Annotated in this window: 109 protein-coding genes and 3 tRNA genes (1 of these 112 cut by a window edge); 58 read left to right on the forward strand and 54 right to left on the reverse strand. The window is 70.3% G+C overall.

Translation table 11 applies throughout. The annotated features are described in order from the left end of the window. Positions 1–2,917 precede the first annotated feature (2,917 nt). From rsmG to rpmH, 6 genes are read right to left on the reverse strand one after another with little or no spacing between them, the layout of a single operon-like run. Positions 2,918–3,547 carry a 16S rRNA (guanine(527)-N(7))-methyltransferase RsmG gene (rsmG, locus tag AB0230_RS15750; RefSeq protein ID WP_315994128.1) on the reverse strand — a complete coding sequence of 210 codons (630 nt, stop codon included), beginning with the start codon at positions 3,545–3,547 and terminating at the stop codon, positions 2,918–2,920. An 8-nt stretch (positions 3,548–3,555) separates the two neighbouring features. Further along, a complete protein-coding gene (locus AB0230_RS15755; RefSeq protein ID WP_315994127.1) occupies positions 3,556–4,059 on the reverse strand; it encodes a R3H domain-containing nucleic acid-binding protein in 504 nt (167 codons plus the stop codon). A gap of 15 nt (positions 4,060–4,074) precedes the next feature. Continuing rightward, positions 4,075–5,148, reverse strand: coding sequence for a membrane protein insertase YidC (gene yidC / locus AB0230_RS15760; protein WP_315994126.1), 1,074 nt, complete (start codon positions 5,146–5,148; stop codon positions 4,075–4,077). A gap of 2 nt (positions 5,149–5,150) precedes the next feature. After that, positions 5,151–5,507, reverse strand: a complete 357-nt coding sequence (gene yidD, locus AB0230_RS15765; protein ID WP_315994125.1) for a membrane protein insertion efficiency factor YidD — start codon at positions 5,505–5,507, stop codon at positions 5,151–5,153. Beyond that, positions 5,504–5,842, reverse strand: coding sequence for a ribonuclease P protein component (gene rnpA / locus AB0230_RS15770; RefSeq protein WP_315994124.1), 339 nt, complete (start codon positions 5,840–5,842; stop codon positions 5,504–5,506). Before rnpA ends, yidD begins: the two co-directional genes overlap by 4 nt. An 8-nt stretch (positions 5,843–5,850) precedes the next feature. Further along, positions 5,851–5,988, reverse strand: coding sequence for a 50S ribosomal protein L34 (rpmH, locus tag AB0230_RS15775; protein ID WP_005054680.1), 138 nt, complete (start codon positions 5,986–5,988; stop codon positions 5,851–5,853). Between the two features lie 294 nt (positions 5,989–6,282). Between rpmH and dnaA the strand changes: the two genes are divergently transcribed. The 10 genes from dnaA (at position 6,283) to AB0230_RS15825 (ending at position 17,038) form a co-directional block, all read left to right on the forward strand. Next, positions 6,283–7,713, forward strand: coding sequence for a chromosomal replication initiator protein DnaA (gene dnaA / locus AB0230_RS15780; protein ID WP_315994123.1), 1,431 nt, complete (start codon positions 6,283–6,285; stop codon positions 7,711–7,713). Between the two features lie 450 nt (positions 7,714–8,163). Further along, a complete protein-coding gene (gene dnaN, locus AB0230_RS15785; RefSeq protein WP_315994122.1) occupies positions 8,164–9,315 on the forward strand; it encodes a DNA polymerase III subunit beta in 1,152 nt (383 codons plus the stop codon). Positions 9,316–9,374: 59 nt separating this feature from the next. After that, positions 9,375–10,529 carry a DNA replication/repair protein RecF gene (gene recF, locus AB0230_RS15790; RefSeq protein ID WP_366376787.1) on the forward strand — a complete coding sequence of 385 codons (1,155 nt, stop codon included), beginning with the start codon at positions 9,375–9,377 and terminating at the stop codon, positions 10,527–10,529. Further along, positions 10,522–11,010 carry a DciA family protein gene (locus AB0230_RS15795; RefSeq protein WP_363388314.1) on the forward strand — a complete coding sequence of 163 codons (489 nt, stop codon included), beginning with the start codon at positions 10,522–10,524 and terminating at the stop codon, positions 11,008–11,010. The genes recF and AB0230_RS15795 overlap by 8 nt, the downstream gene beginning before the upstream one ends. Positions 11,011–11,129: 119 nt before the next feature. After that, positions 11,130–13,166, forward strand: a complete 2,037-nt coding sequence (gyrB, locus tag AB0230_RS15800; protein ID WP_363388311.1) for a DNA topoisomerase (ATP-hydrolyzing) subunit B — start codon at positions 11,130–11,132, stop codon at positions 13,164–13,166. Between the two features lie 59 nt (positions 13,167–13,225). Next, entirely contained in the window at positions 13,226–15,853 is a 2,628-nt protein-coding gene (gene gyrA, locus AB0230_RS15805; RefSeq protein ID WP_315994118.1) for a DNA gyrase subunit A, read from the forward strand. Then, on the forward strand, positions 15,850–16,251 hold the full coding sequence (locus AB0230_RS15810; protein WP_366376790.1) for a DUF3566 domain-containing protein: 402 nt from the start codon (positions 15,850–15,852) through the stop codon (positions 16,249–16,251). The genes gyrA and AB0230_RS15810 overlap by 4 nt, the downstream gene beginning before the upstream one ends. Positions 16,252–16,316: 65 nt before the next feature. Continuing rightward, positions 16,317–16,390 (forward strand) — tRNA-Ile (locus AB0230_RS15815). A 13-nt stretch (positions 16,391–16,403) separates the two neighbouring features. Continuing rightward, positions 16,404–16,476, forward strand: a tRNA-Ala gene (locus AB0230_RS15820). A gap of 130 nt (positions 16,477–16,606) precedes the next feature. Next, on the forward strand, positions 16,607–17,038 hold the full coding sequence (locus tag AB0230_RS15825) for an NUDIX hydrolase (RefSeq protein ID WP_366376792.1): 432 nt from the start codon (positions 16,607–16,609) through the stop codon (positions 17,036–17,038). Between the two features lie 6 nt (positions 17,039–17,044). Here AB0230_RS15825 and AB0230_RS15830 read toward each other — a convergent pair whose 3' ends face one another. Both AB0230_RS15830 and AB0230_RS15835 read right to left on the reverse strand, forming a co-directional pair. After that, positions 17,045–17,518: a YbaK/EbsC family protein gene (locus tag AB0230_RS15830; protein WP_366376794.1), complete on the reverse strand. Its 474-nt coding sequence runs from the start codon at positions 17,516–17,518 to the stop codon at positions 17,045–17,047. Then, complete coding sequence (locus AB0230_RS15835) at positions 17,515–18,087, reverse strand: DNA helicase (RefSeq protein WP_315994115.1); 573 nt, start codon at positions 18,085–18,087, stop codon at positions 17,515–17,517. Before AB0230_RS15835 ends, AB0230_RS15830 begins: the two co-directional genes overlap by 4 nt. A 101-nt stretch (positions 18,088–18,188) precedes the next feature. Between AB0230_RS15835 and AB0230_RS15840 the strand changes: the two genes are divergently transcribed. Continuing rightward, positions 18,189–18,746 (forward strand): peptidylprolyl isomerase, encoded by a 558-nt coding sequence (locus AB0230_RS15840; protein WP_363388302.1) that lies wholly within the window; start codon positions 18,189–18,191, stop codon positions 18,744–18,746. Between the two features lie 16 nt (positions 18,747–18,762). Next, entirely contained in the window at positions 18,763–19,689 is a 927-nt protein-coding gene (locus AB0230_RS15845) for a rhomboid family intramembrane serine protease (RefSeq protein WP_363388299.1), read from the forward strand. Positions 19,690–19,740: 51 nt separating this feature from the next. On the opposite strand, the gene AB0230_RS15850 is transcribed toward AB0230_RS15845, so the two are convergent. Then, positions 19,741–19,980: a cell division protein CrgA gene (locus AB0230_RS15850; RefSeq protein WP_076673116.1), complete on the reverse strand. Its 240-nt coding sequence runs from the start codon at positions 19,978–19,980 to the stop codon at positions 19,741–19,743. Positions 19,981–20,034: 54 nt separating this feature from the next. Here AB0230_RS15850 and AB0230_RS15855 point away from each other — a divergent pair, with 54 nt between their 5' ends. From AB0230_RS15855 to AB0230_RS15865, 3 genes are read left to right on the forward strand one after another with little or no spacing between them, the layout of a single operon-like run. After that, positions 20,035–20,817 (forward strand): class E sortase, encoded by a 783-nt coding sequence (locus AB0230_RS15855; RefSeq protein ID WP_363388295.1) that lies wholly within the window; start codon positions 20,035–20,037, stop codon positions 20,815–20,817. After that, positions 20,817–20,972: a hypothetical protein gene (locus AB0230_RS15860; RefSeq protein ID WP_363388292.1), complete on the forward strand. Its 156-nt coding sequence runs from the start codon at positions 20,817–20,819 to the stop codon at positions 20,970–20,972. The genes AB0230_RS15855 and AB0230_RS15860 overlap by 1 nt, the downstream gene beginning before the upstream one ends. Next, positions 20,969–21,625, forward strand: a complete 657-nt coding sequence (locus AB0230_RS15865) for a gamma-glutamyl-gamma-aminobutyrate hydrolase family protein (protein WP_366376797.1) — start codon at positions 20,969–20,971, stop codon at positions 21,623–21,625. Before AB0230_RS15860 ends, AB0230_RS15865 begins: the two co-directional genes overlap by 4 nt. Here AB0230_RS15865 and pknB read toward each other — a convergent pair. Genes pknB through AB0230_RS15900 form a run of 7 tightly spaced genes read right to left on the reverse strand, consistent with a single transcriptional unit; the run spans position 21,597 to position 30,536 of the window. Then, complete coding sequence (gene pknB / locus AB0230_RS15870) at positions 21,597–23,297, reverse strand: Stk1 family PASTA domain-containing Ser/Thr kinase (RefSeq protein WP_315994109.1); 1,701 nt, start codon at positions 23,295–23,297, stop codon at positions 21,597–21,599. The genes AB0230_RS15865 and pknB overlap by 29 nt on opposite strands. Before the next feature lie 29 nt (positions 23,298–23,326). Beyond that, positions 23,327–25,117: a serine/threonine-protein kinase gene (locus AB0230_RS15875; RefSeq protein ID WP_315994108.1), complete on the reverse strand. Its 1,791-nt coding sequence runs from the start codon at positions 25,115–25,117 to the stop codon at positions 23,327–23,329. Continuing rightward, positions 25,114–26,568 carry a penicillin-binding protein 2 gene (locus AB0230_RS15880; protein WP_363388282.1) on the reverse strand — a complete coding sequence of 485 codons (1,455 nt, stop codon included), beginning with the start codon at positions 26,566–26,568 and terminating at the stop codon, positions 25,114–25,116. The genes AB0230_RS15875 and AB0230_RS15880 overlap by 4 nt, the downstream gene beginning before the upstream one ends. A gap of 40 nt (positions 26,569–26,608) precedes the next feature. Continuing rightward, complete coding sequence (locus tag AB0230_RS15885; protein ID WP_363388280.1) at positions 26,609–28,012, reverse strand: FtsW/RodA/SpoVE family cell cycle protein; 1,404 nt, start codon at positions 28,010–28,012, stop codon at positions 26,609–26,611. Then, complete coding sequence (locus tag AB0230_RS15890; RefSeq protein WP_315994105.1) at positions 28,009–29,247, reverse strand: PP2C family serine/threonine-protein phosphatase; 1,239 nt, start codon at positions 29,245–29,247, stop codon at positions 28,009–28,011. The genes AB0230_RS15885 and AB0230_RS15890 overlap by 4 nt, the downstream gene beginning before the upstream one ends. A gap of 9 nt (positions 29,248–29,256) precedes the next feature. Beyond that, positions 29,257–29,802 (reverse strand): FHA domain-containing protein, encoded by a 546-nt coding sequence (locus AB0230_RS15895; protein ID WP_315994104.1) that lies wholly within the window; start codon positions 29,800–29,802, stop codon positions 29,257–29,259. Then, positions 29,799–30,536, reverse strand: coding sequence for a DUF3662 and FHA domain-containing protein (locus tag AB0230_RS15900; protein ID WP_315994103.1), 738 nt, complete (start codon positions 30,534–30,536; stop codon positions 29,799–29,801). The genes AB0230_RS15895 and AB0230_RS15900 overlap by 4 nt, the downstream gene beginning before the upstream one ends. A 152-nt stretch (positions 30,537–30,688) precedes the next feature. Between AB0230_RS15900 and AB0230_RS15905 the strand changes: the two genes are divergently transcribed. Next, a tRNA-Leu gene (locus AB0230_RS15905) sits at positions 30,689–30,772 on the forward strand. A gap of 314 nt (positions 30,773–31,086) precedes the next feature. Here the strand turns inward: AB0230_RS15905 and AB0230_RS15910 are convergent. Beyond that, complete coding sequence (locus tag AB0230_RS15910) at positions 31,087–32,004, reverse strand: DUF368 domain-containing protein (RefSeq protein ID WP_366376801.1); 918 nt, start codon at positions 32,002–32,004, stop codon at positions 31,087–31,089. Between the two features lie 159 nt (positions 32,005–32,163). Here AB0230_RS15910 and AB0230_RS15915 point away from each other — a divergent pair, with 159 nt between their 5' ends. Further along, positions 32,164–32,430 (forward strand): GlsB/YeaQ/YmgE family stress response membrane protein, encoded by a 267-nt coding sequence (locus AB0230_RS15915; RefSeq protein WP_315994068.1) that lies wholly within the window; start codon positions 32,164–32,166, stop codon positions 32,428–32,430. Between the two features lie 141 nt (positions 32,431–32,571). Then, positions 32,572–33,570: an endonuclease/exonuclease/phosphatase family protein gene (locus AB0230_RS15920; RefSeq protein WP_366376803.1), complete on the forward strand. Its 999-nt coding sequence runs from the start codon at positions 32,572–32,574 to the stop codon at positions 33,568–33,570. Positions 33,571–33,783: 213 nt separating this feature from the next. Here the strand turns inward: AB0230_RS15920 and AB0230_RS15925 are convergent, their stop codons facing one another. Genes AB0230_RS15925 through AB0230_RS15940 form a run of 4 tightly spaced genes read right to left on the reverse strand, consistent with a single transcriptional unit; the run spans position 33,784 to position 36,807 of the window. Continuing rightward, positions 33,784–34,461, reverse strand: a complete 678-nt coding sequence (locus tag AB0230_RS15925; protein ID WP_363577378.1) for a response regulator transcription factor — start codon at positions 34,459–34,461, stop codon at positions 33,784–33,786. Then, positions 34,458–35,717, reverse strand: a complete 1,260-nt coding sequence (locus tag AB0230_RS15930) for a histidine kinase (protein ID WP_366376805.1) — start codon at positions 35,715–35,717, stop codon at positions 34,458–34,460. Before AB0230_RS15930 ends, AB0230_RS15925 begins: the two co-directional genes overlap by 4 nt. A 4-nt stretch (positions 35,718–35,721) precedes the next feature. Next, positions 35,722–36,150, reverse strand: a complete 429-nt coding sequence (locus AB0230_RS15935) for a hypothetical protein (protein ID WP_315994064.1) — start codon at positions 36,148–36,150, stop codon at positions 35,722–35,724. Between the two features lie 48 nt (positions 36,151–36,198). Next, positions 36,199–36,807, reverse strand: coding sequence for a GntR family transcriptional regulator (locus tag AB0230_RS15940; protein WP_366376807.1), 609 nt, complete (start codon positions 36,805–36,807; stop codon positions 36,199–36,201). Positions 36,808–37,138: 331 nt separating this feature from the next. On the opposite strand from AB0230_RS15940, the gene AB0230_RS15945 reads away from it, so the two are divergent. Continuing rightward, complete coding sequence (locus AB0230_RS15945) at positions 37,139–37,345, forward strand: cold-shock protein (RefSeq protein ID WP_315994062.1); 207 nt, start codon at positions 37,139–37,141, stop codon at positions 37,343–37,345. Between the two features lie 57 nt (positions 37,346–37,402). Here the strand turns inward: AB0230_RS15945 and AB0230_RS15950 are convergent, their stop codons facing one another. The 5 genes from AB0230_RS15950 to AB0230_RS15970 form a co-directional block, all read right to left on the reverse strand. Further along, the gene (locus AB0230_RS15950; protein WP_366376809.1) at positions 37,403–39,466 is read right to left on the reverse strand and encodes a phosphatidylglycerol lysyltransferase domain-containing protein; all 2,064 of its coding nucleotides are present in this window, start codon (positions 39,464–39,466) and stop codon (positions 37,403–37,405) included. Between the two features lie 36 nt (positions 39,467–39,502). Beyond that, entirely contained in the window at positions 39,503–40,699 is a 1,197-nt protein-coding gene (locus AB0230_RS15955) for a hypothetical protein (protein ID WP_366376811.1), read from the reverse strand. Further along, positions 40,692–41,378 carry an HAD hydrolase-like protein gene (locus AB0230_RS15960; RefSeq protein WP_315994059.1) on the reverse strand — a complete coding sequence of 229 codons (687 nt, stop codon included), beginning with the start codon at positions 41,376–41,378 and terminating at the stop codon, positions 40,692–40,694. Before AB0230_RS15960 ends, AB0230_RS15955 begins: the two co-directional genes overlap by 8 nt. Positions 41,379–41,499: 121 nt before the next feature. After that, the gene (nucS, locus tag AB0230_RS15965; protein ID WP_076673136.1) at positions 41,500–42,198 is read right to left on the reverse strand and encodes an endonuclease NucS; all 699 of its coding nucleotides are present in this window, start codon (positions 42,196–42,198) and stop codon (positions 41,500–41,502) included. Between the two features lie 44 nt (positions 42,199–42,242). Beyond that, positions 42,243–43,481, reverse strand: a complete 1,239-nt coding sequence (locus AB0230_RS15970; protein WP_315994058.1) for an MFS transporter — start codon at positions 43,479–43,481, stop codon at positions 42,243–42,245. 77 nt (positions 43,482–43,558) lie between these two features. Here AB0230_RS15970 and AB0230_RS15975 point away from each other — a divergent pair, with 77 nt between their 5' ends. The 7 genes from AB0230_RS15975 to mnhG all read left to right on the forward strand — a co-directional run bounded on the left by AB0230_RS15975 (position 43,559) and on the right by mnhG (position 51,014). After that, positions 43,559–44,608 carry a LacI family DNA-binding transcriptional regulator gene (locus AB0230_RS15975; RefSeq protein WP_315994057.1) on the forward strand — a complete coding sequence of 350 codons (1,050 nt, stop codon included), beginning with the start codon at positions 43,559–43,561 and terminating at the stop codon, positions 44,606–44,608. A gap of 96 nt (positions 44,609–44,704) precedes the next feature. Beyond that, positions 44,705–47,632: a Na+/H+ antiporter subunit A gene (locus tag AB0230_RS15980; RefSeq protein ID WP_366376814.1), complete on the forward strand. Its 2,928-nt coding sequence runs from the start codon at positions 44,705–44,707 to the stop codon at positions 47,630–47,632. Continuing rightward, positions 47,629–48,210, forward strand: a complete 582-nt coding sequence (locus tag AB0230_RS15985) for a Na(+)/H(+) antiporter subunit C (RefSeq protein WP_315994055.1) — start codon at positions 47,629–47,631, stop codon at positions 48,208–48,210. The genes AB0230_RS15980 and AB0230_RS15985 overlap by 4 nt, the downstream gene beginning before the upstream one ends. Next, entirely contained in the window at positions 48,207–49,763 is a 1,557-nt protein-coding gene (locus AB0230_RS15990; RefSeq protein ID WP_315994054.1) for a Na+/H+ antiporter subunit D, read from the forward strand. Before AB0230_RS15985 ends, AB0230_RS15990 begins: the two co-directional genes overlap by 4 nt. Beyond that, complete coding sequence (locus AB0230_RS15995; protein ID WP_315994053.1) at positions 49,760–50,374, forward strand: Na+/H+ antiporter subunit E; 615 nt, start codon at positions 49,760–49,762, stop codon at positions 50,372–50,374. The genes AB0230_RS15990 and AB0230_RS15995 overlap by 4 nt, the downstream gene beginning before the upstream one ends. Then, positions 50,371–50,637 carry a monovalent cation/H+ antiporter complex subunit F gene (locus tag AB0230_RS16000; RefSeq protein ID WP_315994052.1) on the forward strand — a complete coding sequence of 89 codons (267 nt, stop codon included), beginning with the start codon at positions 50,371–50,373 and terminating at the stop codon, positions 50,635–50,637. Before AB0230_RS15995 ends, AB0230_RS16000 begins: the two co-directional genes overlap by 4 nt. Then, positions 50,634–51,014 carry a monovalent cation/H(+) antiporter subunit G gene (mnhG, locus tag AB0230_RS16005; RefSeq protein ID WP_315994051.1) on the forward strand — a complete coding sequence of 127 codons (381 nt, stop codon included), beginning with the start codon at positions 50,634–50,636 and terminating at the stop codon, positions 51,012–51,014. The genes AB0230_RS16000 and mnhG overlap by 4 nt, the downstream gene beginning before the upstream one ends. 49 nt (positions 51,015–51,063) lie before the next feature. On the opposite strand, the gene AB0230_RS16010 is transcribed toward mnhG, so the two are convergent. From AB0230_RS16010 to AB0230_RS16025, 4 genes are all read right to left on the reverse strand, one after another. Continuing rightward, the gene (locus tag AB0230_RS16010) at positions 51,064–52,740 is read right to left on the reverse strand and encodes an FAD-binding dehydrogenase (protein WP_315994050.1); all 1,677 of its coding nucleotides are present in this window, start codon (positions 52,738–52,740) and stop codon (positions 51,064–51,066) included. A 116-nt stretch (positions 52,741–52,856) separates the two neighbouring features. Further along, a complete protein-coding gene (locus AB0230_RS16015) occupies positions 52,857–53,399 on the reverse strand; it encodes an SRPBCC family protein (RefSeq protein ID WP_363577397.1) in 543 nt (180 codons plus the stop codon). Positions 53,400–53,759: 360 nt separating this feature from the next. Beyond that, the gene (locus tag AB0230_RS16020) at positions 53,760–54,467 is read right to left on the reverse strand and encodes an ABC transporter ATP-binding protein (RefSeq protein WP_366376818.1); all 708 of its coding nucleotides are present in this window, start codon (positions 54,465–54,467) and stop codon (positions 53,760–53,762) included. 31 nt (positions 54,468–54,498) lie between these two features. Then, a complete protein-coding gene (locus tag AB0230_RS16025) occupies positions 54,499–55,962 on the reverse strand; it encodes an ABC transporter permease (RefSeq protein WP_366376820.1) in 1,464 nt (487 codons plus the stop codon). 133 nt (positions 55,963–56,095) lie between these two features. On the opposite strand from AB0230_RS16025, the gene AB0230_RS16030 reads away from it, so the two are divergent. Both AB0230_RS16030 and AB0230_RS16035 read left to right on the forward strand, forming a co-directional pair. Further along, positions 56,096–56,818, forward strand: a complete 723-nt coding sequence (locus tag AB0230_RS16030; protein ID WP_315994046.1) for a response regulator transcription factor — start codon at positions 56,096–56,098, stop codon at positions 56,816–56,818. After that, positions 56,815–58,299: a HAMP domain-containing sensor histidine kinase gene (locus AB0230_RS16035; RefSeq protein WP_366376822.1), complete on the forward strand. Its 1,485-nt coding sequence runs from the start codon at positions 56,815–56,817 to the stop codon at positions 58,297–58,299. Before AB0230_RS16030 ends, AB0230_RS16035 begins: the two co-directional genes overlap by 4 nt. A gap of 93 nt (positions 58,300–58,392) precedes the next feature. Here AB0230_RS16035 and AB0230_RS16040 read toward each other — a convergent pair whose 3' ends face one another. From AB0230_RS16040 to AB0230_RS16050, 3 genes are read right to left on the reverse strand one after another with little or no spacing between them, the layout of a single operon-like run. Continuing rightward, positions 58,393–60,330, reverse strand: coding sequence for a YhgE/Pip domain-containing protein (locus AB0230_RS16040; RefSeq protein WP_366376824.1), 1,938 nt, complete (start codon positions 60,328–60,330; stop codon positions 58,393–58,395). Further along, positions 60,327–60,935, reverse strand: coding sequence for a hypothetical protein (locus AB0230_RS16045; protein ID WP_315994043.1), 609 nt, complete (start codon positions 60,933–60,935; stop codon positions 60,327–60,329). Before AB0230_RS16045 ends, AB0230_RS16040 begins: the two co-directional genes overlap by 4 nt. Then, positions 60,935–61,543, reverse strand: coding sequence for a helix-turn-helix domain-containing protein (locus AB0230_RS16050; RefSeq protein WP_366376826.1), 609 nt, complete (start codon positions 61,541–61,543; stop codon positions 60,935–60,937). The genes AB0230_RS16045 and AB0230_RS16050 overlap by 1 nt, the downstream gene beginning before the upstream one ends. Positions 61,544–61,613: 70 nt before the next feature. On the opposite strand from AB0230_RS16050, the gene AB0230_RS16055 reads away from it, so the two are divergent. After that, positions 61,614–62,102 (forward strand): hypothetical protein, encoded by a 489-nt coding sequence (locus tag AB0230_RS16055; RefSeq protein WP_366376828.1) that lies wholly within the window; start codon positions 61,614–61,616, stop codon positions 62,100–62,102. Between the two features lie 70 nt (positions 62,103–62,172). Here the strand turns inward: AB0230_RS16055 and argG are convergent, their stop codons facing one another. The 4 genes from argG to AB0230_RS16075 form a co-directional block, all read right to left on the reverse strand. Beyond that, entirely contained in the window at positions 62,173–63,615 is a 1,443-nt protein-coding gene (gene argG / locus AB0230_RS16060) for an argininosuccinate synthase (protein WP_363388181.1), read from the reverse strand. Between the two features lie 81 nt (positions 63,616–63,696). After that, positions 63,697–64,374 (reverse strand): peptidylprolyl isomerase, encoded by a 678-nt coding sequence (locus AB0230_RS16065; RefSeq protein WP_363577409.1) that lies wholly within the window; start codon positions 64,372–64,374, stop codon positions 63,697–63,699. Positions 64,375–64,393: 19 nt separating this feature from the next. Continuing rightward, complete coding sequence (locus tag AB0230_RS16070; RefSeq protein WP_366376831.1) at positions 64,394–65,392, reverse strand: glycoside hydrolase family 6 protein; 999 nt, start codon at positions 65,390–65,392, stop codon at positions 64,394–64,396. Between the two features lie 71 nt (positions 65,393–65,463). Continuing rightward, entirely contained in the window at positions 65,464–66,156 is a 693-nt protein-coding gene (locus tag AB0230_RS16075) for a Pr6Pr family membrane protein (protein WP_363577413.1), read from the reverse strand. Between the two features lie 103 nt (positions 66,157–66,259). Here AB0230_RS16075 and AB0230_RS16080 point away from each other — a divergent pair, with 103 nt between their 5' ends. Both AB0230_RS16080 and AB0230_RS16085 read left to right on the forward strand, forming a co-directional pair. Further along, positions 66,260–67,546: an adenylosuccinate synthase gene (locus AB0230_RS16080; RefSeq protein WP_363388169.1), complete on the forward strand. Its 1,287-nt coding sequence runs from the start codon at positions 66,260–66,262 to the stop codon at positions 67,544–67,546. Next, positions 67,546–68,745: a beta-propeller fold lactonase family protein gene (locus AB0230_RS16085; protein WP_366376833.1), complete on the forward strand. Its 1,200-nt coding sequence runs from the start codon at positions 67,546–67,548 to the stop codon at positions 68,743–68,745. The genes AB0230_RS16080 and AB0230_RS16085 overlap by 1 nt, the downstream gene beginning before the upstream one ends. Positions 68,746–68,811: 66 nt before the next feature. On the opposite strand, the gene AB0230_RS16090 is transcribed toward AB0230_RS16085, so the two are convergent. Then, complete coding sequence (locus AB0230_RS16090; protein WP_315994034.1) at positions 68,812–69,936, reverse strand: AI-2E family transporter; 1,125 nt, start codon at positions 69,934–69,936, stop codon at positions 68,812–68,814. A gap of 80 nt (positions 69,937–70,016) precedes the next feature. Between AB0230_RS16090 and AB0230_RS16095 the strand changes: the two genes are divergently transcribed. The 4 genes from AB0230_RS16095 (at position 70,017) to AB0230_RS16110 (ending at position 74,067) form a co-directional block, all read left to right on the forward strand. Continuing rightward, positions 70,017–70,322: a chorismate mutase gene (locus AB0230_RS16095; protein WP_315994033.1), complete on the forward strand. Its 306-nt coding sequence runs from the start codon at positions 70,017–70,019 to the stop codon at positions 70,320–70,322. Between the two features lie 382 nt (positions 70,323–70,704). Continuing rightward, positions 70,705–72,039, forward strand: coding sequence for a glycine betaine/L-proline ABC transporter ATP-binding protein (locus tag AB0230_RS16100; protein WP_315994032.1), 1,335 nt, complete (start codon positions 70,705–70,707; stop codon positions 72,037–72,039). Then, the gene (locus tag AB0230_RS16105; protein WP_366376836.1) at positions 72,039–73,040 is read left to right on the forward strand and encodes a proline/glycine betaine ABC transporter permease; all 1,002 of its coding nucleotides are present in this window, start codon (positions 72,039–72,041) and stop codon (positions 73,038–73,040) included. The genes AB0230_RS16100 and AB0230_RS16105 overlap by 1 nt, the downstream gene beginning before the upstream one ends. 124 nt (positions 73,041–73,164) lie before the next feature. Further along, positions 73,165–74,067, forward strand: coding sequence for a glycine betaine ABC transporter substrate-binding protein (locus tag AB0230_RS16110; protein ID WP_315994030.1), 903 nt, complete (start codon positions 73,165–73,167; stop codon positions 74,065–74,067). A gap of 72 nt (positions 74,068–74,139) precedes the next feature. Here the strand turns inward: AB0230_RS16110 and AB0230_RS16115 are convergent, their stop codons facing one another. After that, positions 74,140–74,871, reverse strand: a complete 732-nt coding sequence (locus AB0230_RS16115) for a DUF2071 domain-containing protein (protein ID WP_366376839.1) — start codon at positions 74,869–74,871, stop codon at positions 74,140–74,142. Positions 74,872–74,918: 47 nt separating this feature from the next. Here AB0230_RS16115 and AB0230_RS16120 point away from each other — a divergent pair, with 47 nt between their 5' ends. After that, positions 74,919–75,179, forward strand: coding sequence for a DUF3253 domain-containing protein (locus AB0230_RS16120; protein WP_315994028.1), 261 nt, complete (start codon positions 74,919–74,921; stop codon positions 75,177–75,179). A gap of 62 nt (positions 75,180–75,241) precedes the next feature. Here the strand turns inward: AB0230_RS16120 and AB0230_RS16125 are convergent, their stop codons facing one another. Both AB0230_RS16125 and AB0230_RS16130 read right to left on the reverse strand, forming a co-directional pair. Beyond that, positions 75,242–75,982, reverse strand: a complete 741-nt coding sequence (locus AB0230_RS16125; protein ID WP_363388156.1) for a hypothetical protein — start codon at positions 75,980–75,982, stop codon at positions 75,242–75,244. A 25-nt stretch (positions 75,983–76,007) separates the two neighbouring features. Next, positions 76,008–76,997, reverse strand: coding sequence for a hypothetical protein (locus AB0230_RS16130; protein WP_366376841.1), 990 nt, complete (start codon positions 76,995–76,997; stop codon positions 76,008–76,010). 91 nt (positions 76,998–77,088) lie between these two features. Here AB0230_RS16130 and AB0230_RS16135 point away from each other — a divergent pair, with 91 nt between their 5' ends. Beyond that, positions 77,089–78,459: a potassium transporter TrkG gene (locus AB0230_RS16135; protein ID WP_363388151.1), complete on the forward strand. Its 1,371-nt coding sequence runs from the start codon at positions 77,089–77,091 to the stop codon at positions 78,457–78,459. Next, positions 78,452–79,147, forward strand: a complete 696-nt coding sequence (locus AB0230_RS16140) for a TrkA family potassium uptake protein (protein WP_366376844.1) — start codon at positions 78,452–78,454, stop codon at positions 79,145–79,147. Before AB0230_RS16135 ends, AB0230_RS16140 begins: the two co-directional genes overlap by 8 nt. A gap of 6 nt (positions 79,148–79,153) precedes the next feature. On the opposite strand, the gene AB0230_RS16145 is transcribed toward AB0230_RS16140, so the two are convergent. From AB0230_RS16145 to purL, 3 genes are all read right to left on the reverse strand, one after another. Next, positions 79,154–79,594, reverse strand: coding sequence for a hypothetical protein (locus tag AB0230_RS16145; protein WP_366376846.1), 441 nt, complete (start codon positions 79,592–79,594; stop codon positions 79,154–79,156). A gap of 19 nt (positions 79,595–79,613) precedes the next feature. Continuing rightward, positions 79,614–79,748, reverse strand: coding sequence for a hypothetical protein (locus tag AB0230_RS16150; RefSeq protein WP_315994022.1), 135 nt, complete (start codon positions 79,746–79,748; stop codon positions 79,614–79,616). Positions 79,749–79,845: 97 nt separating this feature from the next. Further along, positions 79,846–82,185: a phosphoribosylformylglycinamidine synthase subunit PurL gene (gene purL / locus AB0230_RS16155; RefSeq protein WP_315994021.1), complete on the reverse strand. Its 2,340-nt coding sequence runs from the start codon at positions 82,183–82,185 to the stop codon at positions 79,846–79,848. Between the two features lie 256 nt (positions 82,186–82,441). On the opposite strand from purL, the gene AB0230_RS16160 reads away from it, so the two are divergent. From AB0230_RS16160 to AB0230_RS16200, 9 genes are all read left to right on the forward strand, one after another. After that, complete coding sequence (locus tag AB0230_RS16160) at positions 82,442–82,822, forward strand: hypothetical protein (RefSeq protein WP_315994020.1); 381 nt, start codon at positions 82,442–82,444, stop codon at positions 82,820–82,822. A 9-nt stretch (positions 82,823–82,831) separates the two neighbouring features. Then, entirely contained in the window at positions 82,832–83,839 is a 1,008-nt protein-coding gene (locus tag AB0230_RS16165; protein WP_366376848.1) for a glycerate kinase, read from the forward strand. 173 nt (positions 83,840–84,012) lie between these two features. Continuing rightward, positions 84,013–85,182 carry an ROK family transcriptional regulator gene (locus AB0230_RS16170; protein ID WP_315994018.1) on the forward strand — a complete coding sequence of 390 codons (1,170 nt, stop codon included), beginning with the start codon at positions 84,013–84,015 and terminating at the stop codon, positions 85,180–85,182. Between the two features lie 182 nt (positions 85,183–85,364). After that, positions 85,365–86,648, forward strand: coding sequence for an extracellular solute-binding protein (locus AB0230_RS16175; RefSeq protein WP_366376850.1), 1,284 nt, complete (start codon positions 85,365–85,367; stop codon positions 86,646–86,648). Between the two features lie 56 nt (positions 86,649–86,704). After that, positions 86,705–87,634: a sugar ABC transporter permease gene (locus tag AB0230_RS16180; RefSeq protein WP_315994016.1), complete on the forward strand. Its 930-nt coding sequence runs from the start codon at positions 86,705–86,707 to the stop codon at positions 87,632–87,634. Further along, on the forward strand, positions 87,634–88,533 hold the full coding sequence (locus AB0230_RS16185; RefSeq protein ID WP_315994015.1) for a carbohydrate ABC transporter permease: 900 nt from the start codon (positions 87,634–87,636) through the stop codon (positions 88,531–88,533). The genes AB0230_RS16180 and AB0230_RS16185 overlap by 1 nt, the downstream gene beginning before the upstream one ends. A 36-nt stretch (positions 88,534–88,569) precedes the next feature. Beyond that, positions 88,570–90,609 (forward strand): beta-galactosidase, encoded by a 2,040-nt coding sequence (locus AB0230_RS16190; protein WP_366376853.1) that lies wholly within the window; start codon positions 88,570–88,572, stop codon positions 90,607–90,609. Continuing rightward, a complete protein-coding gene (gene yicI, locus AB0230_RS16195) occupies positions 90,606–92,819 on the forward strand; it encodes an alpha-xylosidase (protein ID WP_366376855.1) in 2,214 nt (737 codons plus the stop codon). Before AB0230_RS16190 ends, yicI begins: the two co-directional genes overlap by 4 nt. Beyond that, positions 92,816–94,258 carry a GH1 family beta-glucosidase gene (locus tag AB0230_RS16200; RefSeq protein ID WP_366376857.1) on the forward strand — a complete coding sequence of 481 codons (1,443 nt, stop codon included), beginning with the start codon at positions 92,816–92,818 and terminating at the stop codon, positions 94,256–94,258. Before yicI ends, AB0230_RS16200 begins: the two co-directional genes overlap by 4 nt. 146 nt (positions 94,259–94,404) lie before the next feature. Here the strand turns inward: AB0230_RS16200 and AB0230_RS16205 are convergent, their stop codons facing one another. The 3 genes from AB0230_RS16205 to aqpZ all read right to left on the reverse strand — a co-directional run bounded on the left by AB0230_RS16205 (position 94,405) and on the right by aqpZ (position 98,591). After that, entirely contained in the window at positions 94,405–96,726 is a 2,322-nt protein-coding gene (locus tag AB0230_RS16205) for an FdhF/YdeP family oxidoreductase (protein WP_366376859.1), read from the reverse strand. A 61-nt stretch (positions 96,727–96,787) separates the two neighbouring features. Next, on the reverse strand, positions 96,788–97,666 hold the full coding sequence (fdhD, locus tag AB0230_RS16210; protein ID WP_315994010.1) for a formate dehydrogenase accessory sulfurtransferase FdhD: 879 nt from the start codon (positions 97,664–97,666) through the stop codon (positions 96,788–96,790). A 112-nt stretch (positions 97,667–97,778) separates the two neighbouring features. Then, on the reverse strand, positions 97,779–98,591 hold the full coding sequence (aqpZ, locus tag AB0230_RS16215; protein ID WP_366376861.1) for an aquaporin Z: 813 nt from the start codon (positions 98,589–98,591) through the stop codon (positions 97,779–97,781). Between the two features lie 307 nt (positions 98,592–98,898). Here aqpZ and AB0230_RS16220 point away from each other — a divergent pair, with 307 nt between their 5' ends. Genes AB0230_RS16220 through AB0230_RS16245 form a run of 6 tightly spaced genes read left to right on the forward strand, consistent with a single transcriptional unit; the run spans position 98,899 to position 102,075 of the window. Then, positions 98,899–99,378, forward strand: coding sequence for an Asp23/Gls24 family envelope stress response protein (locus tag AB0230_RS16220; protein WP_315994008.1), 480 nt, complete (start codon positions 98,899–98,901; stop codon positions 99,376–99,378). After that, a complete protein-coding gene (locus AB0230_RS16225; protein ID WP_076673182.1) occupies positions 99,375–99,563 on the forward strand; it encodes a DUF2273 domain-containing protein in 189 nt (62 codons plus the stop codon). The genes AB0230_RS16220 and AB0230_RS16225 overlap by 4 nt, the downstream gene beginning before the upstream one ends. Further along, complete coding sequence (locus AB0230_RS16230) at positions 99,560–99,952, forward strand: hypothetical protein (protein WP_366376864.1); 393 nt, start codon at positions 99,560–99,562, stop codon at positions 99,950–99,952. Before AB0230_RS16225 ends, AB0230_RS16230 begins: the two co-directional genes overlap by 4 nt. Beyond that, positions 99,952–100,530, forward strand: a complete 579-nt coding sequence (locus AB0230_RS16235; protein WP_315994007.1) for a DNA/RNA endonuclease G — start codon at positions 99,952–99,954, stop codon at positions 100,528–100,530. The genes AB0230_RS16230 and AB0230_RS16235 overlap by 1 nt, the downstream gene beginning before the upstream one ends. After that, positions 100,530–101,117 (forward strand): hypothetical protein, encoded by a 588-nt coding sequence (locus AB0230_RS16240; protein WP_363388061.1) that lies wholly within the window; start codon positions 100,530–100,532, stop codon positions 101,115–101,117. The genes AB0230_RS16235 and AB0230_RS16240 overlap by 1 nt, the downstream gene beginning before the upstream one ends. A 19-nt stretch (positions 101,118–101,136) precedes the next feature. Continuing rightward, positions 101,137–102,075, forward strand: a complete 939-nt coding sequence (locus tag AB0230_RS16245) for an Asp23/Gls24 family envelope stress response protein (protein WP_315994005.1) — start codon at positions 101,137–101,139, stop codon at positions 102,073–102,075. 63 nt (positions 102,076–102,138) lie between these two features. Here the strand turns inward: AB0230_RS16245 and AB0230_RS16250 are convergent, their stop codons facing one another. From AB0230_RS16250 to AB0230_RS16265, 4 genes are all read right to left on the reverse strand, one after another. Next, positions 102,139–103,503 (reverse strand): extracellular solute-binding protein, encoded by a 1,365-nt coding sequence (locus AB0230_RS16250; RefSeq protein ID WP_363388057.1) that lies wholly within the window; start codon positions 103,501–103,503, stop codon positions 102,139–102,141. A gap of 27 nt (positions 103,504–103,530) precedes the next feature. Then, positions 103,531–104,466: a carbohydrate ABC transporter permease gene (locus AB0230_RS16255; RefSeq protein WP_315994003.1), complete on the reverse strand. Its 936-nt coding sequence runs from the start codon at positions 104,464–104,466 to the stop codon at positions 103,531–103,533. After that, positions 104,466–105,434 (reverse strand): sugar ABC transporter permease, encoded by a 969-nt coding sequence (locus AB0230_RS16260; RefSeq protein WP_363577459.1) that lies wholly within the window; start codon positions 105,432–105,434, stop codon positions 104,466–104,468. Before AB0230_RS16260 ends, AB0230_RS16255 begins: the two co-directional genes overlap by 1 nt. A gap of 292 nt (positions 105,435–105,726) precedes the next feature. Continuing rightward, entirely contained in the window at positions 105,727–106,212 is a 486-nt protein-coding gene (locus tag AB0230_RS16265; RefSeq protein WP_315994001.1) for a DUF1990 domain-containing protein, read from the reverse strand. A 127-nt stretch (positions 106,213–106,339) separates the two neighbouring features. On the opposite strand from AB0230_RS16265, the gene glp reads away from it, so the two are divergent. From glp to AB0230_RS16280, 3 genes are read left to right on the forward strand one after another with little or no spacing between them, the layout of a single operon-like run. Continuing rightward, positions 106,340–107,527 carry a gephyrin-like molybdotransferase Glp gene (gene glp / locus AB0230_RS16270; protein ID WP_366376868.1) on the forward strand — a complete coding sequence of 396 codons (1,188 nt, stop codon included), beginning with the start codon at positions 106,340–106,342 and terminating at the stop codon, positions 107,525–107,527. Next, positions 107,524–108,351 carry an NTP transferase domain-containing protein gene (locus AB0230_RS16275; RefSeq protein ID WP_366376870.1) on the forward strand — a complete coding sequence of 276 codons (828 nt, stop codon included), beginning with the start codon at positions 107,524–107,526 and terminating at the stop codon, positions 108,349–108,351. The genes glp and AB0230_RS16275 overlap by 4 nt, the downstream gene beginning before the upstream one ends. A gap of 6 nt (positions 108,352–108,357) precedes the next feature. Continuing rightward, positions 108,358–108,774 carry a DUF1232 domain-containing protein gene (locus AB0230_RS16280; protein ID WP_315993998.1) on the forward strand — a complete coding sequence of 139 codons (417 nt, stop codon included), beginning with the start codon at positions 108,358–108,360 and terminating at the stop codon, positions 108,772–108,774. 3 nt (positions 108,775–108,777) lie between these two features. Here AB0230_RS16280 and AB0230_RS16285 read toward each other — a convergent pair whose 3' ends face one another. The 3 genes from AB0230_RS16285 to AB0230_RS16295 are packed head-to-tail and all read right to left on the reverse strand — an operon-like array spanning position 108,778 to position 110,630. Beyond that, the gene (locus AB0230_RS16285; RefSeq protein ID WP_366376872.1) at positions 108,778–109,263 is read right to left on the reverse strand and encodes a type II toxin-antitoxin system VapC family toxin; all 486 of its coding nucleotides are present in this window, start codon (positions 109,261–109,263) and stop codon (positions 108,778–108,780) included. Next, the gene (locus AB0230_RS16290; protein WP_315993996.1) at positions 109,170–109,418 is read right to left on the reverse strand and encodes a type II toxin-antitoxin system prevent-host-death family antitoxin; all 249 of its coding nucleotides are present in this window, start codon (positions 109,416–109,418) and stop codon (positions 109,170–109,172) included. Before AB0230_RS16290 ends, AB0230_RS16285 begins: the two co-directional genes overlap by 94 nt. Before the next feature lie 36 nt (positions 109,419–109,454). Continuing rightward, positions 109,455–110,630 (reverse strand): citrate synthase, encoded by a 1,176-nt coding sequence (locus AB0230_RS16295; protein ID WP_366376874.1) that lies wholly within the window; start codon positions 110,628–110,630, stop codon positions 109,455–109,457. A gap of 52 nt (positions 110,631–110,682) precedes the next feature. Here AB0230_RS16295 and AB0230_RS16300 point away from each other — a divergent pair, with 52 nt between their 5' ends. Both AB0230_RS16300 and AB0230_RS16305 read left to right on the forward strand, forming a co-directional pair. Further along, positions 110,683–111,768 carry a citrate/2-methylcitrate synthase gene (locus AB0230_RS16300; protein ID WP_315993994.1) on the forward strand — a complete coding sequence of 362 codons (1,086 nt, stop codon included), beginning with the start codon at positions 110,683–110,685 and terminating at the stop codon, positions 111,766–111,768. 88 nt (positions 111,769–111,856) lie between these two features. Next, positions 111,857–112,582, forward strand: partial view of an MFS transporter gene (locus AB0230_RS16305; protein WP_363577473.1) — the 5' portion only. Its footprint extends 474 nt past the window's final position; 726 of the gene's 1,200 nt are visible here — the first part of the coding sequence; its start codon is at positions 111,857–111,859; the stop codon falls past the right edge of the window.

The raw sequence follows: 112,582 nt of genomic DNA on the forward strand, positions 1-112,582 counted from the left end.
GGCGGCATCGTGTACCCATTGGACCAGCTCACTGTCTCCATGTCCCCGAGGTTGGCGCACCCGCCGCGAACTTCGCACTCACGGAATCGTCCGACCCTCCGGCAGCACAGATTCAGCGGCCTACCCTCACCGGCACGCACCCCTCACACTGGCGCATCCACGTGCGCGTGCGGTCTCCAGCCGGACAGCCCTTGCACCGATAATCGCTGAGTGAGGAGTGACAAGGTCGGGGAGAGCGACCATGTCTCACGTGAAACACTGCTCGACAGCCACGGCGCACGGTCACGTCATCCGGCGGGACTTCGACCCGATCCGAAGGTCGGTCCGGGCGATACGACTCTCCATGGGCCTCGTGGCGACGACCGGCGCCCAGCACCCGCCCCGCCCTGATCGCATGCTCGTGGTCGACCCGGCGGCGCATGAACGTTTGAAGCCGATCGGGGGGAGTCGCGGAGGGGTCGGTTCGACGAACATGGGTGCAGGGTAAATCTCTGGTGCTTCACCTCGTAACAACTCCGGATTAACACGGAAGGGATCCCGCGCACTCGCTGGCGGGGAGCCTTCACGTGACAGACTCGCTCCCACGCACGCCGATCAACGAGGTTGTCGCGCGGCCAGGCCCGACCTGAATTTTCCAGTCCATCGACACGAGACGTATGGCCCGCTCGGGTGGGGCAACGGACGCTGTTTCACGTGAAACATTCCAGAGGTGACTGCTCGAGAAATTCGAATTGCCACGTCATCGGCCTCCAGGTGACTACCGTGAGCCGACCAGATAGTCACCCGCTGTCCGGCTATGGGGACGGAGCAGATCGAGAATTTCGGACGTCGAACGTCTCGGACCACCACCTCATCGCATCTGCGACCACCGAATCTCTGGCGCCTTCGACGCAGCAGCGTGTCAGCTCTCCCTCCTGCGTCATGCGCCAACGTCAGGCGTGGGGCGGAGGGAAGACACAATTTTCGAGGCGGAACGGGCGCACCCCGTCCGCGAACTCGCATCGACCTCAGGCCCATCCCGACCGATTCGACCGCAGCGCTGGGCGCAGCGACTCCGTCGTTGAGGCGTCCAGCGGGCGGCCCGATCGCCCGCCCTAGCCTTGAAGCGGCGCAGCGGGCCAGCAGATAGCCCGGAGATGGCTAGCAACTCGTCAACCTCGTACGTCGCGCCGCACCTCTGAACAGTCGCGTCTATCCGGGGTTGCACCGATCCAGCCGCACGGGCGCTTCGCTCATGATCGCGTCACGAGGCCCCCACGGAATCCCACCGACAAGCCACGACATCCGATGCCGCTGGAAAGCCCGGAAATCACCACCCGCAATCATCCTGAGAGGCCACCCACGGCCCGTTGGGGAACCAACACACGCGGGGGAGGAGCGGTCGGCCGCCAGCACGATCTAACGGCCAATCGACGGAGCGAGCCACGATCCCCGCCGACGTCTCGGGAACGGGTCTCGGCACCGAGTCTCGGCACGACGCCTCGGCGCCCGCTCCTCCCGCGCTCCGCTGCCGGCGGAACTCCGAAGCGATGATCTGGCGGACGTGCGGCGGCGCGTTCGTTCTCGCCCGTACGTCGCGTGGGAGCTCCACCTCGGAGCTCGCCACCACACACCGCAGGCCGATGCCGAAGCTCCTCTCTTTCGTCCCGGCGCGAAGCACTGCACTGCGTGGAGGTGAGGGAAACGCCCCCAGCAAAGCAGCGACTGGGCCTCCTCATTCAGGGGTTTCGCGTGCCACGCAGCTGGAGGGCATCCGGGGAAAGAGTGGCGTAAGGCGCGCGAAAGCCCACCGGAACCCGCCCCGCACGCCGCGGACCGCAAAGCACAAAGCGCCCCGTCGCTCCGTCATCACGCCTCACCACCGACAATGTGCAGGGGGCAATCCCCGGTTGCACACCGTTCCATGGAGCTCGTCGCGACCTCGCGCGGCTGCCGAACCAAACCCGTCTCCGCACGACATCCGGCCTCACGAAGAGAGTGAAAGCCCGAGAACCGGCACGACTCAATGCACGTCGATATCGGCCCCACGCTCCGGCCCACCAGAGCTTCTGTTTCACGTGAAACGGCCCGTCTCTCGAAGACGGGCAGAAATTGAGCGACGTGCCATACCGGGGGAGATCGGGAGTCACGACCAGGCCCGGTTCCTGCGCGCCGCCGGCCCAACGTTGCGTTCTCTGGTGCCGAACTGACCTCGAATCTAAGCAGCCTCATTGTGAATGCCAGCACTTCTCTTCCTCACCGCGCGCCGAGCACAGTCCGCTGTCATGACGGAACCAAAGCCTTCACGGCAGTGAACAAGAGCTTGAAGCTGACCCCCTCTTGTTCACTCCTCGATGGCGCCCGGCGCAGTGCCTCCACCGATAGCCACCGAGGTTCTCGTTCCGGCTACGCAGGCGAAGCCGGACGATCCCCGGCGGGGGAGTGGCCATGTGCCCACACTTGATCAAGATCCCTCTCGGCCGCCTAGGGCGAAGCACCTGCGGTAGGCCGCGGCTCCGGTGAGCGAACGCCCGACCGGTCAGACCTTCCTCGCTCGACGCAGACGATCGAACAACCCGCTCGGAGTGGGTCACGCGGTCGGGGACCCGACGCCCGGCCAGCGTGTGGGCGCGCGATCCCTCGACAAGCGCCACCGGTCCACGGTCGGACACGTGCGGATTTCAACGCGATCGCCCACAACAGACAAGCCGGCACATTCGGAACCCGTACTCCGCCTGCACCCCTCACGGCCGGCGTCTGGACCGCTGTGACGATCATCGGAACGTCGACAGATAGAGGTTCAACTGGTAGAAGTCCGTATGAGACACGACACCGCTCAGGCCCAACAAGAGGCAGCGACAAACCCCACGTCAGACGAAAGGCAATAGAACTGACCAACTAATTCCTGATCAGAAGCATTTTTCGAGGTGTGCGCTTCTCAGCGCGACACGGTAGCCACGAATACCCGCGTCGGCTCGTCGAGCACGCCCTCCCCGACCACCTCGATCGACACGTCCTCTAGCCCGAACTTCCGCACCTGCTTCGACGCCGCTTCCAGCTCCGCGCCGACGTTGGCGCCCTTGAGAAAGACCAGACGTCCCTGAGGTCGAACGAGCGGCGCGGTGAAGGGGAGCAGGGTACGAAGAGCGCTCACCGCGCGAGCGGTGGCGACATCGAAGACACGACCGCCGGTCCACTCCTCGCCGCGCATCCGTTCCACGGTGACGTTTGAGAGGGACAGCTCATCGACCTGCTCGGACAGCCATGCCGTACGGCGTTCCATGGGCTCGATCAGGGTCCACGCGACGTCCGGTCGGGCGATCGCCAGCACCAGCCCGGGAAGACCCGCCCCCGAACCCACGTCGACGGCCCGACCGTGGAAGTAGGGCGCCGCGATCGCGCTGTTCAGGATATGACGTGTCCACAGGCGAGGGACCTCGAGTGGACCGATCAACCCGCGCTCTTCGCCGTGCCGCGCGAGGTTCTGAGTGAACCGCCGAGCACGCTCGATGTTCTCGCCGAAGATCGACGCGGCGACGGCCGGCTCGTTCTCGAGCTGATCCGGCATGTCCGGCCTCAGCCGCGGCGCAGCACGGTGTGACGATCGGCTCCCTCGCCGAACGACTCCGACGAATACCCGCGGTCCGCGGCGATGTCGTGCACGAGCTTGCGCTCATAGCTCGACATCGCCGGCAGCGACGCCTGCGACGCACCCTCGTCCAACCGCGCGATCGCACGGTCCACCAGGGTCTCGAGCTGGCGCTGCCGCGCGTCACGAGATCCTCCGATGTCGAGGATGAGCCGCGAGAAGCGACCCGTCGAGTTCTGCACGGCCAGTCGGGTCAGCTCCTGCAGCGCCTGGACCGTGTCGGGGTGGGACAGGCTCGCGAGCGCGGCGGTGTCCTCCGCCTCAACGGAGACGTAGGCGCGACCGGCCCGGACATCCATGGCCAGATCGCCGTCGATGTCGGCGATGTCGAGAAGACCCTCGAGGTAGTCGGCGGCGATGTCGCCTTCCTGCTCGAGCTGCTCCTCGGTGGCGGCGGTCTGGTCGGGGGCGATCTGATCGGACGTCGTCATCGTGATCTCCGGATGTCAGGAAGCGGGGGAGGAGCCGGGGCTGCCGGCGGGTCCACCCGCGGCACCGGTGTTCTTGGCGGACTGCTGCTTCTTCGCACGCTGCTTGCCCACGGGCTGCTGGCGCTTCGGAGCTGCGGCGCGGGCGCGCTCGGCCTCCTCGAGGAGACGCTGCTGTTCCGCCTCGTACTTCTCGATCGGGACGACCTTGCCGGAGGAATCGATCGCCTTGCCCTTGCGGGCCAGGCGCTCTTCGCGGGCCTTGGCGGCGTCCGAGCCCGGCGTGGGCATCTCGCGGATGACGACGAACTGCTGCACCATCGTCCACAGGTTGCTGACGAACCAGTAGATGACGACGCCGAGCGGGAAGAAGACACCCGAGAAGATGAAGGCCAGCGGCAGGATGTAGAGCATGATCTTCTGCATCTGGTACGCCTGACCGGTCTTGGCCTCGGGCGAAAGGTTCTTCGAGATGATCTGCAGCTGGGTGAAGAACTGCGAGCCGATCATGAGCACGACCAACGTCAGAAGGATCGCGACGGTGACCTGTCCATCGGGCTGGCTCCACGCGGTGACCAGGTTCACGTGCATGGATGCCACATCGAACAGACGCGCGTCGTAGAACTCGGTCGTGAGCTCGGGGGTGAGCAGCCCCACACCGCCGACACCGCTCGCTGCGTGCTTCGACACGTCGTTGAGCACGCTGAACAGGGCGAAGAAGATCGGCATCTGCACCAGCAGCGGTAGGCAGCTGGACACGGGGGTCGTGCCGTGCTTCTTGTAGAGCGCCATCGTCTCGCGGCTCATCGCCTCACGCGAGAGCTGGTCGCGCTTGCCCCGGTACTTCTCCTGCACCTTGCGGAGCTCGGGAGCGATCTCCATCATCTTGCGCTGGCTCTTGATCTGCTTGACGAAGAGCGGGATGAGCGCCGCGCGGACGATCAGCACCAGGCCGATGATCGACAGCACCCATGTCAGACCGGCCGCCGGCGGCATGCCGAGGGCCGTGAACAGCGCGTGCCAGCCCACCAGCACGAGCTCGACCGCCCATTTCAGCGGCCAGAGGATGGTCCCAATGAGATCGAATTGCACGATCAGTCCTTTCGGGCGGGCACGACGAATCCGTGCCGAGTGAGTTCGTGGCGGAAGGCCCGGTGAGGACGGACGTCGTCGATGCCACCCTGAGCCCAGGGATGACACCGTGCGAGACGGGCCGCGGTGAACGCGATGCCCTTCACGAGTCCGTGCTGCTGCACGGCGCCCACCGAATAGGCGGAGCAGGACGGGTAGTACTTGCACACGTCGCCGTAGACGTGCGAGATCGTCGAGCGATAGGCGTGCAGAAGCGCGAGCCCCGCGTTACGCGGAAGGAGCGGAACGGATGCCAGGACGGCATCCACTCGGAACCGACCGGACCCCGTAGAGGACGTCGGGAGTGTCGAAGCGCTCATGCTGACGCTTTTCGTTCGAGGCACCTCACCACGTCGGCGCGAAGAGTCGCGTAGTCGATCGTGGCGGCGGAGGGAAGTGCACGGATGACGATCGAGGCGCCCCCGCGGATGGACGGGAGCGCCTCGGCGCACACCGCCTTGAGACGGCGGCGGATGGTGTTGCGGGTGACAGCGGAGCCGACCTGTCGGCTCACGATGAAGCCGAAGCGAGGCGATTCGGTCTCGGCCGACGAGCCGACGTAGGTGATCGTGTGCGCTCCGGCACAACGAGAACCCCGTCGGACTGTGGCTTTGTAGTCCGATCCGCGGGTGAGTCGGTTCGGCTTCGCGAGCACCGGGTCTGTCAGGCCGAGAGCTCGGTGCGGCCCTTGGCGCGACGCGCCGAAAGGATGCTGCGGCCGGCACGCGTACGCATGCGGGCGCGGAAGCCGTGCTTCTTGGCGCGGCGGCGGTTGTTGGGCTGGAAGGTGCGCTTGCTCATGGGTCACTCCGGAGGTGGTGTCGCCCGATGCTCTTCTGCCGGGGACGGGGTCGGGACTGCCGTATAGGCATAAGTCAACCGACTAAGGCTACGTCGCGCGCGCCGTTAACTCAAACCGGGCGGCCGACCGCCTATTATCCCCAGGCGTTGTCCACAAGCATGGCAAAGACACGCGGCCGGGTCCTACAGTGGATTTTGCTCCGCGAGAGCCGCGAACTAGCGTGGCCCCGGAAGTTATCCACAGGTTCGGCGCGACACGTCGATCGCCCGTCGCGTCTAGATCCCGGAGGGGATATGTCTCTGCACGAAGTACCGGATGTTCCCGTCTGGTCGGCCGTGCTGGACCATCTTCTCACCGACGACCGCGTCACCCCGCAGCTCCACGGCTTCCTCAACCTCGCGGTGCCCCAGGGAGTGATGGGCGGGACGCTGTACCTCGATGTCCCCAACGACCTGACCGCGGCTCAGTTCAACAAGCGCATGCGGGCACCGATCATGGAGGCCCTCGCGCAGGTCCAGGGAGAAGACCCCGCGGTCGGCACCTTCCGGGTGGTCGTGAACCCCGATCTCGTCGAGAATCCGCGGCCGTCCACCGCGCCGGCGCCCGCCGCGTCGGATCGCTCCTCGGCAGCGACGGCGACCCACTCATCGTCGGTCGAGCAGACTCCGGAACCCATCGTCCCGGCCTCGCGCAACGACACCCGGCTGAATCCGAAGTACACCTTCGACAACTTCGTGATCGGTCAGTCCAACCGATTCGCGCACGCCGCCGCCGTCGCGGTCGCCGAGGCTCCGGCCAAGGCCTACAACCCCCTCTTCATCTATGGAGATTCCGGCCTCGGGAAGACGCACCTCCTCCACGCCATCGGCGACTACGCCGCGAGCATGTACGCGGGCATCCGCGTGCGTTACGTCTCGAGCGAGGAGTTCACGAACGACTTCATCAACTCGATCGCCAATAACCGGGGATCGGCCTTCCAGGCGCGATATCGCGACGTCGACATCCTGCTGATCGACGACATCCAGTTCCTGCAGGGTCGCGCCGAGACGCAGGAAGCGTTCTTCCACACGTTCAACACGCTGCACGATCACGACAAGCAGGTCGTCATCACCAGCGACCTCCCCCCGAAGCAACTGACCGGCTTCGAAGACCGCATGCGAAGCCGCTTCGAGTGGGGCCTCATCACCGACGTCCAGGCACCCGACCTCGAGACGCGCATCGCGATCCTCCGTAAGAAGGCCCAGAGCGAACGACTGCTGATCCCCGACGACGTCCTCGAGTACATCGCCACGGTCGTCTCCTCGAACATCCGCGAACTCGAGGGCGCCCTCATCCGCGTCTCGGCGTTCGCGAGTCTGAACCGATCGACCCTCGACATGTCGCTGGCGCAGACGGTGCTGCGCGACATCATCGACCAGGACGACGCCAACGTGATCTCGCCGACCGACATCATCACGGCGACCGCGCAGTACTTCAAGCTGTCGGTCGACGATCTGTACGGCTCGAGCAGGTCGCAGGCCGTCGCGACCGCGCGACAGATCGCGATGTATCTCTGCCGGGAGCGGACCAGCCTGTCGTTGCCGAAGATCGGGCAGCTTTTCGGCAACCGGGACCACACCACGGTGATGTACGCCTACAAGAAGATCAGCGACCTGATGAAGGAACGTCGTTCGATCTTCAACCAGGTCTCCGAGATCACCAGCCAACTCGGCCGCATGCGCTGAGCGCCCGTTTGCGAGAGGGGTCCGTCCGAGGTTTTCGGACGGGCCCCTCGGTCGTTTTCGGGCGTCAGCGAGCCGCGAAACGCCGTCGACCGATATCTTTCAGCCGGTTCTACACAGTGTGGAAAACCTGTGGATAACTCCGATTTGCTGCGGATGAGATGTGCACGAACGCGTTAACACTGTGGATGACGAGGGGATGCCGGCATCCTCGGCCTCTGTTAAGTGCCCAGGGTCTCCGCAACGCGTCCACAGTTAACAGACCGCGCGATCCCTTGTGTTAACACGCATGTCGGAAGTTATCCACAGTCTCCACAGCGGTTAACAAGATGAAGATTCTTTATCCGAGTTAAGAGAGATTCGATGACCTTGCCGTGCAAGCGGCGCACGACGGGCGCAGCCGGAGCAGGGCACTAGCATGGGTAAGCCATACCCGCCGTCAAGGGAGCGCCCGTGAAGTTCCACGTCAATCGCGATGTGTTCAGCGAAGCCGTCTCGTTCGTGGTCAAGCTCCTGCCTCAGCGCAATCCGCAGCCGATCCTGGCCGGCGTGCTGATCGAGGCGGGCGAGCAGGGGCTCACCCTTGCCGCCTTCGACTACGAGGCTTCGGCGCGCACCACCATCGAGGCCACCGTCGACGAGCCGGGCACGATCCTCGTCCACGGCCGCCTCCTCAGCGACATCGCCAGCCGTCTCCCGAACGCCCCGATCCAGATCACCGTCGACGACGACGGCGGCATCCTGCTCACCTGCGGATCAGCCCGGTTCACCCTGGCATCCATGCCGGTGCAGGAATACCCCGCCATTCCCGAGGTGACGGGCGAGTCGGGCCTCGTGCCCGCAGACGAGTTCGCCACCGCGATCGCACAGGTCGCCTTCGCCGCCTCCCGTGACGACGTCACCCCCGTGCTCACCGGCGTCCAGCTCGAGGTCACCGGAACGCAGCTCAGTCTGGTCGCGACCGATCGCTACCGCGTCGCCCTCCGCGAGATCCCGTGGGATGGCGGGGCTGCGGCCTCCGACGAGCCGACGTCGGCTCTCGTTCCTGCCCGCACCCTGCAGGAGGTCGGCAAGACCTTCGCGCACGGCGGCGACATCTCGATCGCATTCTCGGGCTCGGGAGACCGCGAGATCATCGCGTTCTCGTCGGGCAACAAGACCGTGACGTCGTTGCTCATCAAGGGCAACTTCCCGCCCGTGCGCCGGCTCTTCCCGGCGCAGACCGAGCACCACAGCGTCGTGAACACCGCCGAGCTGGCCGAGGCGGTCCGTCGTGTCGCGCTCGTGCTCGACCGGTCGGCGCCGCTGCGCTTCACCTTCGGTTCCGAGGGCGTGTCGATGGATGCGTCGGGGACCGAGCAGGCGCGCGCGACGGAGTCCGTCGACGCCACGCTGGTGGGCGACGAGGTGACCCTCGGCCTGAACCCGCAGTACCTGCTCGAGTCCCTCGGCGCGGTGCGCAGCGAATTCACTCGCATCACGTTCACCTCGAGCGACAACGCCAACAAGCTCAGTCCTGTGCTCGTCACCCCCCAGACCTCGGTCGACAAGGGCGGCGAGGGGTCGTTCAAGTACCTCCTTCAGCCGAACCTGCTGCTGCGCTGACGTCGGCCGGACGCCTGCGGCGCCGTGGTCGTGTCGGAGGCGACGGGTAGTCTGACTCGGTGATCGTGGAGCAGCTCGGACTGAAGGACTTCCGCAATTACGCGGGCGCCGACGTCTCGCTCTCCGCGGGAGCCAATGTGTTCGTCGGGCGCAACGGGCAGGGCAAGACGAATCTCGTCGAGGCCGTCGCGTACCTCGCCACGCTCGGTTCCCACCGCGTCTCGAACGACGCACCGATGGTGCGGGACGGCACGGATGCCGCGATCATCCGCGCCAGGCTGGCCCACGGCGAACGCAGCGTCCTGCTCGAGCTGCAGCTGAACCGGCAGGGAGCGAACAAGGCGCGCGTGAACGGCGTCAACGTCCGCACGTCGGAGCTCCCGCGTTACGCGCAGGTCGTACTGTTCGCCCCGGAGGATCTCCAGATCGTCCGCGGCGACCCCTCGTCCCGGCGTCGATTCGCCGATCAGCTCATCGTGCAGCGCACACCGCGGATGGCCGCCGTCCTGGCGGATTACGACCGGGTGCTGCGCCAGCGCAGTGCCCTCTTGAAGTCGGCGCGGGCACGCGGTGTGCGGGGCGACGCCCTCAGCACGCTCGATGTGTGGGACGAGAAGCTCGTCTCACTGGGCACCGAGGTCATCGAATCCCGGCTCGCCCTGGCATCCGATCTCTCCGCACCGATGGCGCGGTCGTACGCCGCGATCGCGGGAGCCGACCACGACCCGCGGTTGTCGTGGGCCCTGTCCGTCGGCGGGGGCGATCCGGAGGAGGGGTATTCCGGGGATGCATCCGGTCCGTCGGGCCCCCTCGCCGATCAGTTCCGCGCTGCGCTCGCCGCTCGTCGCAGCGCCGAGCTCGAGCGCGGCCTCACTCTCGTCGGACCTCATCGCGACGACCTCGTCCTCGAAGTGAACGGCCTACCCGTCAAGGGGTACGCGTCCCACGGCGAGTCCTGGTCGGTCGCCCTCGCCCTGCGGCTCGCGTCGGCGGAACTGCTGCGGGCCGAATCCCGCCTCGGCGATCCGGTCCTCATCCTCGACGACGTGTTCGCCGAGCTCGATTCCGGGCGGCGCACCCGTCTGGCCGAGATGGCGGGCGGGTACGAGCAGGTCATCGTCACCTCCGCGGTGGAGGAGGACGTGCCCGAGGGGCTGCGCGCCCACGTCGTACGGGTCGAGGCTGGTCGCATCCAGGAGTCCATCGATGGCTGACGAGCCGGAGCTCCCGGAGACCATGGCGACCTATCTGCGCCTGCGCGGGCTCGAGCCGTCGCCCTACCGCCGGAAGAAGCGGCGGCGTCGCGCCGATGACGGCGAGAACGCCCCGTTCACGCCTGGTCGTGATCCCCGCGGCCTCGGCGACGTCCTGTCGTCGCTCACCCGTTCCGCCGGGTGGGAGCCCCAGCTCTCGCGTGAGGATCTCGTGCGCACGTGGGATGAAGTGGCGGGTGCCGACACGGCAGCGCACACCCGTCCGGTCGCGTTGGACGCGGGCACGTTGACGGTCCAGGCCGACTCCACCGCATGGGCGAAGCAGCTGCAGCTCATGCGCGCGCACATCCTGTCGGAGATCATCCGACGCTTCCCCGAGGCGGGGGTGGAGGCGATCCGCTTCGTCGGCCCCGACGTCCCCTCTTGGAAATGGGGCCCCAGAGCCGTTCCAGGCCGCGGTCCGCGCGATACCTACGGTTAGGCCATGGTCGGTCCCGGCTCGACGCGATTTCTGCCCGCGTAGGGGCGTACACGCCATTTCGGCGAGTCCCGCGCGGTAAGATGGAGGTTCCGACGATTCGATCTGGAGCGCGTGTACTCATGACGTCCGAGAACCCCGACAACGTTTCCGAGGAACCCGAAGCGACCACTGCCGCAAAGGTTCCCAACGAGTACGGGGCAGACGCCATCCAGGTGCTCGAAGGTCTCGAGGCCGTCCGCAAGCGCCCCGGCATGTACATCGGTTCCACCGGAGAGCGGGGACTGCACCACCTCGTTCAGGAGATCGTCGACAACTCCGTCGACGAAGCCCTCGCCGGCTACTGCGACACGATCGACGTGACGATCCTGAGCGACGGCGCCGTGCGCGTGATCGACAACGGCCGTGGTATCCCGGTCGACATGCACCGCACCGAGGGCAAGTCGACCGTGGAGGTCGTGCTCACCGTGCTCCATGCCGGTGGCAAGTTCGGCGGCGGCGGCTACGCCGTCTCGGGAGGTCTGCACGGCGTGGGCTCCTCGGTGGTGAACGCTCTGTCGACCCGCCTCGAGGTCGAGGTGCAGCGTCAGGGACACGTGTGGCGTCAGTCGTTCCGCAACGGCGGTGTGCCACTCGCCCCCCTCGAGCAGGGGGAGGAGAGCGAGGCGACCGGTACCTCGATCACCTTCTGGCCGGATGCCACGATCTTCGACACGATCGACTTCGACTACGACACACTGCGCACTCGGTTCCAGCAGATGGCGTTCCTCAACAAGGGCCTGCGCATCAGCCTGCGCGACGAGCGTCCGCAGTCGGTCGTCACCGAGGGTGAGCCGGGCGAAGAGGTGACCGAGGCCCGTCACGACTCCTTCCTCTACGAGCGCGGTCTGGTCGACTACGTCGAGCACCTCAACCGCGTGCGCAAGGCCGACGTGGTGAACGACGAGATCATCGAGGTCGAGTCCGAGGACACCGAGCGCAAGATCGCCCTCGAACTGGCGATGCAGTGGACGACGGCGTACACCGAGAACGTCTTCACGTACGCCAACACCATCAACACGCACGAGGGCGGCACCCACGAAGAGGGCTTCCGTGCCGCTCTGACCACACTGGTCAACCGGTACGCGCGCGCGAACAACCTCCTCAAGGAGAAGGACGACAACCTCACCGGCGACGACATCCGCGAGGGTTTGACCGCCGTCATCTCGGTCAAGCTGTCGGAGCCGCAGTTCGAGGGTCAGACCAAGACGAAGCTGGGTAACACCGAGGCGCGCGCGTTCGTGCAGAAGGTCGTCGGAGACAAGCTGGGCGACTGGTTCGACCGCAACCCGGGCCAGGCCAAGAACATCATCCGCAAGGCCATCGACGCGGCCACGGCGCGTCTGGCCGCACGCAAAGCGCGCGAGACCGCTCGCCGTAAGAGCGTGTTCGAGTCGGCCGCGATGCCCGACAAGCTCAAGGACTGCACGTCGAAGGACCCCTCGATCAGCGAGATCTTCCTCGTCGAGGGTGACTCCGCCGGCGGCTCGGCCGTGCAGGGGCGCGACCCCCACACGCAGGCGATCCTCGCCCTGCGCGGCAAGATCCTGAACGTCGAGCGCGCGCGCCTCGACCGCGCTTTGGGTAACAAGGAAGTCCAGGCGATGATCCAGGCCTTCGGCACGGGCATCGGCGAGGACTTCGACATGGCGAAGGCTCGCTATCACAAGATCGTGCTCATGGCCGATGCCGACGTCGACGGCCAGCACATCACGACGCTTCTGCTGACGCTGCTGTTCCGCTACATGCGCGGTCTGATCGAGGCCGGGTTCGTCTACCTTGCGCAGCCCCCGCTGTACCGCCTGAAGTGGTCGAACCACCCGCACGAGTACGCCTACAGCGACCGCGAGCGCGACGTGATGCTGGTCGACGGACAGGCCTCGGGCCGCCGCATCCCGAAGGACAACGGCATCCAGCGCTACAAGGGTCTCGGCGAGATGAACGACCACGAGCTCTGGGAGACCACCATGGACCCCCAGACCCGCACGCTCAAGCAGGTCACGATCGACGACGCCGCGGCAGCCGACGAGATCTTCTCGGTCCTCATGGGCGAAGACGTCGAGTCGCGCCGCAGCTTCATCCAGCGCAACGCCAAAGACGTCCGCTTCCTCGACATCTGATCTCGCCGACGCGAGACACGGCATCCAGACGACGAACGCACTTACGGAACTGAGAAGACATGGCTGACGACACCACCCCCGAGCCCGACGACGTCCGGGGTGAGCCGGTGCACGACCACGGCAAGATCGACCAGGTCGACCTGCAGCTCGAGATGCAGCGGAGCTACCTCGACTACGCGATGAGCGTCATCGTCGGTCGCGCGCTGCCCGATGTGCGCGACGGGCTCAAGCCCGTGCACCGCCGCGTGATCTACGGCATGTACGACGGCGGCTTCCGGCCCGACAAGTCGTTCTCGAAGTGCGCCCGTGTCGTCGGCGAGGTCATGGGCCACTATCACCCGCACGGTGACGCGCCCATCTACGACGCCCTCGTGCGCCTCGTTCAGCCGTGGTCGCTGCGCTACCCGCTGGCCCTCGGACAGGGCAACTTCGGTTCGCCCGGCAACCAGGGCGCGGCCGCGCCGCGGTACACCGAGACGAAGATGGCTCCCCTCGCGCTCGAGATGGTGCGCGACATCGAGGAAGAGACCGTCGACTTCCAGGACAACTACGACGGTCAGACCCAGGAGCCCACGGTCCTGCCGGCGCGCTTCCCGAACCTGCTGGTCAACGGCTCCGTCGGCATCGCGGTCGGTATGGCCACGAACATCCCGCCGCACAACCTGCGCGAGGTCTCCGCCGGAGCCCTGTGGGCTCTCGAGAACCCGGATGCCACCCGCGAGGAGCTGCTCGAAGCGCTCATGCAGCGCATCCCCGGGCCCGACTTCCCCACCCGTGCGCAGATCCTCGGCACCCGTGGCATCAAGGACGCGTACCGCACGGGGCGCGGCTCGATCACGATGCGCGCCGTCGTGAACATCGAGGAGATCCAGGGCCGGACGTGCCTCGTGATCACCGAGCTGCCCTATCAGGTGAACCCCGACAACGTCGCCGTGAAGATCGGCGACCTGGCCCGTGAGGGCAAGATCACCGGCGTCGCCGACATCCGCGACGAGAGCTCGGGACGCACCGGGCAGCGCCTGGTCGTGGTGCTCAAGCGCGATGCGGTCGCGAAGGTCGTGCTCAACAACCTGTACAAGCACACCCAGCTCCAGGAGAACTTCGGCGCCAACATGCTGGCCATCGTCGACGGCGTGCCGCGCACGCTGTCGCTCGACGGTTTCATCAGCCTGTGGATCGACCACCAGATCGAGGTCATCGTCCGTCGCACGCGCTACCGCCTGCGCAAGGCGGAGGAGCGCATGCACATCCTGCGCGGCTACCTCAAGGCGCTCGACGCGCTCGACGAGGTCATCGCGCTGATCCGCCGCTCGCCCACGGCTCAGGATGCCAACGACGGGCTGCAGAAGCTCCTCGACATCGACGAGGTGCAGGCGCAGGCGATCCTCGACATGCAGCTGCGTCGTCTCGCCGCCCTCGAGCGTCAGAAGATCGTCGACGAGGCCACCGAGCTCGAAGCGCGCATCGCCGACTACAACGACATCCTCGCCACCCCCGGTCGTCAGCGCACCATCATCCGCGACGAGCTCACCGCGATCACCGATCGTTTCGGCGACGACCGTCGCACCGAGATCCTCCACGGCTTCGACGGCGACGTCTCGATCGAAGACCTCATCGCGGAGGAGGAGATGGTCGTCACGGTCACCCGCGACGGCTACATCAAGCGCACACGGAGCGACAACTACCGCTCCCAGCACCGCGGCGGCAAGGGCGTGAAGGGCGCGCAGCTGCGTGCAGACGACGTGGTGGAGCACTTCTTCGTCACGACGACGCACCACTGGCTGCTGTTCTTCACGAACAAGGGCCGGGTCTACCGTTCGAAGGCGTACGAAGTCCCCGAGGCCGGGCGGGATGCCAAGGGCCAGCACGTCGCGAACCTGCTCGCCCTGCAGCCCGACGAGGAGATCGCGCAGATCCTCGACATCCGCGACTACCAGGTGGCGACCTATCTGGTGCTCGCGACCCGGGGCGGTCTCGTGAAGAAGACGCGTCTCGACGAGTACGACACCAACCGTCAGGGTGGCGTGATCGCCATCAAGCTGCGTGGGCAGACGTCCGACGAGGGCGACGACGAGCAGGCCGGCGCCGACGAGCTCGTCAGTGCGCTCCTGGTCGACGAGGGAGAGGACATCCTCCTCATCAGCCGCCTGGGAATGTCGCTGCGCTTCTCCGCCACCGACAGTGCGCTGCGCCCGATGGGCCGGTCGACGTCGGGTGTGAAGGGCATGGACTTCCGCGAGGGCGACAGCCTGCTCTCGGCATCCGTCGCCAAGGACGACGAGTTCGTGTTCGTGGTGACCGAGGGCGGCTATGCCAAGCGCACCGCGGTGACCGAATACCGCATGCAGAACCGCGGCGGTCTGGGCATCAAGGTGGCCCGTCTGACCGATGATCGCGGGGTGCTCGCGGGCGGGATGATGGTGTCCGAGACCGACGAGGTCCTTGTGGTTCTTGCCAGCGGCAAGGTGGTACGCTCCTCCGTGGCCGAGGTGCCCGCCAAGGGACGCGACACGATGGGTGTCGTTTTCGCCCGCGCAGGAGGCGACGACAAGATCATCGCGATCGCCCGCAACGCCGAGCGCAACCTGACCGAGACGACGGAGACGGCCACGGAGCCCGCCGCAGATTCTGCGGACGAGGTCACCGCCTCCACTCCTGAGACCCCCGAGGAAAGTACTGACGCATGAGCACGGTAGCCGACAAGCTCGCCAAGAAGTCGACTCACAAGACCCCTGCCAAGCAGGTGCGGCTGCGCCTGGTGTACATCGACTTCTGGTCGGCGGTGAAGCTGTCGTTCCTGGTGGCGGTCGCTCTCGCGATCGTGACCGTCGTGTCATACTTCCTGATCTACCTGGTGGTCTCGGCGACGCTGCTCACGAAGCTCGATGAGTTCTTCACCAGCTTCACCGACGGGGGAGCGACGCTCTCGCAGTACATCGCTCTGCCGCAGGTGATGGCGTTCGCGGCGATCGTCGCCATCCTGAACCTCGTCGTGGTCACCGTCCTCGGCGCCGTGATGGCCGGGATCTACAACCTCGCCGTCAAGGTGACCGGCGGCCTGCTCGTCGGTTTCACCTCGAACTGACGCCGATTCGTCAAAACCTCGCAAGTCCGGTAAAGTCTTCGAGGTTGACATCACGTCAGCGAGACGGGGCTATAGCTCAGGCGGTTAGAGCGCTTCACTGATAATGAAGAGGTCCCAGGTTCAAGTCCTGGTAGCCCCACCCCTTCCCTCGCGGGGCCTTAGCTCAGCTGGTAGAGCGCCTGCTTTGCAAGCAGGATGTCAGGAGTTCGAATCTCCTAGGCTCCACATCCGCGACATGAAAGCCGGCCTTCGGGCCGGCTTTCGGCGTTTCTGCTCCGAGGATGCGTTCGGTGCGCGGCTTCGGCTCTCCGCTCGGCGATGAGGGGCCGCCGTCGCCGGTCGGTAGAGTTCGGTCATGGACATGCGGGTCGCCGCGTACGCCGTCATCACCGACGCCGACGACCGCGTGCTGCTCGCCCACTGGATCGAAGGTCGACGGGCCGCCTGGACGCTCCCCGGTGGCGGACTCGAGCCCGGAGAGGATCCGGTGCACGCGGTGCGCCGAGAGGTCCAGGAGGAGACCGGGTTCCGGGTCGTCGTCGGCGACCTCCTCGGCATCCACTCCCGTGTCATCCCCGCCGAGTCGAGGCTCGCGGAGGGGGCTTCGGCGCCTCTGCACGCGTTGCGGATCGTCTACCGCGCTCGCATCGTGGGCGGTCGGCTCCGCTTCGAGACCGACGGCTCGACCGACCGGGCCGCGTGGTTCACGCTCGCGGCCGCGAGGAAGGTGCGGCGGGTGCAACTCGTCGACATCGCATTGCGCATGGCCGACCTGCCGCGGCCCTGATCGCGGTCAGGATCGCGCAGTGGTGATGTCGGCGACGACGGCGCTGTACGCGGCGATCAGGTCGTCGGCTTCGACGAACAGGCTGTATCCGTGTGCTCCGGCCCCCATCGCGATACGAGTGCCCACGATGCGTTCATCGGCGAAGACGGGCCATGCGGTGGAACTGCCGATCGGCACGATCGTGCCGCGCTCATAGCCCGTCGCCGCGAGGGCCAGCTCGGGCTCGGGCAGGCGGAGTTTGTTCACCCCGACGACGGATCGCAGCTTCGGCCAGGAGATGGCCCGATCGCCGGGAACGAGCGCGAAGAGGTAGGTGTCGTCAGACCGCTTGACCACCAGCGTCTTGACGATGGATGCCGAGGGGATGCCGAGCAGAGCGGCCGCCTCGTCGAGGCTCGATGCGGCGGGTCGCTCACGCACATCGACAGAGAGGCCGCGCTCGCGCGCGGCCTCTCTGACTCTGATGGTGGGATCGCTCACGCGTCCGGCGCCCGCAGCGGGTCGTCAGCCACCCAGAGCTCGTCGTCGGCCCGCAGCGTCTGCCAGGCGGCGTACGCGACGCCCGCCGCGGCGACGACGCCGAGGATGATGGCGATGACGCCACCGGCGCCGATGCCGTCGTGCTGCGACGGAAGCTTCTTGGAGAGGCGCTTCGAGGCCTGCTTGCCGTACTTCTCGGCCCGCTTCGCATACTTGTGGGTGTCGAGCTCGAAGCCCTTGCCCTTGGCGAGACGGTCGCGGGTGTCGCCTGCGGCGTCCCACACCGAGAGTGCACCGCCGACGACAGCACCAGCGGCCGGAACGACCTTGTTGCTGAGGAAGCGGTTGCTGTACTTCACGCTCTTGTCGACGTACGGCGCGGCGTACTTGTTGTAGCCGTCCTGCACGGCGGGGACGAGGTCTTCGCGGCTGAAGCGACCGAGCTGGTGGCCGGCTTCGCGAGCGACCTTCCCGCTCTCGCCCAGCAGCACCTGCTGCGACTCCCACACCTTGGCGGCGTGCTTCTGGAGCTTGCGCAGTTCCTTCTTGCTCTTGCGGCTGAGGCCCACGGCTCATCCTCCCTGTCGATGGGATGTACGTTGCCCTCATCTTGCCAGAACGGGCCGTCCGCGCCGCCGACCCTTGCAGATAACTCTGAGAGAATGTACCCATGGCCAACCACACCGCCGTCGCGACCCTGCACACCAACCACGGCGACATCGTCGTCAACCTCTTCGGTGACCACGCTCCGCGCACCGTCCGCAACTTCATCGGTCTCTCCGATGGGACGCAGGAATGGACCAACCCGGCCACCGGCGCCAAGGGCGAGGGTCCCCTGTACAAGGACGTCATCTTCCACCGCATCATCCCCAACTTCATGATCCAGGGTGGCGACCCGCTCGGTCAGGGCATCGGCGGCCCCGGATACAACTTCAACGACGAGATCCACCCCGAGCTCGACTTCACCGCGCCCTACAAGCTCGCCATGGCCAACGCCGGCCTGCGTCGCAACGCGATCACGGGTCAGCCGGAGGGAACGAACGGCTCGCAGTTCTTCATCACCACCGACCCCACTCCGTGGCTCCAGGGCAAGCACACGATCTTCGGCGAGGTGGCGGATGACGCCTCGAAGGCCGTGGTCGACGCCATCGCCGCCGTTCCCACCGGCGCTCAGGATCGGCCGAAGGCGGACGTCGTGCTGCACTCGGTCGACATCGCCGCGGTCTGATCCCGGACGGCGGCGGGTGTCCACCACCGAGGAATTCCGTCGCAACAGCGACAACTTCTGCTACCGGCATCCCGACCGGCAGAGCTTCGTGCTGTGCCAGCGGTGCATGCGCACCGTGTGCTCGGAGTGCCGGACCCCCGCCGCCGTCGGAGTGATCTGTCCCGAGTGCATGGCGCAGCAGCGCGCCACGCAGACACCGGCGCAGAAGAAGGCTGAGCGCCGCTGGGCGTCCCGTCCCATGTCGGTGGTCTCGTCAGGTCGCCCGACCATGACGCTCGGCATCATCGCCGTGACCGGATTGGTCTACATCATCGGGCTGATCCCGGGTGTCGGAAGCGTGCTGTCCGATCTCCTGGCGTTCAACAGCTTCTTCGTGCTGCCGCAGGCGGGAATCCTGCAGCCGTGGCGTCTGCTCACGGTGGCACTCGTGCACGGCAGCTTCCTCCACATGGCGCTGAACATGCTCGCGCTGTGGTTCATCGGGCGCAGCCTCGAGCCGTTGCTCGGCAGGGCGCGATTCCTGATCCTCTACCTGCTCGGGGCGCTCGGCGGCTCGGTCGCTGTCGCCCTCCTGGCACCGGGCGTGTGGACGGTCGGCGCCTCGGGAGCCATCTTCGCGCTGTTCGGCGCGTTGCTCGTGATCGGTCGGCACCTCGGCGCCGACATCCGGGTGATCGCGATCCTCATCGCCATCAACTTCGCCTGGCCGTTCGTCCTCGCCGGGATCAACGCGATCGGGTCCGGAGACTTCGCGTCGTCGCTCGCAGCCATCGGCATCTCGTGGCAGGCGCACCTCGGTGGCCTCGTCACCGGCGCCGTGGTCGGCGTCATCTACTCGCGCACCCGAGCGCAGCGTCAACGGGGTCTGCAGACCGGTCTGCTCGTGGCCGTCACCGTGGTGCTCGTCGCGCTGCTGGCGATACCCGCGGTGGCCTACCTCTGAGACTTATCCACAGCTCCATCCACAGGTGGGGATGAATTACACGGGTGTAAGTCAGCGCCAGCGGGTGGTCATGAGGAAGCCCACGAAGGCGATGCCGAACCCGATGACGAGGTTCCAGGGGCCGATCCCCGGGATGGGGAACTGCGAGTTGCTGAGGTAGAACACCAGCACCCAGACGAGTCCGATCAGCATCAGGCCGATCATGATGGGCAGGAACCACACCGGGTTCGGGGCGGATCCACCGTCGTTGCGTTCGGCGATCGGGTCTTCGCCTTTGCCAGTTCGAGCCATGCGGCACAGTCTAATGCTCAGGTGTGCGCGAACCCACGGAACTAGACTCGCCTCGTGCACACCGTCCCGCAGCCTCAGACCCGACGGGCACGGCGGCGCACGACGGCTCCCCGCCGTGGTCTCTCGGTCATCGGCGTGATCGGCGATCTCCTCGTGACCGCCGGTGTGCTGGTGCTCCTCTTCGTGGTCTGGCAGCTGTGGATCGGCGACGTCATCATCGGGTCGCAGTTCAAGAACGAGGCGCGCGACATCACCGAGTCGTGGGCGGCCGATCCGCCTGCTCCGGCGCCGAGCGACACCTCGACCCCGGGCATCCCGCCCACTTCCGATCCGCCGGCGATGGCGCAGCCCGACGATGCCCAGATCTTCGGCGTCGTGCGCATCCCACGGCTGGGTTCCGACTATCAGTTCCGCCTGGCCGGTGGGGTGAGTGCGTCGCGGACGCTCGACCCGATCGGCCTCGGACACTACCCCGACAGCGCCATGCCCGGTCAGCTCGGCAACTTCGCCATCGCCGGTCATCGCGGCAGCCACGGGGCTCCCTTCGCGGATCTGCCGTCGCTGCACATCGGTGACGCCATCGTGGTCGAGACCGAGACCGGGTGGTACACCTATCGCTATCGCAACCTCGAGTACGTGCGTCCGGACGCGGTCGACGTGCTGCTGCCCCTCCCGCAGCGCCCCGAGATCGAGGCGACCGACCGCATCATCACGATGACGACCTGCAGCCCGCGCTACGGCTTCTCCGAACGAGCGATCGCCTACGGTGTCTTCGAGTCGTACACCCCCCGCACCGACGCGGGCCCGCCTCTCGCCCTGACCTCTGGAGCAGCCTGATGTACGGAGCCCTCTGGCGCGTCCTCCCCGGTCCGTGGTGGGTGCGCCTGCTGATCGTGATCGTCCTGCTGGTGGCCGTGCTCTACGGCCTCTTCTTCTACGTCTTCCCCTGGGTCAGCGACATCGTCTACCCGCAGGAGGTCACGGTCGAGTGAGCCCCTGGCGCGTCGTCATCGTCGACAACCGCGACAGTTTCGTCCACACCCTCGCCGGCTACCTGCGCGACCTGGGTGCGCAGACGGACCTCCTGTCCGCCGACGACACCCGGCTGTCGACCGTCGTCGGGGGATCCGCCGACGCCGTCCTGGTCTCCCCGGGACCGGGGCATCCCGCCGAAGCCGGCCAGTCCGAGCGGGTGATCCTCGAGGCGGCGGAGCTCGGCATCCCTCTTCTCGGGGTGTGCCTCGGGCACCAGGCCATCGCGACGGCGTTCGGAGGGCGCGTGGGGCACGCCCCCGAGCTGCTGCACGGGATCACGAGTGTCGTGCGACACGACGGCGCGGGCGTCTTCGCCGACCTGCCGGACGGATTCTCGGCGACGAGGTACCACTCCCTCGCGGTGGACCCGACGTCGGTGCCGGACGTGCTGGAGGTGACGGCGCTCACGGATGGCGGTGTCGTCATGGGGATCCGCCACCGAACCGCGCCGATCGAGGGGGTGCAGTTCCACCCCGAGAGCGTCCTCACCGAGGGGGGTCACGCCCTCCTGGGTCGGTGGTTGGAGAACGCCGGCATGCCCGGCGCGGCCGAACGCGCCGCCCGCCTCAGCCCGCGTGGCCTCAGGAGCCCGAGCAGACCGACAGCGTGATCTCGCTGTGCACCGGCACCTCACCCGGGGCGAGCGACTGGCCGCTCACCGTCTGGGGCGTCGTGGCGCGGCATCCGGGGTCTTCCTGCGTGATGACCGTCAGCTGCTTGCTGTCGGACTCGAGGTCGCGGATGGCGGCTTCGAGGAGGTACCCCGTGTAGTTGACGATGACGACCTGGCCGCTGGCGACGACCAGGTTGACCGCGGTGCCCTTGGCCAGCTGCGTGTCGGCCTCGGCGCTCGCGGACATCACGGTGCCTGCGGAGAGAGCGGGATCGGTGGTGCGGCGGATCGATCCGACCGACAGACCCGCGTTCTGCAAGGCGGTGCGCGCCTCGGACTCGGACAGGCCCTCCAGCGACGGCACCGACGCGGTGTCAGGCCCGGTCGAGACGTAGACGGTGACCTGCTGACCGGACGCCACGGTGGTCCCCGCGTCGGGGGTGGTGCGCGTGACGTTGCCTGCGGCGATGTCCGCGTCGGGTTCGTTGACACGGCTCGCGGTGAGCTCCTGCGCCTCGAGTGTCTCGACGGCCCGCTCGTACGACATGTCTACGACGTTGGGGACGGTGAAGGAGTTGGTGGGCACGTCCTCATTCGGCTGGATCTGCATCACCCAGATGAGGACGGCGACGAGCAGGACGGCGAGCACCGTGACGCCGGCCCAGATCCACGCGACGGGCGGTCCGGGCTGGGTGCGACGCATGGTCGTGTCGGTACTGAGCTGCCGGAGCGAACGGGCGGTCTCGGCAGCCTGGCGGGGGTTCGGTCCGTAGAGCTCGTTAGAGAGGGCCGACATCTGGCGTTTCGTCGGCGACTTGCCGTCGGCGGTCTCGTCGAGTGCCTCGCGGAAGCCCGCGGCATCCTGCGGACGCTGGAACGGGTCTTTCGCGAGTGCGCGCAGCACGATCGCGTCGAGGGCGCGGGGGATGCTCTCGTTGACCTCGCTCGGAGGCAGCGGGGCCTCGCTCACGTGCTGGTACGCGACGGCGACGGGGGTCTCGCCGCGGAAGGGAGGGCGGCCCGTGAGCAGTTCGTAGAGCACGACACCGGTGGAGTACAGATCGGCTCGGGCGTCGACGGACTCGCCCTTCGCCTGCTCCGGCGAGAAGTACGCCGCCGTGCCCACGATCGCGGTCGTCTCGGCGACGGTGGACGACGAGTCGGACACGGCTCGCGCGATACCGAAGTCCATGACCTTGACGCGCCCGGCATCCGTGATCATGACGTTGCCGGGCTTGATGTCGCGATGCACCACTCCGGCGCGGTGGGAGTACTCGAGGGCCTCGAGGATGCCGTCGACGTAGCGCAGCGCATCGTCGACCGGCACCGAGCCCTCGGCGATGATCTCCTTCAGCAGGCGCCCGTGCACGAGCTCCATGACGATGTACGGAACGGGGCGCTCCTGGCCGTCGACGCCGACCTCGACGTCCTCGCCCGCGTCGAAGACACGGACGATGGTCGGATGAGCCATGCGCGACGCGGCCTGAGCCTCGAGACGGAAGCGCGTACGGAACGCGGCGTCGCCTGCCAGATCGGCCTTGAGGATCTTGATGGCCACCGTGCGCCCGAGCGTCTGGTCGTAGCCACGATAGACGCTCGCCATGCCGCCGCGACCGATGAGGTCGTCGACGCGGTAGCGCCCGGACAGGACGCGCGTCTCAATGGTCACGAAAACTCCCGGAGGGGGTGGGTCGAAGCTCAGGGCTTGGTGGTGGCGCCGGCGCCGTTGCCCGTGGTGGAGGGGCTCGGCGAGTTGCCTCCCGTGATCGAGGCGGATGCCTCGCCCGAGGGTCCTGCCGTGCGGTCGGTGCCCGAGCAGCTGACGGTGTACGTGACGCGCAGCGACTGCCCGACCGAGTTGCTCACCTTCAGCTGCGCGTTGCGCTCGTCGGGCGAGAACGACGCCGTGGACTGACCGTTCGTGTCGAACGTGCCGTTCGTCGCGGTGAAGTCGTACGACGTCACGCTGCCGGTACCGGCGGGGCAGGAGTACTGCTGCCACGACACCTGGATGTCGCTGCCGGCCGTGACGGACGTGCCCGGGAGGGTGGGCGTACCCGGCTGCTGCAGCGGCGTCTCTTCGCCGTACACGGTCACCGTGATGTTCGTGCCCTCGAGGTTGCGTCCCGTGGGGTCGACGATGTACACGAGACCGATCTGGTCGGCGTTCTCGGCGGCCGTGCCGGTGGCGCACGTCGCGCCGAGGTTCGCGTCACCCAGGATGCTGCGCGCTTCGTCGCAGGTCTTGCCGATGAGGTCGAGGGCGTCGACGTCGACGAGCTGTGCCGACTGCGTGGGCGTCGGCGAGGTCGACGGAGAGGCGGGGGTGCTGGGAGTGGCGGAACTGGGAGCGGCACTGGTGGGGGCGGCGTCCGGCTCGTTCTGGTTCGCCAGGAGCGTGAAGAGCGTTCCACCGAGGACCAGGGCCAGCAGCACGATGAGCGCGACCAGCGGCCACGTCCAGGGGCTCCGCTTCTTCTTCTGCGGGGCGGCGTCCTCTTCGGTGTGCTCCTCCGTGAGGATGGGAGCGACACCCGCCGCTGCGGCGCCGGCCGCGGGCAGCAGGCGCGTGGTGGCCGAGGTCTGCCCCGAGGTGAGGAGTTGCGTGGCGTCGTCGACAGCGGCGGCACCGGCGGCGATCGCCGGGACGGCCGCCGCGGCAGCGGCGAGGTCGCCGCGGCGGAGCGCGGCTGCGGCGCGCGAGACGGCGGCGGAGGATGCCGGGCGGTCCTCGGGCTTCTTCGCGATCATCGCCATCACGAGGTTCTGCACCGGGACGGCGACCGTGGGCGGCAGCGGAGCGGGCTGCTCGTTGATCTGCGCCATGGCGATGGCCACCTGCGACTCGCCCGTGAAGGGACGCTTGCCCGCCAGGCATTCGTACGCGACGATGCCCAGCGAGTAGGTGTCGGTGGCCGGTGACGCCGGGTGTCCCGAGGCCTGCTCGGGGGAGAGGTACTGCACCGTGCCCATGACCTGGCCGGTCGCGGTGAGCGGGACCTGATCGGCGATGCGTGCGATGCCGAAGTCGGTGATCTTCACGCGGCCGTCGGGGGTGATCAGCAGGTTGCCGGGCTTGATGTCGCGGTGCACGAGGCCCGCGGCGTGCGCCGCCTGGAGGGCGGCTGCGGTCTGCGCGACGATGTCGAGGGTCTTGTCGCTCGACAGCGACCCCTCGCGCTCGAGGATCGTGGACAGGGCCTCGCCGGGGACGAGCTCCATCACGAGGAAGGCGCTGCCGTCTTCCTCGCCGTAGTCGAAGACGCTCGCGATGCCCTCGTGGTTCACGAGCGCGGCGTGGCGGGCTTCGGCGCGGAAGCGCTCCAAGAAGCCCGGGTCGCCCATGTACTCGTCTTTGAGGATCTTGATGGCGACGGTCCGTCCGATGACGTGGTCGGTCGCCTCCCAGACCTCGCCCATACCGCCGATCGCGATCCGTGAATCGAGCTCGTACCGCCCGCCGAAGGTCACACCCTGTGTCGGTCTCATTTACCCAGCACCGCCTCCATGACCTTCTTCGCTATCGGGGCGGCGATCTCGTTGCCGCTCCCGCTCTGCCCCTGGCCTCCACCGTCTTCGACGACCACGGCGACGGCGACCTGAGGGTCGTCCGCCGGTGCGAAGCCGGTGAACCAGAGAGTGTAGGGGCGGGAATCGTTCTCCGCGGTGCCGGTCTTACCCGCCACCTGGACCCCGTCTATTCTTGCATTCGATGCCGCGCCGTCCTGGACGTTCGCCGTCATCATCGACACCATCTGGGCGGCGACGTCGGACTCGATCGCGCGACCGAACTCACTGCTGGTGCCCTCGTCGGTGACCGACAGGTTCGGCTCGATCACCCGATCGACCATCCGCGGGTTCATCACCACACCGTCGTTCGCGATGCCCGCCGAGACCATGGCCATCTGCAGCGGCGTGGCGCGGACGTCGCCCTGGCCGAAGCCGCTCAGCGCGGTCTGCGGCGCGTTGGGGCTGGCCGGGTAGGTGGACGCGGTCGACGTCAGCGGCATCGTGAAGGACGTGTTGAAACCGTACTTCTCCGCCTCCGCGCGGATCGCGTCGTCGCCCAACTCGACGGCGAGCTCGGCGAACGGGATGTTGCAGCTCAACCGCAGGGCCGTGGCGATGGTCACGGTGTCGCCGCCGCCGCACGTTCCGCCGCCGGCGTTGCTGACGACGTTGGTCGACTGCGGCAGCGTGTAGGCGGCGAGATTGGGGAAGGCCGAGTCGGGGGTGTACTTGCCGGATGCCAGGGCGGCCGAGGCCACGACGAGCTTGAACGTCGACCCCGGGGGGTTCAGGTTCCCCGAGATCGCGCGGTTGTCGAGCGGCTTCGCGCTGTCGGCGACCAGCTGGTCGTACGCCGCGTTCACGGCATCCGTGTCGTGGGAGGCGAGCGTGTTCGTGTCGAAGCTCGGCTTCGAGACCATGGCGAGGATGCGACCGGTCGAGGGTTCGATCGCCACGACGGCGCCCTGCTGGTCGCCGAGGGCGTCCCACGCGGCCTTCTGCACGTTCGCGTCGAGCGAGAGTTCGACGTTCGATCCGCGCGGGGCCTGACCGGTGATGGCGCGGTCGATGCGCGAGAAGAACTGGTTCGAGTCGGAGCCGCTGAGCACGCTGTTCTCGGCGGACTCGATGTTGGTCTTCGCGTCGAGCACGGGGTTCATGTAGCCGGTCACGGGCGCCCACATGGCGGCATCCGCGTATTGGCGCTGCCAGCTGTACACGTCGTCGGACGGGACCGACTGGGCGATCGGCGTGCCGCTGACGATGATCGATCCGCGCTGGATCTCGAAGGAGTCGTAGAGGGCGCGGGTGTTGCCCTGGGTGTTGGTCAGGGCGTTCGCCTGGACGACCTGGATGACGCTCGTCGAGGCGAACAGCGCCAGGAACATGGCGAGCATGACGATGCTGAGGCGTCGGAGTTCTTTGGTCACGGTGCCTCCTCGGGTCGGGGGGCGGCGGGGGTGCGGCGCATCAGCCGATCACCACCCGGGGGCGGGAGCGGACGGCGTCGGAGATGCGCAGCAGGAACGCCACGATGATCCAGTTCGCGATGAGCGACGATCCGCCGGCGGCGAGGAAGGGCGTGGTCAGACCCGTCAGCGGGATGACGCGCGTGACGCCGCCGACCATGATGAACACCTGCAGGGCGATCGTGAACGAGAAGCCCGTCGCGAGGAGCTTGCCGAAGTCGTCCTGACCGGCGAGACCGACGCGGATGCCACGGCTGGTGAACACCATGTACAACGCGAGGATCGCGAAGATCCCGACGAGGCCGAGCTCCTCGCCGAGGCTCGGGACGATGTAGTCGCTCTGCGACAGCGGCGTGATGTACGGACGCCCCTGGCCGAGCCCGGTGCCGAACAGTCCACCGTGGGACAGCCCGAAGATGCCCTGCACCAGCTGGTAGCTGCCGCCGTCGCGGTCGATGACCTCGGGGTCGAAGGCGTTCAGCCAGTTGGCGAAGCGGCCCTGCACGTAGGGCAGAACCCGGGATGCCAGGAACGCACCGCTGGCGACGAGGATCAGGCCGATGACGACCCAGCTCGTCTTGCCGGTCGCGGCGTAGAGCATGGCGACGAACATGCCGAAGATGAGCAGGCCGGTTCCGAGGTCGCGCTGCAGCACGATGATGCCGAGCGAGACGAGCCAGATGATGAGCACCGGGCCGAGCTCGCGCGCCCGCGGCCAGGTCATGAAGAGGAACCGGGTGCCCGTGGAGGTGAGGCTCTCTCGGGTGCGCACGAGGTAGCCGGCGAAGAAGATCGCGAGGCAGATCTTCGCCAGCTCACCGGGCTGGAACGACACGAAGCCGAGCGAGACCCACACATCGGCGTTCTGGTCGGTGCCCAGACCGGGCACGAAAGGCAGGAGCAGCAGCAGGATGCCGACCAGTCCCGAGAGGTAGGTGTACCGGAAGAGGACGCGGTAGTTGCGGACGAAGATCAGCACGGCCAGTGCACAGATCATCGCGATGGCGGCCCACGCGATCTGGCGGTGACCCGTGGCATCCCATCCGGCGCTCTGGTCGGCGAGGTCGATGCGGTAGATCATCGCGATGCCGAGACCCGTCAGCACGGTGGCGATGGGGAGGACGAACGGATCGGCGTCGCGCACGCGCAGGCGCAGCACGACGTGCATCACGAGGCCGAGCACGGCGGGCACGGCGGCGAGCGAGAGGAAGCCGGTGTCGATCGCGCCGGTCGCCCCGAGCTGGACGAGGGCCACGGCGGAGCCGTAGACGGCGATCGCGAAGAAGAGCAGACCCAGCTCGCGGTTGCGCTGCGTCGCCGGGACGCGGATCTTCTTCAGGGCGCGCATCACAGCCGTGTCGGTCGACACGGCGTCGGGGGAGCGCGTCTGCTTCTGGTCGGTCATCCGCTTCCCTCCGCCGCCGGGCGCAGGCGGTCGACGATCAGCTCCGCATCGGAGAGCGAGCGGGCCGAGATCGTGGCCTCGACGGTCTGACGGTCGAAGTCCGACAGATCGGCGAGCACGATGTTGGTGTCCTCGTAGACGGTCGAGAGCGAGATCGGCCCGATGGACTGCTGGATGCCGCGGTAGATGACGACCGAGTTCTCGTCGGCGCCGACGTAGTACCGCGTCTGGGTCCAGTTGTACCCGGCGAACAGGGCGAGCCCGATGCCGGCCAGCACGACGAGCAGCGCGGCGAGCCAGCCGAAACGGCGACGGCGCGCGCGACGGCGGTCTTCTTCGATGAGCTCCTCGAGGAACTCCGCGGCGGGCTCGAAATGGGTCGGTTCGTTGGCGACCTGGCGGGCGTGGTGCAGCCAGTTCGGACGGCTGGGCCGGGCCGCCGGGACGACCACGCCGCTCGGGTTGGAGGCGGAGCCGACGATCGCCGGGGTGCCGATGAACACCGGATGCTGGCCGCCCACGTCGACGAGCACCACGGTGACGTTGTCGGGCGCGCCGCCGTCGAGCGCCTGCTTGAGCAGCGCGTCGGCCGTGCGCGCCGGGGGCATGCCGAGGGCGAGCGTCTTGGCGGTGTGCGGGTCGTCGACGACCCCCGACAGCCCGTCGGAGCACAGCAGCCAGCGATCGCCGTCCTGCGTCGGCATGATGAAGCTGTCGACCTCGGGATCGGGGTCCATGTCGCCGAGCACGCGCATGAGGACGGAGCGCCGCGGGTGGTATCGCGCCTCTTCGGGCGTGATGCGGCCCGAGTCGACGAGGCGCTGCACGAAGGTGTGGTCGGCCGTGATCTGCGTGAGCGTGTCGTCGCGGTAGAGGTAGATGCGCGAGTCGCCGATGTGGCCGATGACGGCGTAGTCGTCGACCATCACCAGGGCGCTCACCGTGGTGCCCATACCGGCGAGCTCGGGGCGGCGGGCGACCGTGTCGATCAGCTCGGCCGCGGTGTCGGCGAGGGCGTCGCGGATCGCGTGCTCCGCCTGCGCGGGGGTGCCGAAGGGCTGGTCGAGCTCGGTCAGTCGGTGGATCGCCAGACTCGAGGCGACGTCGCCCCCGGCATGACCGCCCATCCCGTCGGCGACGACGAAGAGGTTGGACCCGGCATAGCCGGAGTCCTGATTGTTGGAGCGCACCTTGCCCGTGTGAGAGATGGCGGCGCTCGAGCCCTGGAAGACCATGGGGGTGGCTTACGTCCTCAACTCGAACGTGGTCGCGCCGACCTTGATGGGCGCACCCACCTTGACCTGCACGGGCGACGCGACGCGGACGCCGTCGTGCGTCGTTCCGTTGGTGGAGTCGAGGTCCTGCAGCATCCACTGATCGCCCCACAGCACGAGTCGGGCGTGGTGGCTGGAGGTGTAGTCGTCGCGGATGACGAGCCCCGACTCGCTCGACCGGCCGATCGTGAGCGGCTCGGTGCCCAGCGGGAGTTCGAGACCCGCCTTGGGGCCGCTCGTGATGACGATGCGCGAGACCGCCGCGGTCGTCGCGAGAGCCCCGACCGGGGCGGGAGCGGGCGGTGCGGCCGGACGCTTGACCTGCGTGGTCACGGCGTCGGGAGACGCGGTCGGCGCCGCGGCCGCGGGAGCGGACGACGCTGCCGCCGGCTCGGGGAGCTTGCGCACCTTCACGCCGAAGAGGTCGGCACGCAGCGAGTAGACGACGCCGAACACGAAGAACCACAGCAGCACGAGGAACCCGCCCTGCAGAAGAAGAAGAGTCAGCTGACTCATGACAGGGGTCCCCGTTCCCGGACGTCGAAGATGCTCGTGGCGTCGGACGCCTGCGGGCGCCGCGGCGGCTGCGCCTGCGCGACCACACGGAACACGATATTGGTGCGGCCGATCGAGATCGTCGAATCGGGGGGCAGTGCCGCCTCCGAGACCTTGCGGCCGTTCAGGGTGGTGCCGTTGGTCGAGCCCAGGTCGCGGACCATCGCGCGCTCGCCGTCCCACAGGATCTCGACGTGCTTGCGGCTGGTGCCGGCGTCGGGGATGGTGATGTCGGCGTCGCTGCCGCGTCCGATCACGGTGCGCGAGCTCGTGAGCGGATGACGTGTGCCGTCGATGTCGACGACACCGCGCCAGGCGACACGGCCCTCGGTGGTCTGCGAGTCCACGCGGAGCGTGCCCGTCGACAGGGAGGAGTCGCGTTCGATCGTGATGGCGACGGGCCCCGCGAACGAGTAGCCCTGCGTGCGGGCGTGCTTCTTCACGAGCGTGTCGAGCTCGGTGAGCAGTGTGGAGCCCAGGGCGCCCATCTTCTCGTCGTCGGCGGGGGAGAGGCGCACCGAGAAGGCGTTCGGCGCCAGGATGCGCTCGCGCGTGACCACCACGGCCTTCTTGTCGAGCTCGCTGCGCAGCGCGGAGGCGATCTCCACCGGCTGGATGCCGCTACGGAAGGTCTTCGCGAACGCACCGTTGACGGCGCGTTCGAGACCTTTCTCGAAACTGTCGAGTAGTCCCACGAGACTCCTTCGGGCAGGCAGACCAGTAGGCACATCGTAGCCAGGGCGGCTGGGCAGGTCATGGAAGCGGCCTCCCGCGGCCGCGTTTCGTCACGTGGACCCCGCCGTGATATTCTCGGGAAGTTGAGTTCGTGGCATCCGTGCCGTGACTCGCGCGAGTGGCGGAATAGGTAGACGCGCTGGCTTCAGGTGCCAGTGCCCGCAAGGGCGTGGGGGTTCAAGTCCCCCCTCGCGCACAGAACGACGAAGACCCCGGGGTTCATCCCCGGGGTCTTCGTCGTTTGCCGCACGAGAAGTCGTCCGCGTCGGAAAGTTATCCACAGTTTCCACCCCCTGTGAGCGAAGTTCTCCCCAGGACGTTCTCCGCCGCGATCACGGGGGCGGTCTCGCGGAATTACGCGGATGTAATTCCCCTCGACGCCCGGAATGACGGGCGCGTGAACCGCGTCGACGTGACGTCGGCGAGCTGTCCGCGCGGACTTCCCACAGGGTTATCCACATGAGTTTTTCGACTGTGCACAGAGTTGTCCACAGATTGGGGACGAAGAGCTCAACGGCGCGGACGGTCGAGTCGCGCCTGCATCGTGACGACGAGGAGCACCACCGCGGCGCCCCCCAGCGCGAGCAACGCCATCGGGACGGCATCCGGTCCCGCCGGCGTCGCCTGCCCGAACGCGTCCTGCCACGGCCAGAGGGCGCGGAGGGAGCCGAGCATGAGGCCCGTCATCAGCGCGAGCATGATCTCGCGGAACCGGGCGAGGAGCACCCGCAGCAGGTTCACGAACAGGCTGAGGCCCACCACCGCCCCGATGGCGAAGGCGAGGATGTACGGGACATCGCGTTCATTGACGGCGACGAGTGTCGTCTCGTACAGCCCGAAGACCAGCAGCAGGAACGCGCCCGACAACCCCGGCATCACGAGGGCGCAGACAGCGACCGCCGCGGCGAGGGCCACGAGCAGGAGGGGCGGATCGATCACCCGCGATGACGGCAGGCCCGTCACGAGGAAGGCTCCCGCTGCGGCGAAGCCGGCGAGCAGGGACAGCCGCCACGTCCACGACCGGCCGAGCAGGCGCACCGGTATGAGGAGGGATGCCGCGATCATCCCGCCGAACACGGCCCGTGTCGCCGTCGGGTGCTCCTCGACGAGGGGAGCGAGAACGCGCGCGCCCAGGACGACGGCGAGCACCATGCCGACGAGGACGGGAGCGACGACGCTCCAGCGCACCGCCGCGAGATGCGCCCGCGCGCGGCTGATGCCCCGCCCCCGAGGGAGGTCGCCGAGGGCGACGACGGCGCGCACCACGTGGCTCGCGGCCTCGATCAGGGTGGTGTAGACGCCGACGATGAGGGCGACCGTGCCCCCGCTCACCCCCGGGACGACTTCGACAGCCCCAATAAGGAGGCCTCGCCCGAGGTCGAGCGCGGGGCGGAGAGGGGGACGGCGGTCGGCAAGATGGTCGGCCATCCGCCCCACGCTATGCGAACAGCCGATCGCGCCTCGCGCGAACCAGACAATCAGCGCCGATGCAACCCACCCCGCGAAACGCTTTCCTGGGAGGAGGCTGTATGCAATGAGTCCCGCCGTGCGCGGGCTTCGGTTCTCACTCGCGAAAGGAACGACAACATGGGATTCTTCGGATTTCTCCTCCTCGGCCTCCTGGCCGGCGCCATCGCCAAGCTGATCCTCCCCGGGAAGCAGGGTGGCGGCTGGCTGATCACGCTGGTGCTCGGCGTCGTGGGCGCCCTGCTCGGCGGCTTCCTCGGTGGACTGCTGTTCAACGCCCCGCTTCAGGACTTCTTCTCGATCCAGACGTGGCTGCTGGCCATCGGCGGATCGATCATCGTGCTGCTGATCTACGGCCTCATCGTGGGGCGTCGCGCCGCGCGCTGATCACGTGACCCGAGGGCCCGGGGCGGGGAACCGCGTCCCGGGCCCTCGCGCGTCGTGACGGCGACGTCGATCCGGCGTCCGAGCACGCCGCCGTCTCAGCGGACGTGCGAACCGCGTGACGGGCGCGCTTTACTGATCAGGATGCCGACCAGACCCCGCCCCTCGTTCGTCATCGCGCTGCTGCTCGGTGCGGTCGCGGCCGCCGCCGCCATCTGGCCCCAGGGGATCGGCATCCATCGTCTCCCGCTCGTCGCCAACGCCATCTCCCTCCGGGCTCCACTGGCCATCGGCCTCGCCGTGGCGGCCCTCGCGTGCGCGGCGATCGCGGTGCGACGTCGTCGCTGGGGAGTTTCGGCGGCCCTCGCCCTCTCGCTCGTCGCGGCGGCGGTGGGTAACGGCGTCGTGCTCGCGGTGCGCGGCCCGGGCGCGGCCGTGCCCGACGGGGAGCTCACCGTCATGGCCTGGAACACCTTCGGAGGATCCGTCTCGCCGGAGCGGATCGCGCGCGCCGTACGGGAGACGGGCGCGGACGTCGTGAGCCTGCCCGAGACGGATGCCTTCGCCGCGGCGGAGGTGGTCGGCATCCTGCAGGCGAGTGGAGTCTCGATGCGCCACGACACGGTGTGGGCGGCGGAGGGCGGCGAGACGATCCCCACCTCGATCCTCATCTCCGACACGCTCGGCGTCTACACGCGAGACGTCCGCGCGGGATCGACGCCCGGACTGCCGAGCGGCCTGTGGCGCCCGGTCGACGGCGGGGGACCGACGCTCGTCGCCGCGCATCCGATGCCTCCCCTGCCCGCAGTCCTGGATGAGTGGGACGCCGGGCTGGCCTGGATCGCCGATGCCTGCGCCGCCGCCGATGTGATCGTCGCGGGCGACCTCAACGCGACCGTCGACCACTTCGACGGCTACGGCGCCGCCGGAGGCGATCAGGGCGGATGCCGCGATGCCGCCGCCGCCGCCGGCTCGGCCGCTGTGGGAACGTGGCCCGTCCGGCTCCCGGCGCTGCTCGGCGCCCCCATCGACCACGTGCTCGTCGGCTCGGAATGGACGGTCGACGGGTTCTCCGTCATCGCGGGGTTCGATGACGCCGGAAGCGACCACCGCCCGATCGTCGCGATGCTGTCCCGGCGCTGACGCAGCGGCGTCCGCACGGGACCGGTGTGGCCGCGCGGGGCCGCCCCCAAACTCCCGGCCCCGCGCGGATGAGCGGCGAAGCCACGCCGCTGTGAGCAGCATTCTGGCGCGTTCCCGCCGCCCGCGCGCACCATTCGTCGCGAACGCGGCGCGCGATTCCTCGCGAGGTGCGGAATCCGGCAGGGGGACCGGTCGCGATTTCATCCGTTCGGACTACGCGTCGCGACGATCGAGGCCGTTCCGGGCGCCCCAGAGCGCGAGCTGCGTCCGGTCATCGAGGTGGAGCTTGCGCAGGGCGGCCGCCGTCTGACTCCGTACGGTGTTGACCGAGACGGAGAGATGGCGCGCGATGTCGTCGTTGGAGGTCACGCCGCTGCTCAACAGCCCCACCACGCGCCGTTCGGCGGCGGTGAGCAACTCGAGCTGTGCGGGATCGGCCGGCGTCGGCCGCGCCTCGCGGAGCTCGCGCAGCAGCCGGGGGGCGACGAGTGGCGAGATCGTCGCCATGCCGGCCGCGGTGCCGCGGATGACAGGCAGCAGCTGGTCGCTGTCGTGGCCCTTCAGCAGATACCCGCTGGCACCGGCCTCGAGGGCATCGACGAGGAAGGAGTCGGACACCTCGCTGGTCAGCAGGACCACTCGGCAGCGATCGGCGCGCTCGGCCGTGATCCGACGGGTCGCCTCGATGCCGTCCATGCCGGGCATGTGCAGATCCATGAGCACGACGTCGACGCGCTCGGCTCGCGCCAGGACCACGGCATCCTGTCCGTTCGACGCCTCTCCGGCGACGCGGATCCCCCGGGCGTTCTCGAGCCGCAGGCGGATGCCGCGGCGGACGGTGCGGTTGTCGTCGACGATGAGGACGCTGACCTCGGGCTCGGCGGCTGTCACAGCGAAACCGCGTCGAAGGCGCCGACGGGAGCGCGCAGGGTGACCGACCATCCGCCGTCGTCGCGGGGACCGGCGGTGAGGGTGCCATGGATCAGGTCCACCCGCTCGGCCATGCCGGTCAGTCCCCATCCCAGACCCCCGGCATCCGGCGCCGTGCGGGGGACGAGGGCGGGGGCGTTCCGCACGGCGACATGCAGGGTGGCGGGGGACGCCTCGACATCGACTCGCGTCGCGGCTCCCGGGGCGTGCTTGCTCGCGTTCGTGAGCGCCTCCTGCACGACGCGGTACGCCGTCGTGGAGACCATCGCGGGGAGGTCGGCCATGGATCCGCGCACCTCGATCTCGATGCTCATGCCCCGCGCCGCCCAGAAGTCGCGCAGGCCGTCGAGGGAACGCAGGTCGAGGGTCGGTCCGACGCGCGAGCCGTTCTGGATGCGGAGGTCTCGCAGGGCAGCGTACAGGCTGGCCGACGCGAAGCGCCCCTCGGCCCGCATCTCGGCGATGAGCTCGGTCGCCTGCGCGGTGTCGAGGACGTCGATGTCGACGGCCGCATCGGCGAGGGAGAGCAATCCGGCGAGGTGCTGACCGGCCACGTCGTGGAGCTCTTGAGCGATGCGCGCGCGTTCGAGGGTGGTGACGCGCTCGATCTCGGCGGCATGGCGCTCGGCGGCGGCGGCGAGTTCGTCGCGCGTGCGTCGGAGGACGCGCATGCGCCGCGCCCACCAGATGCCCAGGGCTGCCGCGCCCGCGATCGGGGTGCCGAAGGCGAGGACGGCCTCGAGGACGAAGCTGCCCACGATGCCGAGGGGGACGCCCGTCGAAAGGGCCCACCCGAAGAGGGAGAGGCTCACCGCGGCGACCACCGTGACGGACCACCCGACGGCGACGAGCGGTCGCCTGCTCACGGCGAGGAGGAAGACGGTGACCGCCACCACGAGCGGGAGAGCGGTGAGCCAGCGGGGGATGGACAGGCCGACGACGAGAGCGACGTAGCAGGCCGCGGTGCCGATGACGGCGACCACCGGCGCGCGGGCGCTGAGGAAGAGGAACGCGCTCTGGGCCGCGCAGCCCAGGACGACGAGGGCGACGACGGCGGCCAAGGGAACGGGTCCGTCCCAGGGGAACTCGCCCTCCAGCAGCCCCGCGAGCGGGTTGGTCAGCGCCTGCACGGTGGTGACGAGGAAGACGATCGCGACGAAGACCGCCAGCGAGCGGGGACGCGTCAGGACGCGGGTGAGGTCGTCGTTCGTCGGCACCGCGTCACTCTAGCGTCGGCGGGAGGACGTAGACCACGTCCGCCCCATCGCGTTCGTGCTCGACGAAACCGATGCGCGCGAGCATGTCGTGAGCGGGCTCGTCGTCGACCGACACGCAGGCGTAGAGCGGCCTCTCGGCCTCCCGTACGGTCAGCTGGCGCAGGGCCTCCGTCGGCGCCTCGTCCCCGGCATCCGGTGTCACGGCGAGCAGGATCTCGCGGTCGCCGTCGACGTCCATCGCGGCGGCGACGCCGGAGAGCCGGCCGTCCTCCGAGACCGTGTACACCTCGACGTCGGGGCGGTCGACCCACTCGTCGAAAGAGGCCCGCCCCTCGAAGACACCGCGCGGCCAGGAGGACCTGCTGGCCGACACGGCGTCGAAGGCGGCATCCCGGTGGTCGTCGGTCAGGGCGCGCAGCTCGATGTGGGGCATGCCGTCACGGTAGTGCCGTGGCGCGGTGCGGGGTGAGACCTTGTGCCGTCAGGCGAAACCGTGCAGCGCGAGGAACGTCCAGCTGGCGCCGTTCGCGTCGCGCCTCGCGGTCTGTTCGCGGAGATGCCGGAACAGCGGTTCGCGGGTGTCGTCGTCGATGCTCTCCCATCCGTCCAGATTGCGGCGGAGCACGAGATCGGTCTGCTCGAAGGCCTTCCGGAAGACGACATTGCGCGATTCGGCCACCAGCTGCGAGTACAGGGCCATCATCGCCCCGACATACGTACGCGATGACGGGGCATCGCGGAGGGCGTCCAGGAGAGCGAGCGTCTCGGCGATCTCCTCGTCGGTCGCGCGATCGAGGGCGACGTGCAGCACGCCGGCGATCGTGTGGGCGGCGTATTCGCGCATGTCCGTGCGGGCACGGTCGGTGAGGGAGGCCACACGCGTGTATCTGTTGGCGGCGACCTCGACGAGACCGATGCGTTCGAGGCGCTGGAGGGCCTCGCGGACGGGAGTGCGCGAGATGCCCATGAGTGCGGCGAGTTCGACGTCGCGCAGACGGTCGCCGGGCTGCAGGCGACCGTCGACGATGGCCTCGCCGAGAGAGCGGTACGCCGCGTCGACGAGGGCCGAAGCACGCCGCCGACCATCCATCAGCCGGATTTTACGACTCATCGCTAGCACAGAACATCGACATAACTGACTGATTCTTCGTTTTCGTGTCGCGCGCACGCTCGCGCGCCGGTAAAGTGATCGCCGTCACGCATCGCGTGGCATATCCGGGGGGATCCGTCGACGCCCGGGCTTCGAGCTCTGCTCAGCCCGGGCGTCGTATGGGCTCAGGACAATTCCCCCGTCATTCCGGCGCATTCCTCCGACCGCAACGTTTGTGTCACGGTGCCGTGCGCCGGAGGATTCCGGCCGTTACCGTGGGGGCACAGACCGGCGCGCTCGGCGTCGGCTCAAAGGGGAAAACGGCATCACGATGAGCACGCAGGGCACGGTCAAGTGGTTCAACTCGGAGAAGGGCTTCGGCTTCATCGCCCCCGATGACGGCGGACAGGACGTCTTCGCGCACTACAGCGCGATCCAGTCGGGCGGCTACCGCTCGCTCGAGGAGAACCAGCGCGTGGAGTTCGAGATCGCCCAGGGCCCCAAGGGCCTGCAGGCGGAGGACATCCGCCCGCTCTGACGCCGTCGGCTGCGGCCGATGCCGCCCCGCCCGCACGCTCCTTCGCGGTCGGGGCGATCAGCGTTCCTGGCGGACGAGCTCGACCCCGGCGGCCGCGAACTGCCGGATCGTGGCGTGGGGCAGGAACGCCCGCGTGAGCGCCGCCCCGATCCTCGTGAGGTCCGCCTCGTCGCGGTAGAGGAGATACATCGTCTCGTACCGCGGGTGGAACTTCTGCTTGAAGCGGTGGAGCGACGCGAACCCGTAAACGGGCTCGAGCATGTCGGCCATGCGCGTCTGCAGATCGGCGATGGCCCCGGCATCCGGGGGATACTCGTGAGCCAGAGGAGCGCCCGACAGCGACATGACCTGCGCGCCCTCGGCCGAGAACTGCTGCGCCGACGATCCGATCAGGTATTCCATGACGGGGCCGAAGCCGCCGTCGCGCCGTCGCATGAGGTCGAGGGTCCATCCCCGCACCTCTCCCTCGCCGTAGACCGGTAGCCACGAGAGGAAGCCGTCGACGTCGCCGTCGGGGGAGACGGCGAGGGCCAGGCGCACCTCGGGGTCGGAGGCCTCGTGCAGGGTGCCGAGGGTGAAGCCCATCTCGGGCAGTCCCTTGTCGCCCACCCAGCTCTCGGAGATGGCCCGCAGCTGCTGACGCACGCCCCACGGTTCGTCGGCGAGGCGCGTGAGCCGGAAGGTCATGCCCTCGCGCTGCGCGCGGTTCAGCGACGTGCGCACCGCGCCCCAGGCCTTGCCGGTGAACTGCAGACCGGGCAGATCGACCACGGTGTCGTCGGCGACCACGATGCGGCGCCAGTCGGGGGGAACGGCGGCGCTCGTCGCCCCGCCGGCACTGAAGAAGCAGGGCGCCAGGCCGGCGGCCTCGGATCGCTCGATGAACCGTCGGACGGTGGCGGCGCGATCGGCGTCGGGACCGAGAGGGTCGCCCAGCGCCAGGGCGACCCCCGACCGGCGTTGGTAGGCGACGATGCCGCGGCCGAACCGGGCGTACGACATGCCGTCCCACGTCGTCATCCACGACAGCGTTCCGCCACCGCTGGCACGCAGCTCGGTCTTCACGTCGTCGAGCGTCGGCGCCGGTGCGTCGCCGAGGGCGGCGCGCGGGCGGGCGCGGAACGCCCCGCGCACCAGCACGACGTATACGGATGCCACGACCCACAGCACCGACGACGCCAGCACGCTCGTGACGTCGGTGTCGATCTCGGCCTCGATACCGGACAGACCGACGGCGATCAGGAGGCCGATGACCGCGAGGACGAGCAGGACGTTGAGGAGGCAGTACACCAGGACCACGACCCAGGCCCACCGGCGACCGCGGCGCAGTGACGTGGCGACGACGAGCACGACCGCGGTGTTGATCGCGACGTCGATCCACGATCCGGAGGTCGCCGCCGAGCTGCCGAAGGGACCTGTCATCGGCGCGACGTAGCCGAGGATCTCGAAGGCGCCCAGGCCGCACACCACCACGAAGGCGATGAGCCGCTGTTCGCGCACGCTCACCCGCTGCGGCCGGAGCGAGCGGTCGACGGCGAGCACGAGGCTCACGGCGAGCACGTGCTCGAGGTCGGGGAGGGAGCCGTAGTAGACGAAGGTCACGGCCAGGATCGCGATGAACACGGTCCACGCACGCAACCGCCACGGTGACGGCAGAAGGGCGAGCGCCCCGGCGATGCACGCGAAGACGCCGCCGGAGGGGCCGACGTCGAGGGCGACGGCCTGCTGCTGCGCCCACGCCCACGGCAGCAGCGACGCGAGGGCGAGGAATCCCGCGGACGCCAGGACGGAGAAGAGCTGGCCTCCGGCGAAGAAGACCGCCGTGACGCGGCTACCCCGCCGGTACTCGAAGAACGCCATGATCGCCACGGCGGGCACGCCCGCGAGGTAGACCCAGGGCGCCGAGACGAAGAACGTCCCCGTGACCAGGGTCCACCACCGGCCCTCGGCGAACGCGGGGAGCCCGTAGGCGACATCGGCGTACATCGAGGATGCCGAGAACGGCGACCACAGGCCGCCTCCGATGACCCCGCAGAGGATGAGGACGGTGATCAGCCCGAGCGTGACCGGTACGCGCCGGGCGACGACCGAGAGGCGTCGGATGGGGGAGGAGTCCGCCATAGCGCTCACCATATTGCACGGTGCGGCGACGCTGCCTCAGTCGAGAGCGCCCGGAACGGCGTGCCACGCCGCGCGCGCGTTGGCCAAGGCCTCGGCGGCGTCGGTGGCGGCGCGGGCCGCGGCGAGCTCGCGCCGGGCTCGCGCGAGCTGCAGGCGGTCGGCGATGGGGGGGAGGTCGTCGCGCGCGTCCGCGGCGGCGAGGGCGGCTCGCGCGCACGCGAGCGTGCCGGGAAGAGCCGCGCGAGCGGCCTCGAGCCGCTGACGTGCGTTGACGGCAGCGCCGAGAGCGCGATCGCGCGTCTCGCGCACGCGCGCCACGGTAGCGATCGCCTCGCGCGGGCGGTGCACGGCAGCTGTGGCGGCGGTCTCGAGCTCGCGGGCGGCCGCCCGCAGCATCTCGTCGGCGGACGGAGTGCACTCCGCGGGTCGGGCGCTCGCGATCGCGATCGCTGCATCGAGCTCGTCGCGGGCGGCCGCGAGCTCGGCGTCGGCGTTCTCGGCCGCCTGCAGGGCCATGCGGTGCACGTCTTCGACGGCGCGCCCGTTCCGCTCGGCACGACGCAGCGCCGCGGTCGCGCGACGAAGGACGGAGGGTGTCGGGTCGGTCTCGGCGTCGCGCAGTGCCGCGTCGGCGTCGGAGATCGCCGAGGCCGCGGCGTCAGCGGCGCGCTGTGCGTCGATCCAGTCGGACGCATCGAAGCGTCGGCGCAGCGCCCCGAGCAGAGGATCCGGATCGCCCGTCGCCTCGAGGAGACCGTCGCGGCGCACCCGGGCGGCGTCGCGCAGGGCGGCGGGGAGTCGGCTTTCGGCCGCCCATTCGTCGAGGCGGCTCTGCAGGGCGTCGATCCGCGCGCGGCTCGTGTCGAGGTCCCGGCCGATCCGTCGGGCCTGGTCCCGCCGACGAGCGGGGACGGCGGAGCGGTCGTCCAGCGCCCACAGGTCGGTGAAGCCGCGGTCGCGGGCGCGGTGCGCGGCGGTGCGCCCGCGTCGCAGGTCGGTGGGTGCGTCGGGTGCGTCGAGGGCGTCGACCGCCTCGAAGGCCACGTCGAGGTCGTCGACGGCGTCGTCGAGGCGCCGTAGCGCCTCCGCCGCCTCCGCGACGGCCTCGTCGGCGGCCGCCCGCGCGCGCGGCGATCGGCGCGTCGCCCGCACGACGAGAGCGACCACCCCGGCGACGACGAGCACCGCGACCAGGGCGACGACGAACGGCAGTGCCGCGCCGAGGTCAGGCACCGGCGGGGTCCTCCACCAGCAGCAGAGAGCGCAGCTGCGCGACGTCGTCGACGGCGGCCTGAGCACCGTCGGCCTCGTGGGGCCAGCTGAAGCCCCAGCGGACGAAGATCACCGGCACACCGGCATCCGCCCCGCCTTCGACGTCGTGATGCCGATCGCCGATCAGCACGGGGCGCGAGACGTCGGCCCCCGTGGCGGCGAGACGACGCAGGGCCTCGCGGACGATGTCGGCCTTGGAACTCAGGGTTCGTTCGTCGAGGGTCGCCCCCACGACGGCCTCGAGGTCGGGGGCTACGCCGAAGTGGTTCATGAGCGCCACGACCTGCACCTCGGGCTTGGAGCTCGCGGTCGACTGCGGCACTCCGGCCGCGTGCACATCGTGCAGGAGGTCGGCCACTCCGGGGTAGAGCTGCGCGCTGACGGTGTAGCCCTCGCTCTTGTTGAGCTCGCGGTAGAACACGACCGCCGCGGTCGCCTCCTCGGGGGTCATGCCGACGTTGGCCTGGAACGATTCGAACATCGGCGGGCCGATCCAGTGCGACAGCTCGCCGCGCGTGGGCGCCCGGTGGCCGAAGTGCTCGAGCGTGATGGCCAGACGGCGGAGGATCCCCTCCGATGCGTCGACGAGAGTGCCGTCGACGTCCCACAGGATGCAGGAGAAGGGAGAGCGAACGCGCATACGACCACGCTACCGGCGGAGCCGTGCGGGGTGGGTCTCAGCGTCGGGGCCGTCGCGGGGACGGAGCAGAGCGGTCCGCAGAAAGCCGGCCCCGGGCGTCGAGAGGGACGACCGGGCGACCTCAGAACAGCCGCGGAGCCCCCGACTGCACGCCCTTCATCTCGTCGTAGTCGAGGGTGAGGCACCGGATGCCGCGGTCGGTGGCGAGCACGCGAGCCTGGGGCTTGATCTCCTGCGCCGCGAACACGCCCGTCACCGGCGCCAGGAGCGGGTCGCGGTTGAGCAGCTCGAGATAGCGCGTGAGCTGCTCGACCCCGTCGATGTCGCCGCGGCGCTTGACCTCGATGGCGACCGTGCCGGGACCGTCGTCGTTGCGCAGCAGCAGGTCGACCGGGCCGATCGCGGTGGGATATTCGCGACGGACGAGGGTGAGGTTCTCGCCCACGACCGACACCTGTTCGGCCAGGAGGCGCTGCAGGTCGGCCTCGACGCCGTCTTTGATGAGCCCGGGGTCGACCCCGAGGTCGTGTGCCGTGTCGTGCACGATCTCGTGGATGCGGACGAGGAGGGCGTCACCGGTCTTCGCGTGCGTCACGCGCCACCGCTCGATCACGCCGTCCTCCACGTCGACCTCGTCGGGGTCTTCGCGCGTGAGGCTGCACGGCGGGCTCATCCAGTTCAGCGGCTTGTAGGAGCCGCCGTCGGAGTGCACCAGCAGGCTGCCGTCGTTCTTGTGCACGAGCAGGCGGGTGGCGAGGGGGAGATGCGCGTTGAGACGGCCGGTGTAATCGACGGAGCAACGGGCGATGACGAGACGCACCCGACGAGCCTAATCGCGCTCGCCGGTGTCCGCCTCGTCGGGCGTCAGCGGCGTGCGGCCTCGTCGACCTTCGCCTCGTCGACCACGAGCGGCTTCGCCGCGCCGGAGAAGAGCCCGGATGCCACGATCAGCCCGACCACGATCAACAGGGTGTTCAGCAGGCCGATGTGGTCGCCGATCCAGCCGAGGATGGGCGGGCCGCACAGGAATGCGACGTACCCGATGGTCGCTGCGGCCGCGACGCGGGAAGCGGCCTTGGCGGGGTCGTCCGCGGCGGCCGACATGCCGATCGGGAATCCCAGCGACGCGCCGAGGCCCCACAGTGCCGCGCCGACGAACACGAGCGGTCCGTACGGCGCGAGGATGAACAGCAGCAGACCCACGGCGGCGGTCGCCGCGAGCACGCGCAGCACGATCACGCGGCCGAGGCGATCGACGACCGGGCCGCCCGCGATGCGACCGACGGTCATCGCGACCGAGAACACCGCGAGCACGGCGGGACCCGCCTCTTCGGGGGCGCCGTGGCCGTAGACGACGGCGGAGGGCAGCCAGTCGTTCGCGCTGCCCTCGGCGAAGGCCATGCCGAGCATGATCACGCCGAGCGTGTAGGTGCGCGGTTCGCGCCACGCCTGGAGCGAGGTGGCGAGGCGATCACGCCAGTGCGCGCGCTCCTCGGCGGCGGGGGCGTCCATCGCGACCTCGGCCCGCGGCACGTTCGCCACGGAGACGAAGGCGACCACGAGGATGACGACACCCATCGCGACGCAGTGCGCGAGCACGGGGATCCCCGCGCTGACGGCGACGAATCCCAGGCCTGCGCCGATGACCGTGCCGAAGCTGAAGAACGCGTGCAGCAACGGCATGATGGTGCGGCCGGTCGCCTTCTCGAGGGCGGCCCCCTCGACGTTCATCATCACGTCGACCGCGCCGTTGCCGAAGCCGAAGAGGGCGAGGCCGACGAGGGCGACGCCGAAGACCTGCAGTGTGTCGGCGCCGAACCCGATGACGCCGAGTCCGACGCCGACGAGTACGAGCGCGACGAGCATTCCGGTGCGCGCACCGAGGCGTGCGATCACCGCGGGCGCGATGGAGAGGCCGATGATGGATGCCACGCCCATACCGAGCAGCAGCAGGCCGACCCCGGAGTTCTCGATGCCGAGCGACTCGCGGATGGCGGGGACCCGGGACGCCCAGGTCGAGATGCTCAGTCCGCTCGCCAAGAAGATGGCGCAGATCGCGATGTGCCAGCGCACGAGCTGGGAGCGGGTGAGAGAGGTGAGCATGCCGACACTGTACCGAATCGATTCGACATCGATCGAATCGATTCGGCGGCACCGTGCGTCGCGGGTACGATCGGGCCGTGAGCACCCGCCGCGCCACCATCAGCGACGTCGCCCGTGAGGCCGGCGTCTCCCCGTCGACCGCCTCGGTGGTCTTCAGCGGGAAGACGCCCACCTCTGAGGCGACCCGCGCACGCGTGCTCGCCGCCGCCGATGCGCTCGGTTACACGGGGCCCGATCCGCGCGCGGCCTCGCTGCGGCGCGGTCGCAGCGGGATCGTCGGCGTGGTGTTCGACACGCACCTGGGCACGGCGTTCCTCGACCCCGTCACGACGCACATGATGGACGGCCTGGCCGACGGCGTCTCGCGCCTCGGCGCTGCGCTGCTGCTCCTGCGCGACGACGGCGAGACCGTCAGTGAGCCCTCTCTGCACACCGCACCCATCGACGCGGCGGTTTTGATCGGGTGCAGCCCCCGCATGCGCGATTCCCTCGAGATCGTCCGGGGGCGTGGCATCCCGGTGGTGGTCGTCGAGGGCGACGCGGGCGAGGGTGTCCCGCAGGTGCTGCTCGACAACGCCGAGGCGCAGCGTGCCGCAGCCCAGCACGTCGCCGACCTCGGCCACCGCGACGTGGTCATCGTGACCCTCCCCATCGACACCTCGCGACGCCGCGGATGGGTGACGGCCGACGAGCCCGTCCGCGTCGACGTCACCGCCGACCGCCTGGCGGGTGCGCGCGAGGTGTTCCCCCGGGCGCCGGTGCTCGCCGCGGCGACGAGCTCGATCGACGAGGGGGCGATCGCGGGACGCACCATCTTCGGCGACCCGTCGCGCCGACCCACGGCCGTGATCGCGCAGAGCGATCTGCTCGCCGCCGGAGTCATCCGCGCGGCGGAAGAGGCCGGGCTGCGTGTTCCGCACGACGTCAGCGTCACCGGCTTCGACGGCGTGGTGGTCGACGGCCTCGCGCCTCACGTGCTCACGACCCTCGTGCAACCCGCGACCGCGAAGGGGCGGGCGGCGGGTGAGGCGGTGGCCGCGATGCTGGAGGACGACGAACCCTCCGGCCTCGACCTGACCTGTACGTTCCGCGTGGGGACGACGACGGCCCCACCGCCTACCACATGAGAAACCGTGGTCCACGGACTCTCATGCTCCGCATAGAATAGGTTCGACACCCCGAGAGCCCGGGCATTCGCCCGTCGACCCCGAGGAGGCCCGCACATGCTGATGTTCCTGGGCGCCTTCACGGCTCTCCCTCTGCTCCTCCCGTGGCTCGTCTCGAGGATCGGTGCGCGCGCGTTCTACGTCGCGGCCGTTCTCCCGGCCCTGGCGTTCGCCCACGCCCTGGTGCTCGCTCCCGCCGTGTTCGCCGGAAACATTCCCTTCGAGGAATACCGCTGGATCCCTGCGATCGACGTCTCGCTCTCCATGCGCATGGACGTGCTCGGCTGGATCCTCACCCTCGTCGTCACCGGCGTCGGCGCCCTGGTGATGCTGTACTGCCGCTGGTACTTCCGCGGCAAGACGAAGGGCGTCGGGCAGTTCTCCGCGGTGCTGCTCGCCTTCGCCGGCGCGATGTACGGCCTCGTCCTGACCGACGACGTCGTCGTGCTGGTCATGCTGTGGGAAGTCACGAGCGTGCTCTCGTACCTGCTCATCGGCTACTACCACGCACGTGCCGCCAGCCGACGGGCGGCTCTGCAGGCCCTGTTGGTCACCACGCTCGGCGGCCTGGTCATGCTGATCGGCGTGGTGCTGCTCGTCGTGCAGGCCGGTACCTCGAGCCTGTCGGCCATCCTCGCCGACCCGCCCACCGGCACGGTCGTCGACATCGCCGTGCTGCTGCTGATCGTCGGGGCGTTGAGCAAATCGGCCATCTTCCCCTTCCACTTCTGGCTCCCCGGCGCCATGGCGGCCCCGACCCCGGTCAGCGCGTACCTGCACGCCGCCGCCATGGTGAAGGCGGGCATCTACCTCATCGCGCGCCTCGCGCCGGGCTTCGCCGAGACGCCGTTCTGGCGACCGACGCTGATCGCGCTCGGGGTCTTCACCATGCTGCTCGGTGGTTTCCAAGCCCTGCGCGAGCGCGACCTCAAGCGGATCCTGGCGTTCGGCACGGTCAGTCAGCTGGGCTTCCTGACCGTCATGCTGGGCTACGGAACGCGGGATGCCGCCCTCGCCGGCGCGGCTCTGCTGCTGAGTCACGCGCTGTTCAAGTCGTGCCTCTTCCTCGTCGTGGGCGTCATCGACCGCCAGCTCAACACCCGTGACATCGGGCAGCTGTCGGGTCTTGGTCGGCAGGCTCCCGTCATGGCGACGGCGTCGTTCGTCGCGATCGCATCGATGGCGGGCGTCATCCCGACGCTGGGCTTCGTGGCGAAGGAGACCGCGCTCACCGCCCTCCTGCACGAGGCCGAGGCGGGCGCGGGGTGGGGGACCGTCGCCCTGATCGGAATCGTGCTCGGCTCGGCGCTCACGGCGGCGTACGGCATCCGGTTCCTGTGGGGCGCGTACTGGACCAAGCGCGACGTCGAGACCACCGAGTGGCCCGACCCGCCCATCGGCTTCCTCTCGGCGCCCGTGCTGCTGGCGGCGGGTTCGCTCGCGCTCGGTGTGCTGGCCCCGGTCGTCGACCATTGGCTGGCGCCCTACGCCGACGGTCTTCCCGAGGCGACGCCCGGCGTCGCCGCGCCCGAGTACCCGTACCATCTGGCCCTCTGGCACGGTCTCGAGCCGGCGCTGTTCATCTCGCTCGGCACGCTCGCGCTCGGCGCGGGGATCTTCTGGCTCGTGCGCAAGACGCAGCTGCACAAGCGGCGCCGCGCACTCCCCTTCACGGCGAACGATGTGTACAACGTCGCGCTCCGCGGTATCGATCACTCCTCGGAGTGGGTGACCGCACGCTTCCAGCGGGGTTCGCTGCCCTTCTACGTCGGCACGATCTTCATCGTGCTCGTCATCGCCGAGGGCACGGCCCTGTTCGCCTCGGCCGAGTGGCGGGCGCAGTTGGACGCCTGGCACTCCCCGACGCAGCTCATCGCCGCCCCGCTGATGATCGCCGCCGGCATCCTCGCCGTGCGCGCTCGCAAGCGCTACACGGGCGTTGCGCTCGTCTCGGTCACCGGACTCGGTCTGGTCGTGCTGTTCGCGACGAGCGGCGCCCCCGACCTCGCCCTCACGCAGGTGCTCGTCGAGACCGTCACCCTCGTCGTCTTCGCCCTCGTGCTGCGGCGTCTGCCCGCGCGCATGGGGGAGCAGAACGCCTCCGTGGCGCCGCTGGCCCGGGCCGTGCTCGGCGCGGGCGTCGGTCTCACGATGGCCCTGGTCGCCATCGTCGCGACGGGAGCCCGTCAGGACCTCCCCATCTCGCTCGAGTGGCCCCCGCTGGCGTACGAGATCGGCCACGGCCGCAACGTCGTCAACGTCGCGCTCGTCGACCTGCGCGGATGGGACACGATGGGCGAGCTGTCGGTGCTGGTGCTCGCGGCGACAGGTGTGGCATCCCTCGTCTTCATCACCGATCGCAGCGACAACCTCTCGCGCCGCTCCGGCACCGCGCGCAGTCGGACGGGTCTCGGACGTCGCCGTCCGCTCGTCGAGACCGACAGCGGCGTCCGCGCGCAGCGCGTCGGCGAGACCGGGGCGCCGCGGGCCTGGCTCGTGTCGGGCGCGAAGGTGCAGCCCGAGAACCGGTCGATCCTGCTCGAGATCATCATCCGCGTGCTCTTCCACACGGTGATGGTCATCTCGCTCTACCTCCTCTTCGCGGGGCACAACCTCCCCGGCGGCGGCTTCGCCGGTGGGCTCGTCGCCGGTCTGGGCCTCGTCATGCGCTACATCGCCGGTGGGCGCTGGGAGCTCGGCGCCGCCGCCCCCACCGACGCCGGTCGCCTCCTCGGCGCCGGAATGGCGATCGCCGTGCTGTGCGCCCTGGTGCCGATGTTCTTCGGGTTCGCCCCCCTGCAGAGCTTCACCTTCGAGGGGGAGCTGCCCCTCATCGGTCACTGGGAGTTCGTCACGAGCACGATCTTCGACATCGGCGTCTACCTCGTCGTGATCGGCCTCGTGCTCGACGTGCTGCGCAGCCTCGGCGCCGAGGTCGACCGGCAGTCGCAACTGCCCGAGGACGCGGAGGTGGTGAACCCGTGAACATCTCCCTCGTGCTGGTGATCGTGATGGCCGTGCTCTTCGCGTGCGGCGTCTACGCGATGCTCGAGCGCAGCCTCACGCGCGTGCTCATCGGCTTCCTGCTGCTCGGAAACGCCGCCAACCTGCTGCTGCTCATCGTCATGGGGCGACCGGCCATCGCCCCGTTCTACGACGGCGAGACGGATGCCGCAGAGATGTCGGATGCGCTCCCGCAGGCCCTCATGCTCACCGCGATCGTCATCACGTTCGCGATCTCGGCCTTCCTGCTCGCCCTCATCTACCGCTCGTGGCAGCTCGGTCAGGCCGACACGGTCGTCGACGATGCGGACGACGTCGCCCTGCGCACCCGTACGGCGGAGGAGGTCGAGGACGCGATGGACGAGGAATCGCGCTCCGACGACGACGACGTCACCACCGACTTCGTGGGCGACGTCGCGAACCCGATCCGCGTGCTGCACCAGGGCGATCTGTCGCACCTCGTCGACGACGCGCCGGTCGACCGCGTGGCCGTCCGGCGCCGCACATCCGACGACGACCCCGAGGCCCCCCGCGACCCCCAGGACGGTGATCGCTCGTGAGCGCCCTCGTGCCCCTGCTCGTCGGCATCCCGCTCATCGGCGCCGCGATCAACCTCATCTTCGGTCGTCGCAAGAAGACGCAGATCGTCGTGTCGGTCGCGTCCCTCGCGGCGGTGCTCGTGCTCGGCGCGATCCTGCTCGTCGCGGTCGACACCAACGGCCCCATCGCCGTGGCGATCGCCGCGTGGCAGATCCCCCTCGGCATCGTGCTCTACGTCGACGTGCTGGCCGCTCTGCTCGTGGTCGTCACGAGCATCGTCCTGCTCGCGGTCCTGCTGTTCTCGATCGGTCAGGGGGCGGCCGACAACGACGAGGACACCCCTGTCTCGATCTTCTACCCGGCGTACCTCATCCTGGGCGCGGGCATCTTCAACGCCTTCATCGCCGGCGACCTCTTCAACCTCTACGTCGGCTTCGAGATCCTGCTCGTCGCGTCGTACGTGCTCATCACCCTCGGCGGCACCGAGTCCCGCATCCGCACCGGCGTCGTCTACATCGTCGTGTCGCTGGTGTCGTCGATCCTGTTCCTCGCGGCCATCGCGATGGTCTACGGGGCGCTGGGCACCGTCAACATGGTGCAGATCAGCGAGCGCATGGCGATGCTGCCGCAGGACACGCAGACGATCCTGCACCTCATGCTGCTGCTGGCCTTCGCCATCAAAGCCGCGGTGTTCCCGCTGTCGTTCTGGCTGCCCGACTCGTACCCGACGGCACCGGCCCCGGTCACGGCCGTGTTCGCGGGCCTGCTGACGAAGGTCGGCGTCTACGCGATCATCCGCACCGAGACGCAGCTGTTCGTCGACAACGACATCAACTTCCTGCTGCTCATGGTGGCCCTCGCGACGATGATCGTCGGCGTGCTGGGCGCCGTGGCCCAGGCCGAACTCAAGCGCATCCTGTCGTTCACGCTCGTGAGCCACATCGGCTACATGATCTTCGGCCTCGCGATCAACACACCGCTCGCGGTGGGCGCGACGATCTACTACATCGTCCACCACATCATCGTGCAGACGACCCTGTTCCTCGCCGTCGGGCTGATCGAGCGCCGGGCCGGCAGCACCTCGATCCTCAAGGTCAAGGGACTCATGCGCGCGGCTCCGCTGCTCGCGGTGCTGTACTTCATCCCGGCGATCAACCTGGGCGGGCTCCCGCCGTTCTCGGGCTTCATCGGCAAGTACGCGCTGTTCGACGCCGCGGCCCAGGTGGGCACGCCGGTCATGATCGTGCTCATCGTGGGCGGTATCGTCACCTCGATCCTCACGCTGTACGCGCTCATGCGCGCCTGGAACCTCTCGTTCTGGCGCGAAGACGACGACTCGGCCGAGACGAGCGAGCGCATCGCCTACCTCGGCAACGCCCCCGCGGCGACGATCTCGACCGAGCGACGCACGATCCCGCGCATCATGACCGTCGCGACCGCCGGCATGGTCATCGTCACGATCTCGCTGACGGTGTTCGCCGGCCCCCTTCTCGACGCGTGTCTGCGGGCTGGGGAGCGCATCTACGGCGGGGTCACCCTCGTGCAGCTGCAGGATGCGGAGGACCCGCGATGAGCCCCACCCGCCGCGCGCAGGTGTCGCTTTTCCTGCACCAGCTGCCGCTCCTGCTGTGGCTGATCGCTCTGTGGATGCTGCTGTGGGGCCAGTTCACGTGGCTCGCCTTCGTGACGGGTCTCGTCATGGCGGTCTTCGTCACTCGCGTGTTCCGTCTGCCCCCGGTGGAGCTGTCGGGTCGCATCAACCTCTGGTACGGCGTGATCTTCGTCGTCACGTTCCTCGGTGCCGTCGTCAAGGGGTCGCTGATCGTGGCCTGGCAGGTGCTGGACTTCCGTCGCCAGCCCGGCGCCGCGATCATCGCGGTGCCGTTGCGGGTCGACGACGACGTGATCATGGCCCACACCGCGGTGACGGCATCCCTCATCCCGGGGTCGCTCATCGTCGACGTCGACCGCGAGAACCGCACCCTGTATCTGCACACGATCGGGGTGCGCAGCGAAGAGGATGCCGAGCACCAGCGCCGCATCGTGCTCGGCTGGGAGGCGCGCATCACGCGCGCCGTCGGCTCGCGCGAGGAGCTGCAGGAGCTGCGCGCCCGCATCGCCGACAGCTCGACCCATCACCACAGTTCGATCGAATCGCCGCGAGAGGGGAGGACCCTGCTGTGACCGCCCTCGTCGTCGTCATCCTCGTCGTCTTCGCCGTCGCTGCGGTGCTGGCCCTCATCCGGTTGGTGATCGGCCCGTCGATCCTCGACCGTGCGGTCGCCGCCGACGTGCTGCTCACCGAGGTGATCTGCATCCTCGGTGCCGACATGGTGATCAACCATCACACGCGCTCTCTGCCCGCGATGCTCATCATCGCGGCGGTCGGCGTGTTCGGTTCGATCGCCGTCGCCCGCTTCGTCGCGCGGAAGGAGAACCCGCGGTGACCCTCGAATCGGTGCTCGACACCGTCGCCCTCGTCCTCGTGCTGATCGGCGCCGTGCTCTGCCTCACGGCGACGCTGGGGCTGCTGCGCTGGCGTGACGTCCCGACGCGTCTGCACGCGGCGACCAAGCCCCAGGTGCTGGGCGTACTGCTCATCGTCATCGCGGTCGCGCTGTCGCTGCGCACGTGGGAGGTGGTGGCCTTCGGCATCCCGATCGTGCTCATCCAGTTCGCCACGGCTCCGCTCGCGGCGCACATGGTGGGTCGGGCGGCCTACCGCAACCGCACGACCGACGAGGCGAACCTCTTCGTCGACGAGCTGCAGCACAGGACCGAGCAGCCCGGGTCGACCGGGGCGGAAACGCGGCCGGAGAGCTGACGAGTCGGGCGGCCCTCGCGGCCGTGGCGATTCGGTCGGATGCCCCGGTTCACAGCGCCGCGGCGAGGGCCCGACCGACGGTGCGGCCGGTGAACAGGCAGCCGCCGAGGAAGGTGCCCTCGAGCGCGTTGTAGCCGTGGGCGCCGCCGCCGCCGAATCCCGCCGCCTCTCCCGCGGCGTACAGACCCTCGATCGGGCGGCCCGTGGCATCCATCGCCCGTCCGCTCAGGTCGGTCTGGATGCCGCCGAGCGACTTGCGCGTCACGATCCAGAGGCGCACCGCGATGAGGGGTCCGTGGCGCGGGTCGAGCAGTGCGTGGGGCTTCACGGTGCGGAAGATGCGGTCGCCGAGGAACCTTCGGCTGTTGCGGATGCCCATCGCCTGCGCGTCCTTCGCGTAGGGGTTCACCATCTCGCGGTCGCGGTCGACGATCTGTCGGCGGATCGCGTCCTCGTCGAGCAGACCGTCGCCCGTGAGCGCGTTCATCTTGCCCACGAGGTCGCCGAGGGTGTCGGCGACGACGAAGTCGACGCCCCGGGTCTTGAATGCCTCGACCGGCCCGGGCGCGGTGCGACCGAGCCGACTGCGCAGGAGCAGCCCCAGGTCACGGTCGGTGATGTCGGGATTCTGCTCCGACCCCGACAGGGCGAACTCCTTCTTGATGATCGTCTGGTCGAGCACGAACCACGAGTAGTCGTAGTCGGCGAGGTCGGGGGTGGTGCGCAGCAGGCGCAGGGTGCCGAGCGTGTCGTATCCGGGGAGGCCGGGTGTGGGCAGACGGCGGCCGCGCGCGTCGAGCCACAGGGACGAGGGACCGGGGAGGATGCGGATCGCGTGGCCCGGCCACACCGGCGCGAAGTTCTGCACGCCCTCGGTGTAGTGCCACATGCGGTCGCGGTTGACCAGGCGCACGCCCTGCGATTCCGCGATGTCGAGCATGCGCCCGTCGACGTGCGCGGGGACGCCCGTGACCATCTTCTTCGGCGGGGTCCCCAGCCGTTTCGGCCACCAGGCACGGACGCGGTCGTGATCTCCGCCGATCCCGCCCGTGGCGATCACCACGGCGTGCGCGGACAGCTCGAAGGTCGACACCTCGTCGCGCGACGACGACACCCCGCGCGCGGAGTCGTCGGGGGCGAGGATCGCCCCACGGATGCCGGTCACCCGGCCGTCCGTGAACACCAGGGCATCGACCCGGTGGCGGAAACGGAGATCGAGGGCGCCCTCCGCCGCGGCGGCGCGGGCACGGTCGGCGAACGGCTCGGAGATCCCGGTGCCGGTGCCCCAGGGCACGTGGAAGCGAGGGACCGAGTTGCCGTGACCCGCGGCCGAGAGCGACCCGCGCTCCGCCCATCCCACGACGGGCGTGAAGCGCACGCCGTGCTCGTGCAGCCAGGCGCGCTTCTCGTCGGCGGCGAACTCGACGTAGGCGCGTCCCCACTTCTTCGCCCACTCGTCCTCGGCGTGCGGCCCGTCGAGCCGGTCCCACCCGGCCGAGCCCTGCCAGTCCTGCCACGCGAGGTCGAACGAGTCGCGGACACCGAGCCGGCGCTGCATGGGGGAGTCGACGAGGAAGATCCCTCCGAACGACCAGAACGCCTGCCCGCCGAGGTTCGACGCGTTCTCCTGGTCGACGAGCAGCACCCGCTTGCCGGCGCGCACGAGCTCGTTGCTCGCGACGAGGCCGGCCAGCCCCGCGCCCACGATGATGACATCGGCATCCATCGGTTCCTCCCTCGACGCGTCGGCGGTGATGTGCGTGTTCGCATCATCTCTCGGAACGACCGAGAGGCGCGAGGACCGCGCGGCGACTCAGTGCTGTTCGAGAAGGGCCGTAAGGGTCACACGCCGGCTTCGCGGACGTCTTCCGCCGCTTGCGGTGACGGGGTCCCCTCCGCGGGGTCGGGCGTCTCGGTGCGGTGGTCGAGTTCGCGTGCCTCCCGCTCCTCCCGGCGGCCCTCGGCGAGGAATGCCAGGCGGTTCAGGCACTCGTGGTTGCGCGCCACGAGCATCGGTTTCCACAGCAGCGAGGGCAGCAGGGCGGCGGCACCCGAGACCGGCTCCTCGAGGATCGTCACGGCGATCCCGTCGCCGTGCGGGCGCACATCGATGCGGATCACGCCTCGACCGAGGAGACCGGCTTCCGGCCGCAGCCGGAGTCGTCGCGGCGGGTCCCACTCGACGATCTCGGTCTCGTCGTGGATCATCACGGGCCAGACGCCGAGGGAGTGATGGATGCGGCTGCCCTCGCGGGGCCACTCCGCGTCGACGTCGCGCATGCGGGCGGCGCCGACGACCCACACGGGGTAGAGCCACCCGTCGGACAGCACCGCGAAGAGGTCGTCGGGTGTGCACCGCATGAGGCGGGTGTTGCGGGCGGCCATGGCACTGCATCCCTCCGGTCGGCGTGATTCGACTGTAGGGGTGGATGCCGCGTCCGCGGCGGGACTTGACGGTTCGGTCGGGAGGGGGCGTCGAGGTGGCTGAGCTCGTCGAAGCCACCGGGAGTGGGGGCGCAGGGAGGTGGCTGAGCTCGTCGAAGCCACCGGGGTTGGTGCGGGCCCGGCCCCTTCGACAGGCTCAGGGGCCTCGCGTCGCGAAGGGGCCTCGCGTCGCGAAGGGGCCTCGCGTCGCGAAGGGGCCTCGGCGTTGCGCAGGGCCGGCGCTGCGCCGGGGCCCGGGGTGGAGAGTGGCACCGGGGCGCGAAGGACCACCTCCGCGCCCCGGGCACCTCCGCGCCCGCCTCAGCCGCGCGTGATGTCGGTCACCACGCCCTTCGCCAGGCGCAGCCGGCGGCGGGCGCGGCGGGCCACCGCCGAGTCGTGCGTCACGACCACCAGCGTCAGCCCCTCGGCGTTGAGCGTCTCGAGCACGTCGAGGATCTCGTCGCGCATGCTCTCGTCGAGGTTGCCCGTCGGTTCGTCGGCGAGCAGCACCCGCGGCTGCTTGGCGACGGCCCGCGCGATGGCGACGCGCTGCTGCTGCCCGCCCGAGAGCTCTCCCGGGCGGTGATCGGCGCGGTCGGCGAGACCCACGCGCGTGAGCGCCTCGGTCACGCGTCGGTCGCGCTCGCCGCGATCGAGGCGCAGCGGCTCGAGGCCCATGTCGACGTTCTCCGACGCCGTCAGGGTCGGGATGAGGTTGAAGCCCTGGAACACGAAGCCGATCTCCTCGGCACGCAGGCGGCTCAGCTGCGCGTTCGACGCCCGTGCGATGTCGACCTCGCCGAGGGCCACCGACCCGCTCGAGGGCCGGTCGAGGGCGCCGAGCATCTGCAGCAGCGTCGACTTGCCGCCGCCGGTCGGGCCCTGGATGGTCACGAAGTCGCCCGCGGCGATCTCGAGGTCGATGCCCGCGAGAGCCTGCACGGTGCGATCCCGCTGACGGTACGTGCGCGTCACCTGCGCGAGGCGGTACGCGGTGGCGGTGGCGGTGGGAACGGTGAGGGTCATGATGTCTCCTTCGAAGGACGGGGGATGCCGCTCACGCGACCGAACGGAGGGCGGCGGCGGGGCTGAGGCGTGCAGCACGCCATCCGCCGAACGCTCCGGCGAGCACGCCGCCGAGGACGGCGATGCCGACCGCGGCCACCACGACGACCGGGGTGACGGGGGCGCTGAGGACGATGTCGGTGGCCTGCGCGGCCGCCTGACCGAATCCGCCGGGGCCGCCGGCTCCCGGCCCGCCCTGTGCACTACCGGAGGTGTTCGCGGCGACCGACACGGTCGGCGAGATGACGTTGACCACCAGGATGCCGCCGAGCCCGAGGATCAGACCCGCGACACCGCCGAGCAGGCCCTGGACGAGCGACTCGCCCGCGACCTGCCGCACGATGCGCGCGTTCGACCACCCGATGGCCTTGAGCGTGCCGAATTCGCGCGTGCGGCGGGCGACGCCCGAGATCGTGAAGAGCACCGCGAGGGCCAGGGCGACCAGCAGCACGACGAGGCTGAGCCAAGTGCCGAGGTTCGAGATCATCGTCGAGGCGCTCGAGAGCGACCCCGAGACGGTGGAGGCGAGCTCCGACTGCGAGCTCACCGTCGCGTCGGGCAGCGCGGCGGTGAGCTCGCTCTGCACCTGGTCGATGGCATCCGCCGAATCGGCCTGCACGTACACGGTCGAGACCACGTCGCCGACCCCGGCCAGCGTCTGGGCCACGTCGAGGGGGAGGTAGACGTTCGCGGCGGTGTCGGCGTCGGCCGAAGCCGAGGCGACGATGCCGACGATCTGCATCGCGGTGCCGCCCACGTCGACGGTGCCGCCGAGGCTCAGTCCGGCGCTCGCCGCGTACGTCGCGTCGATGACCGCGACGTTCGTTCCGGCATCCGCTGCCTCCAGGGCACGACCCTCGCTGACCGTGACGGAGGAGAGGGGGCCGACGGATGCCGCCGGGTCGACGCCCAGCACACTGAAGGAGTCCACGCCGAAGGCGCTGCCGCCGTCGCCGCCCGGGCCGCCCGCCGGCGGTTGGCCCATGCCCTGTCCCTGCTCGGTGCCGGTGCCGGTGCCGGTGTCGGCGCTGCGGTCGGGGATCTCGCCCGAGAACGTCGTGTTGGTGAGGGCGAGGGCGCCGGTCGCGGCCGTCACCCCGTCGAGACCCGTCACCGTGGTCACGGTCGACGCGTCGAGCGTGCCGCGCATCATGTCGGTCATCAGGCGCGACTGGCTGAGGGTGGTCGTCCCGTCGCTGGTGGCGCCGTCGTCGGCGCCGAAGTCGAAGCGCGGACCGCCGCCGCCTTCGCCCGGCTCGGTCTGCGCCCCGGTGACGGTGAGGTCGGTGCCGACTCCGTAGACCGACGACAGCGCCTGCGACTGCGCGTCGCGCACCCCCGCCGAGAGCGCGTTGACCACGATGACGAGCGCGATGGCGATCGCGAGTCCGACCGCGACGATCACGGTCTGTTTGGTGCGGCCGGCGAGTTCGCGCCGCAGGTAGGTGCCGTACATGCTTCTCCTTCCGGACGCGGGGTGCGGCCGTCGCAGTGAACGTAGGAACGGCACCCTCACCGCCGCCTCACGCTTTCTATGAAGCGCGTATGTCGCGGTGACACGGCCGCTGTGGGCGGGCATGCTGGCATCCATGACCTCCCGCCCCGCCCCCCTGCTGCGTCCCGACGGCACGCCGATCCGCGCTCTCGTCGTCGACGACGAAGCCAACCTGAGCGAGCTGCTGCGTATGGCACTGCAGAACGAGGGGTGGGACGCCCGCACCGCCGCCGACGGCCAGGAGGCGCTCGGCGTCATCCGCGACTTCGACCCCGACCTGCTGGTGCTCGACATCATGATGCCGGGGCTCGACGGCATGGGGCTGCTCGCCCGGGTCCGCGCGGCCGGGAACGACGCCCCCGTGCTCTTCTTGACGGCGAAGGATGCCGTGGAAGACCGCATCGCCGGCATCTCGGCCGGCGCCGACGACTACGTCACCAAGCCGTTCAATCTCGAGGAGGTCGTCGTCCGACTGCGCGGCATGGCCCGACGCCACGTCGCCGCCGTCGCCGACGCCGATCCGCGACTGCGCGTGGGCGATCTGACCCTCGACGAGGAGGCCTACGAGGTCGAGCGCGGTGGCATCCCGATCAAGCTCACCGCGCGCGAGTTCGAGCTGCTGCGCTACCTCATGCAGAACCCCCGCCGGGTGCTGAGCAAGGCGCAGATCCTCGACCAGGTGTGGAGCTACGACTTCGGCGGCGACGGCAGCGTCGTCGAGATCTACATCTCGTACCTGCGCAAGAAGATCGACACCCTCGGCGAACCCCTCATCCACACGGTGCGCGGCGTCGGCTACACGATCAAGGCGTCATGACCGCGTCCGCCGTGTCGCGGCATCCGTCGTCGCGGCGGCGGTGGACGCTGCGCCGCACCCTCGTCGTCGGGACCAGCCTGCTCGTCGCGCTGGCCTTCGTGGTGATGAGTCTCGCGACGATCGTCTCGCTGCGTTCCTTCACCCTCGACCGGCTCGATCAGCAGGTGACCGAGGGGCTGTCGTTCGCGGCGGGCCGCGGGTCGTTCGAGAACCGGAGCGGATCGCAGCCGCCGCCGAGCCAGACGCAGGGTCAGGATGCCGACCGCCCGGCGCCGCGGATCGGCTCGCTGCAGGTGACGGTCGCCTCCGACGGCACCGTTCGCGCGTCGGAGTACACCCGCAGCGACGGCACGCAAGTGCAGCTCACCGCGGACCAGGTGGCGTCGCTGCGGGCGGGCGTGCCGACCGACCGCATCCCGACCACGATCGACCTCGGCGGTGACCTGGGCTCGTTCCGGGTCGCCGCGGCCGAGGTCGACGGCACGACGGTGTTCGCCGGCAACTCGGATGCCGACGTCACGGCGACCACGACGGCCCTGACGGTGATCCTCCTCGCGGTGAGCGCGGCGACCCTGCTGATCGCCGTGGTCGGCCTCTCGCTCTTCGTGCGCCGGAGTCTGCGGCCCCTCGACCGCGTGGCCGCGGTCGCTCAGCGGGTGTCGACGCTGTCCCTCGCGGCCGGCAGCGTCGAGATCCCCGACCGGGTCGCCCCCGCCGACACCGATCCGGTCACGGAGGTGGGCCGGGTCGGCGCATCGCTCAATGGGCTGCTCGGCCACGTGCAGTCCTCGCTCGCGGCCCGTCAGCACAGCGAGGACCAGCTCCGTCGCTTCATCGCCGACGCCAGCCACGAGCTGCGCACGCCCCTGTCGAGCATCCGCGGCTACGCGCAGCTGTCGCTGGGCGAAGACGCACCGATGACGCCGACGCAGGCCCGCTCGTTCGACCGGATCGAGTCGGAGGCCACGCGCATGGCATCCCTCGTCGACGACCTGCTGCTGCTGGCCCGCCTGGATGCCGGTCAGCCCCTGCGCCGCGACGAGGTGGAGCTCACGCTCCTCGCCGTCGACGCCGTGAGCGACGCGCAGGCGGCGGATGCCGCGCACGCCTGGCGCCTCGACGTCACCGACGACCTCATCTCGGTGACGGGCGATGAGAACCGCCTGCGCCAGGTCGTGGCCAACCTGCTGCGCAACGCGCAGGTGCACACCCCTCCGGGGACGACGGTGACCCTGTCGCTCGCACGCGACGGGGCGGGGGCGGTGCTGCGCGTCGCCGACGACGGACCGGGGATCGACCCGGGGGTCGCCGGGCGTCTGTTCGACCGATTCGCCCGGGCCGATGACTCCCGCAACCGGGATGCCGGCAGCACGGGCCTCGGGCTCTCGATCGCCCAGGCGATCACCGAGGCCCACGGCGGGAGCATCGCGGTCGAGAGCGTTCCGGGGCGGACGGTGTTCGAGGTGCGGCTGCCGGTGTGACCCGGCGCTCACGCGTGAGTCGCCAGAAACCGTCGCCGGGGAATGACCGGAAGCGCCAGATTCTGGCGACTCGCGCGGGGTGCGGAGGGCGCGTCAGCCGATCAGGCTCGGCTGCAGGTCGCGCAAGGTGCGGTGGTGCGTCATGCGGGTCACGCCGATCGCCGCGAGCAGCACGCCGCCGACCATCCACGCCCCGAGCACGAGCAGGTCGGGGCCGACCCGCGAGACGTCTCCGCCGTACATGACCTGGCGCATGGCATCCACGACGTACCCCATCGGCAGCACGTGGTGCAGCGCCGCCAGGGGAGCGGGGAGCGTCTGCCACGGGAATGTCCCGCCCGCGGTGACGAGCTGCAGGACCATCAGCACGAGGCCGAGGAACTGCCCCACCGAGCCGAGCCACACGTTCAGCGCCAGCACGATCGCCGCATACGTCGCCGAGGCGAAGAGCAGGATGCCGAGGGCGGCCCACGGATTCGCGAACGAGAACTGCAGGGCGATCGCGAGCACCGTGAACAGCCCCACCATCTGCAGGGCACCGAGGCCCGCCGGCGTGAGCCATCCCGCGAGGGTCACCCGCACGGGGGAGCGCAGGGCCGTGATGGCGCGCTTGGAGACGGGCTTGACGATGAGGAACAGCGCGTAGATGCCGATCCAGCCGGCCAAGGCGGCGAAGAAGGGCGCGAGGCCCGCACCGTAGTTCTGCGCTTTCGTGACCGAGCTCGTGCCGACGGTGACGGGATCACTGATGGCCGCGGCCTGGGCGGCCCGCGTGGCGTCGTCGGAGTCGGGGATCTGATCGACGCCCGCCGAGAGACCGTCGCGCAGCTGGGTCGCGCCGTCGGAGAGCTGGCCGATGCCGCTGTCGAGCTGGGCCGCGCCATCGCGCAGCTGGGCGGATCCGTCGCGCAGCTGCACGGCACCGGATGCCGCCGAGGCGGCGCCGTCGGCGAGGGCCGACGCCCCGTCGGCCGCGTTCGCCGCGCCGGACGCCACCGAGGCGCTGCCGTCGGCGACCTGGCGGGCGCCGTCGTCGAGCTGATTGATCTGGTCGACCGTGCTCTGCACGCGGTCGTTCGCCGATGTGAGACGTTCGCCCACGGGGTCGAGGCGCGAGAGGATCTCGTCGATGCGCGCCTGGTCGAGACCGGCGTTCGCGAGGGCCGTGGCGATGTCGGCGCGTGCCTGGGGGAGTTGCGCCGCGGCGTCGCCGGCGATCGAGCCGACCTGCCGCGCAGCCGCGTCGATGCGGTCCACGCCGTCGGCGACCTGCGCCGCCCCGTCGGCGACGCGCGCCGATCCGTCACGCAGCTGCGCGGTGCCGTCGCGAAGCTGACCCGCTCCCGCCGAGAGCTGGGCCGTGCCATCGGCCAGCTGCGCCGATCCGTCGGCGAGGGTCGTCGACCCGCTCGCGAGCTGCGACGAACCGTCTTTCGCCGTGCCGAGACCGTCGACGAGCTGGGTCGCCCCGTTGGTGGCATCCACGAGCTTCACGCGGATCGTGTGCAGGGCGTCGAGCAGGGTCCCCCCGGCCTCGTCGATCACCTTCTGCGCGACGGAGGTCTGGATCTTGGCGACCGCTTGCGTGCCGATGGTGGAGGCGAGGTAGTTGTTCGCGTCGTTCGTGCGCAGCTCGATGTCGGCTTGGCGCGGGGTGTTCGTCGAGAGCGAGGCCACGGCATCGGTGAAGTCGGTCGGCAGGGTCACGACGAAGTCGAAGTCGCCGGCCTGCAGGCCGGCGTCGGCCTGATCCGACGAGACCCGGTGCCACTCGAACGTGCCGTCGTCCAGCAGCTGCTCGGCCGCCTCGTCGCCGAGGTTGCGCTGCTCGCCGTTGACGTCGGCGCCCTGGTCATCGACCACGAGGGCCACGGGGACCTCGGACAGGTTGCCGTAGGGGTCCTGATTCGCCCACAGGTAGAGGCCGCCGTAGAGGATCGGGACCGCCAGCAGCGCGACCAGCGCCAGCACCGACATGCGCGTGGACGTGAGGCGGCGCAGCTCGGCCGCGATCATCTGGGGGATCTTCACCGCGTGGCCTCCTCGGCCTCGTCGAACGAATCGATCGCGGTGCGCGAAGCGCTGCCCGCGATCACGAGCACGGCGTACCCGCGTTCGGCGAATTCCCGCGCGATGCGCCACCACCCGAGAGGCTCGCCACCGTGGCGGTCGGGTGCGACGAGCACCAGACCCTCGACGTCCGCGCGCAGGGCGGCGAGCTCGAGCAGCAGCCGCACGCGTGCGGCGGGATCGACGTTGCCGATGGGCAGTCCGGCGATCGCCTCGAGCCCGATCTGCTCGAGCCAGCGCGCCGCGGCGAACGGCGTCGGCGCGCGCCCGGCGAACATCAGCTCCTCGGCGACGACGCCGGTGACGGTGACGTTCGGCTCGGGCTCCGACACGACCGGTGCGTCGACGAGTGCGACGCGACGGCGGATCGCCCCGCGGTCGGCGCGACCGTCGATCGTGACGGTGCCGGCGTCGACCTTCATGCGACCGGATGCCACGAGGCCCAGCACCGTGGGCCGCTGCTCGGTCTCGGCGACGACGAGGGAGGCCGCGCCGGTCTCGTAGGCCGTCGAGGTCTCGGGCAGGGCACTGCGTCCTTTGGCGACGGCGTCGACGACGATTCTCATCAGGCCTGCGCCTCCAGCTCGGGGTGCTGCGCGAGGATGCCGCGCGCCTCGGTCCACGACAGGCCGGCCATGCCCAGCACGGCGCACACCGCGATGGAGCGGGCGGTCGAGGACTCGGCATCCACCCGGGAGACCACCATGCGGCCGGTCTCTTCGAGCAGGCGCGCCAGGGTGGGCGCGGGGAGGTCGGTGCGCAGCTCTTCCGCCTCCTGACCCCGGCGCACGATCGCGTCGATGCGGCGGCGCAGCGGAGCCAGGGCCGCCGAGGTCTCGGGCAGGTGCGCGTCGTCGAGCGCGAGGGCCGCGGCGGCCTGCACGTGGGCGGCTTCGCGCCAGAGCTCGGATGCCAGGCGGGCGAGCGCGACGCGGGAATCCGAGTCGTCGACGTCGTCGGCGATGGCGTTGAAGCGCGCGGCACCGGCGGCGATGACCTCGCGCACGATGGCGTTGCGGTCGTCGAAGTGGCCGTAGAGGGCGCGGCGCGACAGGCCGGCGCGGCGGGCGATCGTGTCGATCGAGGCGCGGGGGTCGTGCCCGATGGCGGCGGTGGCCGCATCGAGGATGCCGGCGCGGTTCTCGACGGCGTCGCGGCGGGTGGGGATGCTCACGCGTCGAGTGTACGCCTAAAGTGCACAGTGGTGTGCAACTTAGTTTCGCCGCCCTCTGAAGGATCGAGCGGTGCGCCGATCCCGCCTCCTCTGTCTGCTGACCGTTCCCCTCGTCGCGACGAGTCTCGCCGGGTGCACGGCGGATGCCCCGACCGACGCCGCGACGCCGACGTTCACGAAATCGATGAGTGAGCTGCGTATCGACGCTCGCGAGACCAGCGATCATCTGGTTGCCGCGTTCGGCGAGATCCGCTTCGATCAACCCGTCGACGTCGACGTCGAGGACTGCGCGGGGGAAGAAGCGGGAATCGGTCGCTGGCACGGGAATCGCGTCTTCGGAGCCACCGCCCCCGCCTCGACGATCGCGGGACTCCGGGATGCGCACGCCACAGATGCCTCGGTGACGACGGGCGCGCCCGGAGACGTGGAAATGACGCCGGGCAGGAGCGTGATCGCACAGACGCCGTGGACACTCATCCGCGATGACGCCGGGTCATATCTCCTCCAAGCCCCGGAGGGGCCTAAGGCAACTGTCTTCAGCGCCTGCGGCGTCCTCTAGAAGAGCAGGCCGTCGAGAACGCACGAGAGCCCGCGACGCCAGGCGCCGCGGGCTCTCGTGCGTGATTGCCTCAGTCGGTGCCGGCGTCGAACGCGGCGGACTCGCCCGCGGCATCCGTCGCCTCGGCCAGGCGCTCGCCGGCGGCAGAGAGGGGAGCGGCGGGCTCGATGATCTCTTGCGCGCCGCCCGCGGCGACATCGCCGACGAGCTCGCCGGTCGGGCCGCCGATGAGGCCGAGCGAGGCGTACTGCTCGAGACGGGCGCGCGAGTCGGCGATGTCGAGGTTGCGCATGGTGAGCTGACCGATGCGGTCGACCGGACCGAACGCGGCGTCGCCGACGCGCTCCATCGACAACTTCTCGGGCGAATACGACATGCCGGATGCCACGGTGTCGAGGATCGTGTAGTCCTCGCCGCGGCGCAGGCGCACCGTGACCGAGCCGGTGATGGTCGATCCGACCCACTTCTGGATCGACTCGCGGAGCATGAGCGACTGCGGCTCGAGCCAGCGGCCCTCGTACATGAGGCGACCGAGGCGACGACCCTGCTCGTGGTAGGTGGCCAGGGTGTCTTCGTTCAGGATGCTGTTGACCAGGCGCTCGTAGGTCAGGAACAGCAGCGCCATGCCCGGGGCCTCGTAGATGCCGCGCGACTTGGCCTCGATGATGCGGTTCTCGATCTGGTCGCTCATGCCGAGGCCGTGGCGTCCGCCGATCGTGTTCGCCTCGCGCACCAGGGCGACCGGGTCGTCGAAGCGCGTGCCGTTGATCGCGACCGGACGACCTGCCTCGAAGGCGACGGTGACGTCCTCGGTCTCGATCTCGACCGCGGGGTCCCAGAAGCGCACGCCCATGATCGGCTCGACGATCTCGAGCGAGACGTCGAGGTGCTCGAGGGTCTTGGCCTCGTGCGTGGCGCCCCAGATGTTGGCGTCCGTCGAGTAGGCCTTCTCGGCGCTGTCGCGGTAGGGGAAGTCATGCGCGACGAGCCACTCGCTCATCTCTTTGCGGCCGCCCAGCTCGGTGACGAAGTCCGCGTCGAGCCAGGGCTTGTAGATGCGCAGGGCGGGGTTGGCGAGCAGGCCGTAGCGGTAGAACCGCTCGATGTCGTTGCCCTTGTAGGTGGAGCCGTCGCCCCAGATGTCGACGCCGTCTTCTTTCATGGCGCGCACGAGCAGCGTGCCGGTGACGGCACGACCCAGGGGCGTGGTGTTGAAGTAGGTGCGGCCGCCCGAGCGGATGTGGAACGCGCCGCAGGCGAGCGCGACGAAGCCCTCTTCGACCAGCGCCGTCTTGCAGTCGACCAGGCGCGAGACCTCGGCGCCGTACTGCGTCGCGCGGCCGGGGATCGAGGCGATGTCGTCTTCGTCGTACTGCCCGAGGTCGCCCGTGTAGGTGCAGGGAACCGCGCCCTTGTCGCGCATCCACGCGACGGCCACGGAGGTGTCGAGACCACCCGAGAAGGCGATGCCGACGCGCTCGCCGACGGGAAGGGACTGCAGGACCTTGGACATGCCCTCGATTCTAGGGCGGAGGGATGCCGCAGCCCGACTCCGGTGGAGGAGTGCGGCCGGCGAGCTGCCTGGGGAGGAGCCTCAGCCGACCACGACGTCGGTGATCGTGACGGGGGTGGCCGGACGCCCATCGCGGGCGCCGCCCTCCGCGCCGGCTGCCGCGATGCCCTGGACGACCGCGAGACCCTCGGGCGACATCGTGCCGAACACGGTGAAGTTCGGATCCAGCGTCGTGTCCTCGTAGACGAGGAAGAACTGGGAGCCGTTGGTCCCGGGGCCGGCGTTGGCCATCGCGACCGTGCCCGCCGGGTACTTCTCGGCGCCGTCGAGCTCGTCGGCGAATCGGTAGCCGGGACCACCGCGACCGGTGCCGGTGGGGTCGCCGCACTGCAGCACGAAGATGCCCGAGGTCGTGAGGCGGTGGCATTCGGTGTTCGAGAAGTACTGCTGCTGCGCGAGCGAGACGAAGCTCTCGACGGTGCACGGGGTGCGCTCGCCGGCGAGGGTGAGGGGGATGTCTCCCGCCGAGGTCTTCAGCACCGCCTCGACGTCACCAGCGGGTCGGTCGGTGCCCGCGGCGGGCGGGGTCACGTCGACGGCGGGCTGCCCGGAGGCGGGGTAGGAGCACTCGGCGCTGCCGGCGCTCGCCGCGGAGGCGCTCGAAGCGGGATCGGCCTCGTCCGAGGTGCCGCCGGAGCAGCCGGCGAGCAGGAGCAGGGCGGAGGCGGCCAGGGCCGCGGACATCAGTCGCGTACGCACGCGTCCAAGGGTAGGGCGCTCAGCTCTTGCGCAGGGTTACCAGGTCGAGCGCGGCCTTCTCGAACCAGCTCCCCGCCGAAGGACCCCCGTTGCAGGTGCCGTCGCTCTCGCCCGGGCGCTTGATCCACAGCAGGGCGTCGAGCCCGCCGCTGCCGCTGACGGCGCGGGGCGTGCCGCCGAGACCGACACCGGAGGGGTTGCACCAGTCGCCGGTCCACCCACGGCCGTTGCGCGAGGTGTCGATGACGTACCGCGTCTTGCCGCCGAGAAGGGCGCGCACGCGCTCCGCGTACTTCTGCTCGGATGCCGTCGTGTAGAAGTTCGAGACGTTGGTGGCGAACCCGCGGGCGTCGGCGACGCCGGCACCGCGCAATCGTGCGGCCATCGTCTCGGCCGGGATCCATCCGGAGTTGCCCGCGTCGATGTACGAGGCCACCCCCGCCGAGGCGAGCGTACGGACGGCGTCGCGGATGAGGCCGGTGCGATCGCCCTGCCCGGCGCAGTCGCCGAGCATCGCGAGGGCGTCGGGCTCGACGATCGCGACCGCGCGGGTCCCGCGCAGCGTCTGCGCGATGAGGGCGACCCACTCGCGATACGCAGCGGGGTCGAGGCCGCCGCCGGAGTGCAGGCCGCAGTCGCGGGCCGGGATGGCGTAGAGCACGAAGACGGCCGGCTTCTTCTGCTGCGCGGCGGCGCGGGTCTCGGCCTGCAGCACCCGCACGAGGGCCGAGCGGTCGTACCACTCGCCCAGCCAGACCGCCGTGGGCTGACGCGCGATGATGCCGATCTGCTTCGCGACCTCCGTGCGACCGGCCGCGGCGGCCGCCTTCTGCGCTTCGGCGGCCGCCGAGTACGTCGGAAGGGCGGGCCCGGATGCCAACGGGTTGGCGGTCGCCACGCGAGGCGTCGCACGGGGGCTCTCGCCCGCTGCCGGACCGGCGACCGCGAACGGCGCGATCAGGGCCACGAGGGTGCCCGCGAGCAGGGCGATCGTGCGGAACGTGCGACGCGGCGGCATCCGGCGGGCTTTCGTCGAGGGGCGGGACGAGTCATTATGCCCGGTTGCGCCGGGAAAGCGCCCCGTTCGGGTCAGATTGCGCGCCGACCCCGCGCACGGCCGATCGCCACGACGCCGAAGGCGAGCCCGACGATCACGACCGCGATGATGACGATGTAGACGACCACGCTGCCCCAGCCGCCGCCCTCGTTCGGGTTGAGGAACGGGTAGGGGTACCAGAAGGGCGCCCCCGTCGTGGGGTTGGTGATGAGGGGCGCGCGCACCAGCGTGTAGACGATCCAGGCGATCGGGAAGATCGCGGCGCCGAGGGCCGCGCCCCATCCGAGGCGTCGGCGACCCGCCCCGAGGAGCACGTCGAGGAGCAGGAACAGCGGACCCCACACGTGCAGGATCTCGTTCGACCAGCCGACGGTCTCGGGCTGGAGGGGGAGACCGCGCAGCAGCAGGTTGTAGACGATGCCGGTGACGATCATGTAGGTCGACACCCACGCCAGCGCGGTCGCGAGGGCGGGCGGATCGGCCTCGAGGCTCCGCCGTCGGAGGAACCGTGCGGCGAGCAGAAGCAGCACGATCGCCGCCGACACGTTCGAGAGGATCGTGAAGAAGCTGAAGAAGTTCGCCACGGTGGTGACGACGTCGCGTCCGTTGTCGACGGCCCCCGCGACGGTCGAGACGAACTGCGCCACGACCGCGGTGATGATGGCCGCGGCCGCGACGGCCCGGGCGATGTTCCAGCCGGTGGCCCACCCATTCGTTCTCGTCATGGGCTCAGGCTAGTGAGACGGCGCCCACGACGACAGGCTGCGGGCGTGCCGCACCCTCTCGGTAGGATGGGGTGTACCGCCGGACAACATGCGAGGAGCACTCATGCCCGGAATCGTGATCGTCGGCGTCCAGTGGGGCGACGAGGGCAAGGGCAAGGCCACCGATCTGCTCGGTGAGCGCACCGACTGGGTGGTGAAGTTCAACGGCGGCAACAACGCCGGCCACACCGTCGTCATCGGCGACGAGAAGTACGCGCTGCACCTCCTGCCCAGCGGCATCCTGTCTCCCGGGGTGACCCCGGTGATCGGCAACGGCGTCGTGGTCGACCTCGAGGTGCTCTTCAACGAACTCGAGGCGCTCAACGCGCGCGGTCTCGACACCAGCCGGCTCAAGATCAGCGCCAACGCGCACATCATCACGCAGTACCACCGCACGCTCGACAAGGTCACCGAGCGCTTCCTCGGCAAGCGCATGATCGGCACCACCGGGCGCGGGATCGGCCCGGCTTACGCCGACAAGATCAACCGCGTCGGCATCCGCGTGCAAGACCTCTTCGACGAGAACATCCTGCGCCAGAAGGTCGAGGGCGCGCTCGACCAGAAGAACCACCTGCTGGTGAAGATCTTCAACCGCCGGTCGATCACGGCCGACGAGATCGTCGACGACCTGCTGGCCTACGCCGACCGCGTGCGTCCCATGGTCGCCGACACCTCGCTGCTGCTCAACGACGCGCTCGAGGCCGGCGACGTCGTCGTCTTCGAGGGTGGTCAGGCCACCATGCTCGACGTCGACCACGGCACCTACCCGTTCGTGACCTCGTCGTCGGCGACCGCCGGCGGCGCCGCGACCGGCTCCGGGGTCGGTCCGAACCGCCTCGACCGCATCGTCGGCATCGTGAAGGCGTACACGACGCGAGTCGGGTCGGGTCCGTTCCCGACCGAGCTGTTCGACGAGAGCGGTGACTGGCTGCGCTCGCGCGGCTTCGAGTTCGGCACGACGACCGGCCGCCCGCGCCGCGTGGGCTGGTACGACGCGCCCATCACGCGCTACGCCACGCGCATCAACGGCATCACCGACCTCGTGCTGACCAAGCTCGACATCCTCGGGGGGCTCGACCAGATCCCCGTGTGCGTCGCGTACGACGTCGACGGAGAGCGGTTCGACGACCTTCCGGTCAACCAGACCGACTTCCACCACGCGAAGCCGATCCTCGAGTACTACCCCGGCTGGAGCGAGGACATCTCGTCGGCGCGCACGTTCGACGACCTGCCGCAGACCGCCCAGGACTACGTGCTCGCCCTCGAGAAGATGAGCGGCACCCGCATCTCGGTCATCGGCGTGGGTCCCGCCCGCGACCAGGTGATCGTGCGCCACGACCTCATCGACTGATGCGCCTCTGGGTCGGTGCCTACGCCGCGGATGCCGGCTCAGCCGAGGGGATCGGCATCCTGCAGGCCGGAGAGTCCGATGCTCCCGGGGCGAGTGGTCCTCTCGGCATGGTCGGCACGGCCGTCGCCGCGCCGGGATCGCCCTCGTGGATCGCGCCGCACCCCTCGGGCGACCTGCTGTACGCCGCCCTGGAGTCCGACGGCGTCGTGCAGGCCTACCGCCGCGTGTCCGACACGCGGCTGGCCCCCATCGGCGCGCCGATCGAGGCGGGTGAGGCCGTGTGTCACGTGACCGTGGCGCCCGACGCGACGTCCCTCGTCGCGAGCTGCTGGGGCGACGGACGCGTGGTGCGCATGGACCTGGATGCCGCCGGCCGCCCCTCCCGGCCGGTGATCGCCGCGGAGGCGGCCGACCCGTACGGCTCGTCACCGGAGGAGGGCACGGTGTCCACCGGCGCGCGGGTGTCGGGCGCCGTCGTCCCCGACCTCGCCGCCGCGGCCCGCGCTCTGCGAGATGCCGCCGGCGACGAGTACGCGCACCTCGTGCCCGCGTACGACGACGTTCCCGAGACCGACGCCGAGTCGGAGGAGGCGGCGGCGGGCGCGCGCGTCTCGCGCGCCCACCAGGCCACGTTCCTCCCCGGCGGCCTGATCGCGACGACCGACATGGGACTCGACCTCGTGCGCCTGTGGCGCAACGCGCCCTCCGGACTCCGTCTCGTGCAGGAGGTCGTCCTGCCGAAGGGCAGCGGGCCGCGGCACGGCGTGTGGCATCCGTCGGGGCACTTCTACGTCGTCACCGAGCTCAGCCGGGAGGTGTTCGCGCTCGCCCCCGACCGCGGGGGCCGCTGGCACGTACGCTCCGGCGAACCGCTGCTCGGCACCCTCGACACCGACACTGCTGCGGAGCTGAGCATGAGTCGCGACGGGGCGACGCTGTACGCCGGCGTGCGCGGAAGCGACACGGTCGGCGTCCTCGCGGTCCGCGGCGCGGGGGAGGTCCTGCAGCTCACCGCGCTCGCCGAGACGGGCACGCACTGGCCGCGGCACCATCTCGTGGTCGACGACACGCTGCTCGTCGCCGGTCAGCTCGCCGACGAGATCGTGTCGCTCCCGCTCGACGCGCGCACGGGCGTCCCCGGCCGGGTGCGGCATCGCACCGTGTCGGCGTCCCCGACGCGTCTACTCGCGATGCGCTGAGCGGCACGGGCACGTCGGCCCGCGGCGGCGAGGAGCCGTCCGCACGCCGCGGCGAAGAAGCCGACGCTACTTCTTTGCATCCTGTCGCGGGATGACGATCTGCTTGATGATCAGCAGCACCGACGCCGTGACGGGGATCGCCACCAGCGCCCCGAGCAGACCGAGGAGCGTGCCGCCGACGAGCGCGCCGATGACCACCAGCGCGCCGGGGACCGAGATCGTGCGGTTCATGACGCGCGGCGTGAGGATGTATGCCTCGATCTGCATGTAGACGAGGTACACGATGGCGAAGATGAGTCCCGCGGTCGGGCTGACGATCAACGTGAACAGCGTCGCGGTGGCCCAGAACAGCACCGACCCGACGAGGGGGATCAGCGTGATGCCGAATGCGAGGGCCGCGAGCAGTGCGGCGAACGGCTGCTGCAGGATCGTCAGCACGATGAACGCGAACACCGCGTTGCACAGCGCGAGCACGACCATGCCGGCGAGGTAGCCGCCGACGGAGTCGGTGATCTGGCCGGTCATGTCGGAGACCGTCTCGCGGCTGCGCGCGGGGGTGAGGCGCACGAGGCTGTTCTTCATCTTCGGCAGGGATGCCAGGAAATACAGGCTCAGCACGAGCACGATGATCGCGCCCGAGATGAACTCGCCGATGCTGATGCCCACCTGCAGCAGCCCCCCGCCGATGGCGGCGATGTTGGCGGGGTTGGTGACGAAGCCCTGCACCTCTTTCAGCACGTCGCCGAGGCTGTCGCCGAAGTTCTGCTCCACCCACCGCACCGCGTCGCTGTCGATGACGTCGTTGACGAACGAGGGGATGTCCCCGACGAATTGCTCGACCTGACGCACGACCGGCGGGATGAGCAGCCACAACGCCCCGGCGAGCACGAGGGCGAGGCCGCCGAAGACGATCACGATGCCCCAGGCCCGCGACAGTCCGCGGCGCACGAGCATGCGCACGAGGGGGTCGAGGGCGAGGGCGACGAAGAGCGCGATCGCGATGTAGATGAGCACCGTCGAGAGCTTGCCGAGCGCGAGCGCCAGCAGGAAGGCGGTGAGCCCGCCGAGGGTGAGGAAGAATCCCGCCGCGTAGGGGCGGGAGATCGCCGACCACACGGGCTTGTCGCGCGACGTGGCGGCCCCGGCGTCGGCGCCTACGGCGGTCGGGTCGGGGCGCGTCGATCGGCTCATGGTCACACTGTAGGACTCGGCTCCCGCCGACGGCGGCCCACGGCTCGGCGCGGTAGGGTCGGAGCGATGTGGGAGGACTCATGACCGACGCCGATCCCTCGACGATCCTTCAAGGGCTGCGCGGCAGCATCGACAACATCGACGCCGCGCTGATCTTCCTGCTGGCCGAGCGCTTCCGCTGCACCAAGCAGGTCGGGGTGCTCAAGGCGAAGCACGGGATGCCGGCATCCGATCCCACCCGCGAGGAGCAGCAGATCGCGCGGCTGATGCGTCTGGCCGAGGACGCCGACCTCGATCCGGCCTTCGCGGAGAAGTGGTTCAACTTCGTCGTGGCGGAGGTCATCCGCCACCACCGCACGGCCGCGGCCGAGCCGCAGGACGACTGACCTCGGCACATCCCGCCCCCTGGTGCAAGGGCGCTGCGACACGCCCGGGGTGACATGCGCGTGCATGGATCCCTCCCCCGTGCGGGAGGTCGGGTCAGGCGCGCGCGCGTGCCACATGGAATCCGGTTCCGCAAGGCGCGGGGCGATTTGCCAGCCGATCCATCACCGTGAAACGTTGGGTGAGGCCCTTGAGGGGCCGTTCACCCGACCAGTCCGCGGTCGTCGGTGTCTTCTCGGGGGAGGGGATGCCGCGAGCGTACGGTCGGCGGCCAGGACTCCGGACCCGATGTCCGGTGTCGACGTGCTCCACCCCCGGAGAGCGCCGACGGCTGCCACCCGGGCGTGACCTATGCGGCCACCCGAAGGCCGCTGAGGTGCACCAGTGACACATCCGCCTGCTTCGACGGAGCCCGCTCCGTCCGCACCCGCGAGCGAGACACCCGCCCTCGCCGCCAAGAATCTCTTCAAGGTCTTCGGCCGTGCCCCGCAGGCCGCCGTCGACAAACTCCGCGCGGGTTCGACGCGCGACGAGATCGCCGACCACGGAACGGCCGCCGTCATCGACGCGAGCTTCGACGTCCGCCCCGGCGAGATCTTCGTCATCATGGGCCTCTCGGGCTCGGGCAAGTCGACGATCATCCGCATGCTGAACGGCCTGCACGAGGCGACCGCCGGCACCGTCGAGGTGAAGGGCGACGCCCTCACCGGTGTCGGTCCCGCCCGCTTGCGCTCTCTGCGGCGCGATCGCCTCGCGATGGTCTTCCAGCACTTCGCGCTCCTGCCGCACCGCACGGTCGCGGCCAACGTCGCCTACCCCCTGGAGCTCCGCGGCGTCGGCAAGGCCGAGCGCCTCGCGAAGGCGAACGAGATCCTCGGCCTCGTCGGCCTCGAGGGCTGGGGCGAGAAGCTCCCCTCGGCGCTGTCGGGCGGGATGCAGCAGCGCGTCGGCATCGCCCGGGCGCTCGCCGCCGACACCGACATCCTGCTGATGGACGAGGCGTTCAGCGCGCTCGACCCGCTCATCCGCCGCGAGATGCAGGAGCAGCTCATCGAGTTGCAGCGGACGCTGAAGAAGACCATCGTCTTCATCACCCACGACCTCAACGAGGCGATGTTCCTGGGCGACCGCATCGCCGTGATGCGCGACGGGCGCATCGTGCAGATCGGCACCCCGGAGGACATCCTCACCGACCCGGCGAACGACTACGTCGAGCAGTTCGTGCAGGATGTCGACCGCGCTCGCGTGCTCACCGCCGGCAACGTGATGGAACGTCCGCGTCCGCGCGTCGACGCCTCGGCCGGTCCCCGGACGGCCCTGCGCCAGATGCGCGACGCCTACATGTCGGCCGTCTACGTCACCGACCGCGACCGCAAGCCGCTCGGCATCATCACCGATCGGGATGCCATGAAGCTCGTGCGGGCCGGGGAGAATTCCCTGCTCAGCCGGCTCAAGCCCCTGCCCCAGGCGGTGCGCGAGGACGACGTGCTCATGAACCTCTTCGTGCCGTCGGTCGAGTCGCCCCTGCCGCTCGCCGTGCTCGATGCCGACGGTCGCCTGACCGGTGTCATCCCGCGCGTGACCCTGCTGGCCGCGCTCGGACCCGGGCCCAGCTCCACCGAGGAGATCACCGTGCTGCCCCAGCCCCTGCCCTCCGCTGAGATCGACGCGGTGCTCGACGCGCCGGTCGTCGCCTCCGAGACCGAGGGGGTGCGCTGATGGACGGGTTCCGCATCCCCGTCGGCTCGTGGGTCGACTCCGCCGTGGACTGGCTGCGCGACAACCTCTCGGGCCTGTTCGACGTCATCGCCGTGACCGTGCGATTCCTCGTCGGCGGGCTCAGCGACGTGCTGCTGTCGGCGCCCATCGTGGTCGTCATCGTGGTCGCTGCGCTCCTGGCCTGGCTGCTGCGCTCGTGGAAGCTCGCGCTCGGCACCGTGGTGGGCTTCGCCCTCATCCTCGCGATGGGGCAGTGGGTCACCGCGATGCAGACCCTCGCGCTCGTGCTCATCGCGACGATCGTCGCCGTCGCGATCTCGGTGCCGCTCGGCATCTGGTCGGCGCGCAACAGCACCGTGCGTGCCGTGCTGAAGCCGATCCTCGACTTCATGCAGACGATGCCCGCCTTCGTCTACCTCATCCCCGCGATCACGTTCTTCAGCATCGGCGTCGTGCCCGGTGTCGTCTCGACCGTCATCTTCGCGCTGCCCCCGGGCGTGCGACTGACCGAGCTCGGCATCCGCGGGGTGGACTCGGAGACGGTCGAGGCGGGTCAGGCGTTCGGTGCCACCCCGTGGCAGATCCTGCGCGGCATCCAGCTGCCGTTGGCGACGCCCACGATCATGGCCGGCGTCAACCAGGTCATCATGCTCGCGCTGTCGATGGCGGTGGTGGCCGGCATCGTCGGCGCCGACGGCCTCGGCAAGGAGGTCGTGCAGTCGATCTCGACCGTCAACCTGCCCAAGGGTGTCGAGGCGGGCCTCAGCGTCGTCATCCTCGCGGTCTACCTCGACCGCCTCACCGCGGCTCTCGGCAATCGCGCCGACAACACCGGCTCGCTGCTCGGAGTGCTCGCGCGTCGTCGTGCCGCCCGCTCCACGGCGGCGGCCACGGCCGGCGCCCCCGCGGCGGGGCCCGTCGACACCTCGGCGGATGCCGCACGCGAGGCCGAGCGCGCGGAAGCGTCTCCGCGCCGCGCGCCGATCTCGACGGGCCGCTGACCCTCCCTCCCCTTCGCGTGAGTCGCCAACATTCATCGCCTCGGCACGTGCTGAAGCGACGAATCCCGGCAACTCGCGCGGGGGGCCCACGGAAATCACATACGAAAAGGAAGAGAACACAGCAATGAAGACACGACACCTCACCGCAACCCTCGCCCTCGGCAGCGTGGCGGCGCTCGCGCTCGCCGGCTGCGCGAGCGGCAACCAGGCCGAAGGCGGCTCGGGCGACGGTGGCGACAAGGGCACCATCACGCTCGGCTTCCTCCCCTCGTGGACCGACGGCCTGAGCACGGCGTACCTGCTCGAGGACCAGCTCGGCAAGCTCGGCTACACCGTCGAGATGCAGACGCTCACCGAGGCGGGACCGCTCTACGCCGGCCTCGCCCAGGGCGACGTCGACATCTACCCCTCGGCCTGGCCCGAGCTCACGCACGCCGACTACATGAAGACGTACGGCGACTCGATCGAAGACCTGGGCGCCTACTACGACGACGCCAAGCTCACGATCGCGGTGCCGAGCTACGTCGACATCGACTCGATCGACCAGCTCCAGGCGAACGCCGCGCGTTTCGACGGCAAGATCTACGGCATCGAGCCCGGCGCGGGTCTGACCAAGCAGACGCAGGAAGTCGCCATGCCCGGGTACGGCCTCGACGGCCTCGAGCTCGTGACCTCGTCGACCGCGGCGATGCTCACCGAGCTCGACAACGCCATCGCCGCGCAGAAGGACATCGCCGTCACGCTGTGGCGCCCCTTCTGGGCGAACGACGCCTACGACGTGAAGGACCTCGAAGACCCCCAGGGCCTGATGGGCGACCCCGAGGCGCTGCACTTCCTCGGCACCAGCGGCTTCGCCTCGACCTACCCGGATGCCGCTGAGCTCATCGCCGGCATCCAGCTCGACGACGCGCAGTACGGCTCGCTGGAAGACCTCGTCGTCAACGAGTACGGCGAGGGCAAGGAAGCCGACGCGATCGACGCGTGGCTCGAGCAGAACCCCGACGCGTTCTCGACGCAGCGCGACTGACCCCGCGCGCAGTGACGGCCCCCTTCGCTCTCGGGTGAAGGGGGCCGTCCGGCGTTCCGGGCCGTGGCGCCGTCAGGCGATGGCGCGGGCCGCGGTGAAGCGCGTGATGAAGCCGGGGTGGCCGGCGGGCATCGCGAGCACCGAGTCGGGGGCGCGTCCCGCCAGCTGCGGGAAACCGGCATCCGCCACGAGCTCGTCGTCGAGCGCTTCGAGCTCGGCGGTGACGAGGGGCCACGGCTCGTGGCTGTTCGCGGCCCAGATCGTGCGGCCCAGGTGGCGCTCGTGGAAGCCCCAGCGCGCGGTCAGGAAGCGCGAGAGGTCGTCGTCGACCGTCTCCGTGCCCAGCCGGGCCCGGATCCGCGTGCCCGGCTGCCGGCCCCCGTGGCGTCGCGAGCGGTACTCGATGCGCTCGCCCTCGGTGCGCACGCCGGCGCGCGCCCAGCGGTAGGGCAGGCCGAAGAGGGCCCGAGCCGCGAGGACCGGCGCGAGATGCTCCGCCTCGAGCGTGCGGAAGACCACGCCGCGACGCCCGGCGTCGTCGACGGCGTAGGTGCGGACGTTGATCTCGGTGAAGGTGCCCACGAAGGGCACCGGGGGCAGGGGCAGGAAGCGGAACTCGCTCAGCACGAATGGCACGAGCCCCACCCAGGCCGACCCGTCGTGCATGTCGGGACGGGTTCCGGGCGGCAGGAGCGGCGCGACCTCCCCCGGGTCGATCCGCCAGTGCACGAAGACCGCGCGGTTCCACCGCTGGGCGATGACGGCGCGACCGGGGAGGTCGGGGGCGTGGCGCTCGGTGATCACCGGGTCATTCTGGCCCCGACTCCCCGCAGCGGAGGGAGACTGGACAGATGACCCCGTCGTCTGGTGCGGATCCTCGGCTCGTGGCATCCATTCGCGAACTCCTCGCGGCGAGGGATGCCGGCAAGACGATCTGTCCGTCTGAGGCCGCCCGCGCGGTCGGCGGCGAGAAGTGGCGCGACCTCATGCAGCCGGCGCGCGACGCCGCGCGAGAGTTGGTCGACCTGGGCGAGGTCGAGGTCACGCAGAAGGGCGAGGTCGTCGATGTGACCACCGCGCGGGGTCCCGTGCGCATTCGTCGCACAGGCTGACGAGAAGGCGCCGCGGAATCCGCGGGGTTCGGCGCGGGCCGCGCGATGCGGCGGAGCGCGCCTCAGACCGCGGGCTCGGGAGGGGTCGTCGAGGGACGCGGCTGCGTGGAGCCGCGGGGGAGCTCGAGCGCGACCTTCTTCTCGAGCTCGTCGACCGCCTCGTCGCTCAGCCAGATGAGGCCGTCGAGCTCCTCGCGCACGCGCTTGTACGCGAGCTGACGCTCGTTCGACGTCGCCGCCTGATCGGTCGCGACGGTGAGCAGCTGCTTGGCCGTGTCGAGGCGCTTGCGTTCGTCGGCGGTGAACGCCGCATCCTTGACGCGGCGCGCCTCGCGCTCGGCGACGTCGAACGCGACCTCGTAGTCGGTGACGGCCTCGCGGTATTCGCGCAGGCGCTCGGGCGAGAGCGTCTCGTCGGCGGCCGGTCGCAGATTGTCGGCGACCTTCTTCGCGCGCAGGAACGCCGCCGTCAGCGGCTGTCGGCCATCGCTCATCGCGGGGTAGGAGATGAGTTTGGTGGCATCGAGCTCGTATTCGAGCCAGCGATGGGTGACCGCGTCGTGCGCGGACGTGAGACGGGCGCGGGCGTCGTCGGTCGCCGGGGCGAGCGCGGCAGGAGGCTCGCCCCCCGCGGCCAGACCCTTCGCCCGCAGCAGCTCCAGCTGCTCTTTGTGGCGGCGGCGGGCGGTGACCTCGCGGTGCTTCACCCTCGCGTTGACCGCCCCCATCGTCATTCCGAAGAGGGGGAAGACGAGCCACCAGTAGTGGCCGGCGAAGTTCCAGAAGTCCTGCACCTGCGCCATGCTACGCCGCCCGGCTTCGCCGTCATCAGGATGCCGGAGGTCGCGGCCGATCGCGTGCGGGAGGCGGCCAGACCGGACCGTTCTGCGGCCGGGGGCCCGCGGCATCCGGGGTCCGCTTCTGAGCGCGTCGGGCGCCGCGCTCCTCCCAGCTGCGGGCGGCGGCGCGGCCCATCGACTCCATGGACCGGGCGAGGGCGCGCTGGGCGGTCTCGGCTAGATCGGATGCCACGCGGCTCCACGCATCGGGGCCCTCGACGCCGGGCTGGTCCGCACCCTGGCGGGCTGCGCGCTCGGCGCGGTCGAACGCGTGCGCGGTGCGGCGCACGGCATCGCGGTAGGCGAGGTAGTCGGCGGGCTCCAGGCGCGTCTGCACCGACGTGGGCCGCAGCCACTGCGCCCTCTCGTGCGCGCGCAGGAAGTCCGCGAGGAGCGGGGAGCGCGAGTCGCTCATCTGCGGGTAGTCGATCGCGAGACCGGGGTCCGTCTCGTAGGCCATCCAGCGCGCCAGGATCGCGTCGTGCTCCGAGAGCAAGCGCGCCACCGGCAGAGGGGCGCTGCCCGCGCGGATCGCGGGGAGCATCGCTTTCGCGGCCCTCACCCCGGCGCGGCGGGCGCGCACCTCGGCCAGCGCGGCGCGCAGGTCGCGTTGCGCGTCGGTGAGGCGTCCGCGTGCGGCGGAGACGACGTCGGACGAGACACGGGATGCCGCCCGCTCGGCCTGAGCGCGCACCACCTCGGCGTCGGCGACCTTGACGTCGGCGCGTCCGCGGGTGACGGCGTGCCGCGCGGTCTGCAGATCGAGCAGAGCCGCGTCGAGTTCGAGGCGCCGCGCCGCCGCCTTGCCCAGGGGGCGTGACGCCCACGCGCGAGCGGCGCGATCGCCGGTGGTGGTCGCTCCGGCCGGCAGCGCGCGGTGTCGGGATCGACGCACGCCGATCCAGCCGACGGTGCCCGCACCGGCCGCCGCGGGGCCGATCCACCACCACTCGGCCAGAAAGACCAACAGCGGTTCCACACGCCCATGCTATGCCGGGCTCCCGACAGCGGGCTGGGCGGTGGGCCGGAATGCGCACGGGGTGAGCCGCGGGATGTGAGATCGTAGGCCGGTGACTCGGCGAACGCGCGCGGCCCTCTTCGCAGGGTCAGCCCGGAGGCGCGTCTCCCTCACACCCGGCCGGGCCATCGCCCTCGCGTTCGGGGGAGTCCTCGCCATCGGCACGGCGCTGCTCTCGCTGCCCATCGCGACTCAGGGGCGGCCGGCCACCTTCATGGAGGCACTCTTCACCGCGACGAGTGCCGTGTGCGTGACGGGGCACATCATCGTCGACACCCCGACCTTCTGGTCGCCGTTCGGCCAGGTCGTGATCATGGTGCTCATACAGATCGGCGGATTCGGCGTCATGTCGCTCGCGACGCTGCTCGGTCTGCTCGTCGCGCGACGACTCGGGCTGCGCACCCGCCTCACGGCCGTGAGCGAGACGCACACCGTCGCGGTCGGCGATGTGCGCCGCGTGCTCCTCGGGGTGGCCCTGATCGCCCTGATCACCGAGGCCGTGGTGGCGCTGGTACTCACCGGACGCTTCTGGCTCGGCTACGGCGAGTCCTTCGGGCACTCCCTCTGGCTGGGCGTGTTCCACGCGGTGTCGTCGTTCAACAACGCGGGCTTCGCGCTCTTCAGCGACAGTCTCATGTCCTTCGCGACCGACCCGCTGATCTGCCTGCCGATCTGCGCGGCCATCATCCTCGGCGGCCTTGGTTTCCCGGTCATCATGGAGCTCTGGCGTCAGTACCGCTTCCCCCGGCGATGGACGCTCAACACCGTCACCGTGCTCGTCGGAAGCGCCGTGCTGCTGGTCGCGGGGACGGTCGTCCTCACGGCGTTGGAATGGTCGAATCCGGCGACCCTGGGGGCGATGGATCCTGCCGGCCGTCTGCTCGCCGGGTTCACGATGTCGGTGATGCCGCGCACCGCCGGCTTCAACTCGATCGACGTGTCGCAGATGTTCCCCGAGAGCTGGTTCGTCACCGACATCCTCATGTTCATCGGCGGCGGCCCCGCCGGTACGGCCGGAGGCGTGAAGATCACGACATTCGCGGTGCTGCTGTTCATCGTGCTGGCTGAACTGCGTGGCGACACCGCGGTCAACATGTTCGGCAAACGTCTTCCCCGATCGACTCACCGCGAGGCGCTCACGGTCGCACTGCTCTCGGTCGCTCTCGTGGTCGGATCGACCCTGGCGATCATGGTGCTGAGCCCGTTCGGCTTCGACCGGGTCTTCTTCGAGGTCATCTCGGCGTTCGCCACCGTCGGCCTCTCGACCGGCATCACGGCGGATCTGCCGACGCTGGCCCAGCTGATCCTCATCGTGCTGATGTTCATCGGGCGACTCGGTCCCGTCCTGCTCGGCGCCGCCCTGGCGCTGACGCGGGAGAAGCGCATGTACGAACTCCCGAAGGAGCGTCCGATCATTGGATAGCAACACGTTCTTCAGCCGGCGCCGGATGCGCGGGAACGCGGCGACGTCGATCGCGGTGATCGGTCTCGGGCGCTTCGGCGGGGCGCTCGCCACCGAACTCGCGCGCAGCGGCAGCGAGGTGCTCGGCGTCGACACCGACGAAGACATCGTCCAGTCGCTCAACGGCGTGCTCACGCACGTCGTGCGGGCCGACTCGACGAAGCAGGCGGCCCTGGAGCAGCTCGGGATCGCCGAGTTCGACCGCGTCGTCGTCGGGATCGGATCGGACATCCAAGCGAGCATCCTGACGACGTCGCTGTTGAAGCGCATGGGCACCCGCTCGATCTGGGCGAAGGCGATCAACGAGCAGCACGGGCTCATCCTCGAGCAGCTCGGAATCGAGCACGTCGTCTACCCCGAGGCCGACATGGGCCGCCGCGTCGCGCACCTCGTGCGGGGGTCGATGCTCGATTACGTCGAATTCGACCGCGACCTCGTCGTCGCGAAGACCGTGGCCCCGCGCGAGCTCGTCGGTCAGACCCTCGAGCAGGCGGCCGTGCGCCGGCGCCACGGTGTGACGATCGTCAAGATCCGGCAGGCCGACGGGCAGTGGCACGCTGCGGGCGCGGCATCCATCGTCGGAGAGGGCGATCTGCTGATCGTGATCGGTCCGGTAGAGAAGACGGAGCGATTCGCCTCCCTGGCGTGACCCGCGTCAGGCCGGAGGAGCGCTCGCGATGTGCGCCTGCATCGGCAGGAGGTTCTGCAGCGGGGCCGTGTAGCCCTGCGCGGGCATGTCGAACACGACGCCTACGACGCCCTGCTGCGCGAACCCGGCGAGCCACTCGACCGCCCCGGGGAGCGGAACGCTCAGCACGCGTGAGGCGGCCTCTTCGTCGAGTCCGTTCGCGAGGGCTCCGTCGTGCGCGCGCTGTCGCGTGGTGAAGGCGAAGACCATCGGCCCGTTCGCGAGCTGACCGATGAACGGCGACGGGGCGTCGTCGGGTCCGCGCGCGACGAACGACCAGTGCGGCAGCGCGTAGACGGCGCGCCAGAGGGCATCCATCGCCGCGAAGCTGGAGGGCTGGGCGCGTGCCGCATCGGAGAGGGCGTCGAGCGCGGCGACGGTCTCAGGAGTCGGGTCGATCAGGGACATGCGGAACCGCCTCGCGTCGTCAGCCCAGAATGAGCGAGATCACCGTCGCGCCCCCGCCGGTGAGGATGAGCGCACCGATCACGATCCAGGCGGTGATCTTCACGCGCTTCTGACGCTTGTCACTGAAGACGGTCATGTCGTCGTCGTCGGTCATCGCGCATCTCCTCTCGGCTGGGGTCCGTGCCGCGTGTCGGCGGCGGCGAGCGGGGCGGCCGATGCCGCGCGGGTGCGAATCCCGCGCGGCGATCGGCTCACGCCACCGGCTCCGCGACGGTGGGTCCGAAGACCGCGGGAAGGGTCTCGGTCGACAGGCGACGCAGTTCCGCGAGGGGGACGGTGAACACGTCCTGGATCTCGAGGGATGCCTCGGTGCCCGGCTCGATGTCGGTGACGCCGATGCGCAGCACCGGATAGCCGCGACCGTCGCACAGCCCACGGAACTTCACGTCCTCCTCGCGCGGCACGCTCACCAGCACGCGACCGGTCGACTCGCTGAACAGGGCGGCGGTGGCATCCAGTCCGTCGCGCTCCATGAGCTCGGTGAGCCAGACGCGCGCGCCGACGCCGAAGCGCATGACGCCCTCGGCGAGGGCCTGCGCGAGGCCGCCCGACGACAGGTCGTGAGCGCTCGAGACGAGCGACTGCGAACCCGCGGCCTGCAGCAGTTCGGCGAGCTTGCGCTCCTGCGCGAGGTCGACCTTCGGCGGGCGACCGCCGAGGTGGTCGTGGATGGTGCCGGCCCACTGCGAACCGTCGAGCTCGTCGGCGGTGACACCGAGCAGGTAGAGGTTCTCGCCGGCATCCTGCCAACCGCTCGGGATGCGGGCTGCGACGTCGTCGATGATGCCGAGCACGCCGACCACCGGGGTCGGGTGGATCGGCTGGTCGCCGGTCTGGTTGTAGAACGATACGTTGCCGCCCGTGACCGGGATGCCGAGCTCGAGGCAGCCGTCGCTCAGACCCTCGACGGCCTGGCTGAACTGCCACATGACCTCGGGGTTCTCGGGGCTGCCGAAGTTGAGGCAGTCGGTGACCGCGGTGGGCACGGCACCGGTGACGGCGACGTTGCGGTACGCCTCGGCGAGGGCGAGCTTCGCGCCGTTGTAGGGGTCGAGCTGGTTGTAGCGGCCGTTGCAGTCGGTCGCGATGGCGAAGCCGAGGCCGGTCTCCTCGTCGACGCGGATCATGCCGGCGTCGTCGGGGAAGCTCAGCGCGGTGTTGCCCAGCACGTAGTAGTCGTACTGGTTCGTGATCCACGACGTGTCGGCGAGGTTGGGGCTCGCCACCAGCGTGGTGAACTGCTCGCGGAGGGCGTCGGCATCCGTCGCCCGGGGGAGGGATGCGGCGGAGTCGGCCTGCAGCGCGTCGATCCACGTCGGGTAGGCGACGGGACGCTCGTAGACGGGGCCGTCGACCGCGACGGTCGAGGGGTCGACGTCGACGATGCGCTCGCCGTACCAGTCGATGACGAGGCGTCCGTCGCCGGTGACCTCGCCGAGCACGCTCGTCTCGACGTCCCATTTGCCGACGACGGCGAGGAACGCGTCGAGCTTCTCGGGCGCGACGATCGCCATCATGCGCTCCTGCGACTCCGACATGAGGATCTCTTCGGGCGTGAGCGACGGGTCGCGCAGCAGCACCTTCGACAGCTCGACCTTCATGCCGCTGTCGCCGTTGGCGGCCAGCTCGCTCGTGGCGCACGAGATGCCCGCGGCCCCGAGGTCCTGAATGGCCTCGACCAGATCGTCTTTGTAGAGCTCGAGGCAGCACTCGATGAGCACCTTCTCGGCGAACGGGTCGCCGACCTGGACCGCGGGGCGCTTCGTGGGTCCGCCGTCGGCGAAGGTGTCGGATGCCAGGATGCTCGCGCCGCCGATGCCGTCGCCGCCCGTGCGCGCGCCGAACAGCACGACCTTGTTGCCCACGCCCGTGGCGTTGGCGAGCTTGATGTCTTCGTGGCGCATGACGCCGACCGCGAGGGCGTTGACGAGCGGGTTGCCCTGGTAGACGGCGTCGAAGACCGTCTCGCCGCCGATGTTGGGCAGGCCCAGGCAGTTGCCGTAGAACGAGATGCCGCTGGTGACGCCGTGCACGACGCGGGGGGTGTCGGGGTGGTCGATCGCGCCGAAGCGCAGCTGGTCCATGACCGCGACGGGACGGGCGCCCATCGAGATGATGTCGCGGACGATGCCGCCGACGCCGGTCGCGGCGCCCTGGAAGGGCTCGATGTAGCTCGGGTGGTTGTGCGACTCGACCTTGAAGGTGACCGCCCAGCCTTCGCCGACATCGACGACGCCGGCGTTCTGGCCCATGCCCACCATGAGGCGGGTCTTCATCTCGTCGCTGACCTTCTGGCCGAACTGACGGAGGTAGATCTTGCTCGACTTGTAGGAGCAGTGCTCGCTCCACATGACCGAGTACATCGCCAGCTCGCCGCTGGTGGGGCGGCGGCCCAGGATTTCGCGGATCTTCGCGTACTCATCGCTCTTCAGGCCCAGAGCGCCGTAGGGCTGGTCCTTCTCGGGCGTGGCGATCGCGTTCTCGACCGTATCGGCGAGGGCGGTACGGGCGGCGGGGTTCGGGGTGGTCACGCGGCTGAGCTCCAAGAATCGCAGGGGCCGGACGGGAGCCAGTCTAGTTGGGCGGGCCGACATGCCCGGGCGGTCATCTCACCTCCCCGGGTGGGGAGGCTGCGGGGAGGAGGGGTCGAGGACGGCATCCGTTCCGCCGCCCTCGCCGCGCGACGATTCGCACACCCGCCGTCCGCACCGAGCGGCGCGAACCGAGGTTGTGCAGAGGAGGGCGGAACCGACAGGCTGGCCGCACCCGAGCGAAAGGCGCACGCCCATGGCCATCCTGAACTTCCACCTCGTCGTCTCGGGCGACCTCGCCGCCGCCCAGCAGGCCACGCGGACCGCGCTCGAGGCGGCCGGCTTCACCGTGACCGAGGGGCGCGACCACTGGAAGGCGACCCACGGCAGCGTCGCCACGACCATGTTCCTCGGTCTGCGCGCGAACGACGCCGACGTGCGCGAGGTGCTCGACGTGCGCTTCACCGACCTGGACGGCACCGTCCGCGTCGACCTGCACCGCCCGATCTTCCAGCCGGCCGGCGGCAGCGACGACGGTCTGGAGCAGCGGAAGCTGCACACGGCGTATCAGGACGTCGTCTCCCGCGTGCAAGCCGACCTGCAGCGGCAGGGCGTGCTCGTCAGCGCCGACGTCTGACGCGGCCGCATGCGCGTGATCGTCGCCCCCGACAAGTTCAAGGGCACCCTGAGTGCCCGGGCGGCGGCGGATGCCATGGCCGAGGCCGTGCACGCGTGGCGACGCAGCGCGGAGGTGGTGGGCGTGCCCATCGCCGACGGCGGTGACGGCACGCTCGACGCTCTCGGCGGCGCGAACCGCGAGGACGTGGTGACCGGACCCCGGGGGGCGCCGGTGCGTGCGCCGTGGCGCCTCGACGGCGATCGGGCCGTCATCGAGTCGGCCGTTGCATCCGGGCTCGTGCTCGCCGGGGGAGCGAGCGGCAACGATCCGTGGGCCGCCACGAGCCGGGGCGTGGGCGAGCTCGTCGCCCTCGCACTCGACGGCGGCGCGTCGCGCATCGTCGTCGGCATGGGCGGCTCGGCGATGACCGACGGCGGACGCGGAGCGCTCGAGGCTCTCGGTGATCGCGTCCCCTTCGCTTCCGGGCGGGTCGTCGTGCTGACCGACACGACCGTCGCGTTCGACGACGCTGCGCGGGTCTTCGCGCCGCAGAAGGGGGCGGATGCCGCCATGGTGCGGCGCCTCACGCAGCGGCTCGAGACGGATGCCGCGGAGTGGGCGCTTCGCTTCGGATGCGACGTGCGTCGCGTTCCCCGCACGGGCGCCGCGGGTGGGCTCTCGGGCGCGCTGTCGGCGGCGGGTGCGGAGCTGGTCGACGGGGCCGCCTACGTCTCCGACGCGCTGGGGCTGGACGCGCTGATCGCGGGCGCCGACCTCGTGCTCACCGGCGAGGGGGCCTTCGATGAGACCTCCCTGGCCGGGAAAGGCCCCGGGCACGTGCTCGCGCTCGCCGCGGCGCACGGGGTGCGCGCCCTCGTGGTCGCGGGGGTCGTCGACGCGGGGGCGGCGGACCTGCGCGCGATCTCGCTCGTCGAGACCGTGGGCGAGCGGCGGGCGCGTCAGGAACCCGCCACCGCCGTCCGGATCGCGACCGCGACGGCGCTGGAGCGGTGGAGCGCCGTCATCCCCTCCTGATCAGGGGCGGGAGGCTGTGCGCCTGTGCCTCGACCTCGACGGCGCCGTGCGGTGGGGGCTGCGCCCGCGCGAGCGCCGGGGCGATGGCATCCACGGTCTCGTTCGCCGGTTGCCGCGCCGCCGGCACCGCGGGAGGAGGGTCTGCGAGTGCCGGTGGGGCGTAGCCTCATCTCGTGACGTCGCACCCCGCCGAGATCGCCTCGGGCCCGCCCCTGCGGTGGTCGGCGCTGAGCGCGACGGGTCGGCGGGTGCTGCTGGACCTGCTGGTGCACGGGCCGCGCTCTCGCATCCGCATCGCGGAGCGCCTGGGGCTCTCGCGTGCGAGCCTCACGCGAGTGGCGCGCGAGTTGGTCGATGCGGGTCTGATCCTGCCGGGCGACATGCTGGCCAGCGCCTCGCGCGGGCGCCCCGCCGAAGAGCTGCACCTGCGTCCGCAGGCGGCGCACTTCGTCGGGGTGAAGGTGACCGCGGAGCGGGTGTACGCGGTGGTCACCGACCTCGCTGCGACCGTCGTCGACGAACTCGAGATCGCCCTCGTCTCGCCGGCCGAGGGTGAGGTCGTCGACGCGATCGTCGACGCGACCCGGGCGCTGGGAGCCCGGCACGGGACGATGTCGGCGCTCGGCGTCGGGCTCGCGGCCGACGTCCTGCGACGGGAGGGGGAGCCCCTCGTGGCGAGCTCGCCCCTGCTCGGGTGGAGCGCCCCGGTGCCGCTGGCGCGGCTGCTGGCCGAGCGGGTCGGGATGCCCGTCACCATCGCGAACGACGTGCACGCGTTGACAGCCGCTCACCACTGGTTCGGCAGCGGCGTCGACCACCGCTCCGTCGTCGTCTACGGGGTCGGCGCCGGCATCGGGTGCGGCGTCGTGATCGACGACGAGTTGGTGCAGGGGTCTCACGGGCGCAGCGGCCGGGTGGGTCACACCCGGATCGCCCGGACGGGGCGTCCGTGCACGAACGGGCACCCCGACTGCGTGCACAGCTTCGTGAGCATGCCGGCCATCGAAGCGAACGCCGGCGTGGCGCCCGGCGACTATGCCGTCGCCCTCGAGCGTGCGCGCGCCGCCGACGGGCGCGAGCGCGCGGCGTTCGCGTCGGCGGCCTACGCCCTGGGGGCGGCGGTGGCCGAGACGGTGAACCTCCTCGACCCGGAGCTGATCTCGCTCATGGGCGAGGGCCTCGACATGCTCGACCTGGACCCCGCCGCGTTCGACGACGGCCTCAGCGCGCACCTGGAGCAGGTTCCGCGCACGAGCGTCCGCATCGACCGACCGCCTTTCGCCTTCGGTCTGTACGCCCGCGGCGCCGCCGCGACGGCGATCCGCGAGCTGCTCTCGGTCTGACCCGGCGCACACCGCCCCCGACGCGGGGACCTCCTTCGCGTGCGCGCGGATCGTTTTTGTTTCATAGGTTGACAAAATCGAGCGGGGCGGCGAGGGTAGGACGCGAGCACCCGGGGGTCGGCCCCGGGGAGCATCGGCCGCACCCTCGCCCGGAGCCGGTCGCACCTACAAAGGAGTAGTTCGTGAAGCGCAGCAGTCTTTTCCGCGTCGGGGCCCTCGCCGTCGCGAGTGCCGCCGTCCTGACCACCGCCGGCTGCGCCGGCGATGCGGGGCAGTCCTCGGGTCCGGTGACCCTCGAGTACTGGGCGTGGGCACCCGGCATCGGCGACGTCATCGATGTCTGGAACGAGCAGAATCCCGACATCCAGGTGAAGGTGGTCGAGGCCGCGGGCGCCGACGACATGATCGCCAAGCTGCTCGCGGCACAGCGCGCGGGCGAGGGTCCCGACCTCGCCCAGGCCGAGTACCAGAAGCTGCCCAACATGGTCGTCAGCGACGTGGCTCTCGACATCAGCGAGTACGCCGACACGTTCACCGACGGTTTCTCCGAGGGGGCGCTGAGCCTGGTCACCGTCGGAGACGGCGTGTACGCCGTGCCCCAGGACACCGGCCCCATGATCTTCATGTACCGCAAGGACGTCTTCGACCAGAACGGATGGACCGCGCCGTCCACCTGGGACGAGTACGCGGCACTGGCGCAGACGGTGAAGACCACCCTCCCCGGCACCCTGCTCGGGGGCTACCCCGACGATGCGTCGACGATGGCCGCCTACGCGCAGCCCCTCGGCGCCGAGTGGTGGGCCACCGAGGGCGACGCCTGGAAGGTCGGCATCGACGAGGCCCCCACGCAGCGCGTCGTGGACTTCTGGCAGCCGCTGGTCGAGCAGGGTCTCGTCGACACCACGCACTTCTTCACCCCGGAGTGGGGCACGAAGATGAACGACGGCAGCATCCTCAGCTGGACCGCGGGGGCCTGGGCACCCGCCGCCGCGTTCTCGGTGGCGCCCGACACCGCGGGCCTCTGGGCCGCCGCGAAGATGCCCACGTGGGACGGCGAGACCGGCACCGGCTTCATGGGCGGCTCCTCCGTCATGGTGACCAAGAACACCGAGCACCCGAAGGAGGCCGTCGAGTTCCTCCAGTGGCTCAATGCGAGCGACGAGGGCACCAAGGGGCTCATCGACATCGGTCTGTTCCCGGCCTCCTCGGCGGGCCAGTCGCAGCTCGCGGGTCAGCCCGTGCCCGACCTGGTGAGCGACCAGGCGGACTTCTGGGACCTCGCCGTCGACATCGCCGAGAACAGTGCCCCCTTCACCTGGGGTCCGAACGTGCAGGTGGCCTTCGACTCGTGGTCCGACGGGGTGAAGGCCGCGACGCAGAACGGCGGCTCGTACACCGCCGTCTTGAAGTCGGCTCAGGAGGCCGTGGTCGCCGACCTCGAGAAGTCCGGATTCACGGTCCAGTGATCGCCCCGCGGTGGGAGGGCCCGCGCCCTCCCACCGCCGACCCAGGAGAACGACCTGTGACCACCACCGTCTCGCGCGCGGCATCCCGGCGCACCTCCCTCCGGCCCCGCGTGGCCCCGTGGGCGTTCCTCGCGCCCGCGCTCGCGCTGTTCACGATGTTCCTCATCGTGCCCATCGGGTACGCCATCTACCTCAGCGTCATGCAGCTGCGCTCCAGCGGCGGCGCCTTCGGCATCCGTCGGCAGACCTTCGTCGGTCTCGACAACTACGTCGCCTCGCTCACCGATCCCGAACTCGTGGCATCCCTGGGTCGGCTCGGGATCTTCGCCCTCATCTCGGTGCCGCTGACCCTCGGTCTCGCGCTGACGTTCGCGCTGCTGCTGGATCTGCCCGGGGTGCGCCTGGCCCGCTTCTCGCGCCTCGCGATCTTCCTGCCGTATGCCGTGCCCGGGGTGATCGGCGCTCTGCTGTGGGGCTTCCTCTATCTTCCGCGCACGAGCCCTGCGACCTACGTGCTGCAGGCGGTGGGGCTGCCGTCGGTCGACTTCCTGAACGGCTCGTGGCTCTACCTGTCGCTGTCGAACATCGCCGTGTGGGCGGGCGTCGGCTTCAACATGATCGTGATGTACACCGCGTTGCGGTCCATCCCCAGCGAGCTCTACGAGGCGGCCAAGATCGATGGCGCCTCGGAATGGCAGATCGCCTGGCGGATCAAGGTGCCCCTGCTCACCCCCGCGCTCGTGCTGACGTTCCTGTTCTCGATCATCGCCACGCTCCAGGCGTACGGCGAACCCACGACGCTGCGGTCGATGTCGAACTCGATCTCGTTCAACTTCTTCCCGCTGATGAAGATCTACCGCGACGCGTTCAACCTGGACAACACCTCGGGAGCGGCAGCCGCCTCGGTCGTGCTGGCCCTGGGAACCCTCGTCGTCTCGCTCGGGCTCCTCCGCCTCCTGCAGCGCCGCACCTTCGGAGAGAACTGATGGCCACCCTCACCGCCGACGCCCCCACGACGCGCGCCCCGCGGCCGCCCGCGCGCCGCCCACGCCCCGTGACCCGGGGCCGCGTCATCCCCACCCTCGTGCTGTTGATGGGCGCGATCTACACGCTCATCCCGATCGTCTGGGTGATCACCGCCTCGACGAAGTCGCGCGGGGAGCTGTTCAGCACCTTCTCGTTCCTGCCCGGGACCGGGTTCTGGCAGAACCTCGTCGACCTCTCCACCTACGGCGGCGGCGTGTACTGGAAGTGGGCGGGCAACAGCCTGCTCTACGCCGGGGGCGGAGCCGTCCTGTCGACCCTCGTGTCGGCGGCGGCCGGGTACGCGCTCGCCCGCTACCGGTTCCGGGGGCGCGCCGTGGTGTTCAACGTGCTGCTCGCGGGCGTCATGCTGCCGCAGATCACCCTCGCGATCCCGCAGTACTTCCTCATGGCCGAGCTGGGCCTCGCGAACACGTACTGGGCCGTGCTGCTGCCGAGCATCATCAACCCGTTCGGCATCTATCTCGCCACCATCTACGCGCAGTCGTCGGTGCCGGAGGAGACCGTCGAGGCCGCTCGCCTCGACGGGGCGAGCGAGTTCCGCATCTTCCTGTCGATCGCGATGCCCGTGATGGTCCCCGGCCTGATCACCGTGTTCATGCTGCAGTTCGTCGGCATCTGGAACAACTTCCTGCTGCCGTTCATCATGCTCAGCAACGAGCAGCTCTATCCCCTCACCACGGGTCTCTACCTGCTGCTCAATCGCGGCACGGGGACGCCCGCGCTCTACTCGCTCGCAATCGTCGGTGCGCTGCTCGCCATCGTGCCGCTCCTGCTCCTGATGATCTTCCTGCAGCGCTTCTGGCGACTCGACCTCGTCAGCGGCAGCCTCAAGGGCTGACGTCCTCCGCTCGCGCCTCCTCCCCACGAAAGAACCATGAACGACTTCTCCTCGCACGCCGCCGACCTGCCCGCCCCCACCCGCTTCGACTGGATCGCCGACGGCATCGCCTTCGGAGCCGACTACAACCCCGAGCAATGGCCCGAGGAGCTGTGGCCCGAGGACATCGCGCTGATGCAGCGCGCGGGAGTGACCTCGGTGTCGCTCGGCATCTTCTCGTGGGGCCTGCTCGAGACCGCCGACGGGGTCTGGGACTGGGGGTGGCTGGACCGCATCATGGACCTGCTGCACGCCGGCGGAATCGGGGTGAACCTGGCCACCCCGACCGCGGCGCCGCCGATCTGGCTCCTGCGGGCGCACCCCGAGATCGCGACGGTGGATGCCGACGGCCACCGCACCGCGCAGGGAGGGCGCCTCGCCTGGTCGCCGAGTTCTGCGGTGTTCCGCCGCTACGCGCTGCGCGTCGTGCGCGCGATCGCCGAGCGGTACGGCTCGCATCCGGCGCTGCGCATGTGGCACGTCAGCAATGAGATCGGCAATGAGAACGGGCGCTGCTACAGCGAGGAGACGGCCGCGGCCTTCCGCCTCTGGCTCGCCGAGCGCTTCGGCGAGGTCTCGCGTCTGAACGCTGCGTGGGGCACCGCGTTCTGGGGCCACCACTACACCTCGTTCGACCAGATCGAGCCGCCGCGCGGCGCACGCACGGGGCACAACCCCGGTCTGCTGCTCGATTTCGAGCGCTTCACCTCCGACGCGTTGATCGGCCACTACCGCGCCGAGCGCGACGAACTGCGACGGATCACCCCCGGAATCCCGATCACGACGAACTTCATGGTGATGAACACCCCGGGCGCCACCGATCATGAGGTGTGGGCCCGCGAGGTCGACATCGTCGCGAACGACCACTACACGATCGGGGCCGACCCGTTCCGGCACAGCGAGCTGGCCTTCAGCGCCGACCGCGTGCGCGGCCTGGTCGGCGGGCGCCCCTGGATGCTCATGGAGCACTCGACGGCCGCGGTGAACTGGCAGGGCGTGAACCGCGCGAAGTCCGTCGGCGAGATGGCGCGCGACTCCCTCGCGCACGTGGCTCGGGGCTCCGACGGCATCCTGTTCTTCCAGTGGCGGGCGTCGACGGCGGGAGCCGAGCAGTACCACTCGGCGATGCTGCCGCATGCCGGGGCGGACTCCGCGATCTTCCGCGACGTCGAACGGCTCGGCGCGACGCTGAAGGCCCTCGCCCCCGTGCGGGGGACGCGGGTCGAGAAGGCGCGGGTCGCCCTGCTCTTCGACCACGACACGGTCGCGGCCCTGCGCAGCGGCCGCATGCCCAGCGACCTCGTCGACCCGATGGACATGCCGATCGCGATCCACCGCGCCCTCACGCTGCGCGGCGTCGCCGTCGACGTGCTGCCGTCCTCGGCCGACCTCGACGGATACGCGGCGGTCGTCGTTCCCACGCTCTACCTGGCCGATGACGCGCTGCCCGCGCGCCTCGAGCGGCTCGCGAACGACGGCGCCCATGTGCTCGTGACGTACCTCTCCGGCATCGTCGACCCCGAGAACCGCGTGCGCGCCGGCGGATATCCGGGCGCCTTCCGCGATCTGCTCGGCATCCGCGTCGACGAGTTCTTCCCGCTCATGGCGGGCGAGAGCGTGACGCTCGACAGCGGCCATACGGCATCGGTGTGGCTCGAGGACGTCGATGCCCGCGACAGCGAGGTGCGCGCGCGCGTGACCAGCGGCGAACGCTCCGGCACGGCGACCTGGACGCGGCGTTCGCTCGGACGTGGCAGCGCGTCGTACCTCGCGACCCGCCCCGACACCGAAGGTCTCGACGCGGTGCTGTCCGATCTGCTCGCCGCCGCCGGGGTGGGCCCGGTGGTCGCGTCCGAGCCCGGGCTCGACGTGATCCGACGGGTGGGCGACGGCTCGTCGTACCTCTTCCTCCTCAACCACACGGATGCCGAGCGCTCGGCGGCGGCGTCGGGGCGCGACCTCGTGACCGGTGAACGGTACGACGGCACCGTGCGGGTGGCATCCGGAGCCGTCGTCGTCGTGGAGGAGCAGCGATGAAGTTCACCGACGGGTTCTGGCAGCTGCGGCCGGGCGTGCGCGCGCTGTACGCGCAGGAGGCGGTCGACATCCGCGAGGTCGAGACGATCGACGGTCCGGGCCTGCGCGTGCTGGCCCCGACGAAGGTGATCGAGCGCCGCGGCGACACGCTGAACCGGCCCGTGCTCACCACCACCCTGTCGTCGCCGGCCGAGGGGGTCGTGCGCGTGCGCATCGAGCACCACACCGGTCGGGGCCGCGGCTGCTCCTTCCCGCTGCCGGGCGCCGGTCGCGGGGCCGGAGCGGTCGATGCGGAGGCGGGGGTGCTGCGCAGTGGGGCCCTCGAGGCGCGGGTGACCGCCGGTGCGCCGTGGGCGCTGTCGTTCCGATCGGACGGCCGTCTGCTCACCGCCAGCGCGGCCAAGGCCCAGGCCTACGTCACCCTCGACGAGGGGGCGCAGGTCGACCGGGCGATCGTCGACCCGGCGGGATCGAGCCCGCCGCGCACGTTCGTCCACGAGCAGCTCGACCTCGGCGTCGGCGAGCTCGTCTACGGCCTCGGCGAGAGGTTCGGGCCGCTGGTGAAGAACGGCCAGTCCGTCGACATCTGGAACGCCGACGGCGGCACCTCCAGTGAGCAGGCGTACAAGAACGTGCCCCTGTACGTCTCGAACCGCGGGTACGGCGTACTCGTCAACGACCCGGGCCACGTGTCCTTCGAGGTGGGCTCCGAGGCGGTCGAGCGCGTGCAGTTCTCCGTCGCGGGCGAGGCTCTGGAGTACTTCGTCTTCGACGGCCCGACCCCGAAGGACGTCCTCTCGCGCTACACGGCTCTCACCGGCCGGCCCCCGGTCGTGCCGGCATGGTCGTACGGCCTGTGGCTGTCCACGAGCTTCACCACCGACTACGACGAGGCGACCGTCACCTCGTTCATCGACGAGATGGCCCGCCGCGAGCTGCCCGTGTCGGTGTTCCACTTCGACTGCTTCTGGATGCGCGAGTTCCAGTGGTGCGACTTCGAGTGGGATCCCCGCGTCTTCCCCGACCCCGACGGCATGCTCCGGCGCCTGCACGAGCGCGACCTGCGCGTGTGCGTGTGGATCAACCCGTACATCGGCCAGGCCTCGCCGCTGTTCGCCGAGGCGGCCGAAGCGGGCTACCTCGTGCGCCGAGCCGACGGATCGGTGTGGCAGTGGGACCTGTGGCAGGCCGGAATGGGCCTGGTCGATTTCACCGACCCGGATGCCACCCGCTGGTTCCAGGAGCACCTCCGACGCCTCGTGCGACAGGGCGTGGACTGCTTCAAGACCGACTTCGGAGAGCGCATCCCCCTCGACGTCGTCTACGCCGACGGCACCGCGCCCGACCGCATGCACAACCTCTACACCGAGCTGTACAACCGCGCGGTCTACGACGTGCTCGTCCAGGAGCGCGGCGAGGGCGACGCGGTGCTGTTCGCGCGGTCGGCCACGGCCGGCGGGCAGAGCATGCCCGTGCACTGGGGAGGGGACTCCACCTCGACGTTCGCGTCGATGGCCGAGACCCTGCGCGGAGGCCTGTCGCTCGCGATGAGCGGCTTCGCGCACTGGAGTCACGACATCGGCGGCTTCGAAGGGCTTCCGGATGCCGCGGTGTTCAAGCGCTGGACCGCATTCGGCCTGCTCGGAACCCACAGTCGCTTCCACGGATCCGAGTCGTACCGCGTGCCGTGGCAGTTCGACGACGAGGCGGTGGAGATCACGCGCCTGTTCACGAACCTCAAGATGCGGCTGATGCCGTACCTCTTCCAACTCGGTCTGACCGCCGCCGACACCGGCGTGCCGGTCATGCGGCCGATGGCGATGGAGTTCCCCGACGACCCGGCCGTCGCCCACCTCGATCGGCAGTACATGCTCGGCTCCGACCTCCTCGTCGCGCCGGTGTTCTCGGCCGAGGGCGATGTGGAGTTCTACCTCCCCGAGGGGCGCTGGACCCACCTGCTGAGCGGCGAGACGGTCGAGGGCGGACGGTGGCTGCGCGAACGCCACGGCTTCGACAGCCTGCCGCTGTACGCCCGCCCGGGCGCCGTCATCCCGTGGGGGGCGCGGGGGGACCGGCCCGACTACGACTACCTCGACGGACTCGAGGTGCGCGTCTTCCCCGGCGGCAGCGGAACGCGCGAGATCATCGTCACGACCCCCGACGGGCGATCGTCCGTCCTCACCGTCGACCTCGAGGAGCCTTCCCGATGACCCTTCCCCCGACGGTCGGCTCGACCGACTACCGCGACAGCGGGCTCGTCTTCCCCGAGGGCTTCACGTTCGGCTCGGCCACGGCGTCCTACCAGGTGGAGGGGGCGGCGGCGCAGGACGGCCGGCTCCCCTCGATCTGGGACACCTTCAGCAAGACCCCGGGTCGCGTCTGGAACGGCGACACCGGCGACGTGGCCTGCGACCACTACCACCGCTGGGAGGCCGACCTCGATCTCATGGCGGAGCTGGGCCTCGGCGCCTACCGGTTCTCGATCGCGTGGCCGCGCATCGTCCCCGAGGGCACCGGCGCGGTCAACCAGGCGGGCGTCGACTTCTACTCGCGCCTCGTCGACGGCCTGCTCGAGCGGGGCATCCGGCCGGTGGCGACGCTGTACCACTGGGATCTGCCGCAGACCCTGGAGGATGCCGGCGGTTGGCCGATGCGCGCGACGGCCGACGCCTTCGAGCGCTACGCCGAGATCATGGGCGCGGCTCTGGGCGATCGCATCCACACCTGGACGACGCTGAACGAACCCTGGTGCTCGGCCTACCTCGGCTACGGGCAGGGCGGACACGCGCCGGGGCGACACGAACCGGCCGCCGCGCTCGCCGCGGTGCACCACCTGAACCTCGCGCACGGCCGCGCGGTGCAGGCGCTGCGGGCCACCTCGACCGGCGACCCGGAGTACTCGGTGACGCTGAACTTCCACGTGCCGCGGGGCCGCGGTGAGCAGGCGGCGGAGGCGGTGCGACGCGTGGACGCCCTCGCCAACCGGGCCTTCACCGGCCCGATGCTGCGCGGGGCCTATCCCGACGACCTGCTGGCCGACACGGCATCCGTCACCGACTGGTCGTTCGTGCACGAGGGCGACCTGGATGCCATCCATCAGCCCCTCGACGTGCTGGGCGTGAACTACTACTCCACCGTCACCGCGCAGATCTGGGACGGGGTGTCGCCGAAGCAGAGCAACGACGGACACAAGGCCGCCGCCGGCGGCACGGCGTGGCCCGGGAGCGACGACGTGCTCGAGTTCCTGCCGCAGCCGGGCCCGTCGACCGCCATGGGCTGGAACATCGCGCCCGAGGGACTCGAGGAGCTCCTGCTGTCGCTGCGCGAGCAGTTCCCGCAGCAGCCGCTCATGGTGACCGAGAACGGCGCCGCGTTCGACGACGTCGTGGCCGACGACGGGTCCGTCCCCGACCCGGAACGGCTCGACTACCTGCGCCGTCACTTCACCGCCGCCCACCGCGCCCTCGAGCAGGGCGTCGATCTGCGCGGCTACTTCGTGTGGTCGCTGATGGACAACTTCGAATGGGGCTACGGCTACGCGAAGCGCTTCGGCATCGTCCGCGTCGACTTCGACACCCTCGAGCGCACCGTGAAGGACAGCGGGCGCTGGTACGCCGAGCTCGCGCGCACGGGGGTGCTGCCGGCCTGAGGCCGGGGCGGATGCCGCGGCGTCGGGCACGGTGGCCGTGCGCAACGGCGGAAGACGCGGTCGACACGCCGCCGCGGGCAGGCAGCCCGGTCCCGGCGTGGCACCGGCCGGAGCCGAGCCACGACTGCCCGGGCCGTGACCCGGCGTCACGCCGTCTTCGCGATCCTGACCCGGATGTCCTTCATCAGCGGCTGATCGCTCTGGCGGCTGTAGTCATCGGGGCCGAGCAGCACGTTCAGCTCCGGGAAGTAGCCGGCGGCGCTGCCGCGCGGGGTGTCGTACTCCAGGGCGCGGAACGCGGTCACACGGCGCACCGACCCGTCTCGCGAGGTCGCCACGATGTCGACGAGGTCGCCCTCGGCGAGACCGCGTTCCTTCATGTCGCGCCGGTTCATGAACACCAGCTCGCGGATGTTGCGCACGCCGCGGTAGCGGTCGTCGGCCGAGTAGATCGTCGTGTTCCACTGGTCGTGTGAGCGCATGGTCTGCAGCACCAGCACGTCGGCTTCCTCGGGGATGACGTTCGGCAGTTCGGCATCCGAGAACTCCGCCTTGCCGGAGGGCGTCTGGAAGTCGCGCTCGCGCGCGGGCTGAGGGATGCGGAATCCGTACTGCTGGCGCACCAGCTCGTTGAAGCCCTCGAAGCCGGGCAGCGCCTTCGCCATCGTGTCGCGGATGCGGTCGTAGTCGCCCACGTACCACTCCCACGGGGTCGCCGAGCCGGGCATGGTCGCCCGCGCGATGCGCGCGATGATCTCGGGTTCGCTGAGCAGGTGCGGCGACGCGGGCTTGCGGGAGCCGAGCGAGAGCATGACGGAGCTCATGGCATCCTCGGTCGAGATCGACTGCGGGCCCGCCTCCTGCATGTCGCGCTCGGTGCGGCCGAGGCACGGGAGGATGAGCGCCTCCTTGCCGTGGGTGAGGTGACTGCGGTTGAGCTTGGTGCTCACGTGCATGGTCAGCTCGCAGCGGCCCATGCCCTCGGCGGTCAGCTTGGTGTCGGGAGCGGCCCGCACGAAGTTGCCGCCCATGCCGAGGAACACCTTGAGGTCACCACGGTGCAGGGCCGCGACCGTGTGCACGGTGTCGAGGCCGGGCTCGCGCGGCGAGGTGATGCCGCACACCTCGTCGAGCTTCGCCAGCCATTCCTCGGTGGGCTTGTGGTTGATGCCGCAGGTGCGGTTGCCCTGCACGTTGCTGTGGCCGCGCACGGGGGAGGGACCGGTGCCCTTGCGGCCGACGTTGCCGCGGAGCAGCAGCAGATTGACGATCTCGCGCACCGTGTCGACGCCGTGCTGGTGCTGGCTGACTCCGAGGCACCAGCTGATCACGCACGCCTTCGAGGCGAGATAGATGTCGGCGGCCGCGCGGATCTCGGCCTCGGTGAGTCCCGCCTGCTCGACGAGCTCCGACCACGGCGTCGCCTCGACGAGGGCGCGGTAGGCGTCGAGGCCGCTCGTGTACTGGTCGAGGAAGGCCTGGTCGAGCGCCGTGGGGTCGGTCTTCGACGCCTCGAACACCACTTTCGCCATACCGCGGACGAGGGCCAGGTCGCCGCCCGGGCGCACCTGCAGGTTCATCGTGCTCGTGGGGGTGCTGTTGAACGTCGCCATGTCGACGATCTCGTGCGGCACGATCGTGCGGGTGCCCGCGACCTCGCGCAGCGGGTTGACGTGCACGACCTGGGCGCCGCGGTCGATGGCCTCGGCGAGGCTCGTGAGCATGCGGGGGGCGTTCGAGGCGGCGTTGACGCCGAGCACGAAGAGGGCGTCGCACGCCTCCCAGTCCTCGAGGTCGGCCGTGCCCTTGCCGGTGGCGAGGGATGCCGTGAGCCCGCGGCCCGAGCCCTCGTGGCACATGTTCGAGCAGTCGGGGAGGTTGTTCGTCCCGAGCTCGCGCGCGAACAGCTGGTAGAGGAACGACGCCTCGTTGCTCAGGCGGCCGGAGGTGTAGAACGCCGCCTGATCGGGGGAGTCCAGGGCCGTGAGGTGCTGCGCGATCAGGCGGAACGCGTCGTTCCACGAGATCGGCACGTAGTGGTCGGTCGCGGCGTCGTACGCCATCGGCCCCACCAGCCGCCCGGCGTCCTCGAGTTCGAAGTCGCTCCACTGCGACAGCTCGCTCACGGAGTGCTCGGCGAAGAACTCCTTGCCCACGCGCTTGTGGGTCATCTCCCACGTGACGTGCTTGATGCCGTTCTCGCAGATGTCGAGGGTGACGCCCTTGTCGTCGGGCCACGCGCATCCCGGGCAGTCGAAGCCGCTCTTCGGGTGGTTCATCGTGAACATCGCCTTGGTGCCCGCCAGGGGCTGACGCTGTTCGTAGAGCACCTTGCCCACGGTGAGGGCAGCGCCCCATCCGGCGGCGGGATGCTCGTAGGGGCCGGTGCTCGACCACTCGCCGTCGACCTGCGGCCCGAGGCCTCCCTGGCGCGGTTCCTCGGTCATCAGCCCGAACGACTCACCCATGTTCACCCTCCGTGGTTTCCGGCGCCGAGCCGGTGGCATCCACACACCGCGCGCACGAACGTCAGCGTACGCCCGCGACCTCTTCCGCCACGGGGGTTGTGGATGGGACGACGATGCGATCCGCGCGGGTGTACAGGTTCATGCTCGACCCGCGGACGAAGGCGGCGAGCGTGAGGCCCGCGCGCTCGGCGAGTTCGACGGCGAGCGACGACGGCGCCGACACGGCCGAGAGCATCGGGATGCCGGCCATCACGGCCTTCTGTACGAGTTCGAAGCTCACGCGGCCCGACACCTGCAGCACCGTCTCACGCAGGGGAAGGCGGTCGTTCAGCAGAGCCCACCCGACGACCTTGTCGACGGCGTTGTGCCGACCCACGTCTTCGCGGGCGACGAGGAGCTCGCCCGTCGTGCCGTCGAAGAGTGCGGCCCCGTGGAGGCCGCCGGTCTTGTCGAACGTCTTCTGCTGCTCGCGCAGCCGGTCGGGGAAGGCCGCGACATCGTGTGCCGGCACCGACAGCGCGTCACGGGAGACGTCGTAGGTCGAGACCTTCTCGACCGCCTCGATCGACGCGGTGCCGCACACCCCGCACGAGCTCGTCGTGTAGAAGGAGCGGGCGATGTCGGGGGAGGGCAGGGCCACGCCCGGCGCGAGCGTGAGGTCGAGCACGTTGTAGGTGTTGCCGTCGGCGCCTCCCGTGCCCGGACCGCCGCAGTGGATCGCGCGGGCGAACTGGTCGCCGCGGCTGATCACGCCCTCCGACACGAGAAAGCCGGCGGCGAGCTCGACGTCGTGGCCGGGCGTGCGCATCGTCACGGCGAGCGGCGATCCGGCGACGCGGATCTCGAGCGGCTCCTCGACCGCGATGGCATCCGGTCGCTGTCGGTTCGCCCCCTCGAGGGTGATGCGCGTCACCCGGCGCGAGGTGGTGAGACGGCCCATGTCAGGACCGCACCGACGGGAGCTGGGGGGACATGGGTCGAGCGTACGCCCGGCCGACGCGGGACCGGCCCGGGAACCCCACGTTCCCGGGCCGGTGGTACGGCGTCCTCGATCAGGCCGTGACGGTGCGACGACCCCGCACGCGCACCACGGCGCCGGCGATGAGGGCTCCCGCGATCGGGGCGACGATGAAGACCCACAGCTGGCTCAGCGGCAGGGTTCCGCCGTAGACGGCGGTGGCGATCGACCGTGCGGGGTTCACGCTCGTGTTGCTGATCGGGATGCTGATGAGGTGGATGAGCGTCAGCGTGAGGCCGATGCCGATCGGGGCGAACGCCTGGTACTCGGCCTTGGCGGTGACCGAGAGGATCACCGCGAGGAAGATGCCGGTGAGCACGGCCTCGGCGACGAACACCGCCGCGAGGCCGTAGCCGCCCGGGCTGCCCTCGCCGAAGCCGTTCGAGGCGAAGCCCGCCTCCTGCGCGGCGGCGAATCCGTCGGGGCGCCCCGCGAGCACGAGCGCGATGACGCTGGAGGCCAGGATGCCGCCGATCAGCTGCGCGAGGATGTACCCCGGCACGTGGCGGGCGTCCGTACGGCCGGCCGCCAGCAGACCGAGGGTCACGGCGGGGTTGAAGTGGCCGCCGCTGATGTGGCCGACGGCCGCGATGCCCGCGACCAGGGTCAGGCCGAAGGCCAGGGCCACGCCGAGGAAGCCCACGCCGGCCTGGTTGTCGTCGGCGCTGGGGAAGTTCGCCGCGAACAGCGCCGTGCCCACCCCGCCCAGCACCAGCAGGAAGGTGCCGAACAGCTCCGCGGCGTACCGCGCGGGCGACGACCAGCTGCCCGCCTTCTGCCGCTGCTGCTCCGAGGTGGAATCCGCGATGTCGACCGGCTCGTTGCGCTTCTTGTCCTTCTTGCCCATGATGCTCCGTTCTGTCTGTTCCCACGGGTGTGTCGGGGGGATGACGTTGCGAGCAGGGCGAGTGTCACACCCGAATTCCTCGGATGCCGCCGCAACCCCCGAATGATGGCGACACGAAACGAACGGGAGGTGCCGCTTGACCCTCCCGCCACGACAGCGATATACGCCGTAAGCGCATTCGCTGACATACACATCGCGAAAGGAATTTCAATCCCGGCGTGACGATTCCGAAAGCCGGTACGTCTTAGTGGTGTAGGCCGAAGCGCCCACCCCGAATCATCGGGTCACGACATCGAAAGGCACGGACATGGCTGAGAACGCCCCCACCACCCCCGCTGCGCAGAACGTCCCCCAGTCGGCGTCGCGCGTGAACCGTCCCCTCGCCGCGCGCGGTCAGGAGACCCACACCGAGGGCAAGACCACGATCGCCGAGGGCGTCGTCGCCAAGGTCGCCGGCATCGCCGCCCGTGAGGTCAACGGCGTGTTCGCGCTCGGCGGCGGCGGAGCCCGCGCGCTCGGCGCCATCCGCGACGCCATCAACGCCACCGACCTGACGCAGGGCGTCAAGGTCGAGGTGGGCGAGACCCAGGCCGCCGCCGACGTCACCATCGTCGTCGAGTACGGCGCCCCGATCCAGGAGGTCGCCGACCAGGTCCGCGGTCGCGTCGCGGGTGCGATCAGCCGTCTCGTCGGTCTCGAGGTCGTCGAGGTCAACGTCGATGTGAACGACGTCCACATCCCGGGCGACGACAACAACGACGCCGAGTCCGAGAAGCGCGTCCAGTGAGCGCCACGACGAAGGGCGCTCTCGCCGGCCTCGTGCTGGCCCTCAGCGCTCTGATCTTCGGCTTCTGGGGATTCATCCTCGTCGCCCTCTTCATGGCGATCGGTGTGGTCGTCGCCCGCATCACCGCGGGTGAGATCGACTTCCGCAACGTCGTCAACGCCTTCAAGGGTCGGAGCACATCGTGACCACCGTCACCGCCTCCCCCGGGGTCGGCAGCCGCAGCGCGGTTGCCGGCCCCGGCCTCCCGGCCGGCCGGGTGAACATCGCCGACCGCGTGCTGCAGAAGACGGCAGAGCGTGCCGCCGCCGACATCATCGGGGTGGATGCCAAGGGCGTCCACGTCGAAATCGTCTCGGCCCGCGACACCGCCGCCGTGCGCGTCACGTCGCCGTTCCCGGTGCCGCGCCTCGACGACACCGCGGCCGTCCAGGCCGCCACCCCCGTGCTCGAAGCGGCCGCTGCCGCCCAGAGCGAACTGCGCACGCGCCTGTCGCGGCTGTTCGGCCGCGAGATCTCGCGCGTCGAGCTGACCATCTCGGGCGCCACCGCCCCCCAGCGAAAGCGAGTGCTGTGATGACTGACGCCGTGCTCCGCACCGTCGTGCGTCGCGAGACGCACTCCCCGCGCACCGTGGCCATGCTCGTCGTGGTCGTGCTGCTCCTGCTCGTCCTGGCCTACGCCGCGGTCGAGATCATCCTCGCCCTCACCGGTGCCCAGCCGCTGCTGGTCTCGCCCGGCGAGGCTCTCAACGCCGTCGTCGCAGCCCCGACCGCTCTCATGCCGGTCGCCTTCATCGTCGGCGGCGTCGTGCTCGCGATCCTCGGACTCATCGTCCTCGTGGTCGCCCTCAAGCCCGGGCGCTTGTCGCGTCACGAGATGGAGTGGGGCCAGCGTGCCGTCGTCGTCGACAACGGCGTCGTGGCATCCGCCCTGGCTCAGCACCTCAGCAACGAGTCCGGGATCGCCCGTGACGACATCGTCGTGGGCGTCGCCCACCGCGCCGTCGACGTGACGGTGCGCCCCCCGGTCGGCATCCCGGTCGACGAGGCGCAGCTGCGCCGGATCGTCGACGCCGAGGTCGCCGCCTACAAGCTCACCCCCGCCGTGCGCACTCACCTGCGCATCGAGCGTCCCGACACCAAGGAGTCCTGATGAACGCCACGCGTCGCGGTCTGAACCGCTTCATCCTCTTCCTGGTCGCCCTCGTACTGCTCGGCCTGGGCGCTCTGGCGCTCGTCGTCGGACTGCTGCCCGGTGGCGCCGACACCTGGACCTCCGTCATGGGCGGATTCCAGGGCTGGCTCGAGTCGCTGGGCCGTGACTCGGCGGGCTGGGGTGCCGTCGCCGCCTTCGTGGTGCTCGCGATCATCCTCATCGTCGTCGCGTCGGCCGCCGTGCGCGGGCGCCGCCACGCTGCGCTGCAGTCCACCGGCAGCGCGAACGACGCCGGTCGCATCACCGTCACCGACGGTTTCGCCTCGGAGGCGCTGAAGAACGCGCTCGCCGAGCGTGACGAGATCCTCTTCTCGCGCATCACCGCCGGCGAGATCAAGAACGAGTCGGTCCTGCATGTCGCGGTCACCCCGCGACAGAACACCTCGCCGCGCCAGGTGGCGGAGCACGTCGACACGCTCGTCACCAACCTCGCCACCCTCACGGGCCAGAACCTGCGCGCGTACATCTCCATCCACTCGGGTCTGCGTGCGAAGCTCGCTCGCGACAACACCCGCGTGCACTGACCCCCCACGAGGAGACGTCATGACCACCATCGATGCCACCATCGACCCGCCCGACCTGGATGCCGCGGCGAGCCTCGCCGCCACGGCTGCCGGCTCCGTGCCGGGCGTCCACGCCCTGGGCAGCCTGCTCGGCCGCGCGTCGGATGCCGTCCGTGAGCGCGTGGGCCTGGCCAGCACCGCTCCCGGCGTGAAGATCGACACCGACCGCGCCGATTCGGTCACGGCGACGATCTCGCTGGTCGTCGACTATCCGCACAAGCTCCACGAGGTGTCGGACGCGGTGCGTACCGCCGTCCGCACGGCCCTCGAGCCGCTCGGACGCGGGCGCATCGACGTCGACGTGGTCGTGACCGGCGTCTTCGGCCCGTTCGACCGCGACGTCGTCGCCGAGGCGGAGGAGAAGGCGGACGCCGCGACGGCCGTCGTGCGCGAGAAGGCGGAGGCGGCGGGCGACCGCGCCCGCGAGATCGCCGGTGAGGCGAAGGAGAGGGCGGATGCCGCGTCGGCGGCGGTGCGCGAGCAGACGGCCGACGCTGCTGCCGTCGTGCGCGAGAAGGCCGATGACGCCGCGAAGGCGCTCGGCGACGCGAAGGACGCCGCCTCCGACCTCGCCGCCGGAGCGGCCGCTGCGGCCGGGGAGTTCGCCCGTCAGAACGCCGAGGCCACGCGCCGTGAGCAGGCGGAGGCCGACATCGACGCCGCCGACCGCGTGACCGAGGGTCTCGAGCCGACCGACGAGGGCTCGGCCCTGGACAGCACCGACCCCGTCGCCGAGAGCGAGCGCGCCGACGTGCGCGGTGTCGAGGAGCGCGCCGACGTGCGCGACGTCGTCGCCGAGGCGCTCGAAGACGCCGCGGTCGACATCGCGATCGCGGCCGACGAGGTGCGCGCCGACGACGAGACGCCGGCAGTCGACGGCGTGCAGTCGGTCGTGGAGGACGAGCGACCGCGGAGCTGAGATCACAGACGTGAGAGGGCGCCCCGGCTTCGGCGGGGGCGCCCTCTCGTCGTGAGGCGAGGCCTACTGCGCCGTCGCGTTGTCGTACGCGCGCTGCGCGGCCTGCTGCGCGTCGGCCAGGGCCTGCTCGGTCGTCTTGTCGCCCAGCAGAGCCGCGGTGATGGCGTTGTTCAGCTCGTTCTGGATGTCCTGGCCGGCGGGAGACGAACCGAACGACCGGCCGGAGCCGACGACGTCGTAGTAGGTGGAGATGACCTGATCGAACCCGCTGTCGCCGGTGGGCGTGACGTACTGCGACCGGATCTTCTCGTCGGCCTCGGGCGACCCGGTGAACAGGCCCGTGTTGAGTCCGCCCTTGCCCTCGATGGTCGCGGCGCGCGCGGCGCCGGCCGCCATCCACGCCTCGGTCGAGGTCAGATCGGTCATCCACGCGCACGCCGCGGCGGGGTTCTTCGCCCCGGCGGGGATCACGAACGCGGTGCCGGAGGCGAGGGAGAACGGCTGGCCCTCGGCATCCCGGAAGGGGACCGCCTGCAGGGAGATCTGATCGCGGTAGGCGCTCAGCACGTTCGGGTACCACTGGTTGGCGACCTGCGCGCCGACCTGGTTCGACACGAACTGGTTCGCGTCGCCGAAGGTGTCGAACGAGTCGGTGAAGCTCTTCACCGCGGCGTACCCGCCTTGCGCGTCGGTGATCCTCTTCAGTGCGTCGATGCCCGCGGCGTTCGAGGGGTCGTCGAGGGTGGGCTTGCCTGTGTCGTCGGTGAGCTGGCCGCCCATGCCCAGCACCCACAGGCCGCCCTGTCCGGTGGCGACGGGATCGAATCCGAGGCGGGTCGGGGTGCTGCCCGAGCCCTGATAGATCTTGCCGATCGCGGCGAGGAGGCCGTCCATGTCGGAGGTGTCGAAGGCGTCGGGGCTCACGCCCGCCTCGTTCAGCACGTTCATGTTCAGCAGGATCGCGGGCGGCTGATAGAACTGCGACACCGCGTAGACGGCGTCCTCGTACGTGACGTCGTCGACGACGTTCTGGTACCACCGGTCGGTGGGGGTCACGCCCTTCGCCTCGAAGCACGCATCGAGCGGCATCAGCAGTCCTTGAGCGGCGTAGGTCGTCACGTACCGGCGGTCCATCTGCACGACGTCGGGCACGTTGCCGCCGGCGATGCGGGTCGTGAATTTCTGCGCGTCGAAGGCCGTGGCATCCAGGGTCACCTGCACGTCGGGGAGCTGCTCCGCGGCGTAGTCGAGGCGCGACTGGCCCACGTCGTCGGCGTTCTCGAAGCCCCACGCCGCGAGGGCGCCGCTCGGCGTGGCGGAGAAGTCGACGTCGGCCGCCTGCTCCTCGGCCCCGCCACCGCTGCAGGAAGTCAGGAGGAGGGCGGATGCCGCGACCGCGGCGACACCGGCGAGGGAGCGCTTGCGCATGATGGGTCCTTTCGGGACGGGGGGATCTCAGCCCTTACGGCCTTGGGTGGCGACGCCCTCGACGAAGTACCGCTGGCCGAAGGCGAAGATGATGAGCATCGGGAGGGTCACCAGGAGGGAGGCGACCATCACGTACTGGTAATCGCCCTGACCGCCCGCACTCGGGCTGTACTTCGTCATCGCGTAGGCGATGCCGAGCGGGGCGGTGAAGTCCTCGACGCTGCCGGCGTTGAGGTAGATGAGCGCCGCCTGCAGGTTGTTCCAACTGGCCTGGAACTCGAAGAGGAACACGATGATGAAGGAGGGGATCGACAGCGGCATCGCGATGCGCCAGAACAGTCCCCAGGCGCTGCAGCCGTCGAGCCGCGCCGCCTCGAACAGCTCGCGCGGCACGCCGAGGAAGAACTGCCGCTGCAGGAAGATGTAGAAGGCGCTGCCGAACAGGTTCATGCCCCACAGCGGCACCCACGTGCCGAGCAGGCCCGTCTCCTTCCAGATCAGGTAGATCGGGATCATCGTCACCGCGCCCGGCAGCATCATCGTGGCCAGCACGAGGCCGAACAGCAGTCCGCGGCCGGGGAAGCGGAAGTAGGCGAAGCCGAAGGCGACGATCGAGCTCATCACCGCCACGGTGGTGGCGGCGAGCAGGGCGATCGCGACGCTGTTGAACATCCAGTTCAGCAGCGGCAGCTGGTTCCACACCTCGGCGTAGTTGCCCGGCAGGAACGTCTTCGGGATGAGGGCGTTGTCGAACACCTCACCGCGCGGCTTGAGGCTCGCCGCGAGCAACCATGCGAAGGGATAGAGGAACAGCAGTGCGAACAGCACCAGCACCGCCGCGAGTACGACGCGGCCGGCGAGGGTCTTCGGCTGGCTGAGCGCCCGGCGCCAGCGTCTGCGGGGCGGGACGACGAGTTCGGGACGCGCCTGCGCGACCCCGGGCGTCTGCAGGGTCGTGGCCATCAGCGGTCCCCCTCGTAGTAGACGAAGCGGTTGCCCAGGCGCACCTGCACGAGCGTGATGAGCAGGATGATCACGAACAGCAGCCATGCCATGGCGGCCGCGAAACCGAAATTGAACTGCCGGAACGCCTGCTGGAAGAGGTAGATCGCGTAGAACAGGGATGCCTCGGGCGAGGCGTTGCTCTGATCGCGCCAGAACAGCAGGTACGCCTGGTCGAACACCTGGAACGCAGCGATCGTCAGCACGATGACGTTGAAGAACATCGCGCCCGAGATCATCGGCAGGGTGATCGAGAAGAACCGGCGGATCGGCCCGGCGCCGTCGATCTGCGCGACCTCGTGGAGATCGACGGGCACGTTCTTGATCGCCGCGAGGAAGATCACCATGGTGCCGCTGACGGTCCACAGCGCCATGATGACGATGCTCGGCTTGACCCACGCGGGGTCGACGAGCCACTGCGGACCCTGGATGCCGATGGCCCCGAGTGCCTGGTTGATCGCGCCGGAGTTGCCGTTGAGCAGCAGGAAGAACACCGCCGCCGTCGCCACGGCCGGCGTCATCTTGGGCAGGTAGTAGAGCGTGCGGAAGATGCCGGCGCCGCGACCGACGCGGCTCAGCAGCAGCGCCAGGAAGAGAGCGAAGGCGATCTCGAGCGGCACCGCCATGACGGCGTAGAACAGGGTGTTGCCGAGTGACACGGCCACCCGCGGGTCTTCGAAGAGCTGGGCGTAGTTGGCGGCCCCGACCGGCCGGGCGGCGCCGGTGGCGAGGTTGTAGCTCGAGAACGAGATGACGAGGCTGTAGATCATCGCCCCCGCCGTGAAGACGAGGAAGCCGATGATCCACGGCGAGATGAACAGGTAGCCCGCGATCGCTTCGCGGCGGTTGTATTTGACCCTCTGTCGAGGAGGTCGGCGGTGCTTTCCGGCGGTGTCGCTCTCGGTGGCAGGGGTGGAGGAGACGGTCACCGGCAGGACCGGTCGGCGGCGGAGGACCCGGGGATGATGTCGCGCATTGTCTTCTCCTTTCGCGCGCCGTCTCGGCATCGAGAAGCGCTTCGCCAGGGTCGGGAAGTGCTCCGAGAAGGTCCAGGGCGTTGCCAAGACGTCGGCGACGTGCGATAAGCGCTCGGCCGGGCCGACTGCGCGTCATCCCTCCGCGAGTCGCACGATCGGCACGCCGTCGCACGCCGACCGACGCCATCGGCGGGCGTGATCCCGCGCGGATCGTGCGACTCGCGCGGGGCGGACCGCGGCGCCGTCAGAGTGCGCGGAGGTAGCGCCGGGTCATCCACGCCTGCACGAGGCGACCGACCGGCGCACCGACCCGCGTGAACCAGCGCCCCGGGCGCGAGAACGCGGCGATGTCGAACACCACCTCGCCCGACGGTCGCAGCGTGAGCGTGAACCGTTCCTCCCCGCGCTCGGGGTGCCCCGGCAGCGTGCCGTAGGCGAATCCCGCGACGGTGTCGGTGCGTTCGGCCCACACCACGAGGCACGGGATACGGAAGCTCAGGATGCCGACCCCCAGGCGCATCGTCACGCGGGTGCCCTCGCGCATCGGCGTCTCGCTCAGCACGACGCGCGCTCCCGCCCGGCGCTGCGCCTCACCCGCGAGGAGGGCATCGGCGGCGCGCGCGAAGACGTCCGACCCGCGGCCGATCACCCGGTGGGCGCGTACGTGGTGGGAGCCCGCGGGCATCTCGCCGGCGGTCGCGCCGACCTCCGTGTAGGTCAGGCCGTCCATGCGCACACGGTAGCGGGGTGCGGCGGCCGGACGACCCGGGTTGCGGTCGGCGCCGGCCTGCCGCGCCGGCGCCGGGCGGCGAAGCCTACGCTGAGCACATGCCCCTCCTCCTCCCCGGATCCGCCGCGTGATCGACGTCGCCGAGCACCTCGCGACGATCCTCGAGGCGGTGCGGCCCCTCGACCCCGAGCCGCGCGACGTCGCCGCCGCGCGCGGCCGGGTGCTCCGGCATCCGGTCACGGCCGCCGTCGACGTGCCGGGCTTCGACTCCTCCGCGATGGACGGCTTCGCCGTGCGCGACCTCGACGCCCCGGCGACCCTGCGCGTGGTCGCCGACCTCCCCGCCGGCACCGACCTCGACCCGCGGATGGATGCCGGCGACGCCGCTCGCATCATGACCGGGGCGCCCGTGCCCACCGACGCCACCGCCGTCGTCCCGTTCGAAGACACCGCGCGCGGTCTCGACGGGGGCCTCGAGCCCGTCGACGTCGTCGTCGCCCCGCGGGCGCCGGGCGCGCACATCCGCCGCCGCGGCTCGGACGTGCGGGCGGGCGAACTCGTCGTCGAGGCCGGTGTGCGCCTGACCGCAGCGCGGATCGGCGCGATCGCGGCATCCGGTGTCGGCGTCGTCGAGGTCTCGCGCGCCGCCCGCGTGGCCGTGGTGTCGACCGGGTCGGAGCTCGTCGCGCCCGGCGCCGAGCTGCGTCGTGGGCGGATCCCGGAGTCGAACAGCGTGCTGCTCGCCGGCCTCGCCGAAGAGGCCGGGGCCGAGGTCGTGCTGCGCACGAGCGTCGACGACTCCGGCGACGGCCCGCGCCGCGCGATCGCCGCCGCCGAGGCCGCCGGCGCCGACGTCGTCGTCTTCTCGGGCGGCGTGAGCGCGGGCGCGTACGAGGTCGTGAAGAACACCCTCGGCGACCTCATGCGGTTCGACCGCGTGCGCATGCAGCCGGGCAAGCCCCAGGGCTTCGGGCGCGCCCCGGGCGGTCTGCTGCTCTTCGGGCTCCCGGGTAATCCCGTGAGCGCGGCGGTGTCGTTCGAGCTGTTCGTGCGCCCGGCGCTGCGCGCACTCGAGGGCGACGTCGAGCCGAGCCGTGCGCGTGTGCGGATCGCGCTCGCCGCCGGTTGGCGGGCGAGGGCCGACAAGACGCAATACGTCCCCGTGACGATCGACCGCAGCGATCCCGCGCGGTGGTGGGCGACGCCCACGGCCCGCGGCACCCGGGGATTCGGCACCGCCGAGGGGCTCGCGGTGATCCCGCCGACCGTCGCCGATCTCGTCGCGGGCGACACGGTGTCGGTGGCCCTGTGGTGAGCGTCGACGCGATCCTGCTCGCCGGTGGTCGCGGCTCACGGGTCGGAGGTGCGGTGAAGCCGCTCTTCGAGGTCGGGGGCTCGACGCTGCTCGCCGCCGCGGTCGCCGCGGTGCGAGCCGGCGGCGCGCGGCGCATCGTCGTCGTCGCACCGGTGCTCGACGCCTCCCTCGACGTGGAGTGGGTGCGCGAGGACCCGCCCTTCGGTGGTCCGGTCGCCGCCGCCGTCGCGGCGCTGGACACGGTGGATGCCGACGAGGTCTACGTCATCGCCTGCGACCTCGCCGCACCGGCTGCGCCCGTCGAGCGGCTCGCCGCCCCGCTGCCGCCCGGAGCCGACGGGGCGTGTCTCGACGACGGCCGACGCCAGTGGCTCCTCGGCCGCTATCGCACCGCGGCGCTGCGGGCAGCGGCATCCGCTCTTCCCGATGCGGGGCGCGACGCCTCGATGCGCGCGTTGCTCGGGGGGCTGGCGATCGCATCGATCCCGGCCCCCGCGAGCGAGACGCGCGACATCGACACGTGGGACGATCTCCGCAGAGCCCGAGGAGGAGCCATGACCGAGAACCGCACCCTGCCGCCCGAGGCGCTGAACGACTGGAGCGCCGCGCTCGCCGAACGCTTCGGCCTGGCCGACGGCGACATCCCCATCTCGCTCATCCTCGACCTCGCTCGCGACGTCGCGAACGGCGTCGCCCGCCCCGCCGCTCCGCTCAGCGCCTTCGTGGCCGGACTCGTCGCGGGCCGCACCGGCGGGACGCCCGCCGACACCGCGGCCGCCGTCGCCGCCGTCGTCGAGATGGCGCGCGAGTGGGAGAGTCGCTGATCCGCGATGCCGGAGTGGCTCGCCGTCGTCCTCGGTGTGCTCGCCGGTCTCGTCATCCTGTGGCTGGCCCTCGTGGCGGTGCTATGGGTGCAGCAGAAGCGCTCGGGCGGGGCGGTCGATTGGCGTGCCGTGCTGCGTCTGGCGCCCGACGTGATGCGACTGATCCGCCGGGTGGCGGCTGACCCGACGGTGCCGCGGGCGACGCGGTGGTGGCTGGGCGGACTGCTGGTGTATCTGCTGCTCCCGATCGACCTCATCCCCGACTTCCTGCCGGTGATCGGCTATGCCGACGACGCGATCGTGGTCGTGATCGCTCTGCGCTTCGCGATCCGGCACGCGGGGATGCCGGCGATCGAGCGGCACTGGCCGGGGACGCCGGAGGGGCTGCGAAGCGTGCTGACGCTGGTCGGCGCCGCGCGGTGAGGGTCAGGCCGCCGTCAGGACGTCGACGGCGAAGTCGTGCGCGATCGCGGCGAGACGCGAGTCGTTCGTCCACAGGCGCGAACATCCCGCGTGCTGGGCGATGGCGAGGTGCAGAGCGTCCGCCGTCCGCAGACCCGGGTTCCTCGCCCGCAGGCGCGCCGCGCTCAGATAGGCGTCGGGCCCGGCCGACAACATCTCGAAGCGCTCAAAGATGCTCCACATCCGCAGCTGCGGCTCGGCGTACCCGTCGCGCATCGGACCGACCATGGCTTCGAGCATGACGAGCGGACTCGCGGCCAGGGCGGAGTCCGTCTCGGCCAGCGCCTGGCGGGCCCGGTCGCCGAGCTCGTCGTCGCGCTCGACCGCGTAGATCACCAGGCAACTGTCGACGTAGATCACGCTCCGGCGACCCGGTTCTCGGCGATGATCTCCTCGATCTGCTCGACGGGTCGCGCCAGCTCCGGCGTCAACGGATTCTCTCGCAGCCACGTCGCGACGGCGGTCCCAGGTGGTTCCGCCGCGTCGAACGGAACGATCCGTGCCACGGGAACGCCGCGTCTCGCGATGGTGACTTCTGCTCCCGATTCGACGTCGGCGATCAGCCGCGACAGGTTGTTGCGCGCCTCCAGGACGTTGTACATCATGGCCGCATCCTAGCCATGTACCTGGCTAGAACGACTCTACCGCCCCACGTATTCGCCCCTCGGGCGAAGCCGCATCGCGGGCTCGGCGTACTCCGCGGCGATGTGCGCGATCCACCCCGCGAGTCGGCCGACGACGAAGATCGTGCTCGCGGCGTCCTCGGGCAGACGGGCGGCGGACGCCAACGCGGCCAGCGCCAGATCCACGTTGGGCCGCAGGCGCGCCCGCGCGGCGACGACCTCCGAGAGCCGGTGCACGGCATCCATCGTCGCGGCCCCGTCGGGGAGAGCGGCGATGAACGGGAAGAGGGCGTCGGCGCGGTCGTCGACGTCGCGATAGAGCGGGTGGCCGAAGCCCGGGATGCCGTTGCCGTCCTGCAGCGCCTCGGCCAAGGCCCGCTCGGGGTCGAGGCCCCGGCGCACACGCGTGAGCAGCCGTGCCGTGCGCGTGGCGGCGGAGATGTGCAGGGGGGAATCCGCCGCGCCGAGGGCGGCGCTGACGGCGGCGTATCCGTCGGCGCGCGCCGACGCGGCCACACGGGCGGCGAATGTCGAGACTGCGAGGTCGTGATCGATGAGCAGCACGAGAGCCGCGTTGACGGCGGAGCTGACGGATGCCGGGGCGTTCCACGCCCGGGCCAGCGACAGCGCGATGTCGTGGTCGGGGTCACCGCCGAGGGCGACCGGGAGACCGGTGAGCAGCGTCCACCCGATGCGGTGCAGCGTGGCCGGCGAGGCGTCGTGCCGCAGGGGATCGTCGGCGGCGAAGCCGGTGAGGGCGGCGCGCAGGCGGTCCATGGCACCGGCGTGCGGCGGCAGCGCCGCCACCATTTCGCGCGCGCTCCCGATGGCGGGGTCGGGGGCATCGACGCGCTCGGCATCCCAGAGCCACGCGACGACCTCGGCGAACGGGCGGTCGACGAGATCGCGGGCGCGGCGACCGCGGTAGAGCAGCTCGTCGTCCTCGATGTCGGCGATGTCGGTGTGCACGACCCCCAGCGGCATGCCGGTGGTGGGGTGCGAGGGCGCCTGTGCGGCGGCGCGTCGCCTCCCGGTCGCGAAGGCCTCGACCTCGAGGGCGTCGAAGGTCGATCCGCGCGCGTCGCGCTCGCGGCCGAGCAGCCCGCGGGAGACGTAGGCGTACACCGTCTCGGGCTTGACGCCGAGTCGGGCGGCGGCTTGGGCGGCGGTGAGGCGGGGGAGGGGCGCTGGCATCTTGATCCGATCAACGTTGACGCTGTCGACGTCATGTTCGCACACTGAGCGCATGAGCGATCTGATCGAGGTGCCCCGCGGACTCAACGGCGTCGTGGCCGCCGAGACGGCCATCAGCGACGTCGACGGCACGGCCGGCTTCTACCAGTACCGCGGCCACTCCGCGGTCGACCTGGCCCGCACCCGCACCTTCGAGGACGTCTGGCACCTGCTCGTCGTCGGCGGGCTACCCGATGACCCGGGCGCCTTCGCCGAGCGGATCGCCGCGGCGCAGGCGGACGACCGGATGCCGCCTCTGATCGCCGCCGTGCGGGAGCACAGCGATCACCCGCTCGCGGTGCTCCGCGCGGTGTGGACGCTGGCGGCATCCCTCCGCCGCTCCCCGGCGCTCTACGACCTCGACGAGTCCGGGAGGCTCGACGAGGCGATCGCGTTCGCCGCGATGGCGCCGCTCGCGCTCGCTCCGGCTGCGGAACGGATGCCGGCGGGCCGCGGCCTCGTGTCCGACTACCTCGAGCGTGTGTCCGGCGTCGTCCCCGATGACGTGCACGTGCGCGCCCTGTCGGCCTACCTCGTCGCGGCGATGGACCACGGCTTCAACGCCTCGACGTTCACGGCTCGGGTCGTCGCGTCGACCGGGGCCGACATGGCGGCGTGCCTGACCGCTGCGCTCGGGGCGCTGTCGGGACCGCTTCACGGGGGAGCTCCGGCGCGCGCCCTCGACAGCCTCGACGCCGCGGGCGCCGACCCCGGCGCGTGGATCGCGGGGGAGTTGTCGGCCGGACGACGACTCATGGGCTTCGGGCACGCGGTGTATCGCACGGCGGATCCGCGGTCGGAGCTCCTGCGCGAGGTCGCGCGCGGTCTCGGCGGCGACCGGGTGCAGCAGGCGCTGGCGTTCCAGGCGGAGGCGGAGCGGCAGCTCGCCGCGCGGCATCCGGAGCGGCCCCTCCGGGCGAACGTCGAGTTCTTCGCCGCCGTCGTGATGGAGCAATGCGGCATCCCCCGTGAGATGTTCACGCCGACCTTCGCCCTCGCCCGGACGATCGGCTGGACGGCGCACGTGCTCGAACAGGCGCGCGACCCGAAGATCATCCGGCCCTCGGCGCGGTACGTGGGGCCGGCGCTGATGCGCTGAGGAGGGGCTCACGGTCCCCCGGACGATCGGTCGGATGCCGCGGACGAACGGCCCGGCGCGAACCACGATCGCCCGCGAGCATCGGAGGATGACCACCACCGCTCCCGTTCCCACGCCCGTCGCCGGGCCGTCCACGATGCGTTACGGCGGACTGATCGTCGTCATGCTGCTGAGCTTCCTGCTCGTCACCGCCGAGTTCCTCCCCAACGGCGTGCTCACCGAGATGGCCGCCTCGCTCGGCGTCACCGCGGGTCAGGCCGGTCAGACGGTCACCGTCACCGCGCTCGCCGGGCTCCTGTTCGCCCCCACCGTGGGGCTGCTGCTGCCGCGTCTCGACCGGCGCACGCTGCTGGTCGGCGCGGCCGCCTCGGCCACCGTCTCGAGCCTGGTCGTGGCGATCGCGCCGAGCCTGCCCGCGATCCTCGTCGCCCGTTTCCTGCTGGGAGCCGCGATCAGCGCGTTCTGGTCGATGTCGATCACGGTCGCCGCGCGCCTGTCGAGCCCCGACCGCATCGGACGGGCCATGATGTTCGGCTCCGCCGGCCTCTCCCTGGCCACGGTCGCGGGCGTCCCGATCGGGGTGGCCCTGAGCGAGGCGCTCGACTGGCGCCTCGCCTTCCTCCTCGTCGCCGTCGCGACCGCGGCCGTGGGCGTCGCGGTGCGCGTGGCGCTGCCCCCGGTGCCGCCGGCCGCGGCGTCGAGTCTCGGCATCCTGTTCGACACCCTCCGGCGCCCGGGCAACACGGGTGGCATGGCCGGGCACGTGCTCGTCGTGCTGGGGCACTTCGTCGCGTACACCTACGTGCGTCTCTCG

The sequence above is a fragment of the Microbacterium sp. NPDC089190 genome, assembly GCF_040701795.1.
Taxonomy (GTDB): domain Bacteria; phylum Actinomycetota; class Actinomycetes; order Actinomycetales; family Microbacteriaceae; genus Microbacterium; species Microbacterium galbum.

What these genes read in the sequence shown, in the direction of transcription:
- AB0230_RS16025 (WP_366376820.1), bottom strand. Translation starts at nt 55,962, where the DNA reads ATGTACGGCACCTACCTGCGGCGCGAACTCGCCGGCCGCACCAAACAG.
- AB0230_RS16235 (WP_315994007.1), top strand. Translation starts at nt 99,952, where the DNA reads ATGACTGACGCCGTGCTCCGCACCGTCGTGCGTCGCGAGACGCACTCC.
- AB0230_RS16245 (WP_315994005.1), top strand. Translation starts at nt 101,137, where the DNA reads ATGACCACCATCGATGCCACCATCGACCCGCCCGACCTGGATGCCGCG.
- AB0230_RS15950 (WP_366376809.1), bottom strand. Translation starts at nt 39,466, where the DNA reads ATGGCGGACTCCTCCCCCATCCGACGCCTCTCGGTCGTCGCCCGGCGC.
- AB0230_RS15875 (WP_315994108.1), bottom strand. Translation starts at nt 25,117, where the DNA reads ATGAGACCGACACAGGGTGTGACCTTCGGCGGGCGGTACGAGCTCGAT.
- AB0230_RS16080 (WP_363388169.1), top strand. Translation starts at nt 66,260, where the DNA reads ATGCCCGGAATCGTGATCGTCGGCGTCCAGTGGGGCGACGAGGGCAAG.
- AB0230_RS16205 (WP_366376859.1), bottom strand. Translation starts at nt 96,726, where the DNA reads ATGGGTGAGTCGTTCGGGCTGATGACCGAGGAACCGCGCCAGGGAGGC.
- AB0230_RS16240 (WP_363388061.1), top strand. Translation starts at nt 100,530, where the DNA reads ATGAACGCCACGCGTCGCGGTCTGAACCGCTTCATCCTCTTCCTGGTC.
- AB0230_RS16090 (WP_315994034.1), bottom strand. Translation starts at nt 69,936, where the DNA reads ATGAGCCGATCGACGCGCCCCGACCCGACCGCCGTAGGCGCCGACGCC.
- AB0230_RS16070 (WP_366376831.1), bottom strand. Translation starts at nt 65,392, where the DNA reads ATGCCGCCGCGTCGCACGTTCCGCACGATCGCCCTGCTCGCGGGCACC.
- AB0230_RS15910 (WP_366376801.1), bottom strand. Translation starts at nt 32,004, where the DNA reads ATGGCCGACCATCTTGCCGACCGCCGTCCCCCTCTCCGCCCCGCGCTC.
- AB0230_RS16145 (WP_366376846.1), bottom strand. Translation starts at nt 79,594, where the DNA reads ATGTCCCTGATCGACCCGACTCCTGAGACCGTCGCCGCGCTCGACGCC.
- AB0230_RS16125 (WP_363388156.1), bottom strand. Translation starts at nt 75,982, where the DNA reads ATGGCGCAGGTGCAGGACTTCTGGAACTTCGCCGGCCACTACTGGTGG.
- AB0230_RS15940 (WP_366376807.1), bottom strand. Translation starts at nt 36,807, where the DNA reads ATGGATGGTCGGCGGCGTGCTTCGGCCCTCGTCGACGCGGCGTACCGC.
- AB0230_RS16110 (WP_315994030.1), top strand. Translation starts at nt 73,165, where the DNA reads ATGAAGACACGACACCTCACCGCAACCCTCGCCCTCGGCAGCGTGGCG.
- AB0230_RS16105 (WP_366376836.1), top strand. Translation starts at nt 72,039, where the DNA reads ATGGACGGGTTCCGCATCCCCGTCGGCTCGTGGGTCGACTCCGCCGTG.
- AB0230_RS16280 (WP_315993998.1), top strand. Translation starts at nt 108,358, where the DNA reads ATGCCGGAGTGGCTCGCCGTCGTCCTCGGTGTGCTCGCCGGTCTCGTC.
- AB0230_RS16160 (WP_315994020.1), top strand. Translation starts at nt 82,442, where the DNA reads ATGGCCATCCTGAACTTCCACCTCGTCGTCTCGGGCGACCTCGCCGCC.
- AB0230_RS15825 (WP_366376792.1), top strand. Translation starts at nt 16,607, where the DNA reads ATGGACATGCGGGTCGCCGCGTACGCCGTCATCACCGACGCCGACGAC.
- dnaA (WP_315994123.1), top strand. Translation starts at nt 6,283, where the DNA reads ATGTCTCTGCACGAAGTACCGGATGTTCCCGTCTGGTCGGCCGTGCTG.
- AB0230_RS15945 (WP_315994062.1), top strand. Translation starts at nt 37,139, where the DNA reads ATGAGCACGCAGGGCACGGTCAAGTGGTTCAACTCGGAGAAGGGCTTC.
- AB0230_RS16190 (WP_366376853.1), top strand. Translation starts at nt 88,570, where the DNA reads ATGAACGACTTCTCCTCGCACGCCGCCGACCTGCCCGCCCCCACCCGC.
- AB0230_RS15885 (WP_363388280.1), bottom strand. Translation starts at nt 28,012, where the DNA reads ATGACCGACCAGAAGCAGACGCGCTCCCCCGACGCCGTGTCGACCGAC.
- AB0230_RS15860 (WP_363388292.1), top strand. Translation starts at nt 20,817, where the DNA reads ATGTACGGAGCCCTCTGGCGCGTCCTCCCCGGTCCGTGGTGGGTGCGC.
- rsmG (WP_315994128.1), bottom strand. Translation starts at nt 3,547, where the DNA reads ATGCCGGATCAGCTCGAGAACGAGCCGGCCGTCGCCGCGTCGATCTTC.
- AB0230_RS16265 (WP_315994001.1), bottom strand. Translation starts at nt 106,212, where the DNA reads ATGGACGGCCTGACCTACACGGAGGTCGGCGCGACCGCCGGCGAGATG.
- AB0230_RS15810 (WP_366376790.1), top strand. Translation starts at nt 15,850, where the DNA reads ATGAGCACGGTAGCCGACAAGCTCGCCAAGAAGTCGACTCACAAGACC.
- argG (WP_363388181.1), bottom strand. Translation starts at nt 63,615, where the DNA reads ATGTCCAAGGTCCTGCAGTCCCTTCCCGTCGGCGAGCGCGTCGGCATC.
- AB0230_RS15935 (WP_315994064.1), bottom strand. Translation starts at nt 36,150, where the DNA reads ATGCCCCACATCGAGCTGCGCGCCCTGACCGACGACCACCGGGATGCC.
- AB0230_RS16220 (WP_315994008.1), top strand. Translation starts at nt 98,899, where the DNA reads ATGGCTGAGAACGCCCCCACCACCCCCGCTGCGCAGAACGTCCCCCAG.
- AB0230_RS15755 (WP_315994127.1), bottom strand. Translation starts at nt 4,059, where the DNA reads ATGACGACGTCCGATCAGATCGCCCCCGACCAGACCGCCGCCACCGAG.
- AB0230_RS16045 (WP_315994043.1), bottom strand. Translation starts at nt 60,935, where the DNA reads ATGAGAATCGTCGTCGACGCCGTCGCCAAAGGACGCAGTGCCCTGCCC.
- AB0230_RS16300 (WP_315993994.1), top strand. Translation starts at nt 110,683, where the DNA reads ATGAGCGATCTGATCGAGGTGCCCCGCGGACTCAACGGCGTCGTGGCC.
- AB0230_RS15915 (WP_315994068.1), top strand. Translation starts at nt 32,164, where the DNA reads ATGGGATTCTTCGGATTTCTCCTCCTCGGCCTCCTGGCCGGCGCCATC.
- AB0230_RS16250 (WP_363388057.1), bottom strand. Translation starts at nt 103,503, where the DNA reads ATGCGCAAGCGCTCCCTCGCCGGTGTCGCCGCGGTCGCGGCATCCGCC.
- AB0230_RS15920 (WP_366376803.1), top strand. Translation starts at nt 32,572, where the DNA reads ATGCCGACCAGACCCCGCCCCTCGTTCGTCATCGCGCTGCTGCTCGGT.
- AB0230_RS16085 (WP_366376833.1), top strand. Translation starts at nt 67,546, where the DNA reads ATGCGCCTCTGGGTCGGTGCCTACGCCGCGGATGCCGGCTCAGCCGAG.
- AB0230_RS16295 (WP_366376874.1), bottom strand. Translation starts at nt 110,630, where the DNA reads ATGCCAGCGCCCCTCCCCCGCCTCACCGCCGCCCAAGCCGCCGCCCGA.
- AB0230_RS16150 (WP_315994022.1), bottom strand. Translation starts at nt 79,748, where the DNA reads ATGACCGACGACGACGACATGACCGTCTTCAGTGACAAGCGTCAGAAG.
- gyrA (WP_315994118.1), top strand. Translation starts at nt 13,226, where the DNA reads ATGGCTGACGACACCACCCCCGAGCCCGACGACGTCCGGGGTGAGCCG.
- AB0230_RS15970 (WP_315994058.1), bottom strand. Translation starts at nt 43,481, where the DNA reads ATGCTCACCTCTCTCACCCGCTCCCAGCTCGTGCGCTGGCACATCGCG.
- AB0230_RS15850 (WP_076673116.1), bottom strand. Translation starts at nt 19,980, where the DNA reads ATGGCTCGAACTGGCAAAGGCGAAGACCCGATCGCCGAACGCAACGAC.
- AB0230_RS15795 (WP_363388314.1), top strand. Translation starts at nt 10,522, where the DNA reads ATGGCTGACGAGCCGGAGCTCCCGGAGACCATGGCGACCTATCTGCGC.
- AB0230_RS16200 (WP_366376857.1), top strand. Translation starts at nt 92,816, where the DNA reads ATGACCCTTCCCCCGACGGTCGGCTCGACCGACTACCGCGACAGCGGG.
- AB0230_RS16095 (WP_315994033.1), top strand. Translation starts at nt 70,017, where the DNA reads ATGACCGACGCCGATCCCTCGACGATCCTTCAAGGGCTGCGCGGCAGC.
- fdhD (WP_315994010.1), bottom strand. Translation starts at nt 97,666, where the DNA reads ATGGGCCGTCTCACCACCTCGCGCCGGGTGACGCGCATCACCCTCGAG.
- gyrB (WP_363388311.1), top strand. Translation starts at nt 11,130, where the DNA reads ATGACGTCCGAGAACCCCGACAACGTTTCCGAGGAACCCGAAGCGACC.
- AB0230_RS16010 (WP_315994050.1), bottom strand. Translation starts at nt 52,740, where the DNA reads ATGGATGCCGATGTCATCATCGTGGGCGCGGGGCTGGCCGGCCTCGTC.
- AB0230_RS15840 (WP_363388302.1), top strand. Translation starts at nt 18,189, where the DNA reads ATGGCCAACCACACCGCCGTCGCGACCCTGCACACCAACCACGGCGAC.
- AB0230_RS16290 (WP_315993996.1), bottom strand. Translation starts at nt 109,418, where the DNA reads ATGATGTACAACGTCCTGGAGGCGCGCAACAACCTGTCGCGGCTGATC.
- AB0230_RS16020 (WP_366376818.1), bottom strand. Translation starts at nt 54,467, where the DNA reads ATGACCCTCACCGTTCCCACCGCCACCGCCACCGCGTACCGCCTCGCG.
- rpmH (WP_005054680.1), bottom strand. Translation starts at nt 5,988, where the DNA reads ATGAGCAAGCGCACCTTCCAGCCCAACAACCGCCGCCGCGCCAAGAAG.
- AB0230_RS15895 (WP_315994104.1), bottom strand. Translation starts at nt 29,802, where the DNA reads ATGAGTCAGCTGACTCTTCTTCTTCTGCAGGGCGGGTTCCTCGTGCTG.
- AB0230_RS16030 (WP_315994046.1), top strand. Translation starts at nt 56,096, where the DNA reads ATGACCTCCCGCCCCGCCCCCCTGCTGCGTCCCGACGGCACGCCGATC.
- AB0230_RS15890 (WP_315994105.1), bottom strand. Translation starts at nt 29,247, where the DNA reads ATGGTCTTCCAGGGCTCGAGCGCCGCCATCTCTCACACGGGCAAGGTG.
- AB0230_RS16120 (WP_315994028.1), top strand. Translation starts at nt 74,919, where the DNA reads ATGACCCCGTCGTCTGGTGCGGATCCTCGGCTCGTGGCATCCATTCGC.
- AB0230_RS15960 (WP_315994059.1), bottom strand. Translation starts at nt 41,378, where the DNA reads ATGCGCGTTCGCTCTCCCTTCTCCTGCATCCTGTGGGACGTCGACGGC.
- AB0230_RS16165 (WP_366376848.1), top strand. Translation starts at nt 82,832, where the DNA reads ATGCGCGTGATCGTCGCCCCCGACAAGTTCAAGGGCACCCTGAGTGCC.
- AB0230_RS16075 (WP_363577413.1), bottom strand. Translation starts at nt 66,156, where the DNA reads ATGACGAGAACGAATGGGTGGGCCACCGGCTGGAACATCGCCCGGGCC.
- AB0230_RS16035 (WP_366376822.1), top strand. Translation starts at nt 56,815, where the DNA reads ATGACCGCGTCCGCCGTGTCGCGGCATCCGTCGTCGCGGCGGCGGTGG.
- AB0230_RS16185 (WP_315994015.1), top strand. Translation starts at nt 87,634, where the DNA reads ATGGCCACCCTCACCGCCGACGCCCCCACGACGCGCGCCCCGCGGCCG.
- AB0230_RS15980 (WP_366376814.1), top strand. Translation starts at nt 44,705, where the DNA reads ATGCTGATGTTCCTGGGCGCCTTCACGGCTCTCCCTCTGCTCCTCCCG.
- aqpZ (WP_366376861.1), bottom strand. Translation starts at nt 98,591, where the DNA reads ATGGGCAAGAAGGACAAGAAGCGCAACGAGCCGGTCGACATCGCGGAT.
- AB0230_RS16255 (WP_315994003.1), bottom strand. Translation starts at nt 104,466, where the DNA reads ATGGCCACGACCCTGCAGACGCCCGGGGTCGCGCAGGCGCGTCCCGAA.
- AB0230_RS15995 (WP_315994053.1), top strand. Translation starts at nt 49,760, where the DNA reads ATGAGCCCCACCCGCCGCGCGCAGGTGTCGCTTTTCCTGCACCAGCTG.
- yidD (WP_315994125.1), bottom strand. Translation starts at nt 5,507, where the DNA reads ATGAGCGCTTCGACACTCCCGACGTCCTCTACGGGGTCCGGTCGGTTC.
- yicI (WP_366376855.1), top strand. Translation starts at nt 90,606, where the DNA reads ATGAAGTTCACCGACGGGTTCTGGCAGCTGCGGCCGGGCGTGCGCGCG.
- AB0230_RS16015 (WP_363577397.1), bottom strand. Translation starts at nt 53,399, where the DNA reads ATGGCCGCCCGCAACACCCGCCTCATGCGGTGCACACCCGACGACCTC.